The sequence below is a fragment of the Rhizobium glycinendophyticum genome, from assembly GCF_006443685.1.
GTDB lineage: Bacteria > Pseudomonadota > Alphaproteobacteria > Rhizobiales > Rhizobiaceae > Allorhizobium > Allorhizobium glycinendophyticum.
In genome coordinates, this window is sequence record NZ_VFYP01000001.1 from 506437 (window position 1) to 618773 (window position 112337).

The 112337-nt window shown below is 59.9% G+C and carries 115 protein-coding genes, 2 tRNA genes and 1 pseudogene (2 of these 118 only partly in view); 90 read left to right on the forward strand and 28 right to left on the reverse strand.

The features are described 5' to 3' along the window. On the forward strand, nt 1-44 hold the 3' end of the coding sequence (locus tag FJQ55_RS02465; RefSeq protein ID WP_140826139.1) for an FAD-dependent oxidoreductase. 2170 nt of this gene lie to the left of the window's left edge; only the last 44 of its 2214 coding nucleotides appear in the window; the start codon falls outside the window, past its left edge; the stop codon is at nt 42-44. Nucleotides 45-112: 68 nt separating this feature from the next. Here FJQ55_RS02465 and FJQ55_RS02470 read toward each other — a convergent pair whose 3' ends face one another. Beyond that, complete coding sequence (locus FJQ55_RS02470; RefSeq protein WP_140826140.1) at nt 113-1144, reverse strand: glycerophosphodiester phosphodiesterase family protein; 1032 nt, start codon at nt 1142-1144, stop codon at nt 113-115. A 169-nt stretch (nt 1145-1313) separates the two neighbouring features. Here FJQ55_RS02470 and FJQ55_RS02475 point away from each other — a divergent pair, with 169 nt between their 5' ends. After that, complete coding sequence (locus tag FJQ55_RS02475; RefSeq protein WP_140826141.1) at nt 1314-3029, forward strand: GH32 C-terminal domain-containing protein; 1716 nt, start codon at nt 1314-1316, stop codon at nt 3027-3029. Between the two features lie 26 nt (nt 3030-3055). Here FJQ55_RS02475 and FJQ55_RS02480 read toward each other — a convergent pair whose 3' ends face one another. The 3 genes from FJQ55_RS02480 to FJQ55_RS02490 form a co-directional block, all read right to left on the reverse strand. Next, nucleotides 3056-4516 carry a serine/threonine protein kinase gene (locus tag FJQ55_RS02480; protein ID WP_140826142.1) on the reverse strand — a complete coding sequence of 487 codons (1461 nt, stop codon included), beginning with the start codon at nt 4514-4516 and terminating at the stop codon, nt 3056-3058. 42 nt (nt 4517-4558) lie between these two features. Then, nucleotides 4559-5299, reverse strand: a complete 741-nt coding sequence (locus tag FJQ55_RS02485; protein WP_140826143.1) for a metallophosphoesterase family protein — start codon at nt 5297-5299, stop codon at nt 4559-4561. Between the two features lie 149 nt (nt 5300-5448). After that, entirely contained in the window at nt 5449-8955 is a 3507-nt protein-coding gene (locus FJQ55_RS02490) for a PAS domain-containing hybrid sensor histidine kinase/response regulator (protein WP_140826144.1), read from the reverse strand. A gap of 199 nt (nt 8956-9154) precedes the next feature. Between FJQ55_RS02490 and mscL the strand changes: the two genes are divergently transcribed. The 6 genes from mscL (at nt 9155) to FJQ55_RS02520 (ending at nt 17249) form a co-directional block, all read left to right on the forward strand. Further along, nucleotides 9155-9580, forward strand: a complete 426-nt coding sequence (gene mscL / locus FJQ55_RS02495; RefSeq protein ID WP_140826145.1) for a large conductance mechanosensitive channel protein MscL — start codon at nt 9155-9157, stop codon at nt 9578-9580. Nucleotides 9581-9718: 138 nt separating this feature from the next. After that, nucleotides 9719-10888 carry a pyridoxal phosphate-dependent aminotransferase gene (locus FJQ55_RS02500; protein ID WP_140826146.1) on the forward strand — a complete coding sequence of 390 codons (1170 nt, stop codon included), beginning with the start codon at nt 9719-9721 and terminating at the stop codon, nt 10886-10888. Nucleotides 10889-11063: 175 nt separating this feature from the next. Beyond that, complete coding sequence (gene galE / locus FJQ55_RS02505; protein WP_140826147.1) at nt 11064-12092, forward strand: UDP-glucose 4-epimerase GalE; 1029 nt, start codon at nt 11064-11066, stop codon at nt 12090-12092. Between the two features lie 185 nt (nt 12093-12277). Beyond that, a complete protein-coding gene (locus FJQ55_RS02510) occupies nt 12278-13348 on the forward strand; it encodes an HlyD family secretion protein (protein ID WP_140826148.1) in 1071 nt (356 codons plus the stop codon). 1 nt (nt 13349) lies between these two features. Then, entirely contained in the window at nt 13350-16133 is a 2784-nt protein-coding gene (gene rbbA, locus FJQ55_RS02515) for a ribosome-associated ATPase/putative transporter RbbA (RefSeq protein ID WP_140826149.1), read from the forward strand. Between the two features lie 3 nt (nt 16134-16136). Further along, nucleotides 16137-17249 (forward strand): ABC transporter permease, encoded by a 1113-nt coding sequence (locus FJQ55_RS02520; protein ID WP_140826150.1) that lies wholly within the window; start codon nt 16137-16139, stop codon nt 17247-17249. Nucleotides 17250-17354: 105 nt separating this feature from the next. On the opposite strand, the gene katG is transcribed toward FJQ55_RS02520, so the two are convergent. Continuing rightward, nucleotides 17355-19532, reverse strand: coding sequence for a catalase/peroxidase HPI (gene katG / locus FJQ55_RS02525; RefSeq protein ID WP_140826151.1), 2178 nt, complete (start codon nt 19530-19532; stop codon nt 17355-17357). A gap of 239 nt (nt 19533-19771) precedes the next feature. Here katG and FJQ55_RS02530 point away from each other — a divergent pair, with 239 nt between their 5' ends. Next, nucleotides 19772-20683: a hydrogen peroxide-inducible genes activator gene (locus FJQ55_RS02530; protein ID WP_140826152.1), complete on the forward strand. Its 912-nt coding sequence runs from the start codon at nt 19772-19774 to the stop codon at nt 20681-20683. Here FJQ55_RS02530 and FJQ55_RS02535 read toward each other — a convergent pair. Beyond that, the gene (locus FJQ55_RS02535; RefSeq protein WP_140826153.1) at nt 20680-21378 is read right to left on the reverse strand and encodes a FadR/GntR family transcriptional regulator; all 699 of its coding nucleotides are present in this window, start codon (nt 21376-21378) and stop codon (nt 20680-20682) included. The genes FJQ55_RS02530 and FJQ55_RS02535 overlap by 4 nt on opposite strands. A 159-nt stretch (nt 21379-21537) precedes the next feature. Here FJQ55_RS02535 and FJQ55_RS02540 point away from each other — a divergent pair, with 159 nt between their 5' ends. From FJQ55_RS02540 to FJQ55_RS02575, 8 genes are all read left to right on the forward strand, one after another. Continuing rightward, a complete protein-coding gene (locus FJQ55_RS02540; RefSeq protein WP_140826154.1) occupies nt 21538-22335 on the forward strand; it encodes an ABC transporter substrate-binding protein in 798 nt (265 codons plus the stop codon). Nucleotides 22336-22397: 62 nt separating this feature from the next. After that, entirely contained in the window at nt 22398-23069 is a 672-nt protein-coding gene (locus FJQ55_RS02545) for an amino acid ABC transporter permease (protein ID WP_140826155.1), read from the forward strand. Then, a complete protein-coding gene (locus FJQ55_RS02550; RefSeq protein ID WP_140826156.1) occupies nt 23069-23812 on the forward strand; it encodes an amino acid ABC transporter ATP-binding protein in 744 nt (247 codons plus the stop codon). Before FJQ55_RS02545 ends, FJQ55_RS02550 begins: the two co-directional genes overlap by 1 nt. Before the next feature lie 29 nt (nt 23813-23841). Then, a complete protein-coding gene (locus FJQ55_RS02555) occupies nt 23842-25107 on the forward strand; it encodes a cysteine desulfurase-like protein (RefSeq protein WP_140826157.1) in 1266 nt (421 codons plus the stop codon). Between the two features lie 25 nt (nt 25108-25132). Continuing rightward, on the forward strand, nt 25133-26551 hold the full coding sequence (gene hydA / locus FJQ55_RS02560; protein ID WP_140826158.1) for a dihydropyrimidinase: 1419 nt from the start codon (nt 25133-25135) through the stop codon (nt 26549-26551). Nucleotides 26552-26669: 118 nt separating this feature from the next. Further along, the gene (locus tag FJQ55_RS02565) at nt 26670-27842 is read left to right on the forward strand and encodes a trans-sulfuration enzyme family protein (protein WP_140826159.1); all 1173 of its coding nucleotides are present in this window, start codon (nt 26670-26672) and stop codon (nt 27840-27842) included. 248 nt (nt 27843-28090) lie between these two features. After that, complete coding sequence (locus FJQ55_RS02570; RefSeq protein WP_140826160.1) at nt 28091-28840, forward strand: HNH endonuclease; 750 nt, start codon at nt 28091-28093, stop codon at nt 28838-28840. A gap of 98 nt (nt 28841-28938) precedes the next feature. Next, nucleotides 28939-29700, forward strand: coding sequence for a hypothetical protein (locus tag FJQ55_RS02575; protein ID WP_140826161.1), 762 nt, complete (start codon nt 28939-28941; stop codon nt 29698-29700). A 274-nt stretch (nt 29701-29974) separates the two neighbouring features. Here FJQ55_RS02575 and FJQ55_RS02580 read toward each other — a convergent pair whose 3' ends face one another. Further along, nucleotides 29975-30544 (reverse strand): recombinase family protein, encoded by a 570-nt coding sequence (locus FJQ55_RS02580; RefSeq protein ID WP_140826162.1) that lies wholly within the window; start codon nt 30542-30544, stop codon nt 29975-29977. 586 nt (nt 30545-31130) lie between these two features. Next, entirely contained in the window at nt 31131-31355 is a 225-nt protein-coding gene (locus tag FJQ55_RS02585; protein WP_161596935.1) for an SHOCT domain-containing protein, read from the reverse strand. Nucleotides 31356-31811: 456 nt separating this feature from the next. On the opposite strand from FJQ55_RS02585, the gene FJQ55_RS02590 reads away from it, so the two are divergent. The 4 genes and pseudogenes from FJQ55_RS02590 to FJQ55_RS02600 all read left to right on the forward strand — a co-directional run bounded on the left by FJQ55_RS02590 (nt 31812) and on the right by FJQ55_RS02600 (nt 33140). Continuing rightward, nucleotides 31812-32120, forward strand: a complete 309-nt coding sequence (locus FJQ55_RS02590) for a hypothetical protein (protein ID WP_140826164.1) — start codon at nt 31812-31814, stop codon at nt 32118-32120. Further along, the gene (locus FJQ55_RS02595; RefSeq protein WP_140826165.1) at nt 32107-32370 is read left to right on the forward strand and encodes a hypothetical protein; all 264 of its coding nucleotides are present in this window, start codon (nt 32107-32109) and stop codon (nt 32368-32370) included. Before FJQ55_RS02590 ends, FJQ55_RS02595 begins: the two co-directional genes overlap by 14 nt. A gap of 194 nt (nt 32371-32564) precedes the next feature. Next, nucleotides 32565-32687, forward strand: a pseudogene (locus FJQ55_RS23930) (helix-turn-helix domain-containing protein); the annotation flags it as partial. A gap of 102 nt (nt 32688-32789) precedes the next feature. Continuing rightward, the gene (locus tag FJQ55_RS02600) at nt 32790-33140 is read left to right on the forward strand and encodes a hypothetical protein (protein WP_140826166.1); all 351 of its coding nucleotides are present in this window, start codon (nt 32790-32792) and stop codon (nt 33138-33140) included. 525 nt (nt 33141-33665) lie between these two features. On the opposite strand, the gene FJQ55_RS02605 is transcribed toward FJQ55_RS02600, so the two are convergent. The 4 genes from FJQ55_RS02605 to FJQ55_RS02620 all read right to left on the reverse strand — a co-directional run bounded on the left by FJQ55_RS02605 (nt 33666) and on the right by FJQ55_RS02620 (nt 38364). Then, entirely contained in the window at nt 33666-34313 is a 648-nt protein-coding gene (locus tag FJQ55_RS02605) for a hypothetical protein (RefSeq protein WP_140826167.1), read from the reverse strand. Continuing rightward, nucleotides 34310-34759, reverse strand: coding sequence for a hypothetical protein (locus FJQ55_RS02610; RefSeq protein WP_246085004.1), 450 nt, complete (start codon nt 34757-34759; stop codon nt 34310-34312). Before FJQ55_RS02610 ends, FJQ55_RS02605 begins: the two co-directional genes overlap by 4 nt. A gap of 1863 nt (nt 34760-36622) precedes the next feature. Continuing rightward, nucleotides 36623-38203, reverse strand: a complete 1581-nt coding sequence (locus FJQ55_RS02615; protein WP_140826168.1) for a DUF6538 domain-containing protein — start codon at nt 38201-38203, stop codon at nt 36623-36625. 86 nt (nt 38204-38289) lie between these two features. Continuing rightward, nucleotides 38290-38364, reverse strand: a tRNA-Thr gene (locus tag FJQ55_RS02620). 153 nt (nt 38365-38517) lie between these two features. Here FJQ55_RS02620 and FJQ55_RS02625 point away from each other — a divergent pair. The 11 genes from FJQ55_RS02625 to FJQ55_RS02675 all read left to right on the forward strand — a co-directional run bounded on the left by FJQ55_RS02625 (nt 38518) and on the right by FJQ55_RS02675 (nt 46729). After that, the gene (locus FJQ55_RS02625) at nt 38518-38814 is read left to right on the forward strand and encodes a hypothetical protein (RefSeq protein ID WP_140826169.1); all 297 of its coding nucleotides are present in this window, start codon (nt 38518-38520) and stop codon (nt 38812-38814) included. Between the two features lie 126 nt (nt 38815-38940). Further along, entirely contained in the window at nt 38941-40233 is a 1293-nt protein-coding gene (gene murA, locus FJQ55_RS02630; RefSeq protein ID WP_140826170.1) for a UDP-N-acetylglucosamine 1-carboxyvinyltransferase, read from the forward strand. 161 nt (nt 40234-40394) lie between these two features. Beyond that, nucleotides 40395-40832: a DUF2948 family protein gene (locus FJQ55_RS02635; RefSeq protein WP_140826171.1), complete on the forward strand. Its 438-nt coding sequence runs from the start codon at nt 40395-40397 to the stop codon at nt 40830-40832. A 60-nt stretch (nt 40833-40892) separates the two neighbouring features. Further along, nucleotides 40893-42191 (forward strand): histidinol dehydrogenase, encoded by a 1299-nt coding sequence (gene hisD, locus FJQ55_RS02640; RefSeq protein WP_140826172.1) that lies wholly within the window; start codon nt 40893-40895, stop codon nt 42189-42191. 2 nt (nt 42192-42193) lie between these two features. Beyond that, the gene (locus FJQ55_RS02645) at nt 42194-42667 is read left to right on the forward strand and encodes a UPF0262 family protein (RefSeq protein ID WP_113377141.1); all 474 of its coding nucleotides are present in this window, start codon (nt 42194-42196) and stop codon (nt 42665-42667) included. A gap of 5 nt (nt 42668-42672) precedes the next feature. Further along, nucleotides 42673-43134, forward strand: a complete 462-nt coding sequence (locus FJQ55_RS02650) for an arsenate-mycothiol transferase ArsC (RefSeq protein ID WP_140826173.1) — start codon at nt 42673-42675, stop codon at nt 43132-43134. Between the two features lie 143 nt (nt 43135-43277). Then, on the forward strand, nt 43278-43496 hold the full coding sequence (gene infA, locus FJQ55_RS02655; protein WP_004435948.1) for a translation initiation factor IF-1: 219 nt from the start codon (nt 43278-43280) through the stop codon (nt 43494-43496). Between the two features lie 28 nt (nt 43497-43524). Beyond that, complete coding sequence (locus tag FJQ55_RS02660) at nt 43525-44145, forward strand: Maf-like protein (RefSeq protein WP_140826174.1); 621 nt, start codon at nt 43525-43527, stop codon at nt 44143-44145. A 3-nt stretch (nt 44146-44148) separates the two neighbouring features. Next, nucleotides 44149-44361 (forward strand): DNA gyrase inhibitor YacG, encoded by a 213-nt coding sequence (gene yacG / locus FJQ55_RS02665; RefSeq protein WP_140826175.1) that lies wholly within the window; start codon nt 44149-44151, stop codon nt 44359-44361. Nucleotides 44362-44557: 196 nt separating this feature from the next. Further along, nucleotides 44558-44633, forward strand: a tRNA-Phe gene (locus FJQ55_RS02670). Nucleotides 44634-44944: 311 nt separating this feature from the next. Then, entirely contained in the window at nt 44945-46729 is a 1785-nt protein-coding gene (locus FJQ55_RS02675; RefSeq protein ID WP_161596936.1) for an MFS transporter, read from the forward strand. Between the two features lie 275 nt (nt 46730-47004). On the opposite strand, the gene FJQ55_RS02680 is transcribed toward FJQ55_RS02675, so the two are convergent. Both FJQ55_RS02680 and FJQ55_RS02685 read right to left on the reverse strand, forming a co-directional pair. Continuing rightward, nucleotides 47005-47280, reverse strand: coding sequence for a hypothetical protein (locus FJQ55_RS02680; RefSeq protein WP_140826177.1), 276 nt, complete (start codon nt 47278-47280; stop codon nt 47005-47007). A gap of 194 nt (nt 47281-47474) precedes the next feature. Then, complete coding sequence (locus FJQ55_RS02685) at nt 47475-47786, reverse strand: hypothetical protein (protein ID WP_140826178.1); 312 nt, start codon at nt 47784-47786, stop codon at nt 47475-47477. 203 nt (nt 47787-47989) lie between these two features. Between FJQ55_RS02685 and FJQ55_RS02690 the strand changes: the two genes are divergently transcribed. Continuing rightward, nucleotides 47990-49084, forward strand: coding sequence for a glycoside hydrolase family 25 protein (locus FJQ55_RS02690; protein ID WP_140826179.1), 1095 nt, complete (start codon nt 47990-47992; stop codon nt 49082-49084). 30 nt (nt 49085-49114) lie between these two features. On the opposite strand, the gene FJQ55_RS02695 is transcribed toward FJQ55_RS02690, so the two are convergent. Then, nucleotides 49115-49300: a hypothetical protein gene (locus FJQ55_RS02695; protein WP_140826180.1), complete on the reverse strand. Its 186-nt coding sequence runs from the start codon at nt 49298-49300 to the stop codon at nt 49115-49117. A gap of 59 nt (nt 49301-49359) precedes the next feature. On the opposite strand from FJQ55_RS02695, the gene treZ reads away from it, so the two are divergent. Next, the gene (treZ, locus tag FJQ55_RS02700; protein WP_246085005.1) at nt 49360-51330 is read left to right on the forward strand and encodes a malto-oligosyltrehalose trehalohydrolase; all 1971 of its coding nucleotides are present in this window, start codon (nt 49360-49362) and stop codon (nt 51328-51330) included. 78 nt (nt 51331-51408) lie between these two features. Beyond that, nucleotides 51409-51678 (forward strand): hypothetical protein, encoded by a 270-nt coding sequence (locus FJQ55_RS02705; RefSeq protein WP_208758176.1) that lies wholly within the window; start codon nt 51409-51411, stop codon nt 51676-51678. Between the two features lie 109 nt (nt 51679-51787). Here FJQ55_RS02705 and FJQ55_RS02710 read toward each other — a convergent pair whose 3' ends face one another. Next, nucleotides 51788-52063, reverse strand: coding sequence for a BON domain-containing protein (locus FJQ55_RS02710; protein WP_140826181.1), 276 nt, complete (start codon nt 52061-52063; stop codon nt 51788-51790). A gap of 134 nt (nt 52064-52197) precedes the next feature. Between FJQ55_RS02710 and FJQ55_RS02715 the strand changes: the two genes are divergently transcribed. Continuing rightward, nucleotides 52198-53883, forward strand: coding sequence for a sensor histidine kinase (locus tag FJQ55_RS02715; RefSeq protein WP_140826182.1), 1686 nt, complete (start codon nt 52198-52200; stop codon nt 53881-53883). Between the two features lie 58 nt (nt 53884-53941). Then, a complete protein-coding gene (locus FJQ55_RS02720) occupies nt 53942-54193 on the forward strand; it encodes a hypothetical protein (RefSeq protein WP_246085006.1) in 252 nt (83 codons plus the stop codon). A 43-nt stretch (nt 54194-54236) separates the two neighbouring features. Here the strand turns inward: FJQ55_RS02720 and FJQ55_RS02725 are convergent, their stop codons facing one another. Continuing rightward, on the reverse strand, nt 54237-54533 hold the full coding sequence (locus tag FJQ55_RS02725; protein WP_140826183.1) for a hypothetical protein: 297 nt from the start codon (nt 54531-54533) through the stop codon (nt 54237-54239). Between the two features lie 100 nt (nt 54534-54633). Between FJQ55_RS02725 and FJQ55_RS02730 the strand changes: the two genes are divergently transcribed. Further along, nucleotides 54634-54909, forward strand: a complete 276-nt coding sequence (locus FJQ55_RS02730) for a hypothetical protein (protein ID WP_140826184.1) — start codon at nt 54634-54636, stop codon at nt 54907-54909. After that, a complete protein-coding gene (locus FJQ55_RS02735; RefSeq protein ID WP_140826185.1) occupies nt 54906-55121 on the forward strand; it encodes a hypothetical protein in 216 nt (71 codons plus the stop codon). The genes FJQ55_RS02730 and FJQ55_RS02735 overlap by 4 nt, the downstream gene beginning before the upstream one ends. Nucleotides 55122-55195: 74 nt before the next feature. On the opposite strand, the gene glgA is transcribed toward FJQ55_RS02735, so the two are convergent. Beyond that, nucleotides 55196-56647, reverse strand: coding sequence for a glycogen synthase GlgA (gene glgA, locus FJQ55_RS02740; protein WP_167507717.1), 1452 nt, complete (start codon nt 56645-56647; stop codon nt 55196-55198). Between the two features lie 128 nt (nt 56648-56775). Continuing rightward, nucleotides 56776-57039, reverse strand: coding sequence for a DUF2934 domain-containing protein (locus FJQ55_RS02745; RefSeq protein WP_140826187.1), 264 nt, complete (start codon nt 57037-57039; stop codon nt 56776-56778). Nucleotides 57040-57324: 285 nt separating this feature from the next. Between FJQ55_RS02745 and ku (FJQ55_RS02750) the strand changes: the two genes are divergently transcribed. Then, nucleotides 57325-58134, forward strand: a complete 810-nt coding sequence (ku, locus tag FJQ55_RS02750; RefSeq protein WP_140826188.1) for a non-homologous end joining protein Ku — start codon at nt 57325-57327, stop codon at nt 58132-58134. 11 nt (nt 58135-58145) lie between these two features. On the opposite strand, the gene ligD is transcribed toward ku (FJQ55_RS02750), so the two are convergent. After that, a complete protein-coding gene (gene ligD, locus FJQ55_RS02755) occupies nt 58146-60719 on the reverse strand; it encodes a DNA ligase D (RefSeq protein ID WP_140826189.1) in 2574 nt (857 codons plus the stop codon). A gap of 2 nt (nt 60720-60721) precedes the next feature. After that, nucleotides 60722-61576: a non-homologous end joining protein Ku gene (gene ku, locus FJQ55_RS02760; protein WP_140826190.1), complete on the reverse strand. Its 855-nt coding sequence runs from the start codon at nt 61574-61576 to the stop codon at nt 60722-60724. Between the two features lie 432 nt (nt 61577-62008). Here ku (FJQ55_RS02760) and FJQ55_RS02765 point away from each other — a divergent pair, with 432 nt between their 5' ends. The 13 genes from FJQ55_RS02765 to visR all read left to right on the forward strand — a co-directional run bounded on the left by FJQ55_RS02765 (nt 62009) and on the right by visR (nt 74092). Further along, nucleotides 62009-63631 (forward strand): globin-coupled sensor protein, encoded by a 1623-nt coding sequence (locus FJQ55_RS02765; protein WP_140829048.1) that lies wholly within the window; start codon nt 62009-62011, stop codon nt 63629-63631. A 133-nt stretch (nt 63632-63764) separates the two neighbouring features. Continuing rightward, a complete protein-coding gene (locus FJQ55_RS02770; protein ID WP_062276445.1) occupies nt 63765-64064 on the forward strand; it encodes an STAS domain-containing protein in 300 nt (99 codons plus the stop codon). Continuing rightward, entirely contained in the window at nt 64061-64426 is a 366-nt protein-coding gene (gene cheY1 / locus FJQ55_RS02775; protein WP_006726298.1) for a chemotaxis response regulator CheY1, read from the forward strand. The genes FJQ55_RS02770 and cheY1 overlap by 4 nt, the downstream gene beginning before the upstream one ends. A gap of 16 nt (nt 64427-64442) precedes the next feature. Then, nucleotides 64443-66704, forward strand: coding sequence for a chemotaxis protein CheA (locus FJQ55_RS02780; protein ID WP_140826191.1), 2262 nt, complete (start codon nt 64443-64445; stop codon nt 66702-66704). A 4-nt stretch (nt 66705-66708) separates the two neighbouring features. Beyond that, on the forward strand, nt 66709-67176 hold the full coding sequence (locus FJQ55_RS02785; protein WP_140826192.1) for a chemotaxis protein CheW: 468 nt from the start codon (nt 66709-66711) through the stop codon (nt 67174-67176). Next, the gene (gene cheR / locus FJQ55_RS02790; protein WP_140826193.1) at nt 67173-68075 is read left to right on the forward strand and encodes a protein-glutamate O-methyltransferase CheR; all 903 of its coding nucleotides are present in this window, start codon (nt 67173-67175) and stop codon (nt 68073-68075) included. The genes FJQ55_RS02785 and cheR overlap by 4 nt, the downstream gene beginning before the upstream one ends. Then, nucleotides 68075-69124, forward strand: coding sequence for a protein-glutamate O-methylesterase CheB (gene cheB, locus FJQ55_RS02795; RefSeq protein ID WP_140826194.1), 1050 nt, complete (start codon nt 68075-68077; stop codon nt 69122-69124). The genes cheR and cheB overlap by 1 nt, the downstream gene beginning before the upstream one ends. After that, on the forward strand, nt 69124-69513 hold the full coding sequence (locus FJQ55_RS02800; RefSeq protein WP_006726293.1) for a response regulator: 390 nt from the start codon (nt 69124-69126) through the stop codon (nt 69511-69513). Before cheB ends, FJQ55_RS02800 begins: the two co-directional genes overlap by 1 nt. After that, nucleotides 69510-70064: a chemoreceptor glutamine deamidase CheD gene (gene cheD / locus FJQ55_RS02805; protein ID WP_062276436.1), complete on the forward strand. Its 555-nt coding sequence runs from the start codon at nt 69510-69512 to the stop codon at nt 70062-70064. The genes FJQ55_RS02800 and cheD overlap by 4 nt, the downstream gene beginning before the upstream one ends. A gap of 13 nt (nt 70065-70077) precedes the next feature. Further along, nucleotides 70078-70467, forward strand: coding sequence for a chemotaxis protein CheT (gene cheT, locus FJQ55_RS02810; RefSeq protein WP_062276433.1), 390 nt, complete (start codon nt 70078-70080; stop codon nt 70465-70467). 154 nt (nt 70468-70621) lie between these two features. Continuing rightward, a complete protein-coding gene (fliF, locus tag FJQ55_RS02815) occupies nt 70622-72316 on the forward strand; it encodes a flagellar basal-body MS-ring/collar protein FliF (protein ID WP_167507683.1) in 1695 nt (564 codons plus the stop codon). A 269-nt stretch (nt 72317-72585) separates the two neighbouring features. Then, a complete protein-coding gene (gene visN / locus FJQ55_RS02820; RefSeq protein WP_140829051.1) occupies nt 72586-73332 on the forward strand; it encodes a transcriptional regulator VisN in 747 nt (248 codons plus the stop codon). A gap of 10 nt (nt 73333-73342) precedes the next feature. Beyond that, nucleotides 73343-74092 carry a transcriptional regulator VisR gene (visR, locus tag FJQ55_RS02825; RefSeq protein ID WP_140826195.1) on the forward strand — a complete coding sequence of 250 codons (750 nt, stop codon included), beginning with the start codon at nt 73343-73345 and terminating at the stop codon, nt 74090-74092. A gap of 7 nt (nt 74093-74099) precedes the next feature. Here the strand turns inward: visR and FJQ55_RS02830 are convergent, their stop codons facing one another. The 6 genes from FJQ55_RS02830 to motA all read right to left on the reverse strand — a co-directional run bounded on the left by FJQ55_RS02830 (nt 74100) and on the right by motA (nt 79410). Then, complete coding sequence (locus tag FJQ55_RS02830) at nt 74100-74540, reverse strand: hypothetical protein (protein WP_140826196.1); 441 nt, start codon at nt 74538-74540, stop codon at nt 74100-74102. A 5-nt stretch (nt 74541-74545) separates the two neighbouring features. Next, complete coding sequence (gene flhB / locus FJQ55_RS02835; RefSeq protein ID WP_140826197.1) at nt 74546-75625, reverse strand: flagellar biosynthesis protein FlhB; 1080 nt, start codon at nt 75623-75625, stop codon at nt 74546-74548. A 181-nt stretch (nt 75626-75806) separates the two neighbouring features. Continuing rightward, entirely contained in the window at nt 75807-76844 is a 1038-nt protein-coding gene (fliG, locus tag FJQ55_RS02840; protein WP_062276426.1) for a flagellar motor switch protein FliG, read from the reverse strand. 28 nt (nt 76845-76872) lie between these two features. Further along, on the reverse strand, nt 76873-77520 hold the full coding sequence (fliN, locus tag FJQ55_RS02845; RefSeq protein ID WP_140826198.1) for a flagellar motor switch protein FliN: 648 nt from the start codon (nt 77518-77520) through the stop codon (nt 76873-76875). 61 nt (nt 77521-77581) lie between these two features. Beyond that, nucleotides 77582-78535: a FliM/FliN family flagellar motor switch protein gene (locus FJQ55_RS02850; protein ID WP_140826199.1), complete on the reverse strand. Its 954-nt coding sequence runs from the start codon at nt 78533-78535 to the stop codon at nt 77582-77584. Further along, nucleotides 78532-79410: a flagellar motor stator protein MotA gene (gene motA / locus FJQ55_RS02855; protein WP_140826200.1), complete on the reverse strand. Its 879-nt coding sequence runs from the start codon at nt 79408-79410 to the stop codon at nt 78532-78534. Before motA ends, FJQ55_RS02850 begins: the two co-directional genes overlap by 4 nt. Before the next feature lie 222 nt (nt 79411-79632). Between motA and flgF the strand changes: the two genes are divergently transcribed. From flgF to folD, 37 genes are all read left to right on the forward strand, one after another. Further along, entirely contained in the window at nt 79633-80367 is a 735-nt protein-coding gene (gene flgF, locus FJQ55_RS02860) for a flagellar basal-body rod protein FlgF (protein WP_140826201.1), read from the forward strand. Between the two features lie 12 nt (nt 80368-80379). Next, nucleotides 80380-81777: a flagellar protein export ATPase FliI gene (gene fliI / locus FJQ55_RS02865; RefSeq protein ID WP_140826202.1), complete on the forward strand. Its 1398-nt coding sequence runs from the start codon at nt 80380-80382 to the stop codon at nt 81775-81777. A 2-nt stretch (nt 81778-81779) separates the two neighbouring features. Further along, on the forward strand, nt 81780-82346 hold the full coding sequence (locus FJQ55_RS02870; protein ID WP_140826203.1) for a flagellar protein: 567 nt from the start codon (nt 81780-81782) through the stop codon (nt 82344-82346). Nucleotides 82347-82421: 75 nt separating this feature from the next. Further along, on the forward strand, nt 82422-82817 hold the full coding sequence (gene flgB / locus FJQ55_RS02875) for a flagellar basal body rod protein FlgB (RefSeq protein ID WP_140826204.1): 396 nt from the start codon (nt 82422-82424) through the stop codon (nt 82815-82817). Continuing rightward, nucleotides 82817-83239 carry a flagellar basal body rod protein FlgC gene (gene flgC / locus FJQ55_RS02880; protein WP_062276411.1) on the forward strand — a complete coding sequence of 141 codons (423 nt, stop codon included), beginning with the start codon at nt 82817-82819 and terminating at the stop codon, nt 83237-83239. The genes flgB and flgC overlap by 1 nt, the downstream gene beginning before the upstream one ends. Then, nucleotides 83236-83574, forward strand: a complete 339-nt coding sequence (gene fliE, locus FJQ55_RS02885; RefSeq protein WP_140826205.1) for a flagellar hook-basal body complex protein FliE — start codon at nt 83236-83238, stop codon at nt 83572-83574. The genes flgC and fliE overlap by 4 nt, the downstream gene beginning before the upstream one ends. A 15-nt stretch (nt 83575-83589) precedes the next feature. Continuing rightward, nucleotides 83590-84378: a flagellar basal-body rod protein FlgG gene (gene flgG, locus FJQ55_RS02890; RefSeq protein ID WP_140826206.1), complete on the forward strand. Its 789-nt coding sequence runs from the start codon at nt 83590-83592 to the stop codon at nt 84376-84378. 17 nt (nt 84379-84395) lie between these two features. After that, nucleotides 84396-84872 carry a flagellar basal body P-ring formation chaperone FlgA gene (flgA, locus tag FJQ55_RS02895; RefSeq protein WP_140826207.1) on the forward strand — a complete coding sequence of 159 codons (477 nt, stop codon included), beginning with the start codon at nt 84396-84398 and terminating at the stop codon, nt 84870-84872. Then, nucleotides 84869-85990: a flagellar basal body P-ring protein FlgI gene (locus tag FJQ55_RS02900; RefSeq protein ID WP_140826208.1), complete on the forward strand. Its 1122-nt coding sequence runs from the start codon at nt 84869-84871 to the stop codon at nt 85988-85990. Before flgA ends, FJQ55_RS02900 begins: the two co-directional genes overlap by 4 nt. Then, nucleotides 85987-86529, forward strand: coding sequence for a MotE family protein (locus FJQ55_RS02905; RefSeq protein WP_140826209.1), 543 nt, complete (start codon nt 85987-85989; stop codon nt 86527-86529). The genes FJQ55_RS02900 and FJQ55_RS02905 overlap by 4 nt, the downstream gene beginning before the upstream one ends. Beyond that, nucleotides 86526-87245, forward strand: coding sequence for a flagellar basal body L-ring protein FlgH (gene flgH / locus FJQ55_RS02910; protein WP_140826210.1), 720 nt, complete (start codon nt 86526-86528; stop codon nt 87243-87245). The genes FJQ55_RS02905 and flgH overlap by 4 nt, the downstream gene beginning before the upstream one ends. A gap of 27 nt (nt 87246-87272) precedes the next feature. Beyond that, nucleotides 87273-87782 (forward strand): flagellar basal body-associated FliL family protein, encoded by a 510-nt coding sequence (locus tag FJQ55_RS02915; protein WP_140826211.1) that lies wholly within the window; start codon nt 87273-87275, stop codon nt 87780-87782. Beyond that, entirely contained in the window at nt 87779-88516 is a 738-nt protein-coding gene (fliP, locus tag FJQ55_RS02920; protein WP_140826212.1) for a flagellar type III secretion system pore protein FliP, read from the forward strand. Before FJQ55_RS02915 ends, fliP begins: the two co-directional genes overlap by 4 nt. Nucleotides 88517-88752: 236 nt before the next feature. After that, nucleotides 88753-89937, forward strand: coding sequence for a flagellin (locus tag FJQ55_RS02925; protein WP_140826213.1), 1185 nt, complete (start codon nt 88753-88755; stop codon nt 89935-89937). Between the two features lie 249 nt (nt 89938-90186). Next, nucleotides 90187-91380, forward strand: coding sequence for a flagellin N-terminal helical domain-containing protein (locus FJQ55_RS02930; RefSeq protein WP_140826214.1), 1194 nt, complete (start codon nt 90187-90189; stop codon nt 91378-91380). A gap of 430 nt (nt 91381-91810) precedes the next feature. After that, entirely contained in the window at nt 91811-92995 is a 1185-nt protein-coding gene (locus tag FJQ55_RS02935; RefSeq protein WP_140826215.1) for a flagellin N-terminal helical domain-containing protein, read from the forward strand. Nucleotides 92996-93274: 279 nt separating this feature from the next. Continuing rightward, nucleotides 93275-94243, forward strand: a complete 969-nt coding sequence (locus tag FJQ55_RS02940; RefSeq protein ID WP_140826216.1) for a flagellin N-terminal helical domain-containing protein — start codon at nt 93275-93277, stop codon at nt 94241-94243. Nucleotides 94244-94501: 258 nt separating this feature from the next. Further along, nucleotides 94502-95155: a GTPase gene (locus FJQ55_RS02945; RefSeq protein WP_140826217.1), complete on the forward strand. Its 654-nt coding sequence runs from the start codon at nt 94502-94504 to the stop codon at nt 95153-95155. Next, complete coding sequence (locus FJQ55_RS02950) at nt 95152-96462, forward strand: MotB family protein (protein ID WP_140826218.1); 1311 nt, start codon at nt 95152-95154, stop codon at nt 96460-96462. The genes FJQ55_RS02945 and FJQ55_RS02950 overlap by 4 nt, the downstream gene beginning before the upstream one ends. Nucleotides 96463-96465: 3 nt before the next feature. Next, nucleotides 96466-97806 (forward strand): chemotaxis protein MotC, encoded by a 1341-nt coding sequence (gene motC / locus FJQ55_RS02955; RefSeq protein WP_140826219.1) that lies wholly within the window; start codon nt 96466-96468, stop codon nt 97804-97806. A gap of 49 nt (nt 97807-97855) precedes the next feature. Next, nucleotides 97856-99226, forward strand: a complete 1371-nt coding sequence (fliK, locus tag FJQ55_RS02960) for a flagellar hook-length control protein FliK (protein ID WP_161596937.1) — start codon at nt 97856-97858, stop codon at nt 99224-99226. Continuing rightward, on the forward strand, nt 99150-99731 hold the full coding sequence (locus tag FJQ55_RS02965; protein ID WP_140826221.1) for a transglycosylase SLT domain-containing protein: 582 nt from the start codon (nt 99150-99152) through the stop codon (nt 99729-99731). Before fliK ends, FJQ55_RS02965 begins: the two co-directional genes overlap by 77 nt. Before the next feature lie 280 nt (nt 99732-100011). Beyond that, nucleotides 100012-100683 carry a transcriptional activator Rem gene (gene rem / locus FJQ55_RS02970; protein WP_062276380.1) on the forward strand — a complete coding sequence of 224 codons (672 nt, stop codon included), beginning with the start codon at nt 100012-100014 and terminating at the stop codon, nt 100681-100683. Nucleotides 100684-100812: 129 nt separating this feature from the next. Then, nucleotides 100813-102018, forward strand: coding sequence for a flagellar hook protein FlgE (locus tag FJQ55_RS02975; RefSeq protein WP_140826222.1), 1206 nt, complete (start codon nt 100813-100815; stop codon nt 102016-102018). A 21-nt stretch (nt 102019-102039) separates the two neighbouring features. Further along, nucleotides 102040-103494, forward strand: a complete 1455-nt coding sequence (flgK, locus tag FJQ55_RS02980) for a flagellar hook-associated protein FlgK (protein ID WP_140826223.1) — start codon at nt 102040-102042, stop codon at nt 103492-103494. A gap of 6 nt (nt 103495-103500) precedes the next feature. After that, nucleotides 103501-104565 (forward strand): flagellar hook-associated family protein, encoded by a 1065-nt coding sequence (locus FJQ55_RS02985; protein ID WP_140826224.1) that lies wholly within the window; start codon nt 103501-103503, stop codon nt 104563-104565. Between the two features lie 36 nt (nt 104566-104601). After that, complete coding sequence (flaF, locus tag FJQ55_RS02990) at nt 104602-104949, forward strand: flagellar biosynthesis regulator FlaF (RefSeq protein WP_140826225.1); 348 nt, start codon at nt 104602-104604, stop codon at nt 104947-104949. Then, the gene (flbT, locus tag FJQ55_RS02995; protein WP_140826226.1) at nt 104946-105395 is read left to right on the forward strand and encodes a flagellar biosynthesis repressor FlbT; all 450 of its coding nucleotides are present in this window, start codon (nt 104946-104948) and stop codon (nt 105393-105395) included. Before flaF ends, flbT begins: the two co-directional genes overlap by 4 nt. Beyond that, nucleotides 105386-105841, forward strand: coding sequence for a flagellar hook assembly protein FlgD (gene flgD / locus FJQ55_RS03000; protein ID WP_140826227.1), 456 nt, complete (start codon nt 105386-105388; stop codon nt 105839-105841). Before flbT ends, flgD begins: the two co-directional genes overlap by 10 nt. 60 nt (nt 105842-105901) lie before the next feature. Next, nucleotides 105902-106168, forward strand: a complete 267-nt coding sequence (gene fliQ, locus FJQ55_RS03005) for a flagellar biosynthesis protein FliQ (RefSeq protein WP_140826228.1) — start codon at nt 105902-105904, stop codon at nt 106166-106168. A 107-nt stretch (nt 106169-106275) separates the two neighbouring features. Continuing rightward, nucleotides 106276-108363, forward strand: a complete 2088-nt coding sequence (flhA, locus tag FJQ55_RS03010) for a flagellar biosynthesis protein FlhA (RefSeq protein ID WP_140826229.1) — start codon at nt 106276-106278, stop codon at nt 108361-108363. Then, nucleotides 108360-109109 (forward strand): flagellar biosynthetic protein FliR, encoded by a 750-nt coding sequence (gene fliR / locus FJQ55_RS03015; protein ID WP_140826230.1) that lies wholly within the window; start codon nt 108360-108362, stop codon nt 109107-109109. The genes flhA and fliR overlap by 4 nt, the downstream gene beginning before the upstream one ends. Before the next feature lie 14 nt (nt 109110-109123). Further along, the gene (locus tag FJQ55_RS03020) at nt 109124-109534 is read left to right on the forward strand and encodes a hypothetical protein (RefSeq protein WP_140826231.1); all 411 of its coding nucleotides are present in this window, start codon (nt 109124-109126) and stop codon (nt 109532-109534) included. A 33-nt stretch (nt 109535-109567) separates the two neighbouring features. Further along, on the forward strand, nt 109568-110125 hold the full coding sequence (locus FJQ55_RS03025; protein ID WP_140826232.1) for a rod-binding protein: 558 nt from the start codon (nt 109568-109570) through the stop codon (nt 110123-110125). A gap of 24 nt (nt 110126-110149) precedes the next feature. Next, nucleotides 110150-110515, forward strand: a complete 366-nt coding sequence (locus tag FJQ55_RS03030) for a hypothetical protein (RefSeq protein WP_062276361.1) — start codon at nt 110150-110152, stop codon at nt 110513-110515. Further along, nucleotides 110515-111048, forward strand: a complete 534-nt coding sequence (locus FJQ55_RS03035; protein ID WP_140826233.1) for a flagellar basal body-associated FliL family protein — start codon at nt 110515-110517, stop codon at nt 111046-111048. Before FJQ55_RS03030 ends, FJQ55_RS03035 begins: the two co-directional genes overlap by 1 nt. A gap of 197 nt (nt 111049-111245) precedes the next feature. Then, nucleotides 111246-112145: a bifunctional methylenetetrahydrofolate dehydrogenase/methenyltetrahydrofolate cyclohydrolase FolD gene (gene folD, locus FJQ55_RS03040; protein ID WP_140826234.1), complete on the forward strand. Its 900-nt coding sequence runs from the start codon at nt 111246-111248 to the stop codon at nt 112143-112145. Nucleotides 112146-112168: 23 nt separating this feature from the next. Here folD and FJQ55_RS03045 read toward each other — a convergent pair whose 3' ends face one another. Continuing rightward, nucleotides 112169-112337, reverse strand: partial view of a LacI family DNA-binding transcriptional regulator gene (locus tag FJQ55_RS03045; RefSeq protein WP_140829052.1) — the 3' end only. Its footprint extends 863 nt past the window's final position; only the last 169 of its 1032 coding nucleotides appear in the window; its start codon lies off the right edge, out of view — the gene reads right to left on this strand; the stop codon is at nt 112169-112171.

Consider the following 112337-nt stretch of genomic DNA (forward strand, 5'->3'; position numbering starts at 1 on the left):
ACGGACGGTTTGACCCCTATGGCGATGCGGCCAAGGCTGCCTGAAGCAAGTGTCTATCGATATTGAGAAAAGGCGGCTTTCGGCCGCCTTTTCCGTTTCTGCAGCAAAGAGTTCAGTTCGTCAGCTCATAAGGCCGCCGCAGGCCCTGTGCGTCGAGCCATGCGATGACCGCCTCCGGCTCGTCTGTCTGAATGATCGTCACACCACGCTCGACGAAGAAGCCCCAGACATCCTGCGGGCGTCCCGTGGACAGTGCGAGATAGTCACCGCGTCCGCCGGCCACCATGCCTTCCGGCCGGTCGGTGATCGCATAAGTGTTGATCCACAAATGGGTGTTGTTGCGGATCGCTGCAGCCCGCGACAGCGGTGAAAGCAGGGGGCCGCCATCCGGCGTGACCGGCAAGCTTGCATCGCGGTGCCAATGGATCAGTTCGGCCGCTGGCGCAGAGAGTGCCGATTGTGTCCGGTCGACAAAGGCCGTCTCGGTCACGGCGTCGTCGGCCAGGATCGGCATGAACGCGATCTCGGGGCCGATCGCGCGGCGGATGTCGCGGGCAAGCTGCAGCCGCTCCGGGTTCCAGATCGCCATCTTGAGGAGCACACCACCCGTCATGTCGAGCCGTCGCGCAAGGTCGGCGACCTCGACCAGAGCCTCGGGCTCCAGCTTGTTGTCGACGTTGATCATGATCCGGCCGCGCGCATGCAGCATGGCCTCTTCCAGTGTGAAGACATGTTCGTCGGTGACTTCGCGCGCACCTTCGACAATCAGGCGACAGGTCCTCAAGTCCGCCAGATCGCGCTCGGCAACCTTGCCCTTGCAGGTCGTCGTCCGGTCCAGCGTTTCGTCATGCATGATCACGAGTGCGCCGTCGCGGCTGCGGCGAACGTCGAGTTCAACCATTTCGACGCCGATCGCGGAGGCATGGTCGATGGCGGCGAAGGAGTTTTCCGCCCGCATCGGTTTGCCTTTCTCCTTCCAGCCGGCCCGATGCGCCACCACCATCACATGATCCCGAAACAGGTTGGCATGGGTCAGCCGCTCGTGGATCAGGGCTGCATGCATCGGAGCCGGGATCCGCGCAAGGCTCGCGGCACCCGCGACAAGCGCAAAGAACAGGCTGACAAAAAGCATGGCAAGGCGCATGGCGGGTCTCCCTCGTCCGTGGATCGCGTTCTGCGGCGATAGGTGCTTCGCGTGAAACGGCCATGACGTTTTTCTGAAACCTCTGTGACGGGGCCTAAGGGAACAGGAAACCATGATGGCCCGTTGAATGCTCAAATGGGCAGCCGGGCATGAGGGGCAGGAGACAAGCATGACGATATCGCACGCCATTCCGGAAGGTTATCGAACCATCGATGTGGATCTCCCGGTCAATGCAATGCTGCACCTGTGGCTGAAGGCGGTCACACCGGCCGAGCCCGGATCCGTGTCCCTCTACAGCGTCAATGGCAAGTTCGGCGAGGTTCAGGCGGTCAATGCCGAGGAAAACTCCTTCCGCATCTATCATGTCTTCGGCGGCGGCACCGTGACGCTCGCTTACGATACGGCGGTCACCTCTGTCTCAGTCGCCTATTGGTTCACCCCGTCCGACGTCCTAGAAACGGGCATCACCGTCATCCACACCAACCCAGCGAATGAACCACCCGACTTGCCGAATGGCTATCACTTCCGTCCGCCCTTCGGCTGGATGAACGATCCCAATGGTTTTGGCCGCTTTGGTGGAAGGCCGCATCTGTTTTACCAGCATTACTCGCATGGCCGCATCTGGAACAATATGCACTGGGGCCATGCCGTCTCGCCCGACTACTTGCGCTGGCGCCACCTCCCGGTCTTCCTGTTTCCCTCAGAGGAATTGACCGTCCGGCCGGATAAGCGCGGCGGCGCCTTTTCGGGTTCGGCCATCGCTCGACCCGACGGGCCAGGCATCCGCGTCTTCTTCACCGAAAAGATCGCTGACCGGATTCCGGAACAGGAAATCCAACTGACGGCAACCTCGACCGATCTTTTTAGCGCCGGCGCTGCCGAAGTTCTCTTGCCGCACAGGCCGGATGGAGAGGGGCTGACCTTCGATTTTCGCGATCCCTATGTCTTTCGTGGTCCGGATGGGCTCTGGAAGATGCTACTCGGCAGCCAGAGCGCCGAGGGTGGCGTGGTGCTGCTGTACGAGACCACTGACAACACCGCCGCAGACGGATGGACCTATCTCGGTAAGCTTTACACTGAGACGCGTTATCAGACCTCGGCACTCGAATGCCCATGCCTTCTGCCGGTCGATGGCGACGCACGGGACCCCGCAACGCGCTGGGCGCTCATCTATGGCCTGATGAATGGCGAGGACAAGGAAACCGGGCGCCGCAACCTGACCATGATCGATATAGGCTGGTTTGACGGGCGGAGTTTCGCCAAGGAATTCGGGCGTGAACTGGATTTCGGCACCGATAACTATGCCTTTCAGGCCTTCGTCGATGGCGGCACACCGGTCGGCATTGGCTGGCTCGGCAATTGGGCCGACACAGGCCCGACGGTCGATTTTCCCTCGGCCATGAGCCTGCCCCGGACGCTGGTTCTGGACGGTGGCGAACTGCTGACCCCGCCCATTGGGGCAGCGGAAAGCCTGAGAGCCCGGATGATCGACCGCACGCGGCTGGTGGCAGGGCAATCGGTACAACTGCCGCACGGCGCTGCTGAAGTGGTCTTCGAGCTGGACCAGCCCGGCGCGGAATTCCGGCTGGAATTTGATCACCCCGAGATGCGCCTGGCGCTCGCCCAGCATGCGGAAGGTCTGGAAATCCTGCACGGCTTTCTCGACCGGCCGGAAGAGCCGCCAGGGCCGCGCTATATTGCAAAGGCCGCTGGGGTGAAACGTATCAGGGTCTTCCTCGACTACGGCTCGCTTGAGGTCTTCGCCGATGGTGGGCGTTTGGCCGGCACAAAACGCATCGCAGGTTTTGAGCCAGTGCGGGGATTACGGCTCGTCGCGACCCAGGGGACCGTCACGCAGGCGACGGTGTGGTCGCTGCGGTTATAGGAGCATTCTCGGCCGGGGCGAAGCGTCTACGCATGCCCGGCGAGATCGGTTTCACCCTCAATGATCGAACTTTGTTTGGCGACCGGAGCACTTGCGCCGCGCACCCGGACGACCGTGACGGAGCATGGGGCAGATGCCGCCACCTCACCGGAGACGCTGCCCATCAATGAGCGCAGCGTCGAGTTGGCCCTTGCGCCCATCACCACATGATCGACATTGTTGTCGCGTGCGAATGTGAGGATCGCCTGGGCCGGCGAGACGGCCTCCAGCACGTGGTAGGTTATGTCCGCCTCGTCCGCGCCAAGCGGCGCTGCCCAATGCTTTAGCGCAGCAAGCCGCATCACATGTTTGCTGTTGCCCTCGGCGTCTAGGTCGTCATCGAGCGCAAGACGGGCGATCTTCAGCACGTTGACGCAGGCGATGCGGGCATGCGGCGAATTGCGGATGATCCTCTTTGCCGTCTCCCGCAATGCCTCGGCCAATTCCTGGCTCGCCGCATTCAGATCGATGGCCACCATCACGATGGGCGCAGAAGCGAGAAGGGCGGTCGCCCCTTTCGGCTTGATCAACTCGATCGGATCGGGGTTCAGCATGCGCTTCACCACCTGACGCCAGCCGTCCCGGCTGGTCTTTTCCGCGCGGGCCGTGAGGCGGACACCGTAGAGATTGCCGAGATCGAGGGCGAGTTGGGCCGCCGTCTGGTAACGACGCGCAGGGTTGACCTCCAGGCAGCGCAGGATGATCTCCTGGCACGCCTTGGAGACCATCGGATTGAGCTCGCGGGGCGGGGGCGGATCCCACCAGAGCCGCTTCTTCAGGCCGTTCATCCTCTGCGGGTCGCCGAAGGGCCGACGCCCAGTCGAGAAGAAATACATCAATACGCCGAGCGCGAAGAGATCGGAGCGAAAATCGGACCGCACGCCGAGGATCTGTTCGGGCGCCATATAGGGCGCCGTGCCATAGGGCAGGCGAAACTCCTCGTCCATCAGATCCGGAAGCTCGAGATGGCGGGCGAGGCCATAATCGACAAGCACGGCCTCACCGGTATCGCGAAAGAGGATGTTGGACGGCTTGATGTCGAGATGGACGACTTTCTGGCGATGAAGGTCGGTAAGTGCGGTCGCGATCTTCGCGGCGGTCTCGACGACCTCCGGCTGGGAACACGGCAGTCGCTCCAGCATGGGATAGAGCGACTTGCCGGGCAGTCGTTCAACAACAATGTAAGGTTGGCGCGAAAAGTCGCCGCGCGCCACAAAGCGCGGCACGTGCGGGCCGCTGATCCGCGGAAGGATCATCAACTCCATCTCGAAGCCGACGATGGTGGCGGGGTCGGTCCCGGAGCCGATCCGCGGAACCTTCATCAGGAGGGGGCCGGTATGGTCCGGATGGGTCACCTCATAGAGCTTGGCCATGCCGCCGGTATGGGCGAGCTTGCCGAGCGTGAAGCCGTCGATAACGTCGCCCTCGTCGATCCGTGTGCGTGCCATGCGATTCCCCGTCCCCCGGCCCCGAGCCTTGCCCGTCCTGCGTCAGCGTCCCCTGTAAAGTCTGAGCGCCAGCCCTTCCGGCAATGAGGCGGCACGGATCGCGTTTGCCGCGCCGTCTATGTCATAGGCGGTCCAGCGGAAGGAGAGCTCACAGTCCTGCGTGTCGTAAAGGGCCCAGGCCGCCGCCGGATTGCCATCGCGGGGCTGACCGACCGAACCCATCACGGCAAGCCAGCGTCGCGGCGGACCGACAGGAATACCGATGTCGGACGATGGAACGAAGGTCGTGACCTTGCCGCCCAGACCCTGCCCGTAAAGTGCCGGCGCATGCACATGTCCGCAGAAGCTGAGCCGCGCACTGCAACCTTTGAAGTGGGCATCAGCGTCGCTGCGGTCATGCACATAGGTAAACCGGCCAGGCGCGGAACCTTCGGCGTGCACATAGAGCCGATCCTCATCGGTGGCGGAAACCGGCAGACGCGCTAGAAATTCGCGATGCGACGGCTCGAGCGTAACGCGCGTCCAGTCGATTGCGATCCCGGCAGACGCGTTCATGGCATAGGAGGGATCGCTGATCGCCTGGTCATGATTGCCGCGCACGGCAATCGCGCCTTCAGCAACCATGGCCATGCAGGTTTCGACGCACCACTTCGGATCACCGCCATAGCCGACGATGTCGCCAAGTATGACGAAGCGTTCCGCACCCCGCGCCCTTGCATGTGCAAGCACGGTCTCGAAGGCCTGTCGGTTGCCATGGATGTCGGACAAAATAGCGATTTTCATGCCTTCGTCAGCCCTCCCTGCTGCGTCGGATCAACCCAACATAGTGAGCTTTACGGCCCTCCGCTATTCTCCGGAAGACGAAGGTCAGATGGACGTCAGGAGTGACGGCGAACGGGACTATGCTCGCCTTTAGCGGCAAAAGCGGTAGCCTATTCCGCCGCCGCTCGGCGTTGCGAGGAGACTTGCGTCATGAAGGCCCGGAGAGCAGCGGGGCGTACCGGCTTGTGCTGCAGCGTGATCGAATGACGTTCGGCTTCCGCCCGGACTTCCGCTGAACGATCGGCAGTGATCAGCAGTGCCGGCATGTCCGCCTTGGTTAGCGCGCGCAATCGCAGGATTGCCCCTATGCCGCTGCCATCGCCAAGATGATAGTCGGCGATGACCAGATCGGGTGCGGGACTGTTTTCCAGCAGTGTGTCCATCTCGGCGATCGAGCCGGCGCAGGTGACCTCGCAGCCCCAGCCGGAGATCAGCAATTGCATGCCCTCAAGGATCTTCGGCTCGTTGTCGATACAAAGCACGCGGAAGCCCTGCAGCGACGGTGTGTTGCGGCTTTCGGGCGCCAGTTTAACCACGCCGTCGGATGCCGGTTTCGCCACGTCCAGCGGCATGACCACCTTGAAGGTTGTACCCTTGCCGGGCTTGGACGCCAGTTCCACCGGATGGTGCAGCACCCGCGCAATGCGGTCGACAATCGACAGTCCAAGGCCAAGCCCGGACGCCGTCCGCATGCCTTCTTCCAGCCGGGCAAATTCCTTGAACACCGTGCGGAACTTGGAGGAGGGGATGCCGATGCCGGAATCCGTCACCTGGATCACCACCTTGTCGCCCTGACGCCGCGCCCCGACCACAATACGTCCGGCCGGCGTGTATTTGATGGCATTGGACACCAGATTCTGGATCAACCGGCGCAAGAGGGTCGGGTCTGACCGCACCGAGAATTTCGTCGGCATCACCACGAGCTTCAGGTTCTTCTCGCGCGCCATGGGCGCAAAGTCCGTTTCAATTTTCTGCAAAAGACTATTGAGCGGCACGGTGGAAAAACGCGGCTTCATTGCGCCGGTATCGAGCCTGGAGATGTCGAGAACCGCACCGAGAATGCTTTCAACCGATTCCAGCGCTGAATCGATGTTCTCAACCAACGCGCTGTCTTCGGAGTCTCCAAGGCGTTCGACCAGAGACGACGAATAGAGTCGAGCCGCATTCAGCGGCTGCAGAATGTCGTGTCCGGCTGCGGCGAAGAAACGGGTCTTGCCGATATTCGCTTCATCGGCCGCTGCCCGCGCCTCGGCCAGAGCATGATTGACCCGGGTAAGCTCTGCGGTGCGCTCGCTGACCCGTTGCTCCAGCGTCTCGTTTGCCTGTTTCAGCGCCTGATCGGCTTCGACCCGGGCGGTAATGTCACTGAACGTCGCGACCAATCCCTGGTCTGGCATGAGGTTGCAGCGCACTTCGATGATCCTCTTGCCCCCGGACAGCACCATCTGGAACGGATGGTCGAACTGATGAAATCCATGGATGACGGCCGCCACATTGGTGGCAGCCACGTCGCCGCGCTGGGCGAGGATGGCAATCATGTCGGCAAGGGGAAAGCCGACTTGGCCAACATGCTCCGGCAGATCGAGAAGGATACGGAAACGACGGTTCCAGATGGTCAGTCGATCGGATGCGTCGAAGACCGCGATGCCCTGCTCCATCTGCGCAAGCGCCGTCTGCAGCATGTCCTGATTGTATTGGAGGGCTTCCGATGCCTGATCGAGTAGCCACACGGTGTCGGCCGACGGGTCCTCGGCCTTCTGCAGGATGAGCGACAACACCAGACGGGCCGAGGACGAGCCGATCGCGCTGCCGAGAAGCTGTTCGGAGAAATGGATGAAGGCCATGTCGGCGGGGCTGTCATCCGCCAGCTTCCGGCCTGCCGCCTGTTCGTAAGACCGGAAGGAGCGCTCCATTCTCTCATTGCCGAGATAGCGGGCGATCGCGGCCTTCAGATCGCCGACCGCGACGCTGGTCTTCCAGCCGCGTGTGGCAAAGTTGGAGCGAGGCTGCCGCTTGATGAAGATCGCCGACTGGATACGCTCGACCGGGCGCGGATTGCGGCTCAGCGATCCGACGACGAAGGCGAGCGTGTTGATCAACAGGCTGAAGATCGTCGCATTGACCAGCGGGTCGGCATATTGTGTCTCGAACATCGAGAGGCCCGGCAGCAGAAAACCCAGCATGCTGGACGCGATCCAGGAATGATCGGTGGCACCGAGGCTGGGCAGGAAGAGCAAATAGGCCCAGACGAGAAAGCCGGTTGTCAGGCCGGCAATCGCGCCGCGTGCATTGGCTCGTCTCCAGATCAACCCGCCGAACATCGCCGGCGCGATCTGGGCGATGGCGGCGAAGGAGAGAAGCCCGATCTTGGCAAGTCCTGTCGTATTGTCGGCCGAGCGGAAATAGACATAGCCGAGCAGCAGCACGCCGAAGATGGCGGTCCGGCGGATATGGAGGAGCGTCTTTGCAAAATCCTCGCGCTGGCTCGGTCGGCCGAGCAGACGCTGGCGCAGGAAGATCGGCAGCACCATGTCATTGGAAATCATGATGGCAAGCGCGACGGAGGCGACGATGACCATCGCGGTCGCCGCCGAGAAGCCACCGATAAAAGTGATCAGAGTCACCAGCCCGTTGCCCGCTTCAAGCGGCAGCGACAGCACGTAAAGATCGGCATCACCTCCGCCCCCGAACGTCAGCACACCGCCGATCGCGGCCGGCAGGACGAAGATGTTGATGGCAATCAGGTAAATCGGCATCAGGATGCCCGCGAGTTTCAGCTCGCGCGGCGTGCGGTTCTCGACCACGGTCACATGGAACTGCCGTGGCAGCATGATGATGGCAAACGCCGAGAGCAGGATCAGCAGGATCCAGCGGCTGGCCGGCGTCTGGTGCGACAGGGCTGCCATGACGGCAGGGCTCTCGGTCGCTTTCTGCCAGAGATCCGCCGGTCCGTCGTAGAGCGTGAACACCACGAAAATGCCGAGCGTCCAGAATGCGACCAGCTTGACCACCGACTCCATTGCAATCGCCAGGATCAGGCCGTCCTGGTGTTCGGTTGCATCCGTGTGCCGCGTGCCGAAGACCACGGCGAAGCAGGCAAGGAGAAAGGCGACGATCAGCGGCAGATCGATGAAGTAGAGATTGCCCGTGCCGATCCCATAGGCCGAGGGGTCCATGACGGCGGCGACCGAACTGGACACGGCCTTAAGCTGGAGCGCGATATAGGGGATGATCCCGACAAGGTAGATGATCGTGACCAATAGCCCGACAATGGGGTTCTTGCCGTAACGGGCAGCAACGAAGTCTGCGCCCGAGGTGATCTTTTCGGTCTTGGCAAGATTGATGATGCGCCGAAGGATCGGCATTCCGAGCGTATACATCAGGATAGGCCCGATATAGATCGCCATGAATTCCAGCCCATGCTCGGCTGCAAGCCCCACGCCGCCGAAATAGGTCCAGGAGGTGCAGTAAACGGCAAGGCTCAGCGCGTAGACCATCGGTCGACCGCCGGCCGGAACGCCGGTGATCTTCGATTTGCGGTCGCCATAGCTCGCCACCGCAAACAAGAACAGCAGATAGCCAAGCGCCGCGACAACGATGATCCAGCCAGGAAGCACGCTTTCCTCCTCATCGCACCCCTAGGGAACTCTAGGGGATGTCTGCGTATTTTAAAATCGCTCGGCGTCTTGATCTTAAGTCGAAGAGAATCCGGCGCGAAGCGAAAATCACCATTTCCGAATGAATTGATTTTCGTTAACGATAACAGGCAGGCACTGCCCGGGACGGCGGTGGACAGCATGACAAAGGAGCAGGGGTATGCTGAACGAATTCAAGTCATTCATTGCACGTGGCAACGTCATGGACCTCGCGGTCGGCGTCATCATCGGGGGGGCCTTCGGCCTGATCGTCAATTCGCTGGTTCAGGACATTGTCATGCCTTTGGTCGGCGTGGTGTTCGGTGGCTTCGATTTTTCCAACTACTTCCTGCCCCTGAGCAGCAAGGTCACGGCGACATCGCTTGCCGCCGCCCGCGAACAGGGTGCCGTCTTCGCCTATGGCAACTTCATCACTGTGGTCATCAATTTCCTGATCCTTGCCTGGATTATCTTCCTGATGGTCAAGGGCGTGAACACGCTGCGTAAGTCGCTGGAAAGGGAAGAGCAGAAGGCAACGGAGGCAGCGCCGCCCCCGGCCGACATCCAGCTGCTGACCGAGATCCGAGACCTGTTGAAAACCCGTTGACGGCTTTGGCTGCGGTCATCCTGGCATGCCGCCGCAGCCATCCATCAGCCGTATCGATCCCTTCCTAACGGAAAATCATGGGATTTTCCGTGGCGCATCAGCTAGACAGGGCACTCACAACGAAGGAGAGCCCACCGCATGTCTTTGCTGGAAAGCCTGAGCCCGCGCGCCCTCGCAGCCCCTGAAAGCGGGATTGTCGAGATCCTGAATTACGCGCGCGGTCGCGATGGCCTGTTGCCGCTCTGGGTTGGCGAGGGCGATTTGCCGACCCCGGATTTCATTAATCGGGCGGCAAGCGATGCTCTTCTCGCCGGCGAGACCTTCTACACCTGGCAGCGCGGTATTCCAGAACTCCGTGAGGCCCTGTCGCGCTATTACCAGCGCCACTTTTCCGTTGATCTTTCAGCCGAGCATTTTTATGCGACCGGCTCAGGCATGCAGGCGATTGCGCTGGCCGTTCAGGCGCTGACCTCGCCCGGCGACGAGATGATCTATCTATCGCCCTGCTGGCCGAACATAGTGGCTGCCATCGATCTGGCCGGCGGCAAGTCGGTCGGCCTGCCGCTGACATTTGCCGATGGCCGCTGGATGCTGGATCTTGACCGGCTTGAAAAGACGATCACGCCGAAGACTCGCGCGCTCTTCATCAACACCCCGTCGAACCCGACCGGCTGGACCGCGACACGGGATGAGCTGAAGGCGATTCTGGAGATCGCCCGGCGCCATGGCATCTGGATACTCGCCGACGAAATCTATGCGCTTTACTACTACGGAACCGCGACGCGCGCGCCCTCCTTTCTCGATGTGATGGAAGAGGGCGACCGGGTGATCTTCGCCAATTCTTTCTCCAAGAATTGGTCGATGACCGGTTGGCGCGTCGGCTGGATCGTGGCACCGCCGGAACTCGGACAGGTGTTGGAGAATCTCATTCAGTATTCGACCTCCGGGGTCGCCCAATTCATGCAGCGCGGCGCTGTGGTGGCGCTCGACGACGGTGACGATTTCGTCCGCGAGAACATCGCCCGCGCGACAAAGTCCCGCGATATCTTCTGCGACACGCTCACTGCGACCAACCGTGTCGAGACCTTGAAGCCGGAAGGTGCGCTATACGCTTTCCTCAAGATCGACGGCATCACCGACAGCCGTCAGGCGGCCCTCGACATCGTTGACAAGACCGGGGTCGGTCTCGCGCCGGGAACCGCTTTCGGTGAGGGCGGCCTGCCATTTCTGCGTGCCTGCTTCCTGCGCAATCCCGCGCAGATCGAGGACGCAGCCCAGCGGCTCGCCGGTTTCATTCGGGCGCTTTGATCTCCGGCAGAGGATGCTGTCGGGATTGGATAAAATGCGAGCGAATCTGTTGATCCAATCTTTAGCAAAACTCCTAAAATGCAATCGCTTTCAATCGCTTAGGGGCGGTTGATAAGCAGTCGGAAAGGTCGTTCGTGTTCCTGTCTTCCCAATAAGAAACTGCGGGAAGAAAATCATGGCGATCTTGGTCACGGGCGGAGCCGGTTACATTGGCAGCCACATGGTCTGGGCTTTGCTCGAAGCGGGCGAAGACGTCGTGGTCGTTGATCGACTCTCGACCGGTTTCCGCTGGGCCGTTGCGCCGCAGGCGCGTTTCTATCTGGGTGACATCGGCAAGCCTTCAGTCCTGAAGCACGTCTTCGCGGAGAACGACATCGAGGCGATTATCCATTTTGCCGGATCGATCGTCGTGCCGGACTCGATTGCGGATCCTCTCGGCTATTACGAAAACAACACCGGCAATACCCATCGCCTGTTGACCGCTGCTGTAAAGGCGGGGATCGACAAGGTCATCTTTTCCTCGACAGCAGCCGTCTATGGCACCCCTGAGAACGCACGGCCCATCCGCGAAGATGCGCCGCTGCGCCCGGAAACACCCTATGGCCAGTCGAAGCTGATGAGCGAATTGATGCTCCGGGACACCGCGCGGGCCCATGGCCTGAACTACGTCGCGCTGCGCTATTTCAACGTAGCCGGTGCCGATGTGAAAGGCCGCGCCGGCAATTCGGCAGTCGGCGCCACCCATCTTCTCAAGGTCGCCTGCGAGGCAGCTCTTGGCCGCCGCAAGTCCATGTCGGTCTTCGGCACGGATTACGAGACGCCCGACGGTACCGGTGTGCGCGACTACATCCACGTCAACGATCTCGTTGACGCGCATCTGCGGGCGCTTTGCTACCTACGCAAGGGTGGCGGCCCTTTGGTCGCCAATTGCGGTTATGGCCGTGGCTATTCCGTGCTCGATATCATCGAAGCGGTGCGCCGAGCGACCAATCAGACTTTCACCGTCGACTATGTCGACCGCCGTCCGGGCGACGCTGGTCTGGTGGTCGCCGATTCAACGCTCGCACGCACCGTCCTCGACTGGCAGCCTCGGCACGACGACCTGGACGTGATCGTCGCAACGGCGCTCGCTTGGGAGCGGCATCTCGAGTCGATGGCAGCTCCCGACATCAAGGATCTGCGCCGGCTCGCCATTGGCTTCTGATCCCAGCTCCGCACGGCTGGTGCACCGAGCAGTCGCTTTCTGAAGCCGGCCACCTGAAACCGCGGCGAGTGCCGCCCCCTTTTTTGATTTGAATCAAGATCATTGCTGCGCTGCAGTCGTAACACTTCATGCAGGAACATGGCCGTTGCCGCGGCCATGTCTGCTGTATGGCGCGGAGAGATGAGATGGCAAAGCGACAGGGCGGCCTGCTGGCCGCAGTGCTGCTCCTCCTGGTGGCGGGCGGTGCCTATTACGGTTGGAAAACCTATGCGGGCGACGGCCTCCCGGAACATATCGCCAGCGGCAATGGCCGCATCGAGGCTGTCGAAGTTGACATCTCGGCAAAAAGCGGCGGCCGGGTGAAGGAAATTCTTGTCGGCGAAGGCGACTTCGTCACGGCAGGCCAGGTTCTGGCAGAGATGGACACGGACCAATTGCAGGCGGGCCTTCGTCAAGCGGAGGCCGAGCGACGTCGGGCAGAGATCGGCGTCGAAACTGCAAAGAGCCTGGTGGCGCAGCGCGAAGCCGAACGCGCGGCGGCGCTCGCAACCGTCGACCAGCGCAACGCGCAACTCGACGCGGCCACGATCAAGCTCGCGCGGGCCGAACGGATGATCGAGAGCAACACCACGAGCCAGCAAACCGTCGACGACGACCGGGCCAATGCCGCAAGCGCGAAGGCGGCACTGGCTGCAGCCAGAGCACAGGTTGCTGCTTCCGATGCCGCGATCGGCGCGGCCAAGGCCCAGATCGTTGATGCCGAAGCGGCAATCGACGTGGCGACGGCCGCGATCGAAAAGGTCAATGCCGATATTGCCGATAGTACACTGCGCGCGCCCCGCGACGGCCGTGTCCAATACCGCGTGGCGCAGCCGGGGGAGGTTCTGGCCGCCGGTGGCCGCGTCTTGAACATGGTAGACCTCGCCGATGTCTACATGTCCTTCTTCCTTCCCACCCTGCAGGTTGGGCAGATCGCGCTTGGCAGCGAAGCCCGGATCGTTCTCGACGCCGTTCCAAATTACACAATCCCCGCTGAGGTCAGCTTCGTGGCCGATGTTGCACAGTTCACGCCGAAGACGGTGGAAACCGAGGAGGAGCGTCAGAAGCTGATGTTCAGGGTCAAGGCGGCGATCCCGAAGGAACTGCTGAAAAAATACATTCATCAGGTGAAGACCGGGCTCCCCGGTGTGGCCTATGTCAATCTTGATCCCAAGGCTCCCTGGCCTGACAGCCTGACCCGCACCCTGGTGAAGTGACATGAACACTTCCGCCCGCGACAATCCATCGCCGGCTCCGGTGGTGCGCATGGAAGGGGTTAGCCTCAGCTATGGCAAGACGCGAGCACTGAGATCGATCTCGCTGGATCTCCCGGCGGGCGTCATGGTCGGCCTCATTGGCCCAGATGGTGTCGGCAAGTCCAGCTTGCTCTCGCTCGTTGCAGGAGCGCGTGCCATCCAGGAGGGACGGGTCGAGGTGCTGGGAGGCAACATGGCCAATTCCCGTCATCGCCGTCTGAGTTGCCCGCGCATCGCCTACATGCCGCAGGGTCTGGGCAAGAACCTCTACCCGACCCTGTCCGTCTACGAGAACATCGAGTTCTTCGGACGCATCTTCGGTCAGGACCGGGTCGAGCGGGAGAGACGCATCCGCACCCTCCTGCAGGCGACCGGACTTTCGCCTTTCGCGGACCGGCCGGCCGGTAAGCTTTCCGGCGGCATGAAGCAGAAGCTGGGGCTCTGCTGCGCGCTTATTCATGATCCAGACCTGCTGATCCTCGACGAGCCCACGACGGGTGTGGATCCTCTGTCACGGCGTCAGTTCTGGCAGCTCATCGGCGAGATCCGCACAAGGCGACCCGGCATGAGCGTGATCGTCGCCACGGCCTACATGGAAGAGGCGGCGAGCTTCGACTGGCTGGTTGCAATGGATGAAGGCTCGGTACTTGCCGCCGGATCGCCGACGGACCTGCTCGAGACGACGGGGACCGACAACCTCGACTCGGCCTTCATCGCGCTCCTGCCGGAGGAAAAGCGCCGGCAGCACAGGACGCTGGCGATCCCGGCAAGGACCGATGGCGCGGCAGCGGAAACCGCGATACGGGCCGAAGGGCTTACCATGCGCTTTGGCGATTTCACCGCTGTCGACCGGGTGAGTTTCGACATCCCGCGCGGCGAAATCTTCGGTTTTCTCGGATCGAACGGCTGCGGCAAGACGACGACGATGAAAATGCTGACGGGCCTGCTTGCGGCAAGCGAAGGCAAGGCGGAGGTTTTCGGCCGCGCGATCGACCCGAAGGACATCGATCTGCGACGCCGCGTCGGCTATATGAGCCAGGCCTTCTCGCTTTATGGCGAGCTGACGGTGCGGCAGAACCTCGAACTGCATGGCCGTCTCTTCAGCATGGCGGAAGCCGAAATTGCTCCGCGTATCGAGGAACTTACCACGCGCTTCGGCTTGTCGACAGCACTTGACGACCTGCCCGACAGCCTGCCGCTTGGCATGCGCCAGAGATTGTCTCTCGCCGTCGCCCTGATCCACAAGCCGGACATCCTGATCCTCGATGAGCCCACCTCAGGCGTCGATCCGGTTGCCCGCGATGACTTCTGGCAACTGCTGGCCGACCTGTCGCGGCGCGACAATGTCACGATCTTCGTCTCGACCCATTTCATGAACGAGGCGGAGCTCTGCGACCGGATTTCGCTGATGCATGCGGGCCGCGTGCTGGTGACGGATACGCCCCAAGCGATCGTGGCGAGCCGGGCGGCATCGAGCCTGGACGAAGCCTTCATCAGTTATCTTGAAGAGGCGATCGGCGTAACCGCACCGTCGGCTCCTATTGCAGATGAGCACGAGCCCGAGCTTCCCAACCCGGCACCCTCTCCGGTTCAGATCCGACCGCGACAGCGCGCATTCATCGACCGTCGCCGTCTCTTGGCTTTCAGCCGCCGCGAAGCGCTGGAACTGCGCCGTGACCCGATCCGTGCGACGCTTGCCATGGTGGGAAGCCTCATTCTGATGTTCGTCATCGGTTATGGCATCAATCTCGACGTCGAGAATCTGACTTTTGCCGCCCTCGACCGCGACGACACGGTCTTGAGCCGCGAATACATCGCCGAAATCTCCGGCTCTCGCTATTTTATCGAGCGACCGCCGATCACCGACTATGTCGATCTCGATCGCCGAATGCGCTCCGGCGAGATCAGTCTCGCGATCGAAATCCCCTCGGGCTTCGGAGCGAATTTGCAGCGGGGAGGGGAGCCGGTCGAGATTGGCGCCTGGATCGACGGCGCGATGCCGATGCGCGCGGAAACCGTATCGGGTTACGTGCAGGGCATGCATGCAGGCTGGCTAACGCGCAAGGCGCGGGAGCTTTATGGCGATGCGGCAGCATCGGGCCGCTTCGGTCTGGAGCTGCGCTATCGGTACAATCCGGGGGTGGAAAGTCTGGTTTCCATGGTACCTGCTGTCATCCCGCTGCTCCTGATGCTGATCCCGGCGATGCTTTCGGTACTCAGTGTGGTGCGCGAAAAGGAACTCGGCTCGATCACCAATTTCTACGTAACACCCGTGACCCGGCTCGAATTTCTGCTCGGCAAGCAGATCCCCTATCTTGCGATCGCCTGCCTCAATTTCCTGATGCTCACGGCCTTCGCCGTTTTTGCCTTCCGGGTGCCCCTGACCGGCAACTTCTGGGCGTTGGCTCTCGGTGCATTCCTGTATGTCTTTGCCTCCACGGCGCTCGGCCTGCTCTTGTCGAGCTTCATGAAGAGCCAGATCGCCGCAATCTTCGGCACCACGTTGATCACCATCATCCCGGCCGTACAGTTCTCCGGAATGATGTCGCCGGTTTCGGCGCTCCAGGGGGCCGGTGCCTTGATTGGCCAGATCTATCCCGCAAGCCACTTCGTCACGATCTCCCGTGGTGTCTTCTCGAAAGCGCTGGGCTTTGCAGATCTCGCGACGCCGCTTGTCGCGCTCGCGATCGTCGGTCCCGTACTCTTGACGACCGGCACCCTTCTTCTCAAGAAGCAGGCGGAGTGAGCGATGCGACTGGCGACAATCTTCCAGCTTGGCATCAAGGAACTGCGGGGCCTCGTCCGCGACCCTGCACTCCTGATGCTGATCGTCTATGCCTTCACCCTGAATATCTATACCGCCGCAACGGCCGAACCGGAAACGCTGAACAAGGCCGCCATTGCAATTGTCGACGAGGATCGTTCGCCAGCCTCGGAGCGCATCATCGCGGCCTTTTATCCACCCTATTTCCTGCCGCCGAAGCTGATCACCCCGGCTGAGATAGATCCGCGCATGAATTCAGGTCTGGACACCTTCGTGCTGGATATTCCCCCGAGTTTCCAGCGAGACCTCCTGGCCGGAAAGGCCCCACAGATCCAGCTGAACATCGACGCGACGCAGATGACTCAGGCTTTTACCGGCGGCGGTTACATCCAGCAGATCGTCACCACCGAACTGAACGGGTTTCTCGATCGTGGCCGCGACGCCACCACGGTGCCGGCGAATCTGGTGCTGCGTTCGCGATTCAATCCCGAACTCGACAAGAGCTGGTTCGGCTCGATCAACGAGGTCATCTCGGCAGTGACCATGCTGTCGATCATCCTGACCGGTGCCGCCCTGATCCGCGAGCGTGAACACGGCACGATCGAGCACCTGCTTGTCATGCCGGTCAGCGCCGCTGAGATCATGCTGAGCAAGATCTGGTCCATGGCTCTCGTCGTGCTTCTGGCAACGATCTTCTCGCTTTTCGTCGTTGTCGAAGGGGCACTGCAGGTGCCGCTGCACGGTTCGATCCTGCTGTTCATTTTGGGAGCGGGCCTGCAGCTCGTCGCCGCCACCTGCATGGGCATCTTCCTCGCCACCGTCGCCGGCTCCATGCCGCAGTTCGGTTTGCTGCTGATGCTGGTCCTCCTGCCGCTGCAGATCCTGTCCGGCGGTATGACGCCGAGGGAAAGCATGCCGGAGGTGATCCAGTGGATCATGACGCTGGCGCCTAACACCCATTTTGTCATCCTGGCGCAGGCAGTTCTGTTCCGGGATGCCGGGATAGCGGTTGTCTGGCCACAGCTCCTGGCGCTTGTGGCAATCTCAAGCGTGTTCTTCGCCCTCTCCCTGCAGCGGTTTCGCGCCTTCTTGCGTTAAACGTCTAGCCGGTCATCCGGAACGCAAAAAGCCGGAGACGCGGCGGCATCTCCGGCTTTCGCGGATGCCGGCACCCCGTGAGGCGTGCCGGCCCGTAAGATCGCATTAGGCCTGAAGGTCGAAGCGATCGGCGTTCATGACCTTGGTCCAGGCAGCCACGAAGTCGTGCACGAACTTCTCCTGGTTGTCGTCCTGGGCATAGACTTCCGCATAGGCGCGCAGGATCGAGTTCGAGCCGAACACCAGGTCGACGCGGGTCGCGGTGTACTTCACGGCGCCGGTCTTGCGGTCGCAGATGTCGTAGGAGTTCTTGCCCGTCGGCTTCCAGGTGAAGCCCATGTCGGTCAGGTTGACGAAGAAGTCCGTCGTCAGCTGGCCTTCACGGTCAGTGAACACACCATGCTTGGAGCCGCCGAAATTGGCGCCGAGCACGCGCAGGCCGCCGAGCAGCACGGTCATTTCCGCACCCGTCAGGCCCATCAACTGGGCACGGTCGAGAAGCATCTCTTCCGGGCTGACGACATAGTCCTTCTTGGCGAAGTTGCGGAAGCCGTCTGCGAGCGGCTCGAGCGCTGCAAAGCTCGCGGCATCGGTCTGTTCGGCAGTGGCATCGCCACGACCGGCGGCGAACGGCACATCGACCGTGTAGCCGGCAGCCTTCGCAGCCTTTTCAATGCCGACATTGCCGGCGAGCACGATGACGTCGGCGACGCTGGCGCCGAATTCTTCGGCGATCAGTTCGAGAACCGAGAGCACCTTGCCGAGGCGGGCCGGCTCATTGCCTTCCCATTCGCGCTGCGGCGCGAGACGGATGCGCGCACCATTCGCACCGCCGCGCATGTCGGATTGGCGGTAGGTGCGGGCGCTGTCCCAGGCCGTTGCGACCAGTTCGGCGACCGAGAGGCCGGAGGCGGCGATCTTCGCCTTGACGGCACCAACGTCGTAGTTCTTGGGGCCCGCCGGGATCGGATCCTGCCAGATCAGGTCTTCGGTCGGCGCTTCCGGGCCGATGTAGCGAACCTTCGGGCCGAGGTCGCGATGGGTCAGCTTGAACCAGGCTCGGGCGAAGGTTTCCTTGAAGTACTCGGGATCGGCCATGAACTTTTCGCAGATGGCGCGATACGCGGGGTCGACCTTCATCGCCATGTCGGCATCGGTCATCATCGGCATGCGGCGGATCGACGGGTCCGTCGCATCGACCGGCATATGCTCTTCCTTGATGCCGACAGGCTGGTACTGCTGCGCGCCGGCCGGGCTGTGCGTCAGTTCCCAGTCATAGCCGAACAGCAGTTCGAAATAGCCCATGTCGAACACGGTCGGGTTGGTCGTCCAGGCGCCTTCGATGCCCGAAGTCACGGCGAGGCTTGCCTTGCCGTTCTGATTCGGGTTGAGCCAGCCAAGGCCCTGGTTTTCGACTTCACCGGCTTCCGGCTCGACGCCGAGGGCCTGGGCATTGCCATTACCATGCGCCTTGCCGACGGTGTGGCCGCCGGCGGCAAGTGCAGCGGTTTCTTCGTCGTTCATCGCCATGCGGGCAAAGGTTTCGCGGACCTGGGCAGCGGTTGCGAGCGGATCCGGCTTGCCGTTGACGCCTTCCGGGTTGACGTAGATGAGGCCCATCTGCACGGCGGCAAGCGGGTTTTCCATCGTGTTCGGCTTGGTCACGTCGTCATAACGGTTGTCCGACGGTGCGAGCCACTGCTTTTCGGCACCCCAATAGACGTCCTTCTCCGGACCCCAGATGTCGGGACGACCAAAGGCGAAGCCAAAGGTCTTCAGACCCATGTCTTCATAGGCGACGGTGCCGGCATAGAGGATGAGGTCGGCCCAGGAGATCTTGTTGCCGTACTTCTTCTTCAGCGGCCACAACAGGCGCCGCGCCTTGTCGAGGCTGGCATTGTCGGGCCAGGAATTGAGCGGAGCAAAACGGATATTGCCGGAACCGCCGCCACCACGGCCGTCTGCCAGGCGGTAGGAGCCGGCGGAGTGCCAGGCGAGACGGATCATCAACCCGCCGTAATGACCCCAGTCGGCCGGCCACCATTCCTGGCTGTCACGAAAGAGGGCCTTCATGTCCGCCTTCAGCGCGGACACGTCGAGCGACTTGACGGCTTCGCGATAGTCGAAGTCCTTGCCGAGCGGATTGGTCTTCGTGTCGTGCTGGTGCAGGATGTCGAGGTTCAGCGCATTGGGCCACCAGGCCACGGGCGTTGCGCCGGTTTCTGTGTTCGAACCGTGCATGACCGGACATTTGCCGGCACCTTTGTTGCTCAGGGTATCCATTGTAACCTCCTAGAGAACCCGCTTGTGGCTGACTGCGGCCGCCGTTGCTCAATCGAACACGCCAGCGTCACAGCCTGATGAAGTCGCCGGCGAGAGGCGGGGGAGCCATCGCCGACTGCCGGATCGTATCGCCTTCACCCCTTGTGACGGCGCCTCTCCGGCAGCTTCTGGAATTGTTCTAGCAAAGCGTTTTCATTAATGTAAGTTAGAAATAATGATGAGTTCCATAGGCTAAGGTTATGATCAATTTCACCCTCCGGCAGCTGCGCTATTTCGATGCACTCGCCCGCCATGGCCATTTTGGCCGCGCTGCTGAAGCGTGCTCGATCTCGCAGCCGGCGCTGTCCGTTCAGATCAAGGAACTGGAAGACACGCTGGGTGCCGAACTCTTCGAGCGCGCCGCTCGGCAGCTAAGGCTTTCGGCTTTCGGCGAGGAATTCCTGCTCCGCGTTCGCGATATCCTCCGCTCGGTGGACGAACTAGGTGATCTGGCGCGTGCCCATCGCAGTCAACTGGTCGGCCGTCTGCGCATCGGGGTCATCCCGACGGTTGCCCCCTATCTTCTGCCCGCGATGATCTCCAGCCTCACCCGTGCCAATGCTGACCTCGACATCCATGTCCGCGAGACCGTCACGCCGAAGCTGATACAGGAGTTGGCTGACGGGCGGCTCGATACGGCCATCGTCGCGCTTCCGGTGTCCGAACCGTCGATGGAGGAAATCCCGCTCTTCGAGGAGAGCTTTGTGCTGGTCCGGCCACTGGAGGATCAAGCAAAGCCGGTGCCGAGCAAGGATACTTTGCGCGAAATGCGCCTGCTTCTGCTCGAAGAGGGACATTGTTTTCGCGAGCAGGCGCTCTCCTTCTGCGACATGGGCTCGGTGCGCCCGCGCGAAATCCTCGACGGCAGTTCGCTCACGACCCTTGTTCAGATGGTAGGGGCCGGCATCGGCGTCACGCTCATCCCGGAGATCGCCATGTCCGTCGAGACCCGCTCGGCCGCTGTCTCCATCGCTCGCTTCCAGGAGCCGCAGCCGTCGCGCACGATCGGCATGATCTGGCGCAAGACGAGCCCTATCGCCCGGCAATTGACCGAGGTCGCGGACGTCGTGCGCGAGGCGGCCGGCCAGTTGCGCGCGACAGCGGCGGCTTAAGGCTCAAGCCCGGCGCAGCGCGCCGTGTTGCGGATATGCATTTCCATTTCCAGCTTCGCCCTTTGGCCGTCATTGTCCCGCAGGGCGGCAATAATCTTGCGGTGTTCGCGGATCGATTCGCGCATGCGCTCCGGATCGGTGATTGGAATCGGCTGGCGCTGCGTTTCCGTCACCTGGTCTCGTACAGTCTGGTAAAGCGCCTTGAGCATGGCGTTGGAGCAGGCCGAGACGATCGTCCCGTGAAAGTCGAGGTCGGCCTCGACATTGGCGAGCAGGTCCTGGCTTGCCCAGCACTCTTCCATGGTGCGCGTCGCCTGCTCCATCCGGTCGAGTTGCAATTGCGTCAGCCGCCCGGCGGCCAGCCGTGCGATCTCGCCCTCCAGCAGGATGCGGGTCTGAAACACGTCGAAGACGGAATAGCTGTCGGAATAACGCCAAGGTGCCATGTGACCCGGCGTGCCGCTGGCAGTTTGGGTGGGCTTGACGACGAAGGTGCCGCGTCCGGCTTCCGTTTTCAGCAGCCCCAAGGTTTCCAGCGTCAGCAGGGCCTCGCGCAAAGAGGCGCGGCTGATGCCGAACTTCTGTGAGAACTCCCGCTGTGACGGAATTTTCTCGCCGGCCTTCAACTGGCCGGACTGGATCATGGTCTGGATCTCGCGTGCCACCGACTGTGGAACAAGCGTCTTGTTGAACATGCGATTCCTTTTCCGACCCCGTGCCCGTTGGCGCGGACATTCTATTTTTTCACAAGCCACCTTGCCAAGCGGAAAGGAGCATGCTTGTTTGGCCTGACTGGTCTGACCAGTTAGACCAAATGTAGATTGAGTCATGTTCAAAAAACAAGGGGAACTCTCATGACACGCGAATCCACCATTAAGACCACGCTGCTCGCCGGCCTCTTCGGCGTCTTCGCCACCGCCGCTGCTCATTCCGCAGATCTCACCGTCGGCGCCAATATCGGCAACGTGCCCTGGGAATTCGAAGATGCCAGCGGCAAAGTTTCAGGCTTCGAAGTCGACCTCGTCAACGAGATCGCCAAGCGCCTCGGCAAGACGGTCGAGTTCGTCAATACGCCGTTCAACGGCCTGTTCCCGGCCGTTCAATCCGGCCGCATCAACATGGCGATCTCCTCGATCACCATCACTGAGAAGCGCCTGGAATCTGTCACCTTCGCCCAGCCCTATTATGACAGTGACCAGTCCCTGACGGTGACTGCGGCATCCGGCATCACAGGTCTCAAAGACATGGCCGGCAAGGTCGTCGGCGTCGACACCGGCTCGACCGGCGACATGTGGGCCGATGCGCACAAGGGCGAATACAAGCTCGGCGAAATCCGCCGCTTTGAAGGCCTGCAGCCCGCTATGCTCGACCTCGTGGCGGGCCGCGTAGACGGCTACATTTCCGACATCCCGGCGCTCCTGTATTACGTCAAGGACAAGCCGGAGCTGAAGGTCGTCGAGCGCATCCCGACCGGTGAGAAATACTCGATCATGTTCAACAAGAACGATCCGCTCGCAACGGAGGTCAATGCCGTCATCACCACGCTGAAGGGTGAGGGCTTCATCGCCAAGCTGCATGAGACCTGGTTCGGCGCCAAGGCTGAAGACACGACCTCGACGGTTGCCGTCCTCGATATGCCCAAGGGCAAGTAACGCTCGAAACGCGACCGGCGGGGCGCTTGTGTCCCGCCGGCTTGCCACGGGGACAAGGCGGCATGACACTTCTCAATACCTTCTTCAATTTGCAGGTGATGATCGACAGCCTGCCGCAGCTCTTGTGGGGGCTGGTCGTCACGCTGGAAATCGGCATTACAAGTATTCTGGTCGGCCTGGTCGGTGGTCTCTTCCTCGCTGTCACGCGGCTCTACGCCCCAGGCTTCATCAAGGTCGTCATCCGCATCTACATCGACATTTTTCGCTCAATCCCGCTCTTGGTGCTGCTGATCGTCGTCTATTATGCGCTGCCCTTTGTCGGCATCCGTCTCTCGCCTTTCCTCTCCGCCGTCACAGCACTTTCGCTGGTCTCGGCTGCCTATACCGCCGAAATCTTCCGCGCCGGCATCGAGGCGATCCCGCACGGCCAGTTCGAAGCCTCGGCCGCGCTCGGCCTGTCCAACAAGGATACGATGGTCGACGTGATCCTGCCCCAGGCGATCCGCATCGTCATTCCGCCGCTCACCAACAACTGCATCAATGTCATGAAAGACACGGCGCTCGCCTCGGTTGTTGCCATGCCGGATCTGCTGAAGCAGGCGACACAGGCCCAGGCACTCGCGGCCAATCCGACGCCGCTGATCGGGGCGGCACTCATCTACATCGCGCTCCTCTGGCCTATGGTCGCCATCGTCGCCCGCCTGGAGAAGCATTTCAGCCGGGGGAAACGCTGATGGAAAAGACCCCGCTCATCTCTATCCGCGGCCTGAAAAAGGCCTACGGCACCTTCACTGTGCTGCACGGCATCGATCTCGATATCGCCGAAGGCGAAGTGGTCTGCGTTATCGGCCCCTCGGGCTCCGGCAAGTCGACACTGATCCGCTGCATCAATCACCTCGAAGCCTTTGATCCCGACAGCCGCATCACCGTCGACGGCATTCGCGTCGAGCCCGGTCCGGCGCTGGCCAAGGTCAGGGCCGAGGTTGGCATGGTCTTCCAGTCCTTCAATCTCTTCCCGCACATGACGGTGTTGAAGAACGTCATGCTGGCACCGATGCGGGTTCGGGGTACGTCCCCCGCCGAAGCCGAACGCAAGGCCCGTGAACTGCTTGCCCGTGTCGGCATTGGCGAACAGGCTGAGAAGTTTCCCGGCCAACTTTCCGGCGGCCAGCAGCAGCGCGTGGCCATCGCCCGGGCGCTTGCCATGGAGCCGCGCGTTCTGCTGTTCGACGAACCCACCTCTGCGCTCGATCCTGAAATGGTCGGCGAAGTGCTCGACGTCATGCGTAAGCTCGCAGGCACGGGCGTCACCATGGTCGTCGTCACCCACGAAATGGGTTTCGCCCGTCAGGTCGCCGACCGGGTGATCTTCATGGATGGCGGCCGGTTGATGGAGGCCGGCACGCCGGCAGAAATCTTCGATGCCCCGAGGCATGAACGGACGCGCGGCTTCCTGCGCGCTGTCCTCGAACACTGAACAAGAACAAAATCCGGAGGACGCCAAGAATGGCCACCGCTTCAACGCTCAATCTCGACTATGTCCGCAGCCAGTTTCCCGGCCTCGACCGCGGCTGGACCTTTTTCGACAATGCCGGCGGGTCGCAGATCGTGAAGGGCGCCGTCGAGCGGATCAACACGTTCCTCTACGAGAAGAATGTCCAGATCGGCGGCTCTTACGAGGTGTCCCAGGCCGCAGCAGCTGCTCTTTACGAGGCTCGCACTGCAGCCATGCACCTCGTCAATGCCAGCCGTCCGGAAGAAATCGTCTTCGGCAACTCGACGACCGCGCTCATCCAGAACCTTGCCCGGGCCATGCACGGCCAGCTTTCCGCTGGCGATGAAATCATCATCACCGTGGCGGATCATGAATCGAACATCGGCCCATGGGACCGCCTGCAGGAACGCGGCGTGATTTTGAAGATCTGGCCGCTCGACAAGAAAACTCTGACCCTGGAACTCGTCGATCTCGAGCCTCTGATGAGCGCGCGCACAAAACTCGTCTGCGTCACCCATTGCTCGAACATCCTCGGCTCGATCAACCCGATCCGTGAGATCGCCGACTTCGTCCATGCTCGGGGCGCCAAGATCTGCGTCGATGCCGTGGCCTATGCGCCGCACCGCGCCGTCGACGTGCAGGCCTTCGACGTCGATTATTACGTCTTCAGCCTCTACAAGACCTACGGCCCGCACTACGCCCTGATGTATGGTCGGTATGATCTGCTGCTCGAACTCGATACGCTCTACCACTACTTTTACGGCAAGGACAAAGTCCCGGGCAAACTTGAGCCTGGCAATCCCAATTATGAACTGGCCTACTCGACCTGCGGGATTGTCGATTACCTCACGACACTTGGCGAGCAGGTCGGCGAAACCGGCGGCACGCGCGCCAAGATCGAGGCCGCTTATGGTGCGATCACCGTGCAGGAAAACGCCTTGACTGAGCGTCTTCTCACCTATCTCCGCTCGCGCAACGACTGCCGCATCATCGGACAGGCCGTGAACCGGGACAGCCAGCGTGTGCCGACGATCGCCTTCCGTTTCGACGGCCGCGAGGCGGCCGACCTCTGCAAGGCGATGGATGCGGAGAAGATCGCCATGCGCTTTGGCGATTTCCATTCGCGCCGGCTTGCCGAATATCTCGGCCTGACCGACCATGGCGGCATGCTGCGCGTCTCGATGGTGCATTACAACACGATCGAGGAATTGGATCGCTTTACATCGGCCCTCGACCGGATCCTCGCCGGCGAGGCCGGGCTGGCCAAGGCGAGCTGAAAACGTCAACGAGAAGGATAAAGGCATGCGCTTCGATACGGTGATCCGCAACGGGACGGTGGTGACGGCCAGTGACACCTTTGTCAGCGACGTCGGCATCAAGGACGGTCGTATAGCAGCGCTGGCGCTTGGCCTCACCGATACCGACGAGGTCATCGACGCAAGCGGTCTTTTCGTTCTTCCCGGCGGTATCGACAGCCATGTGCATCTCGATCAGCCCTCCGGTGACGGTATCGTCATGGCGGATGATTTCGAGAGCGGCACGCGCTCCGCCGCGATCGGTGGCAACAGCACTGTGCTGGCTTTCTGCATGCAGGAGAAGGGTCAGTCGCTGCGCGAAGCCTTGAAGGTCTATCACGAGAAGGCCGAAGGAAAATGCCATGTCGATGTTTCCTTCCACCTCGTCATTACCGATCCGACGGCGGAAGTGCTTGGCCAGGAACTGCCAGCGCTGGTGGAGGATGGTTATACGTCGTTGAAGATCTTCATGACTTATGAGGGGCTTCGTCTGCACGACGACGAGATCCTGGCAACGCTCGATACCGCAAGGCGCACCGGCGCTCTGGTCATGGTCCATTGCGAAAATGAGGATGCGATCCGTTACCTGATCGGCCGGCACGAGGAGGAGGGCAAGTTCGCGCCGAAATTCCACGCCACGACCAGGCCGGTGGCCGCCGAGCGCGAGGCGACACATCGGGCGCTGTCGCTCGCCGAAATCGTCGATGTGCCGATTGTGATCGTCCATGTATCGAACCGTGAGGCGATGGAAGAAATCCGCCGCGCCCGCCAGCGCGGCCAGAAGATCGCCGGTGAAACCTGCCCGCAATATCTGATGCTGACGGCCGACGACCTCGATCTGGAAGGCTTGGAGGGGGCGAAATTCGTCTGCTCGCCGCCACCGCGCGATAAGGCAAGCCAGGATGCTTGTTGGGAAGGAATCGAACAGGGCGTCTTCGACCTCTTCTCCTCTGACCACTGCCCGTTCCGATTTGATGATCCGCAAGGCAAGCTGCACGAAAAGGGCAAGCGCCACTTCCGCTGGATCCCGAACGGTATCCCGGGGGTAGCCACGCGCCTGCCGATCCTGTTTTCCGAAGGCGTGATGAAGGGCCGGATCGACATCAACCGCTTCGTGGCGATTACTTCCACCAACCACGCCAAGCTCTATGGCATGTATCCGCAAAAGGGCACGATTGCGATCGGAGCCGATGCCGACATCGCACTCTGGGACCCGGACAAGCGGATGACGCTGACCAATGATCTGCTGCAACACGGGGCAGATTATACGCCTTATGAAGGGCTGGAGGTGCGCGGCTGGCCGGTGCGCCTGCTGGTGCGGGGCAAAGCGGTTACTGAAGACCAAGATCTCCTCTCCTCTGTGCCATCTGGTCGCTACCAGGCTCGGCAGCGAAGCAATCTTGTCGAGGCGCATCTGCGGAGCTGAGGGCAACGGCTATGTCTGAGGATGTGGCCACAAGCCGTCAAGGTGCGATCTGGCCTCTGGATTAAGCCGCGCAAATAGGCTTCTGTTCGGGCCGCCACCCTCCCGAAAGGCTCATCTTATGCGCGATAGCACCCAATGCGTTCTGACACCCTCGGTATCCCAAGAAGGGTTTGATCCCTTGGGTGTCGCCGTCCACCGTGGCTCAACCATCGTCTTCAAGGATGCGGCATCCTATGCGGCCCGCGGTGAGCGCGGCCATGAGGGTTACAGCTACGGGCTCTACGGAACGCCGACGACCCGGACGCTCGAAGCCAAGCTGACCGCACTCGAGCAGGGTGCCTGGACTTTCCTCGCACCGTCCGGTCAGGCCGCCAACATCCTCGCGATCCTGCCCTTCCTCTCTGCAGGAGACCATGTCCTGATGGTCGACAGCGTCTATCCGCCGATGCGGGATTTTGCCGAAACGGATCTGCGGCGACTGGGCGTGGAGGTGGATTACGTGAATCCGCTCGACCCGCAAGACGTAGCCGCCAAGATCAGGCCCACCACCCGCATGATCTGGTGCGAGAGTCCGGGATCGACGACGATGGAGGTGATCGATCTGCCGCAGATCGCGCAGATTGCCCATGCCCATGGCGCACTGGTCGGGCTCGACAACACCTGGGCGACCCCGCTCAACTACAAGCCGCTTTGCCACGGTGCCGATATCGTCACCGAAGCTCTGACCAAATTTGTCTCCGGCCATTCGGATGTGCTCATGGGGTCGATCACTGTGGTCGATGAACGGCTGATTGCGCCGATCCGATCGCAGATGGGCCGCTTCGGTATCGGCGTATCGCCGGACGACGCTTCCTTGGTCCTGCGCGGCTTCGAAACGCTCGGCCTGCGTCTTCGCCATTCGGAGCGGGTGGCTCTGGAGTTTGCCCATCGACTCGGCGACCATCCGCTGGTCGATCGCGTGCTGCATCCAGCACTTGAGACCTCACCGGGGCATGGGATCTGGCAGCGAGATTTCCTCGGGTCGAGCGGCGTCTTCGGCGTTGTCTTCAATCAGGCCGCATCCGCCGGGGTCGCCACCGCGCTCGATGCCTTCAGCCTCTTTGCCATCGGAGCATCCTGGGGTGGCACCCGCAGCCTGGTTGCCCCCATGCCGGTCGCAAGGCATCGAAGCGTCACCCCCTGGACCGGTCCGGATGTCGTCCTGCGGCTCAGCATCGGCCTGGAAGATGAGGCCGAACTCTGGACCGACATCGAGCGGTTCCTGCAGGCGCTGGAACAGCAGCAGAGATAAGGCGATGATCCCGCGCGGCTTTTACTGCGCTGTCATGACAACCGCGACAGATTTTTTATGACGTGGTCATTGGGGAAAATGGTGCTGCTAGAGAGATTTGAAGGTGACGGCAGATTTCGAGAAAGCCCATAAATGCTGGGGTTCACAGCCTATCGACACTCTTGCGATGTAACATGTCACTGTAACAGTTTCAACTGTCTTGGATTGAGCTTACACTTGTTGGTACTCAACCGAACGTGGAACTTTGAATGAGAAATCCTGACTGGTACCGCGATGAACTCATACTCGCGCTTGAACTCTATCTTCAAAGCCCTGCAAACCCACCAGGCAAAACTAGCAAGAAGGTAGTCGAGCTTTCCCAACTGCTTAACCGCCTCGGGCATGCGCTGGGTATTCGAGCGAGTGAGGACTTCAGAAATCCGAACGGCGTTTACATGAAGATGATGAACTTCCGCCGCTTCGATCCCGAGTATGTCCGTTCGGGGAAGGTTGGTCTGAGGCGGGGCAACCGGCTTGATGAGATTGTCTGGAATGAATTCTCAGGAAGGCCCGACCACCTCATGGCGACCGCGCTAGCGATACGGAAAGCTGTCGAAGGGGCGCCAGACACGGTTTTGCCAGAGCCATCTGAAGAAGAGGAGGGGTTTTTTGAAGCGTCGGAAGGGAAGATCTTGACGCGCATACATAGGACGCGGGAACGAAACAGGACGATAGTGGATAAGGTGAAGGCGAGAGCGCTGAAAGCGGAAGGAACGCTGAGGTGCCAAGCTTGCAACTTCGATTTCGCCGAGAGGTACGGTGCACACGGTGAAGGCTTTATCGAGGCCCACCACATTCGTCCAATCCACACCCTGCCCGACGATGCTAAGACCAACCTGAGTGACTTTGCGCTGCTATGTTCCAACTGCCATAGGATCATTCATCGATCACGCCCCTGGCTAACCTTAGAGCAATTGCAGGCCATCCTTGCACTGAGAAAAGCTGTCGCTGCGGGATAGGATAGTGATCAGGCGGTTAGTGCCGAAAATGCTCTGCGGCATAGACGACTATGAGTCCGGGGGTGGCTGATTAGGTTAGATGCCACTACGATTATCTGATGCTGCTTCACACCGAATGGTGGAGTGTGATAGCCGTGCTTTGCAAGTTGAGCGGAGGTTGGGTCGTGACGTCAAGCAAAACTAAGGTCACAACTTTAACGGTGGGGGCTTTGTTGGCGATCGGCTTCGGTCTTGATGCTGCCGCTCAGTCAGCCTCGGCTGGGCCCTATGACTCCGAGCGAGCATATCTCGACGCTCGATATGCAAATACCATTTTCGTCGGACCGAACGCTGCCGTCGGCTTGATCAGAGGAGTCGAGCTTAACGTAAGTGATCAAGTCAATGATGGTTGTTGGACCAACGTTGACTCGATTAAGGCCCGAATTCGCGCAGAATTAGAGCGTTCTAACGTCGCGGTGTACGTCGAACCCATTGCCTTCGCTCACGCCTTCTATCCCAGAGTGGATTTTACAGCCGTAGGCTTTAAGCTGCCTAACGACGTCTGTGTGGTGTCGGTCTCAATGTCCTTGAATTATCCATCAAGCGTGGAACTTGGCAGCCTCGCGAACACGGACAAGATCGTGAGTGTGAGGGCATTACATGAGATTTGGGATCGAGCATCTGTTTTGACCAAAGTTAGCAGTGCCAACGAGTCCCTGATGCAGTGGACACAGGCGGCCATTGATACGCTTGTTGCCGACATCTCCCAGGCAAAGCGCGATCCCGATGTGGTGAGTGCTCGGGCAGTCTGGCCAGACAGGCCAATGCAAACGCAAAAGGAGTATGAGCAAGAACTCGAGAGCGTTCTCCAAAAACAATAAGCTGCATTTGATCCCTCTTGCAGTCTTGCGCTTGAAAGACCTGGACACTCAGGTGAGGCTAAGATTGATCGTCTCCCTTTCTGTTACCTCGGCGGTGGGCCAAAGATGTGTCATAGCCGCGATGCAAGCGATGGTGACTATAAAGGTTCCTGTGGTGGTCATGGCGGGTTCGTTGCGGGTGATCTGCGGGGTTCGCAGCGGGATAGGAGAGGGTTTAGGCGGGAGGTGGAAAAATGTGGAAGGACAGACGAGAGCAACATTGCCCACGGGTCCCTCAGGGTGTCTTTGTGGCCTTCGCTTCGTCCAACACCTTCTGAACTGCTGACTTGCTGAACCCTACCTCCGCCGCGATCTTGCGGACACTGACGCCTTCGGCGCTCAACTGAATGATTTCCGCTTTGATGCCTGGGGTGATCTGGGCAGGTCTCCCTCCGGTTCTGCCTTCGGCCTTGGCTTTGGCTATGCCTTCAAGCTGCCGCTCCTTCCGAAGCGCTGTCTCAAACTCTGCGATGCTTGCGAGGATGCCGAAGACCAGTTTCCCGGTTCGGGTGGTGGTGTCCAGCGTAGCGTCGTCCAGTACACGGAAGCCTACTCCCTTCTGGTTCAAGCCCTCTACGATCTGGTGAAGGTGCGAGGCAGAACGGGCAAGGCGATCCAGCTTGGTTACAAGCAGCACGTCGCCTTCGCGGACAAACCGAAGGCACTCCTCCAGGGCAGGGCGGTCCTTGTCCAGGCCCGACTGCTTCTCACTGAACAGCTTCTCCGCACCCGCTGCCGTGAGGCGGTCAATTTGGGTTGCGTGATCCTGCCCGGTTGAACTCACTCTCGCGTATCCTACGATCATCTGCCGTCCACTTTCCTTTTAAGCTGTTGTGGACATAGGCTTAGTGGACGCTAAATGGACAGTCAAGTGGGCGGTGTCCCGATTGTAAACATTGTGGACAGTGCGGCTCTGTGGCGATCCCCGGTATCTCTCTGTAAACCAGTCTGTGGCCCCCAACTTGCCGGGTGCGCTGCCCGTGGCTAGGGTCGTGTCTTGGAGGTGTCGGAATGACAACAGGCTGGACTAAGGAAGAGGTGGAGGCGGAACTCCGCCGACGGTCCGACGCAAAGCGGGAATTTGACCGCAACTGGCAGGACGCCGCGAGGAAAGCGGAGTTGGCCAACGCGGACGCTAACTGCATTCACTGCGGAAGACCATTTAGAATGGCCTTGGCAGCTGGAGGTGAATGGGGTTTCTGCGACGAATGCGCCGGTGACTGAGAGGAAGTCGCCCGGCTACCGCTCAATCGCGCCGGGATAGGGCACAGGCCGGACCCCACCCCACCACCGGGGGGTTTTGAGCGAGGTGGAGTATACGTAATATGCTCACACAATTTTTGTAAAAAAGGTCGCGGGGCCCCTCAGGGACTTCTGCCGGACCTGCGTGGTTACCCGAGTATCCGCCGCTTCTCTACGTCATATTCCGCTGCGGTGATTTCACCGTCAGCCTTCAACTTGGCGAGCTTCTCCAGCTTCTCGACATTCGACAATCCTCCGATCTGCGCTGCGCCGTCTTGGCTGGCTTTGCGCCGGGGCTTGCGGAAGAGGAGGTATAGCGGGAGGAAAAGGATCAGGAAGACAACTATCCAGTGCCAAATCGAAAAGCTTCCCACGGTCTTCCTCCTCCAGTCTCGTCCTGATTGAGTTACTGCAACCATCGGTCAATGACAATGGCGAGCGAGTCTATGAGGGCTTGTGTTGTGAGGCGGCTCTTCCTGATGCCGTCGAGGCCTTCCATGCGCCTCCAGCAACTCGGATGACCTGGGGCACCCGCCGCAACAGAACGCTCCCCACGAGGCTCTACGGAGTCAGGAGAGTCGGGGCTGTAGAAGCGTTAACAAGCCAGCCCAAGAATGAGCTTCGCTGCGTTACCCAAGACACCGCCTAAATCGCTGAGAGTTCCTCAAGGGAATTCCGAGCGCTGGCACAGGCGGCAATCCCTGCGTTACCGAAGCGACTGATTTCTCTGCGGTATCGTAGGTTTAATGTGTTCGACAATGGCCGTTTCGTGTGAATTGTAGGAGGTCCCTGCCGCGATCCTGCGGCGTTCCAAGAGGAGAACAAGGGACATGCACACGCTCACCAATGCTGCCACTGTGACCACGCTGGAGAACCTCTGGGGTGTCATCTACTTCGAAGAGGATGGCACGGTCCTCTGTACGGACTTCCTTGACGCAACCGACTACTCCGACGCTGCGGAGCAAGCCTTAGAAGAGGCTGACGGCGGCGAATTCCAGTTGGTCGAAGGTCTCGATATCGTAGGACTCTTGGTACCCGCTGGGAACCGTGAGCTATTCGGTCCTTCGATCTACTCGCTCCTGATCGACCTGCTCGGCAAGGACAAGGCGGAGGAGGGCGCTTGCGATGCCACGGCGTAAGCATGACCCAAGGACAGTTTACACGGTTGTCTTTTACGACGAGGCCGGGGAGGTGGTGCTTTCTGAAACCCGGAAGGCCTACGGGCCAGAAGACGTCAGCTTCTACGCCTATCACAACATGCCTCTTGGGGCTGTGAGGTACGAGGCGTTTGACGAGGTGCTGGAGGTTCTGCAGATGACCCACGACATGACGGTGTCGCTGCGGACCCTCTTGAAGCAACACGGGGTTCCCTCGGTGTTCTCGCCGTGACCCGCTGACATCCCCCCCTGAAGTGGAGGTGTCTTGCGGGACCTGCCGGGGGCCGATGATCCCCCGGCTGCGAATGCGTCAGCACCCGCCTATTCCGCCATCCTACGGTGAACCGCGAGGGAGTGTTGCAGTCGCACATTGAGTATGTTAATATACTCATACGATGCAGTTCATTGAGGGATATAAGCTTCAATATGAGTATCACAAGTGCAGGACTCCGGTCTGCAATTTCTGAGTTAGGGCTTACCCAAGCAGAATTTGCGCGTCTCTTGGACGTTTCGATTGGAGCCGTAGCCCAATGGCTTTCTGGAGCCCGGAGTATTCCGGGGCCAGTTGAGGCCTACCTGAACCTACTCCTGAGGCTACCCAAGAGTCTTCAGGAGGACGAAACCCGACGTGTCCGAAAGGAGAGCTTCCAAATGGACGGAATGTATCTGATTTTCTTCGAGGGCTCGGCTGGCAATGGTGCCGCCACGCTCACGTTTAGCAACGGTCTTGTCTTCGGCTTCGATGAAGCTGGCGGCATATACGACGGAACTTATCGGCCGAGCGCGACGCCTGGTGCGATGGACGTTGTCGTGAATGTGCAGATGAAGGCGAACCAGTTCACTGTAGCTGGCGGTGTCTCGCACCCGTTCGACTGGTCAATGCAGGTTGTCGCAGTGGTCCCGATCGGTGTTGAAGAGACGACGATCATCGCAAATACGAACCTCGGGCAGCCGGTAAGAGCCAAGGTCAAGTACATGCGCCGTCTGCCCCATGCGGCTTGAGCTTGCGAGCACTGAGGATGATGCGGCGCGATCCACCATGCCGTCTCAAGCAAAGTAAAGACCTGTCGGGGGGCCGATGATCCCCCGGCAATCCTCTCGGGGAACGCTGGGTTCAGCGCCCCACCTGTCTCCACACCCTGCCTTGCTCCCGACTGTCGGTCTCTGATAAGGCCGCTGCTGGGGACCACTTTGGAGGGTATAGGTTCATGTTCTTCACTCGCATCGGCAAGGTGATTGCTCACCTCGTCTTCTGGCTCAGTGCTTTCCGGGTCGCCACCTGCCTCTTCGTCATATTTGGCCCTCTTAGTCTGGACGAGCGGCAGGCTTTCGTTAGGGCTTACATCGGCAGCGGCGGTCTTGAAGGGCTAGGTGATAAGCTCGATACTGCTGCAATAGCGCTAGCCGTAGGTGTGGCCCTCGGGGTCCTCTGCGAGATCAGCGCAAGGACCAGCAGGGGCGACAGGGCCTAAGCTGTCTCCCGCTCCGGCGGTCATTTTTCCGGGTGTTGCCTTCTTGTGTATAGGCCTACTGTGCAACACACCGCGAGGTGTCCCTCGTGGGTTCCCGGTGGCGTTCTCGAAGTGCCTTGGCATTGGCAATCTGCTCACTCCTGATCCTCATGAACCTTGTGACCAACTGGCGTGACAGGCTGAGGGCTTGCGCCATCTGGTCGTGAGTGAGGTGTGGGAAGTGATCGGCAACCCAGTGGATTTCCTGCTTTCCACACATGGGACCGCTGCGGCACTTCTGGAATTCCCGCAAGGCTTCTCGGGCTTCCTTGGCTGGACCTGAGGTCTTCTCCTCCACCGCCTTCTTTGCAGCCTCCCAGCGTTCCGCAATCCATCGGACACCTTCGGCTGAGACAACATCGAACGGCATATCGTCAGACTTGCGCTTGTTGCGCTTGCCGTACCCCTTGGCGATCACCCAATCTCGGATGCGGTTACGGGCATTCCTGCCGCTGCCTTCGATCTGGAGAAAGTTCATCTGGTGGAGGACAGTAGCGAGTTGCCTCCTGCCGATCTTAAAGACTTCGCTCAGTTCCTCCATGGTGATCCAGTGGCCTTGGTCGATGGAAACCATCTCCCCTGTCTTCCTGTCGAGGATTTCGGAGGTGTACTGCATGCCCATTCCGGGGCGGATGGTTGGGGCGATGGCTGCGGTAGTGATCATGCTGCTGCCCTCACTGCCATTTCCCTTGCTGCCGTCGATGCAATTTTCTGCGGCTGGCTCTCCGGTGTGTCGCTGGTTACCTCCGCAACCTCCTGCTCTCCCTTGCCCTTGACGGGGCCAAGGTATGGCCGGTGCCTCTCGACATGGACAGAACGGGTCTCGCTCTCCACTGCGTCCAGCCCTGCCCAGACGCCTAGGGTGCGGTCGCGCTTGAAGACAGGAATGAAGCCGTCACGGTCCAAGGCCTTGCGGATGACATGGGCGCGGGTCTCAGGGTCCAAGCCGTGGGCGAGGAGTTCCCGGCAGAGAACCGGCAGGGGACTTTTGGTGGTGCTGCGGTTGCGCCGTCCAGTCAGGTCAACGGTCTTGCCGCTCTCGACATGGCGAGCCGTGAAGGAGCCGACGAGTTCGATGGTTGCGACGGGGTGGAGGGTGGTGATGGTCATGCTGCTGGTTACCTTTTCCAGTTCGGGGGAGGGGCGGGGTGTGGCCGGGCCGCTGGGGATCGATCGGACACGCTACGGCCTCCGCCGGTCACCTCGGGGTGTCGTCGGGAGGTCTTGGCGGGGCTGTGGTGATCGTCGTGGCTGGTTTGCGGGTGAAGTAGGGTGCTACGATGCCTCTCCTTGACTCACAGAAGCCCGTGGAGAGTGTTCAGGGGTCCCGGAGGCGCGACGGTAGCGGAAGTGACCGGAAGGCTCTCAGCGAGTCGCTGTGGGACTCGATGGTATAGGTCGGGGTGGAGACAAGGGAGGGGGAGGTCTCGGAAGGACATCCCAGAGGAGCCATGGGATACCCTGAGGGAACCTTGAGGTTATCTCTAGGTACTACTCCTACTTTGTCTTTTAATAAACATTGCAGAGGTACCCTAAGGGTATCTTATATATAACTTAGATTTATATCTCTAAGACGCGCACACGTGAATACTGTCTCCTGCTGTCACTGTCAATACCATTGGTTGTGTTTTTTGTTATCACTCTTTTTCGCTTCTGCTCCTTCCGTTCCGGCTGTCCAATTCGGTCTGTCGTTGAGCTTCGTCTTCTCTGAATGAAGGGGTAATTCCTGAGCCGTGGAAGTCCTTTGTCTCCTCTGAATGGAGTGGTAATAATTTATCGTTTTATTTCAGTGTGTTGAAGTGATTGCGAATATGCGTTGTCAGGGCCGCTGCCGGTGTCCCGTGCGGTGCCCAGTCCGATCCCCCGGAGGGTCCCGCGATGACCGCTCGGATCGCTTCGATTTTCTTGGTCTCTCTGTATGCAGGTCTAATTGCCGCCCTCGGTTGTCCGCGAGGGTCGCCGGGATGTCAGCCGGGTTCCGGCCAGGGCCGCTGTCGAGACTGCTGCGGGTCCTGCCGAGTTAGGGGGAGATGCCCCCAAATTCCCGAAGGCTTGGTAGTCCTCTGTATGAGGGGTCAATCATTGCGCATCGGCCTCACCTTCCGATTAATTTCCACGCTGGAAACAATTCCAAGGCCGCTGCCGGTGACCTACTCCCCGCTTTGAAACCTGCATTCTTTCTGTTGCCGTCGAGGCCGTTCATGCGGGTTCCCACTGCGGCATGGCCGGTGATCCCGGAGGGCGCTTCGTAGTACTATATGGGCGGGTAATTGTGCGGCCCGTCACATGAGCTTTGTTGCATTCTTGGGCTGGTGAATGAAGCGGAGCTAATGGAATGCGAACGGCTGGTGAACCGGAGGGGAACGCATGGTTCATGCTAAGGCGTCTGAGAGGCTCGCTGACGCGCATAAGTTGCTTTCTGGTATCTTCTGCCAAGAAGCGCGAGATGGCTCTCAGTGAGTCCCTGAGGGCACCTGAGGCCGCTTCGGTTCTTCGTGAACGGATAAGGAACAATCTTTAGACTGCTTCTAATATTTGCTTTTCGTGCTATGATGGTTTTGTGGAGGTGAGTCGCAACCAAATGAGGTGAATGATGAATACGTTCTTCGGCGGACTGCTCGACATTGGAAAAGACGAGCTTGTTTGGGCTAAGGCACGGCCAGCCGGATTGCTCGGCGTAACTGGAGAGTGGGCGTATGATGCCTACGGAAACCTGATCAAAAAGTCGGAGCGCGGGAACCGAAACTCTCCCTATGGCTGGGAGTGCGATCACTACCCGGTGCCGAAGTCCCAAGGTGGTTCGGACCACGTGGATAACCTCCGTCCGCTCCACTGGAGGGCCAACGCGAGACATGGTGGCCTCCTCGGTGCAATCTACGGTCTTGGGAGATAGGCATTAGGACGGTAGCCGAGCGGTTCACCCTTGTGAAGCAACTGGAAAGCGTCGGCACTGGACCACCGTTGAGGCAACCTTTAACCCTCTTCGGTCACTTCGTATCGCGGCAGTTTACAGATTTCGCGGTACAGGGCCTTCATCGTCGCCTCGCCGTAGCCCGTGCTTGCGGTTCCGTCTTTATGGCCTTGAATGCGGTCGATGTATTCCCGTGGAATGTCTACATCACGTGAGATGGTTTTAACCCGGTGTCTCCAGCCATGATTTGGCTGGGTACGCGGATCAATATTCGCGTTCTCCTTGACCCATTTGCCAACCGTGCCGCGCATGCTTGCCGCAGTCGTGTGACCGTTACTCTTCTTGCGGGAATTTTCGGAGTAGAACAGGGGCCCGGGCGGCTGCGCCTCGACCATCTCCAGAAAACCTTGTTCAATTAAGTGGGGGTGTAACGGAACGATGCGGTATTCGCCGTTCTTCACAGATCCGTCTTCGGGGGTGATCCTGATGCACGGTATACCATACTCAGTGGTCACGTCTCTTTTTCTGAGCTGCGTGATTTCGCCACCTCTGGCTCCAGTGTAAGCGCAAATCCACGGCACCCAACGGAAAGCCCGTCGGGTGTGCGGTTGTGTTCTGCCGGGAGCCGACGGCGCTGCGAGGGCGCAGGAGAGTATTCGTGCGGCTTCCGCGTCTGTGAAGCCCTGTTCGCGCTCGATAATCTTCTTCGGCACCTTGACCTTCGTCACCGCTGTGGGGTCAGCCGTGACAAGTGCTTTGGAAATGCCTCGGCGATAGAGTGTCCTGATGCATGCTAGATACTTCCCAGCCACAGTTTTCGCAGTCAGTTGTCGTTCGTGCCTCAAATGGTCGCAGAACGAAGCAACGTCGAAAGCCGTCACGCGCTCAGCTTCATCATGGCCCAGATATTCAACAAACGTCTGGATCTGCTGCCTGTTCATCGCTACGGTCTTAGCCGCGCCGCCGTCGGCTTCATGATCTCGCCTCCACGCTTCGAAGAGGCCCGTAATCGTCTGCTGAGTCCTGATGCTGCCCTTGAGGGATCGGACGTCAACGGTGGGTGTTTCTACTACCTCTCCCTGCTGCCGCTGCTTCTTCGCCTCCGAAGCTTTGATGGCCGCCGCCAGTAGCGCTTGGCTGAGGACAGCCCAGCTAGGGGACCCCTCGCGAAGCCTCCAGTTAACCTTGAGGGTCTTCGTGATCTCCGCGAAAATGGCTGGGACAAAGCCGGGGATGGTTCCACGGGAGTACGCCTCTCTTGCCGCTCCTTCGACTGCTGTTATGTCGGATGAGTATAGGTGGAAGTCCTCCTCCAGAAAGCCTTTCAGTCGCTCGCTCTCGTCCTCCGCTAGAATCTTGGCGTGGTAGACATTAGCGACCATTTTGACCTGCTCCTCGGTCAAGTCCTCCAGCAAGGGGCCGTTTAGTCTAGTGATCTCTTCGCGATGCGCCTGAAACAGCGCGTCTACTCGCACAGCTTCGATCCGAACCAATCGCAGCGCCTCTCGCGGGTCCCTCGTCTTGAGTGAGAAGGTTTCCTCGGTCTTGCTGTATGTCGCCCGGATATCTTCGGGGACGGAAGCGCGGTGATAAAAGACGTTTCCACGCTTCATCAGTCGGGGGTGTTTTGGCATATCGTTCATGCCCCCCACTGTAACAGTTTGCTGTAACAGGTGAAGCCGCAACGCCTTGATATGCAGGTATGTATCTGAGTTTTCACGGGAAGTAATGGTGCTGCTAGAGAGATTTGAACTCTCGGCCTCTCCCTTACCAAGGGAGTGCTCTACCCCTGAGCTATAGCAGCATCTGGCGGGCGAAGCGTAGTGTCGCCCGGAACGAGGGGCCTATTGCCATAGACTTTCCGGCAGTGCAAGCCGGAAAGCGAATTGTGCTGAAGTTTTCGGAGGATGTTCCTGGGGTCTTTTGCGCGAAGGCGCTTTGCGTTATCACGCGGTCCATGACAGACCCATTGGAAAACAAGGCGACGGCGGCGAAAGCCGGTCTCTCGGAGGCCGAGGCTCTTGGGGCATCGGGAAGTGGAAAACCTAAGCTGAGTGCGGCCGAAGAGCAGCGCCGGCTGCGGGTGGCCGTGAAGCTCCGTGAGAATCTTGCGCGCCGCAAGCAGCAGGCACGCGCTCGCAGGGCCGGGGAAGCCGAGGATGGCGAAGGCTTGCCTGCCGCAAATTTGTCCAATCCGGATGCGACTGCGATTGAGGATGGAACCACCGATCGTCGAGCCCCCTCGGGCGAATGAACCATGTTCCGCAGGCTCGATTGAACCTGAAATGCTTTTCGTCTAAACAGCCAGCCTCGCCAGACTGGCTGACCCCTTACATCTCATCAGGAAAGGCGGGCCCTTTCGCCCGTATCGCAGGCTCATATGGATCGCATCAGGATAGTCGGTGGCAATGCGTTGAACGGGATCATCCCGATCTCGGGTGCGAAAAACGCAGCGCTCCCCCTGATGATCGCCTCGCTCCTGACGTCGGACACGCTGACGCTCGAAAACGTGCCGCATCTCGCCGACGTTGAAGGCCTTATCCGCATTCTCGGCAATCATGGCGTCGATATTGCCGTGAATGGCCGCCGCGAGCACCAGGACGGCTCCTATTCTCGTACCGTGCACTTCACCTGCCGCACCGTGGCCGATACGACTGCACCCTATGAACTGGTTTCGAAGATGCGCGCCAGCTTCTGGGTCATCGGCCCGCTGCTCGCCCGCGAAGGCCAGGCTCGCGTGTCTCTGCCAGGCGGCTGCGCCATCGGCACGCGTCCCGTCGATCTCTTCATAGAAGGTCTGACGGCACTCGGCGCCGAGATGGAGATCGACGGCGGTTATATCAATGCCAAGGCGCCGAAGGGCGGCCTGATCGGTGCGCGTTATACCTTCCCGAAGGTCTCAGTTGGCGCGACCCATGTCATGCTCATGGCGGCTTCGCTGGCGAACGGCACCACCGTCATCGGCAATGCCGCCCGCGAGCCTGAGGTCGTGGATCTGGCCAACTGCCTGATTGCCATGGGTGCCAAGATTTCAGGCGCCGGCACGTCCACCATCACCATTGAGGGTGTGCCGAGCCTCTCCGGTGCCCGCCACCGCGTGCTGCCCGATCGCATCGAGACTGGCACCTATGCCATGGCGGTCGCCATGACCGGCGGCGATGTGACGCTCTCGGGCACCGACATCACCCTTCTCGACACCGCGGTCGAGGCGATCCGTCGCGCTGGTGCCGAAGTCTCGGCCGTCGAAGGCGGCATCCGTGTCATCGGCCATGGCGATCAAATCCGCCCGGTCGATATCGTCACCGAACCCTTTCCCGGTTTTCCGACCGACCTGCAGGCGCAGTTTATGGGTCTGATGACCCGCGCCAACGGCATTTCGCATGTCACCGAGACGATCTTCGAGAACCGTTTCATGCATGTGCAGGAACTGGCCCGTCTCGGCGCCAAGATCACGCTGTCTGGCCAGACGGCCCGTATCGAAGGCGTCACCCGTCTGCGCGGCGCCCCGGTCATGGCGACTGACCTGCGCGCCTCCGTCTCCCTCGTCATCGCCGGTCTCGCGGCCGAAGGCGAAACCATGGTGTCCCGCGTCTATCACCTCGATCGTGGCTTCGAGTGGCTGGAAGAAAAGCTTACCCGCTGCGGCGCCATCGTCGAGCGCATCAGCGACTGATCTCGCGCCGTCTGAGACAGCGTGAACGGCGGTAGCGGGACTAAAAGTCTTTTTGTCCCGTTGCCACTGGACAAGCGGCAACCTATGTCCAAAACATGAAATCCGTCAGGCATGGGATGGATGCGAGATGACAGGGCCGCAAGGCAGGACGGACAGGTGACATGGCAGACGTGAAGCTTCTGGCACTCGACGCGGATGATCTGGCGATCGTGTCCGCCCATATGCAGGATGCGGTTTTCAAGGTTGCCGACCTCTCCTTTTCGCCGCGCTCCGGTCTGTTTTCGCTGGTGGCCAACCGCTTCGTTTGGGAAAAGGTGCAACGCAGCGCAAAAAGCTTTGAACGTTGCCGCGCAGCGCTCAGCTTCAAGCGCGTCGGCGCCGTGCGCTCGATCGGCTTCGATCGGAGAAAGACCGAGGAGGTCCTGAGCCTTCTCGCCATCCGCTTCACGGCGAAGGGTGAGGGGCCCGACGGCGTGGTGGAACTGGTGCTGGCCGGCGGCGGCATGATCGCACTCGACGTCGAATGCATCGAAGCGCAGCTCGCCGATACGGGCGGCGCCTGGGAAACGACGTCACGACCGGCCCACGAGGCCGATTGAGACAGCTGGCCCGGCGTATCGACAGGGCAAACAGTAGGGAATGCGAGAAGGACTGGGGACGTGGCAATCTGGCTCAATCAGACATCGGGAGACTTCGAGGCGCGTTTTGCTGCCTTCCTGACGACCAAGCGTGAAGTCTCCGACGACGTCAACGACGCCGTCCGCAAGATCATCGATGATGTGCGCGACCGTGGCGATGTCGCACTCGCCGACTATTCGAAACGCTTCGACGGCATTGATTTCGCACAGGTCTCCATGCGCGTCACCGAGGCCGAGATCGATGCGGCGGTGGCTGCCACCTCGCCGGAGCTGATGGACGCGTTGAAGCTTGCGGCCGACCGCATCGAGCGCCATCATGCCCGCCAGATGCCAAAAGACGATATCTACGAGGATGCGATCGGCGTTGGCCTCGGCTCGCGCTGGACGGCAATCGATGCGGTCGGGCTCTATGTGCCCGGTGGTACGGCCAGCTATCCGAGCTCGGTGCTGATGAATGCCCTTCCGGCCAAGGTGGCAGGTGTTCCGCGCGTGGTCATGGTCGTTCCAGCAACCGGCGGTGCCATTAACCCGACGGTGCTGGCGGCGGCGAGGATCGCGGGTGTCACCGAGATCTACCGCCTGGGGGGCGCTCAGGCCGTGGCCGCACTCGCCTATGGCACGGAGACCATCGCGCCTGTTGCGAAGATCGTCGGCCCGGGAAATGCGTATGTCGCGGCTGCCAAGCGCCAGGTCTTCGGCACCGTCGGCATCGACATGATCGCCGGGCCATCGGAAGTGCTTGTGATTGCCGACAAGGACAATGATCCGGACTGGCTCGCCGCGGACCTGCTGGCCCAGGCCGAACATGATCCCGGTGCCCAGTCAATCGTGATCACTGACGACGAGGCGCTCGGCAAGGCCGTGGAAGCTGCCGTCGAGCGTCAATTGAAGACGCTGCCACGTGCTGAAACGGCCTCAGCCAGCTGGCGCGATTATGGCGCCATCATTCTGGTCGACCGGCTGGAAGAGTCTATCCCGCTTGCCAACCGCATTGCTGCCGAACATCTCGAACTCGCTGTCGATGATCCCGAGCCGCTGATCTCTGGCATCCGCAATGCTGGGGCCATCTTCGTCGGGCGCCATACGCCGGAGGTGATCGGCGATTATGTCGGTGGCTCCAATCACGTCCTTCCGACAGCACGCTCGGCGAGATTTTCCTCGGGGCTGGGTGTTCTGGATTACGTGAAGCGCACCTCTATCCTCAGGCTCGGCCCGGACCAGTTGCGCGAGCTCGGCCCCGCAGCCATCGCGCTCGCGAAGTCAGAGGGGCTTGAAGCCCATGCCCGCTCCGTCGCGATCCGCCTCAATCTCGGGGACTAGAGATGGCGGCGGGCGATTTCCGGCTCTCAGATGTCGTGCTGGACGAGACCATCGGGCGGTCGACACCCGATGTCGAGCATGAGCGGGCAGTCGCCATCTTCGACCTGATCGAGGAAAATTCTTTCGAACCGGTTGGCCATGCCGGCGGACCCTACAAGCTTTTCCTCTCGCTGATGGACCGGAAGCTGGTCTTCTCCATCAAGACGGAGGCGGGCGAGGATGTCGCCGTGCACATCCTGTCGCTGACCCCGTTGCAGCGGATCATCAAGGACTACTTCATGATCTGCGAAAGCTATTACGAGGCGATCCGCTCTTCGACGCCGTCACAGATCGAAGCGATCGACATGGGCCGCCGCGGCATCCACAATGACGGCTCCCAGACGCTGATGGACAGGTTGTCGGGCAAGATCAAGCTTGATTTCGATACCGCCCGCCGTCTCTTCACCTTGGTCTGCGTGCTCTATTGGCGGGGCTAGGTCCGATGCAGGATGGCGGGACTGGAAGCCGCCGGACATCGCGCCCGGGGGCGATCCTCTTCATGTGCGGGCAAAATGTCATCCGCAGCCCCATGGCCGAAGCGATTGCCAGACAGGCCCTGCCATCCGGTACCTGGATCGCGTCCGCCGGCGTCAAAAAGGGTGAGCGCGATCCCTTCGTCGATGCGGTACTGGATGAAATCGGACTTTCACTTGGCCGCCGTCAGCCGCAGACGCTCGAAGACATGGCCGACGACTTCTTTGATCTCGTCGTGACCCTGACGCCGGAAGCCCATCATGCCGCACTCGAATTGACCCGGCATTCCGCCATCGACGTGGAATACTGGCCGATGCCGGATCCCACCGTAGAAACCGGCAGCCGCGATCAGCGGCTATCCGCCTACCGCGACGTTCGCGACCGCCTGACGAAATTGATCCAGGAAAGGCTCGTGCTGGCGCCGGAATAGCGGCGTTTTCGCACTGCGTGAAACAATTTCCGAAAGCCGAATCTACAAGGTTCACAAATGCCGGGCGATTGTGTAGTTTCCGCCCACATTTTAAGGGGCCCTCCGCGCGCCCCGCTTTAAACCCCAGGAAAGACAATCGTTCTATGGCCAAAGAAGAAGTCCTCGAATTCCCCGGTGTCGTCACCGAACTGCTGCCCAACGCGACGTTCCGCGTGAAGCTCGAAAACGAGCACGAGATCATCGCCCACACCGCAGGCCGCATGCGCAAGAACCGCATCCGCGTTCTCGCCGGAGACAAGGTCTTGGTCGAGATGACCCCTTACGACCTGACCAAGGGCCGCATCACCTACCGCTTCAAGTGAGCGCCGCCGAGAACGGCCGCGAGGGGTCATGGAACTCAGACAGAAGCTGATCTTGGCCTCCGGGTCGCCGCGCCGTGTCGATCTGCTCAAGCAGGCTGGCATCGAGCCCGCGCGCCTGATGCCGATGGACCTCGACGAAACGCCGAAGAAATCTGAGCACCCGCGTTCGCTTGCGCGCCGTCTTTCCGCCGACAAGGCGAAGGCGGCCTATCAGCAGATCCGGAAGGATCTCGCCTGGAACAACAGCTATGTGCTGGCGGCGGATACGGTCGTCGCCGTTGGCCGGCGAATTCTGCCCAAGGCGGATCTCGTTCAGGAGGCGTCCTCAGCCCTGCATTTGCTGTCCGGTCGCAGCCACTGGGTGTTCACCGGTGTCTGCCTGATTGCACCTGATGGCACGGTGCGCCAGAAAATCGTCGAGACGAAGGTCCGCTTCAAGCGGCTTTCGGGCTATGACATCGAATGCTACCTCGCTTCAGGCGAATGGCGCGGCAAGGCCGGCGCCTATGGCATCCAGGGTATAGCGGGTAGCTTCGTACAGAAACTCGTCGGCTCCTATACCAATGTCGTCGGCCTGCCGCTCTTCGAGACGCTGCAGATGCTCCAGGGCGAAGGCTACGACGTCCATACCGGCTGGACGGAGGGCTGACGGATGCATGACGACCAGAACCCGCGGGTGGCCAAGGTGGAGCCGCTGCGCAAGGCCCTGCCTTGCCCCGAGTGCAAACGCCCCTCGACGCGCGAGAATTATCCCTTCTGCTCGGACCGCTGCCGTAACCTCGATCTCTCCCGCTGGCTGAATGGCGCTTATGCCATCCCGGTTGCCGACGACGAATCCAAGGCCGACGACGAGAGCTACAACTGAAGGCTCTTGCCGGCTCAATGCCTGCCATGCGATCCTGTTGTTCGGATTGGCTTTTCCGCGATTTTCACATCTTCTTCAAAAAAGTGCGGCAAGCGGCTGGACATGGCCGAACAAGATGTTATAACCCCGCTCGCTCCCGGGGACATACCCCGGCGGTTTCGAGAGAAACCGGCAGGTTTTGCTTAAAAGCCGAGATGCCCGGATAGCTCAGTTGGTAGAGCAGCGGATTGAAAATCCGCGTGTCGGTGGTTCAAATCCGCCTCCGGGCACCATTTTCTTAAGAACGATTTTCGTTCCCGTCGGTTTTTTCCGCCGAATTTCCCTGTCCGTCTCCACCGCGCCCTTGGCTGCGTTAATACCTGTCGTTGAGTGGTTCTCCTTCCGCCTGCGACTAACGGAGAATGTACGACCCTCCGCAGATTGGTTACTTCTAGACAATTGTCTATTCCGCCTTGGGACAAGGATGGGCGGGATCGACCTGGAGGAAGCGTCGTTCGTTCGGGCGACGTCACCGTTGCGCGAGATCTGTTTTTTGAAAACGGAACGGGCCGAGCGTGGGGCAGAATTCACGGAGGAGGAAATAATGGCAACTACGGAAATGAACGTTGGGGATCGTTCGCGCCCCATGACTGCGGAGGAACGAAAGGTCATCATGGCCTCGTCCGCCGGCACAGTCTTCGAATGGTACGACTTTTATCTCTACGGCTCGCTCGCCGCGATCATCGGCGCGCAGTTCTTTACGGCGTTTCCGGAAGCCACCCGCAACGTCTTTGCGCTTCTGGCCTTCGCCGCCGGCTTCATCGTACGCCCCTTCGGCGCGCTGGTCTTTGGTGCGCTGGGCGATCTGATCGGCCGCAAATACACCTTCCTCATGACGATCTTGATCATGGGCGGTTCGACATTCCTCGTCGGCATGCTCCCGGGCTACAGCTCATGGGGAGCCGCGGCCCCGATCATCCTGATCATCCTGCGCATGCTGCAGGGCCTGGCGCTCGGTGGTGAATATGGCGGTGCCGCAGTGTATGTGGCGGAACACGCGCCGGCCAACCAGCGCGGCTATTTCACGGCCTTCATCCAGACGACGGCAACCCTGGGCCTGCTGCTCTCGCTGGTCGTCATCCTGTCGGTCCAGAGCTATGTCAACAGCCACTGGGACCCGACGCCGGTTCTCGACGCAGCCGGCGCTGCGGTGATGAACCCGGATGGAACGGCCAAGATGATCAAGGCCTTCGATCTCTGGGGCTGGCGCATTCCGTTCCTGGGTTCAGTCGTCCTGCTGCTGATCTCGCTCTATATCCGCCTGCAGATGAATGAATCGCCCGCCTTCAAGAAGATGAAGGAAGAGGGTGCTGCCTCGAAGGCGCCGCTGCGCGAAGCTTTCGGCACCTGGAAGAACGGCAAGATCGCCCTGATCGCGCTGTTCGGCCTCGTCGCCGGCCAGGCCGTCGTCTGGTATTCGGGTCAGTTCTACGCCCTGTTCTTCCTCCAGAACGTCATCAAGGTCGACAGCTTCACTGCCAACGTTCTTGTAGCGTGGTCGCTGATTCTCGGCACCGGTGGTTTCTTGTTCTTCGGCTCGCTCTCCGACCGCATCGGCCGCAAGCCGATCATCCTGGCGGGTTGCCTGATTGCGGCGCTGACCTACAACTTCGTCTTCCCGCTGCTGACCAAGACCGCCAACCCGGCACTCTATGCCGCGCACCAGACCCCGGTCACGGTGACGGCTGCTCCCGGCGACTGCTCGTTCCAGTTCAACCCGACGGGCACGGCCAAGTTCACCTCGTCCTGCGACATCGCCAAGTCGACGCTCGCCAAGACCTCGGTGAACTACGAGACGATCGAAGATCCGGCAGCGACCGCCGCGCAGATCAAGATCGGCGACACGGTCATCGCATCCTATGACGCTTCGGCGCTGACCGGCGACGACGTCAAGGCCGTCCCGGCGGCCTTCACCAAGTCGGTCAACGATGCCCTGACGGCTGCCGGCTATCCGCTGGTCGCCGACAACAACCCGACCGTTGCCAAGGCGTCGAACTTCTTCGACATCTTCACTGGCCAGAAGATCGGCGTCATCCTGATCCTAACCTATCTCATCATCCTGGTGACGATGGTTTACGGTCCGATTGCCGCCATGCTGGTCGAACTCTACCCGACCCGCATCCGCTATTCCGGCCTGTCCCTGCCTTATCATATTGGCAACGGCTGGTTCGGCGGCTTGCTTCCGGCGACCGCATTCGCGATCTCGGCCCAGACCGGCAACGTCTATGGCGGTCTCTGGTACGCGATCATCATTGCCGGGGCGACCGTCGTCATCGGTGCCCTGCTGGTCCCCGGCAACACGCATAAGAAGGATATCTTCAAGGACTGATCACCTTGAAGAAAATGAGTGAGTGTGGACAGGTCGGCTTTGCCGGCCTGTTCTATGTCGGGGAGTGTGCTCTGCGATTTGTGGAAATGCTGCAGACGCCATGCTGGCTGCTGAACCTTCGCTGATACCCGCACGAACCGCCGGCGCATGTGGTCTCGGAAGAGAAAGGGATTCCGATCCCTTTTCACGTCGTGGGCTTGGATCGAGGTAGTCTCGTTCCGACGACGAGGTGAGAGACTTGCCTCACCGAATGCGCCCTTGTGACGTCTTTCCTGTCAACGACGTATTTTGCGAGCGATGCTCCAACCCGCCAGCATCACGCCAAGGATCAATCCATTGCTGACGATCCCGAGGCCGATGGCTTCGAAACGGTTGACGGTCGCTGCCGCAGCGGTTGTCAGCGGAATGAGGATGGCGATGAAGACCACGCCCATGGCGAGCGGCATCCAGAGGCCCATATTCGCCCTAGTCCGCAATGCGGTCAGCAACAGGAAGAAAATCAACCCGATCCGAAACGGATCCGTCAGTTGAGAAAGGACGGTGTCCCCCATGGCTGGCCCCTCAGCTATTGTATTCGTCGATCAAGACAGACCATTGCCTCCGTCCTGACGCGTGGCAGACTATGGGGTTGGCTGGGATGCGTCTAGACTGGAACGCGGAATAACCTGCCACCGCTCTCAAAGACGTAGACGCGACCGCTGCTGTCCTGAAAGCCCGGTTCCCCATGCGGTTCAGGGCCGGCCCATCACTCGCACTGCCCGGCCGGTATGTCGAGCGTGTAGGATGTCTTGCCCGGTCCATTGGGTAGAACGGGAACGAGGTAGACCTTGAGGTCGCAGTCCTGTGTCCGGATCGTCCATTCTGCGGCACCGTCCTTACGCGTGCCGGTATTGCTGATTGCGCCGATCGGCTGCTGCCGCAGCATGTCCGCCAGTTTCGGGTCGCCGAGAATCGCGCCGATCCGCTCGATGCTGTCATAGTAGCCGGATAATGCGGCCTCGGACGGACCGCCAAAACCTGTTGCGAAGAGTGCGGCGATCAAGAACAGGCGTTTCATGGGCGTCTCCCGAAATGCGGCCGCAAGGTTCCATGGGCAAGTCCCTTTGGCAAGCGGTCTCCTGTATGCGAAAGGCGACCCGGCTCGCATTAACCCAGTCCGTAAAGATTGGATTCAGCATTTGCACGTAAAGCTTTGTTAGCCATTCCCGGAGTTCCTGGGCGTATGCTCCTGCGCCCGGCCAACCTGCGAGTCACTGTGTCATGCGTTTCAAGGCTCTTCCGTCGCTCCTCGCCCTTTCGCTGGTTCTGTCCGGCTGCACGGCGCGGACCAGCCCCGTCGATGCCTTGCGGTTGAAACCCCAGCCGGCTGCGCAAGTCGCTCAGGCCCCGGCGCCCGTCCCGGCAGTCGCTGTCGACGAGCAGACCGGCGCAATCGCTCCGGCCCATCCCGAAGCATTGGCTTGGGCCGGTGACACGCCAAGCCAGGCGCATTTCGAGGCGCCGTCCGTGACGGCCGGGATGACGGTTCCGGACCAGCGCCCTGTGGCCATGCTCATGCCGCCGGTTCCGCCGGCCTCCTCCCTGCCGCCCACCATGGCGCCCGATGAAGAGCAGCCCCCGAGTGCAGGTGGCCGCCATCGGGTTTATAGCCAGCGTTTCCGCGACGCCAAGCCGATGAACTTCGGCAAGTTCAAGCCGAAACACCACGCCGTACACGGCGTCGACGTTTCCCGTTGGCAGGGCGATATCGATTGGGTAAAGCTGAGGAGCCAGGGAGCCAACTTCGCCTACATCAAGGCGACGGATGGGGGAGATCACACCGATCCCATGTTCCGCACCAATTGGCGCAAAGCAAAAGAAGCGGGCCTGAAGCGCGGTGCCTATCACTTCTTTTACTGGTGTCGCGTGGCGAGCGAACAGGCTGACTGGTTCATCCGTAACGTCCCGCACGATCCAGACGCACTCCCGCCGGTGATTGACGTCGAATACAACGGCGAGTCGAGCTGCCGCTTCCGCCTGTCGCCCGAAAAGGCGCGGGAGAAGATGCAGGTCTTCATGGACCGCTTGGAGCGCTATTACGGCAAGCGCCCCGTCATCTATACAGCTCCGGATTTCTACAAGGACAATCTGGATGGCTATTTCCTCGACTATCCCTTCTGGCTGCGCTCGGTCGCCGCCCATCCGTCCAAGACCTATCCGGGCCGCAAGTGGGTGTTTTGGCAGTATTCCGGTTCAGGTCTGTCCCAGGGGGTGAATGGCAAGATAGACCTCAACGTCTTCCGCGGATCGGTTGCGGACTGGCAGAATTGGGTGTCTGGCTCGAAGAGCTGGAACAGAGTGGCTGGGCTACGTTAAGCCTCCTCTGGGGCGTGGCGTTTCAAGTCGCTAGAAGCCTACCCCCGGCTCACCCACCGGAGGTTCCGGATTTTCGTCCGGATTGGGGGTCGGCCACTCGTCGGGCAGCAGATCCGGAGCCGGCTCCTCGATCTCCGGCACCCAGGTCGGTGCAGGCATGGGCGGCTGTTCGGTCGGGGGCGTTTGGCCTGGCGTGGTGCCATCGATGATCGACATGACTGTTCTCCTTGCATGATCTCCCGCGATGCCTGCCATCGCGATGACTAGGACAATCCATGCCGGCGACTGAAGGTTCCTTTCCTCTCGTGACCATAGGCTTTGGTTTCATCAGGAACCTTTCCTGGAACCTGCCGTTCGGTGCATTCAACACTGCACGGAAGGTGGATGCGATGGACGCGATGGAGCAAAAGGCCTCTCGGCAGATGGGCAAGGGTTCGGACCTCGAATACCGAGTATTCCCGAAGTCCTGGGGGGCCGAATACACCGCCGCTGGTGAAGTCCGTTTTCGCCTGTGGGCGCCGTCGCTGGATAAGCTGACGCTGCGTCTGGACGGGGACGAGGTCGCCATGTCGCCCGCTGCCGACGGCTGGTTTGAACTGCTTGCAACCAATGTAGCGCCCGGGACACCCTATGCCTATGTTCTGCCCGATGGGCTTGCGGTACCGGATCCGGCAGGCCGGGCCCTGGAATCGGATGTTCACGGCTCCTCCCTGATCGTCGACCCCACCGCATATCGTTGGCGCAACACCGAATGGAAGGGGCGCCCCTGGAGCGAGGCAGTCATTTACGAACTGCATATCGGCACGTTTACCGAAGAAGGAACCTTCGCGGCTGCCGCGGAAAAGCTGGAGGAATTGGCGGCCACGGGCATTACCGTGGTCGAGATGATGCCCGTTGCGGCATTCGGCGGCACACGTGGCTGGGGCTATGATGGCGTCCTCTTCTACACCCCGCACCCGGCCTATGGCACGCCTGATGACATGAAGGCTTTCATCGACCGAGCCCATGAGTTGGGGCTGATGGTGATGCTTGACGTCGTTTACAATCACTTCGGCATCGACGGGAATTACCTCACGGTTTACGCGCCGGAAGTCATGCATACCGAGGGGACGCCCTGGGGGCCGACGATTGATTTCGCTCGCAAGCCATGCCGCGACTTCGTTATCGAGAACGCTCTCTACTGGCTTGAGGAGTTCAATCTCGACGGTCTGCGTCTCGATGCCGCCGATCAGATCAAGGACGAGACGTCTGAGGTCCACATTCTGGAAGAGCTTGCCCTAGTCGCGCGCGAGGCCTTGATGGGCCGACACGTTCATCTTGTCCTGGAAGATGGCCGCAGTATCACCCGCTTTCATGAACGAAATGAAGACAATGCCGTGCGCCTTTATGACGGCGTCTGGAACGATGGCTTTCACCATCTGGTTCACGCCTGGGCGACCGGCGAGCATGGAGGGCACTACAAACCCTTCGCAAACGATTTCTGGCGGCGGATCGGCAGGAGCCTTGCAACCGGTTTTGCCCTGCAGGGCGAGACCATAGAAGGGGAGGGAGACAAGATCTTTGGCGAGCCGAGCGGTCACCTGCCACCGGTAACCTTCGTCAACTTCGTCCAGAACCACGATCAGGTCGGCAATCGCGCGCGCGGTGACCGGCTCTGGATACAGGTTGATGATGATTTGCGAAATCGTCTCATGGCCATGCTTCTGTTGTCCCCGCAGATCCCGCTGGTGTTCATGGGCGACGAATTTGCCAGCCACTCCCGCTTCTACTTCTTCAGCGACTATCCGAAGGAACTGCAGCAGAACACGCCGGAGGATCGGCTGAAACAGGCGCGTGACTTCGGCTCTGGTGACGACGTAACCCTGGATGAAGTGGCGGACCCCAACGATCCAGAGACCTTCAGGATTTCGAAGATGGACTGGGAAGAGGCGCAGTCGCCGCGGTCACGAAAGGCGCGCGATTTTTTTGCCGAGCTGTTGGGAAAACGCCGCGAACATCTGATGCCGCTGCTGATCGATATCGGCGGCGGTATTGGTCATGTGCTGCAGGCGGAGCAGGGCATCCTTGCGATCGACTGGCAGTTGGGAGAGGTTCGCTGGCAGTTCCGTGCCAACTTCACCGATGCCCCCGTCATGGTGCCTCCGGTCAGAGGGACAACAGTTCATGTGTCTTCCGCCGCCGCCGAAAGCGATATGCGCGACCTGGGCGAACTGGCGGCGCAAAGCCTGATTTTCGTCCAGAGCTGAGATTCGATCTTTTTTGGGCCTGATGGGGAACCAAACGTCCCAATCGTCGTTTGGGATGAGATCAGGAGGAGTGCGGCCATGAGTGAGACCTATTGCGACATCATCCCCCACGCTGACGGCTGGGTTTATGTTTTCGAGGGACGGCATTCCGCCGTCTATCCGAGCTATAGGCTGGCGGCGGAAGCCGCGCGGACCTGCTCAGAGCAGGTAGCCGGCAACCGGCGCAAGTTTGTTCTGCGCCAGCAAGATCTGCGCGGACGCATGCATGAGGTCCAAGGACGCTCGGACGTCTGGTCACCAGCCGGACGCGCGTCATCAATGCAGGTCAGTGGAGCCGGGCAGGCTTAGCCCTGCCGCTTCAGAAACTGCCAAGCGCGTGGGATCAGACAGTCAAAGTCATCCAGGGATATATCGGCGGCGGCGCGCGGCGTCGTCGCCTTTGCTTATATGCGCCTGGTCATGGCTCGCCCGGCGACTGCATCTGCACCGTCACCTTGTCCACGCCCGAAACGGCCAGCGCCACTTCGACCGCCCGGTCGATTTCTCTGCGCGAACCGATGCGGCCACCGAGAACGATCTCGCCTCCTTTGGCCACGACCGTCAATTCGGTGGCGTCGAGCCCGTGCGAGATTGCGATCGCTTCCGCCACTCGTTGCTCAAGCGCGGCGGCTGCGGGAAATTCTTCCGTGATGACCGGATCCGCCTCGTGGAACTGCTGTGGTTTGAAAACCATGTCTTGTCTCCTGTTGTTGCTGGAAGAGAAAACGCCGCAGCCAGCCTTTGGTTCGCCTTCTGCAAGGCAGGCCCATATCTTCGCGCAAGGGTAGCCGGAATATCTGGAACCTACGGTGCAGCAGGGAGCAGGCCATGAAGCGACTGAGACGCTTCCTGCGCAACCTCTTCCCCACCGCATCGATCGGGACTTACCTGACGATCATGGTGGCGCTGTCGACCCTGCCTCTGCTGGGCTTCGCCGCCTTCCTCCTGCTCGAGCTCGAGCGGTCGCAATTCCAGGCTCTTAAAGTCAATGCAGGGCGCGACGCCCAAACCATCGGTCGCAGCATTGAACGCAAGATCTCTGACATGGAAACCACCCTCACGCTCGTTGCCAATTCCCCTGAATTGCGCGAGGGCGATCTCGAAGCTTTCTACAAACGTGTCGGAGCGAGCCTCAAGGGAAGTTCGATGTATGTCTTGCTGGTCCGCCGCGACGGCGAGCAGCTTGTCAACACGCGTATGCCGTGGGGTGCCCCTCTGCGTCCCATGTCCAACATAGCTTCGCTGCAGGACGCGCTGCGGTCTGGAAAGTCCACCCTCTCGGGTGTGTTCTTTGGCGCCACCAGCCAACGCTGGGTCGTCAACTTGACTATGCCGGTGAGTGCTGCGAATCCGGCAGGCGTCGCCGCGGTGGTTCTCACCCAGGATGCAGCAAGTCTGGCAAGTCACACCTCGCGGGAGAATCTACCTCCGCGCTGGTCTGCTGCGCTTCTCGACGACAAGGGCAAGGTGATCGTCGCAAGTGGTGTCGAAGACAGGCCGCCGGGACAAGCCTTTCCTGCCTCATGGCTGGAACTAATGTTCGGCGGAAACAACAACACGGTCTTCTATCAGGATGGAGAGCAATATCTTCTGGGTTATGCCCAGGTGACGGACTGGCCTTGGCGAATTGCAGTATGGGGACCGGTTTCCAGTGCGCAGCAAACCTTTGTGACCGCCTGGAAAAGCCTGCTCCTCGGCAGTCTCGTCATCCTCGCGCTCAGCCTCGCCGTTGCGCTCATCGCTGCACATCAGCTTCGTGCCTCGATCCGCACCATTGCCTGCATGGCCGATCGGATCGGACAAGGCGATATTGTTTCACCGGAACGCACCCGGATTCTGGAGGCAAATAATGTGGCGGTCGCGCTGTCGAACGCCTCGTTTGATCGAGCGGAGGCGGAAGAGCGCATTCATTTCATCCTCCAGGAACTGGTCCACCGGACGAAGAACATCCTCTCGCTGGTTCAGGCGATGATGCGGCAACTTGCGCGCGGCGCAGACAGTGTCGAAGACTTTCAGCGAGCAGTGAGCGGCAGACTGGCTGGACTTGCCCAGTCGATCGAAGCGCTTGCCCGACGGGAGTGGGGCGGCATCCCGCTGGCAACGCTCGTCGACCTGCAAATGGCAACGGTTGTTGGTTCGGACGATCGTGTCGATCGGGGCGGACCTGATCTTCTTGTCAATGCCAGCGCAGTCCAGAACCTAGGGCTCGTCTTTCATGAACTGGCGACCAATTCCGTGAAATACGGCGCATTGTCTGTGCTGGAGGGACGCATTCGGGTGGAATGGGTGATCGAAGGCGAAGGCAGCGAGGAGCCGAAGCTCCGGCTCACATGGACGGAACTGCATGGGCCTCCGGTCGTGGCTCCAGCCCGGCGCGGTTTCGGCTCAACCGTTATCGAGCGTCACGCCGCCAGTTCCTTCTCCGGTGAGGTGACAATGGATTTCGCGTCCACCGGCCTGCGCTGGGTTCTGCTCGCGCCCCTCCACGCCTTCGTCGGTGTCAACAAGCCCTGAGGCGGAACCTTGCAGTCGTTTCGCCTGTTGTCTTTCCAACAGAAGAGGAGAAACGGACATGGCAACCGAACGAGACACTGCCTCTAAGCAGGGATCTGAAGGTAAGAAGGCCCAGCAGATTGAAAAGGACGCCGCAGGCCAGTTTGTCGGCACCCAGCATGGCGGCAAGAGCGACGGTGTCGCAAGCGCAAAGCCGACCGTCGTTACAGGCTCAGAGGACGCCACCGCACACAAGTGGAGCCCAGACAAGAAAGACCCGCCGGACGATTGGGACGCTAATTTCGATCTTCGGGATCCGGACAAGTCCTGATAGTCTGAGCCGCCCGGGCGCCTGTGACGGCCGGGCGAGCATCTTACGATGCCGTACCGTCGGCATTCCCGCTGGTGATCCGGCGAAGCGCCTCCGCCCTCTCCTTGGCAGTGTCGAGAATTTCGCGGATCTCCTCGCTCTTTTCATTGCCGCGCCCAAGGCCGGCAGACGGTGTCGCACCCGGATCTTCCGACCCGTCGCGCAGCAGGACCTCCTGTTCAAGATTCCGCAGCAGATGATTTGAGCCGTCCGGTGCCAGCAGCGCTTCAGTCACCAGCGATATCAGGATCTCACGATGGGCGTTCAACCGTCCCTCGATCATCTGGCTCTCAATCTGCATGATTTCCTCCATTACGTGCTGTTGCGGCTAGGCAAGGGGAACAATGGAGGGCGGCAAATGTTTCCCCATTAACCAAACTATCTCCTGAAAGGACAACACAATGGTCCAGACAGTCCGCCCTCCTCAATGGCGCCGCTACCCCGATCCGCGCGACCGGTTGATCATCGCGCTCTTCGCGCAGCTGGAGGCCGAGCGCCAGACGCGTGAAACGCTTCGGATGGCCCTGCGCTCGGGTGCGCTGGACCCAGCCGTGCTGGAGGCGATCTCGGAAGACCCGGTCCCCGCAACCAGTGACGATATCGCGTCACTGGAACGGAGCATTGCGCTGCGCGGCGGGCCGGTCAGGACTGAACATAGAGGAGAAGACTGGCGATGAAGATCAAAACATTGATGGTGACTGTGGGTCTGCTGAGCATGCTGGCCGCTTGCGGTGACGGAGACGGCACCAGTGGTAGCGCGGGTTCCGGCGCACAGGATACGACGACTTCGGGCACGGTCCCGGCTGGTGAGGTGGACAAGGACCCTACGCCTCAGACGGGGACCGGCGGCCCGAGCCAGAGCACCACAGACGGCCAGACCAGCCAGTAATCAATGAGCCCAAACATGAAGGACCCGGCATCAAGCAATGCCGGGTCCTTTTGTTTTGTCATAACGTCAAAGGCTTAGTGCGTTGCCTGGAACCGCTGTTCAGTCAGCCTGCCGTAGACTTCTGCATAGCTCTCGGCGCTGCGGTCCCACGAATAGTCCGCCCGCATGGCCTGCAGCTGAAGTCGCGCCCATTTGCGTTTGTCCTCATAGGCATCTGCTGCGCGTCTGAGTGCCTGACGCAGACCCTCCGGCCGCACCGGGTGGAACTGGAACCCTGTCGCCGCCCGGGCTGAAAGGGCGGCGTCGTTGGCGTCGATAATGGTTTCGGACAATCCGCCGGTGCGAGACACCACTGGCACACAGCCATACCGCATCGCGTAAAGCTGGGTCAGGCCGCAGGGCTCGAAGCGCGAGGGCTGAATGATCGAGTCCGATCCGCCATGGATGAGGTGCGCAGTGGGCTCATTGTAGCCGACGCTGACCGCCATCTTGCCAGGGAAGCGAGCGGCCGTTTCCTTTAGAGCGTTCTCGATTGCATGGTCCCCCTGGCCAAGAACGATCAGCCTGCCGCCGCGATAAAATATCTCGTCAGCGACTTCGGCCAGCATGTCCATGCCCTTCTGCCAGGTCACGCGCGTCACGGCGGAAAACAATGGGCCGTCACCGGGCTGCAGGTTGAAACGCTCCAGCAGTAGGGCCTTGTTGTTCTTCTTGTTGCGAAGCGTTTTCATGTCGAAACGGAAGGGGAGGTAGGGATCTGTCGATGGATTCCAGACCTCGTTGTCGATGCCGTTGACGATGCCTTGGAGGCGGTCGATCCGGGTGTTCAACACGCCATCAAGGCCCATTCCGAAAGTCGGCGACAAGATCTCACGGGCATAGGTGGGGCTTACCACCGTGATGTGATCGGCAGTCATAAGCCCACCCTTGAGGTAGCTGATGTCGCCGAAATATTCCATCGAGTCGACGGAAAAGACCTCCGGCGGAAGGCCGATAAGGGGCAGCAGGTCGGAAGAATACTGGCCCTGGAAGGCAAGATTGTGGATCGTCAGCACCACCGGGACCGGCGATCCCATCTGACGCAGATAGACGGAGGTCAGAGCAGACTGCCAGTCATGCGTATGCACAAGATCCGGTCGCCAGCCGGGCAGGGCACCCGCAGCGATCTCCGCGCCGGCGAGTGAGAGCACAGCGAACCGCTTCCAGTTGTCGTGGTGATCGTAGCCGTTTTCGTCAACATAGGGACCTCCTGGCCGGTCGTAGAGATCGGGCGCGTCCAAAACGAAGAGGCTGATACCGTCGATTTCGAGATGACGCAGGGTCGCCTTTTCTCCCAGCAGATCATCGAACTCCATGAGCGGCGGATGGAGCCGCGCGAGGGCGAGGATGGAGGGATAGCCGGGGATGAGCGTATGGGTTTCAATGCCGAAAGTCGCCAATGCCTTTGGCAAGGCACCGGTTACATCGGCGAGACCGCCGGTCTTCACGAGCGGATAGATCTCAGAGGTTACCGCCAGCACGTGCAAAGGGACACGGGTCACGGCACGCCGCCGGTTTGCCACCTCATCCTCTTCACGATAATAGGCTTCCCTGACCCTTTGAATGAACTGGGCCCTGCTGAGGGCGAGTGTGAGATCGACTCCTGCCACTGTCGTTACCCCTTCCGGCTTTTCGCAGACTTGCGTCGCGGTTGAACGGCTTCTTCGGTAATGATCAGCCCTTCCTCCTCGGCCGACACCTGTGCCTGAGCGATACGCCGCTCCGCCTTTTCGGTCGTCTGTGTGGCGGCATCTTGCAGCCTTTCCCAGTCATTCAGGGCGGTCAGCCAGTGTGCCTCGTGCTCGCCGTCCGGGCGGCCGTTCTCTTCCCAAAGCGCGTAGGCGCGCCTGGCAATCCAGTCGTAGTCTCGTTCAGGCATGGCAATTCTCCGTCGTCGCCGCTGGCCCGGCTCCACGGGAATGACCTTCTCGATAGGGCGCGGTCTCGTCGCGCCCACCGCACCGGAATGATCGACCTCGGTACCCCCATACCTCTGGCCGATCCCCGGGTTGTCACTCAAGGGGAACAGGCATCAGGAGAACGCAACCGCGAAGAAACGGTTCCCGGCGCAACCACCAATTTGATCGAGAACGGAACTCTTCCGGCAACGCCGCGTTTCCCGGGGCAGGCCCGAGCACAGGTGGCGCGCAGGGGAGAGAGCTACGTGGCACAAAGAGCGTTCTGGAAAGGCTATTTGAAGCTATCGCTGGTCACCTGCCGAGTGGCCATGACACCGGCCGTCACCGAAAGCAACAAGCTTCGCTTTCACAACATGAATCGCAAGACGGGTAACCGTGTCGTCAATCAATATGTCGATGCCGAGACGGGGAAGCCGGTTGACGACGAAGATCAGGTCAAGGGTTACGCCCGGGGCGAGGATGATTACGTCCTTTTCGAGGACGAGGAACTTGAAGACGTCGGCCTCGAAAGCACCCGCACCATCGACATCGAAAGCTTCGTACCGCAGAGCTCGATCGGCTGGATCTGGTATGACAGCCCACATTTCCTCGCTCCCGCAGACAAAGTGAGCGAAGAAGCGTTTGCGGTCATTCGCGAAGCCATGCGCAAGACTCAAACCGGTGGCATCGCCCGCCTGGTCCTTTATCGGCGCGAGCATTCCGTACTGCTCGTTCCCCGCGACAACGGAATGGTGGTCTGGACGCTTCGCTATGGCGATGAGGTTCGAGATGCTGATCCCTTCTTCGCAAAATCCGGCGAGGAAGCTCCGGCGGCTCGCGCCAAGACCATGATGAAAAAGCTGGTCGAAGCGCGTTTGCGCGACTGGACGCCGAAGCTGGTTCAAGACCCTGTAGAAGAGCGGCTGCACGAGATCATTGCGATGCGCAGCAAGAAATCGAAGCGCAGCAAACCGAAGGAAACGCCCGAGCCGGAGCGCAAGAATAATGTCATCGATATTATGGAAGCGCTTCGCCGCAGCCTTGCCTCCGAAAAGAAGACTGCGCCCCGCAAATAAGTCGGGTTGCTCTAGCGCTTGCGGCGACCCTTGGGGGCAACGGTTGCGATGGGCGCCTCTGCCTTGCGGAAGTCGGCCCACGGATCGTTATCCAGATGCTCAAGCCGGCTCGGCGTATTCTCTACCGTGAAATAATTCGGCCCGATCCCTGGCCCCAGCTCCTCGAACGACAGCGGCATCGACACAGGCGCGCCGTCGCGGGCGCGCGTCGAATACGGTGCGACGGCTGTATTGCCCCGACCGTTGCGCAGATAGTCGATGAGGATCTTGCCAGGGCGTTTCGCCTTGCTAATCGTCGCGACATAATCTTCAGGGCTGTCGGCGGCCATGCCATCGGCAAGCGCCTTCATCGCCGCTTTCACCGCCGGCCACTCCGCCTTCGGTTTCACGGGTGCCACCACATGCAGGCCCTTGCCGCCGGATGTCTTGACGAAGCCGGTGAGGCCCATGTCCTCGAACCGCTGCCGCACTTCGAAGGCAGCCTTGATCACGCGCTCCCAACTGACGTCCGGACCGGGGTCGAGGTCGATATTGACCATGTCAGGCCGCTCCAGATCGCCCCCACGCGACCCCCAGGGATGGATCTCCAAGGCAGCCCCCTGCACGAGAGCCAACAGGCCGTCGAGATCGTGAATGCCGACGAGTGCCTCCTCGTCCTTCGGATCACGAATGGTGATGATTTCCTTGCGCATGCCCCGCCAGCCGTGTTTCTGGAAGAAGCAGGTGCCTGAATGACCCTCCGGGCATCGCAACAAGGCGAGCGGCCGGTCGACAATGAAGGGCGCGATCCGCGGCCAGACCTGGACATAATAGTCGGCAAGGCCTTCTTTTGTGACGCCGGCTTCCGGCCAGTAGAGCCTGTCTGGATGGGTCAGAGGAACGCTGCGTTTCGCCGCGGCCCCGGCCGCAGCGCGTGCCTTGCTTGAGGGTTTCTCCCCTGTCTTCGGTTCGCTTTCCTGGATGACCTCACTCGCTTTCTTGTCTTCGCGCAGTCCCCGGAATGACGCGTGCCGAAGATGCGCGTCCCCGGTCCAGCCGCGGAATTCGACTTCCGCCACGAGGTTGGGAGCGACGAAAACGGCATCCTTCCGCTCCGGTCCGGTCAGCTTTTGGGCAAAGGAGCTCTTAGCCTGTACCAGGGGCTGAAGCCGCTGGAACAACTGTCTTGCGAGGCTCTGGCTGTAACCTGTCCCAACGCGGCCGACATGGCGCAACCCGCCCTTATCGTTTACGCCCATGATCAGGGAACCGATGGCCTTTTCCGAGACGGACGAAGGGACATAACCCCCGATCACCAGTTCCTGACGCGCCGTACATTTTGACTTGACCCAGTCACGTCCGCGGCCGGAGCGATAGGGTGCGTCGGCAACCTTGGAGATCACGCCCTCAAGGCTGAGGCGACAGGCATGTTTTAAGACGAGATCACCACTCTCATCGAAATGAGAGGAATACTTGAGCGGCCCGTCGACTTCTGAGAGCAGAGGCTCCAGGAGAGACTTGCGATCCATCAGCGAAACGCCGGTGAGATCCTGTCCGTCAAGATGCATCAGATCGAAGATGTAGTAGACAAAGCGGTCGCTGCGCCCGTCGCTGAGATCGGCCTGTAAAAGAGAGAAATCGCTGCTGCCATTGCCGGTCTCGACCACGATCTCGCCATCGAGCAGTGCCGTCTGAACAGGTAGGCCCTTCAATGCTGTGTGGATCGCCTCGCCAAAACGTTCGGTCCAGTCGAGCCCTGTGCGGGTGAGAAGCTTGATCTCGCCATGATCGATCCGGGCTTCCATCCGATAGCCGTCGAGCTTGATCTCATGCAGCCAACGGCCTCCCTTAGGCACGGACTTGACCAGTGTTGCGAGCGCCGGTGGAACGAAGTCCGGTAATTGTCCTGGCTTCGCGCCTTTAATCTTATCAGCCGCTTCGGGCGCTGAGGCAGCCTTCACTGCCGCGACTTTCGACTTGCTGTTGGTCCTGGCCGCCCCCTTCGTCTCGGTGCCGCGAGAGTTCCAAACCTTTGCCTTCCCGTCGCCTTTCAGGCTCTCGATCGGGCGCCCGCTTTTCACCGACAGCGGCATTTCCTCGATGATGTCAGGGTCATCCGCAGCGCGAGCAAACTCGTCATCTCCCTTGATCAGCAGCCAGTTTTCCCGCGTTTCGCCCTCTCGGCCCGCCATCCGCACCAGATGCCAGTGGCCGTGCAGCTTTTCTCCCTCGAGGGAGAATTCCAGATGCCCCTTCTTGTAACCCTTCGCCGGATCATGAAGTGGTTCCCAGCAGCCACGGTCCCAGACGATCACCTCGCCCGATCCGTATTGTCCGGGTGGTATGACGCCTTCGAAATCGCCGTAAGCCAGCGGATGATCCTCGACATGCACCGCGAGCCGCTTCTCGCCGGGAACCAGACTCGGACCGCGCGTCACTGCCCAGCTTTTCAGCACCCCGTTCATTTCCAGGCGGAAATCATAGTGCAGCCGGCGAGCGGCGTGCTTCTGGATGACGAAGCTGTTGCCTTTCGTTTTCACCGCGGCCGCCTTCGGCTCCGGCGTTGCCTTGAAATCGCGCTTGCGCCGATACTCCGACAGCGACATGGTCAGCTAGCCTTCTTCTGCCGCGCTGCGGGCGCGGGTGTCTTGCGGTCTTTTGCGGGCCTGCCCGTGGCTTTGGTGTCGCTGGCGGCACCTGCGCTTTTACGCAGCGCGTCCAGAAGACTCGTCACATTCGCCGCCTTGCGTTTCGGCAATTTCTTCGGCTTGCGCCCCGCAATCTTGGCACGCACCAGCTCAGCCAGCGCTTCTTCATAGCGGTCTTCGAAGCCCGCTGGGTCGAAGGTACCCATCTTTGTATCGATGATGTGGCGCGCCAGAGCGAGCATTTCGGGATCGATCTTCAATTTCCGAATTTCGCCGAAACTTTCCGCCGGATCGCGCACTTCGTAATCGTAATTCAAGGTTGTCGCGATGAGGCCCCGACCCTGCGGGCGGATCAACACACTGCGAACCCGGCGGAAAAGCACGGTCTGTGCCACCGCAGCCACCTTGGCCGCCTCCATGCTGTCCCGGATCAGGTCATAGGCCTCGATAGACTGGGCATCGGCCGGCGCCAGGAAATAGGGGCGCTCGAGATAAAGCGTATCAATCTCCGAACAGGGCAGAAACGCCGACATTTCAAGCCGCTTGTCACTATCGGGCACGGCCTGCCGGATCTCGTCGGCTTCCAGTATCACCGTCTTGCCGTCAGCTTGATCATATCCTTTGACGAGGTCATCCTTGTCGACTGGCTTGCCGGTGTCCTCGTCGACATATTGCCGCCGTACACGGTTGCCGGTGTCCCGGTTGATGATGTGAAACGATGTGCGTTCCTGCGCATCGATCGCGGAATGGAGCGCGACTGCGCATCCCACGTCTCCGATCGCCAGATATCCTTTCCAGATCGCCCGTGCACTCACGTCCAACTCCCGATGTTTCGCATCGAACGAGTGCCGAGACAGCTTTGTTCCACTGTGCTGCTTTGTGCGGAAAGCATGGCCTCAGACGGCCCAAACAAAAATGATCGCTAATATTAGCTGCATCAGGACAACGTTGGAGCGTTATTAACCTTCAGGCAAGGAATTAACCATAAACATGAGTGGACACGTCGGAGTGGGACTCACCTCGAGTTTCCTTCGGGCATGACGCCGTCCCGTCGTACCGGTTTTGGTCCGGTTTGAAATGTTCATGGAATTTGTTCGACGAAACACCTGTCCCTGACGCGGATGGCAACGGAGACGTCATGTCTTCGCTCCTCCCGGTCATGTCGAACAGGGAACGCGCCGAACCGACGGGGAAGCACCGGTCTCTAAAGAGCCGGCGGCGATGCGGTAGGAATGACAAGTCAGGGCATGTCGACGGAGCGGGCGGCGGGATCACAGGCGGGAAGCCTGCGCGACCGGCTGCGCTTTGCCGGCCTCGACGAAGCCCAGTGCGACCTGCTTCGCCAGAATCGTCACCTGCTCTCACCGCAATTGAAGACCGCTCTTCGTGATCTCTTTCAGCGCCTGCAAACGTCACCCGATGCGGCCCGCGTCTTTACCAGTGAGCGGCAATACGACCGTCTTCACGATCTTCTGTCCTCCCACTGGGACGTGCTGACCGATGCCCGCTTCGATGCTCTCTATGCAGAGCGGGTTAAGGTTCTCTCCGACAGCGAAAGCCGCATGGGTCTCGATCCGCGCTGGCACATCGCGGGCCATGCTGTGGTGCTGGAACATCTCGTCATGGCCGTCGTCTCCGAGGCCAGCGGCTCCGGCCTGCTGCCCTCCAGTCGACGCAAGCAGCGCGAGATAACAGATCTCGTCGGCTCTCTCATTCGGCTGGTCATGGTCGATGTCGAAATCGCCGTCTCGCTGCGCTTCAACGAACTACGCCTCAAGCATCACCGCGACCTCGCCGCGCAGCGGGCCGAAGACCGCGCCGAGTTCGAGGCGATCTTCCGACCTGTCATCGATGGACTTGCAGAAGGTGACCTGACCGTCCGCATCGCCGCAGACGTGCCCGACGCCTTTTCCGACCTGTCCACGCGCATGAACGATGCCCTCGAACACTTGCAGTCTGCCTTCCTGGCGTCCGAGGAGAAGCTGGTGCGCGCCCGGGGCACAACCGAGCAACTGGCACAGGCTGCCCAGGATTACGCAGGGCGCGTGGATGTCCAGTCAGAGGCGCTCAACGAAACAGGTCGCGCCCTCGAAACATTGACGGCCGGCGTCCGCGATAGCGTTGCCCGCACGAGAAAGGCCGAAGGGAGCGTCGCCGCCACCCGCCAGTCGGTCGAAGCGAGCGGCCGGGTGGTCGGCGAAGCGATCGCCGCCATGGCCGACATCGAAACCTCGGCGGAACAGATCGGCCACATCATCGGCGCGATCGACGAGATCGCCTTCCAGACCAATCTTCTCGCCTTGAATGCGGGGATCGAGGCCGCCCGTGCCGGAGATAGCGGCCGTGGCTTCGCAGTTGTTGCTCAGGAAGTCCGGGCGCTGGCACAGCGCTCTGCAGATGCCGCTCGGGAGATCAAGTCCCTTGTCACGACGACGAAGAACCAGGTTTCGGCCGGCGTTGACATGGTTGCAAGAACCCAAGGCGCCATTGCCGATATCGTGGTGCAGGTCGGAGACATCAGCGGCACCGTGTCCGATCTCGCCCGTGAAACCGATCTGCATGCTGGTGAACTCGGTAGCCTGACCTCAACGGTGGCCGGGATCGGCGTTGACCTTTCCGGCACGGCCGATCTTGCCCGTGGCGCCAGCCAGGGCTCGCAGGATCTGCATGCCGTCATTCTCGAACTCGGTGCGACGATCCGCGAATTCCACATCGAGCGCCAGTCGCGTGCTCCCCGGAGTTCACCGCAGATTCAGATCTCTGGCGGGCGCAACGGCGCAGGCACGGGAATGCAGCCAACTGCGACACACGCGGAGACGCTGGAAGAAGACTTTGGAATGTCCTTCCCACTCGCAGGGCTGGGAGGTTGAGAAGATTGTTTACCACCATACGCTACAACAGGATTCGACGGGCGTGCAATCCGATCAGAGCGGCGGTGAAAAGTTCAACCGCTGAAGGCTGTTCGCATGGTTGCGGGGGCACCGTGAGACAAGGAAAGAAATGATGGCAAGTAAGAAAGGCGAACAGAAAGGTCTGAAACTGGCTGCGGTATTGGATCTGAACGAGGCATCCAATCTCAAGGCCAATCTTCTGGCCATGCGCGGTGCACCTCTCACCATCGATGCCTCGGGCGTCGAGCGGCTTGGCGCCCAATGTGCACAGGTTCTGCTGGCAGCAGCCAAGGCCTGGGAAGTCGACAAGCATCCCTTCTCGTTTGGAAAGGCCTCGGAGGCTTTTCTCAAAACCCTTCAATTGATTGGCGTGAATATCGATCATCTGCTCGCTAAGGAGATCCGGCAGTGAAGAAAAAAGTACTTACAGTGGATGACTCCAGAACCATTCGGAACATGCTTCTGGTCACCTTGAACAACGCAGGCTTCGAAACCATCCAGGCCGAAGACGGCGTTGAGGGTCTGGAAGTTCTCGAAGAATGCAATCCCGACGTTATCGTGACCGATATCAACATGCCGCGTCTCGACGGCTTCGGCTTCATCGAAGGCGTGCGCCGCAACGAGAAGTATCGCGCAGTTCCGATCCTGGTCCTCACCACGGAAAGCGATGCCGAAAAGAAGAACCGGGCTCGCCAGGCTGGCGCTACCGGCTGGATCGTCAAGCCGTTCGATCCGACCAAGCTGATCGATGCCATTGAGCGTGTAACCGCCTAAGCCAGGAATTTTTCCTATGGATATGAACGAAATCAAAGAGATCTTCTTCCAGGAATGCGAGGAGCAGCTTGCGGAACTGGAATCCGGTCTTCTGAAAATGAATGACGGAGATCGCGATCCGGAAACGGTCAATGCCGTGTTCCGGGCCGTTCACTCCATCAAGGGCGGCGCTGGCGCTTTCGGTCTCGACGACCTGGTAGCCTTCGCGCACGTCTTTGAAACGACTCTTGATTGCGTTCGATCCAACAAGCTGGACCCTGGCCCCGAAGTCATGAAGGTCATGCTGAAGTCGGCCGACGTTCTCGCCGACCTGGTGACCGCATCCCGCGATGGTATCGGTGTCGATCCGGGCCGTTCGAGCGGCCTCGTCAAGGAACTCGAAGCGCTGGCCAATGGCGAGGTGCCAGCTCCTTCCGCAGCTCCTGTCGCAGCTCCAGCTCCGAAACCGGTCGCAGCCGCCCCCGCGCCGTCTGACGACAGCGGCTTCCAGCCCATTCCCTTCACCTTCGATGGCTTCGGTGGCGAAGAAGAGCAGACCGTCGTTGCTTCGACTTTCGATGTCACCTTCAAGCCGCGTCGTGAGCTCTATTCCAAGGGCAACGAGGCAGCTCTCCTGCTCAGAGATCTGTCGCGCCTTGGCGAGATGAGCATCCACTGCGACACCGATGGGCTGCCGCCGCTCGACGAGATGGATCCGGAAGCTGCCTATTTCAGCTGGAAGATCCAGATTACTGCCGAAAAGGGTGAAGAGGGCATTCGCCAGGTCTTTGAATTTGCCGAGTGGGATTGCGACCTCGAAATCAAGGTTGTCGAGGCGGAAACGAAGGCGCCCGGCGAAGAACTACCGATGGTTCCGGTTCCGTTTGATCTCTCGGCTCTCGACGAAGGTCCGGAGCCTGATGGTGACAACGGTACGCAGGAGGCTGTCACGGCCGCCGTTGCAGCCGCAGAAACCGCATCCAACGTCATGAAGATGGCGGCCGGTGCCGCAAAGCCTGAAAAGAAGGAATCGCCGGCAGCTGCCGCCGCCGCTGCTGCCGCTGCCGCAGCCGCCCAGGCCAACAGCGCCGCTGGTCAGACCATCCGTGTCGATCTCGACCGCGTCGACCGCCTGATCAACCTGGTGGGCGAGCTCGTCATCAACCAGGCGATGCTCTCGCAGAGCGTCATCGAGAACGATGCGACCGGCACCTCGGCCGTCAACATGGGCCTCGACGAGCTGCAGCAGCTCACCCGCGAGATCCAGGATTCGGTCATGGCAATCCGCGCGCAGCCGGTGAAGCCCGTCTTCCAGCGCATGTCGCGCATTGTCCGCGAAGTGGCCGACATGGTCGGCAAGTCGATCCGCCTGGTCACGGAAGGTGAAAACACCGAAGTCGACAAGACGGTCATCGACAAGCTCGCCGAGCCTTTGACCCACATGATCCGCAATGCCGTCGACCACGGCATCGAAACCCCGGAAAAGCGTGCTGCCGCCGGCAAGAACCCGGAAGGCACGGTCAAGCTGACGGCGAAGCATCGCTCGGGCCGTATCGTCATCGAACTCGTCGACGACGGCGCCGGCATCAACCGCGAACGTGTCCGCCAGAAGGCCATCGACAACGATCTGATTGCCGCCGATTCAAACCTGACGGACGAAGAGATCGACAACCTGATCTTTGCGCCTGGCTTCTCCACGGCAGACAAGATCTCGGACATCTCCGGCCGCGGCGTCGGCATGGACGTCGTCAAGCGCTCGATCCAGGCTCTGGGTGGTCGTATCTCGATCACCTCGCGTCCGGGCCAGGGCTCGACCTTCACCATGAGCCTTCCGCTGACCCTCGCCGTCCTCGACGGCATGGTGGTCACAGTGGCAGGTCAGACCCTCGTCGTTCCCTTGACGGCGATCGTCGAAACCCTGCAGCCGGAAGCGCAGAATATCCACTCCTTCGGTGCCAATCAGCGCCTGATCTCGATCCGCAACTCCTTCTGCCCGCTGGTAGACGTCGGCCGGATCCTGAACTTCCGCGGCACCCAGGCAAATCCGATGGAAGGCGTTGCCCTCCTGGTCGAATCCGAAGGTGGTGGTCAGCGCGCCCTCATGGTCGATGCGATCCAGGGACAGCGTCAGGTCGTCATCAAGTCGCTTGAAGCGAACTACACCCACGTGCCGGGTATCGCTGCTGCAACCATCCTCGGTGATGGCCGCGTCGCGCTGATCCTTGATGTGGATGCCGTCGTCGCCGCTTCCCGCGGTCAGTCACTCAGACAGGAAATGTCACTCGCCGTCGCAGGGTAATCGTATGTCGTATGCGGTCAAAAACTTGATTGAAGGGGCCCGGGAGCTCATCGCCTTCCGGGTCGGCGATCAGGAATTTTGCGTGAACATCATGGCTGTAAGGGAGATCAGAGGCTGGACGCCCGTCACCCCGATGCCTCATGCGCCGCAATACGTCATGGGTGTGATCAATCTACGCGGCGCGGTCCTGCCGATTGTCGATCTCTCTTTGAGATTGGGCATGAAGTCCGCCGCTCCGACCGCGCGCCACGTCATCATCGTGGCGCAGGTAAAATCTAAGATCATCGGCCTTTTGGTCGATGCAGTGTCGGATATCCTCACGGTGACCGACGACAACATACAACCGACGCCGGAGATCTCCTCCGACCTCGAAAGACTATACGCTCGCGGCATTCTTGCGATCGACAAGCGGATGATCTGCTTGATCGAGCTTGGTGCTCTGTTCAACGACGCCGAAAGCGAGGCTGCATGACGATCACAATGAGCACATCCCGTTTATCCGACGACGAAGTACTGGCCAGCGGCGAATACCCGCTGACCCGTCGGGATCTGAACGAGATTGCATCGATGATCTACTCGGATGCCGGGATTGCGCTCAACGACTCCAAGGCGTCGCTGGTCTATTCGCGTCTGTCGAAGCACATCCGCAATCTGGGCCTGTCGGGTTTTCGCGCCTATTGCCAGCTCGTTTCTTCGCCCGAAGGTGCCGCCGAACGGCGCGAGATGCTGTCGCACCTGACCACGAACTTCACCCGCTTTTTCCGCGAGAACCACCATTTCGAGCACCTCCGTGACGAAGTATTGCCTGGTTTGATTCAGCGCGCCAAGTCGGGTGGTCGTGTTCGCATCTGGTCGGCCGCAAGCTCCGATGGTCAGGAGCCCTATTCGATCGCTCTCACGGTCTTCCAGGCATTCCCGAATGTCCTGGACTACGACTTCAAAATCCTCGCCACCGATATCGATCCGAAGATCCTCGCGATCGCCCGCCAAGGTGCCTATGACGAGCAGGCGCTGGAAACGGTATCGCCCGCCATGCGCAAGCAATGGTTCAAGGAAGTCGAGATCGCCGGTCGCCGCAAGTGGCAGGTCGATGATCGCCTGAAGCGGCTGATCACCTATAACGAGCTGAACCTGATGGCGCAGTGGCCGTTCAAGGGCAAGTTCGACGTCATCTTCTGCCGCAACGTTGTGATCTACTTCGACGAGCCCACCCAGGTGCGCATCTGGAACCGTTTCTGCGAGCTGCTGCCGGTTGGCGGCCACCTCTATATCGGTCACTCGGAGCGCGTCTCCGGCGAATCCAAGAACGATTTCGACAATATCGGGATCACCACCTATCGCTATCTCGGCAAGCAGGGAGGACGCAAGTAATGGCTTCTCCTGCCCGTGTTCTCGTTGTCGATGACAGCCCGACCATGCGTGGACTGATCACGGCTGTTCTGAATCAGGACCCGGACGTCAGTGTCATCGGCCAGGCCGGCGACGCCATGGAGGCGCGTGCCGCCATCAAGCAGCTCAATCCCGACGTCGTCACGCTCGACATCGAGATGCCGAACATGAACGGCCTGGAGTTCCTCGAGAAGATCATGAAGCTTCGGCCGATGCCGGTGATCATGGTCTCCACGATGACCCATCGAGGCGCTGAGGCTACACTCGCTGCTCTCGAAATTGGTGCCTTCGACTGTGTGGCGAAACCGCAGCCCGGCGAGCCACGCCCCTTTGGCGAACTCGCGGACAAGGTAAAGGCAGCGGCCCGTTCTCAACACCGCTACAATCATGCGCCTGTGCAGGCGCAGCCCGTGCAGCAGGCCGCTGTTGCCGACTTCCGCGTGGGTCGCAAGATCGTGGCCATCGGCTCGTCGACCGGCGGTGTCGAAGCCCTGATCGCCGTCCTGCAAAAATTTCCGCGCAATTGCCCACCAACGGTCATTACGCAGCACATGCCGCCGACATTCACCAAGAGCTTCGCCGAGCGCCTGAACCGCCTCTGCGCCCCTGTGGTCGAAGAGGCGACGGATGGCGCTCGCCTGGAAATCGGCAAGATTTATCTGGCACCCGGCGGCGAGCGCCATCTTCAGGTGTCCAACGTCAACGCGCCGTGCTGCCGCCTGATCGAGCGTGCACCGGTTAACGGCCATCGCCCGTCAGTCGACGTGCTGTTCGATTCTGTCGCTGAACTCGCTGGCCGCAATGCTGTTGGCGTCATCCTGACGGGGATGGGACGCGACGGAGCATCTGGTCTCTTGAAGATGCGCCATGCCGGCGCACGCACGATTGGCCAGAATGAAAAGACCTGTGTGGTCTACGGAATGCCGCGCGTCGCCCATGAACTAGGCGCCGTAGAGCACCAGCTACCCCTGACTTCCATTGGGGAGGAAATCCTCAAACTCACTGCCGCCCGAAAAGAAGGTATCGAATAATGTCCCTAGCCGAAAAAATCAAAGTTCTGATCGTCGACGATCAGGTCACAAGTCGCCTCCTCCTCAGTGACGCGCTGACCCAGCTCGGCTTCAAGCAGATCACTGCCGCCGGTGACGGCGAGCAGGGCATGAAGATCATGGAGCAGCAGCCCCATCATCTGGTCATCTCGGACTTCAACATGCCGAAGATGGATGGACTGGGTCTTCTGCAAGCCGTGCGTACCAATCCCAACACCAAGAAGGCCGCCTTCATCATCCTGACCGCCCAAGGCGATCGGGCACTGGTGCAGAAGGCCGCACAGTTGGGCGCCAACAACGTTCTCGCCAAGCCCTTCACGATCGAGAAGATGAAGGCGGCGATCGAAGCTGTATTCGGAGCACTGAAATGATCGACGACGGGGCAGCGAAACGCGTCCATATCATTCAAGGGGAATGGAAGGTGGCCAAGGACCCGAATGTGGTTCTATCGACCATCCTGGGGTCGTGTGTAGCTGCCTGTATTCGTGACCCGATTGCAGGTGTGGGCGGCATGAACCACTTCCTCCTGCCGGGATCCGCAGTGCCGGGTGCCGGAGGCGGGGACGCCACCCGATACGGCGTTCACCTGATGGAACTTCTGATCAACGGTCTCTTGAAGCAGGGAGCCCGAAGGGACCGCCTTGAGGCGAAGATCTTCGGTGGTGCCAAGACGATTGCGACATTCTCGAATGTCGGCGAACAGAATGCGGCCTTCGCCCAGCAGTTCCTGCGCGACGAAGGCATCAAGGTTGTGGGTTCGTCAACGGGCGGCGATCACGGCCGGAAACTGGAGTTCTGGCCGGTCAGCGGTCGGGCAAGGCAGTATCCGCTCACAGGCGCGGAAACGCAGAAGACGGTCGCTCTGGAACAGCGCCCCGTACCTGTCGCCAAGCCGGTGGAAAGTTCAATCGAGTTCTTCTAGTACTGGAAATCGGATGCAAAACGAAAACAAAGCGGACAATCAGGGTTTCCAGGAGGAGCTGCCGGAAATTCTCATGCGCATCGTCAGCGAGCTGCACGACGTGGCTTATCTGATCGAGCGTGTGGAGCCGCAATTGCTGGAACTTGGCGGTCCGAACGTCCTTGCGTCAGCGGACAGCATCAAGGTTCTCCAGGGGATCGACCTTGCGGTCCAAAAGGCGCGGGGACTGGCCGAGTTCATCGACACCATCACCGGCGCGATCCCGAATGACTGGATGATCGACATGACGACGGCCCTCAGCCTTGTCAAACTTGCCGATATGCAGAAGGCGCTCGGCGCCGGCCTGCGTCACGGTCACTCCCAGCCCCTGGTCAAGGCGGCCGGAGATTTCGACTTCTTCTGATTATTCCAAAGCGGACGGCACGACCCTACGTCCCTGAACAGCCGAAATGAGTTCGGCTCTTCCGCCCCGCGAAACGTTCGCACAAGTTTCGCTTCCTATTGTCTCGCCAAGGGCTAAGGCGCCCAGACCTTTCATGTTGATGGTGCGAGACAGAATGAATCTGTTAAATCAAGTACTTCAGATCTCAAAAAACTTTGCGGCGATGGGGCAGGCGAAGCTTTTGGCCATGGCCGGGGTCACACTCGTTTCCTTCGCAATCATCATTGCCGGCGCCCTTTACGTGAACAAGCCCTCTTTCGAGACGCTTTACGTCGGCCTCGAACCCGTCGATTTGAATCAGATCAGCATTGCGCTTGCCGAGTCCGGGATCGATTTCGAAACCGGTAGCGACGGCGCGAGCGTGTTGGTGCGCGCCGGCATGACAGGCAAGGCGCGTCTTCTCCTCGCCGAGCGCGGCCTGCCCAACAGCGCCAATGCCGGCTACGAACTCTTCGACAATGTCGGCTCGCTCGGCCTGACCTCCTTCATGCAGGAAGTGACCCGTGTCCGCGCGCTGGAGGGTGAAGTCGCACGCACCATCCAGCAGATCGCTGGCATTGCGGCTGCCCGCGTGCACATCGTCATGCCGGATGTCGGCAACTTCCGCCGTGGCGAACAGAAGCCGACAGCGTCGGTCATGATCCGGGCGTCATCGGATGCCGGTCGCAAGGCGGCTGGCTCGATCCGTCAATTGGTCGCCTCTTCGGTCCCCGGCCTCAATGTCGAGGACGTGACGATTCTGGATTCCACCGGCCAGCTTCTCGCTGCCGGCGACGAGACCGGCGGAGAAGCCGCAAAGTCGCTCGGCGTCGTCCAGTCGGTCCAGCGCGAGATCGAGACCAACATCGACAAGGCGCTTGCCCCCTTCCTCGGCATGGACAACTTCCGCTCCAGCGTCACCGCCCAGATCAACACCGACAGCCAGCAGATCCAGGAGACGATCTACGATCCTGAATCGCGCGTCGAGCGTTCGGTCCGTGTGACCAAGGAGGCGCAGAAGTCCCTGCAGCGTCAGTCGGATACGGCAGCGACAGTGGAACAGAACATTCCGCAGGCCGCACCTGAAGCCGGCGGCGGTGGCCCTGAATCTTCCGACGAGCAGGACAAGAAGGAAGAGCAGACCAACTACGAGATCAACAGCAAGACGGTTGCGACGGTTAAGAACAGCTACGTCGTCGAAAAGCTCTCTGTTGCCGTCGTCGTCAATCGTGGTCGCATCGCCAAGATGGTTGGCGAACCGGTCGACCAGGCGAAGATCGATGCCTATCTGGCCGAGATGCAGAAGATCGTGACGTCCGCTTCGGGTCTAGACCCGGCCCGCGGCGACGTCGTCACCCTGACCGCGATGGACTTCCTCGAAAACCAGCTGTTGGAAGAATCGGCCACCGGTCCTGGCTTGATGGAAATCCTGAGCCGCAACATCGGCGGCATTATCAACTCGCTGGCTTTCGTCGCTGTCGCATTCCTGATTGTCTGGATGGGTATCCGTCCGATGATCCGCACGGCTGGTGGTGGTGGCGCAGATGTGGCCCTGGCGGGCGGTGTCGGCGAACAGGCAGCCGGTCTCGAGCTTCCGGACTTCTCTCCCGCCATCGGTGGCGGCAGCGCCGGCGGCCTCATGGACGGCTTCGGTTCCGACTTCGGCTTCGATTCCACCGACGATCTCCTGTCCATGGACGACGATCCGAACGGCGGCTTCAACCGCCGGGTCAAGGAAGGCCCCGAACGGCGCCTGTCGCGCATGGTGGAGATCTCGGAAGAACGGGCCGCGAAAATCCTCCGCAAATGGGCTGTGGAAAACGCCGCCTGACATTCAAGAAGACAATCAGTACGGACCGCGCCCTTCAGGCGCGGTTTTCCGTTGTGCTGCGGGGATGAGCCGTATTGAATTGGGCACCGGGCTGGCGCATTCTTTAACCAGGCCCGCAATACCGGACCTGCTTGTGACCTTTGCCACTTTATATTTTAGAATGAACATGATTCGTTACGATGAGAGCGGGGCTGCTGTTGAGTCGGGACGAAATGATTCGCTTAGCTGGCGGCTATTCGAGCGGCAGTGACATCGAGGGGACAGGGCGGATGGATGCCGAGCTAACGACGGGGCAAACGGAAGGGCTGGCGCGTACGGTCGATTCCGGCACGTCTGTGCAGGGCTCGACCTCGAAGGACCTCCTGATCCGCAAGCTTGCATCACCCGCACTCGCCGGTGATATCGCCCACTGCCTGCGGCTGCTTTGCCAGTATGTTGGCTCGTCGAATTACCTGCTTGCGCGCTACGATCTGGTCCAGGAAGAAGGACTGGACTTCGTTGTCGCCGCCGATTGGCCCTTCGACATGGTGCGCAGGCTCGAAAGCGAGCTCGCAGCGAGTTATTCACAGTCGACGGAACTCGAAAAGTGCCTGTCGGTTCTTCAGCCGAAATACAATATCCTGCCGGACGACATCTATGTGCCGATCGGTCTCAGCCGTCAGTATTGTTCGATTACGCTGAACGTCGGGCGCACACGCCTGGCCCTTATGCTGCTCTTCCCCCAGGATTTTGTGCTGTCGCCGGAGCGGTTGCGGGAAGTGGGACTATTGGCAGGTTATGCCGTCAGTCTCTCCACGACGAAGGGCCAGAAAAGCGAGCGCGACTTCGAGTTGACCGACCGCGAACTGGAATGCCTGTTCTGGATCGCAGAAGGCAAAACCAGCGACGAGATCGCCACGATCCTGGGGATCTCGCGCAATACGATCAACAACTACATCACTAGCGTAATGCGCAAGACAGCGACGAAGACACGATCGGAGGCGATTGCCTATGCGGTCCGAAACAATCTCGTCTAGAGGGGGCGGAATGGCCAACAACAGCAGGCCGGGTGGATCCATCCTGGAAGATGCCACTTGGTCTGGCCAGCGGCCGGTGACCTCCCGCTCAGACATTTTTCCGAAGCTCGTGTCGCTGCAGCGTTCGCTGAATGCCCGCGGATTTGCCGCCTTCCGCATTGCCGGCGCAAATCTGCCGCACAAGCGTCGCCTCGATCCTGAATTCGAGAACTGGAGCCCGGGCCTGGCCAGCGGTCGCGAGGCTTTTGTCGAGGCGTATGGCGATACGCTGCTTACCCACATCGAGACGTCCACGCAGCCGATCCTATGGAGTGCCGAGGAAAAGACGAGCTTTCTCGACGCGTCCGATTTCACCCCTTTCGTGCATCAACTGGAAGCAAGATTGCTGCCCTATTCCGGTATCGCCTTCCCGGTGCGCCTGGGGGCTGTCGGCAATGGCTACGTCGTCTTTCCAACCATCGGTGGCGCGGATTTGCCCGGGGAACTGATCCTCGCGGTACACAGCCGCTGCTACAAGGTCATGACGGATATTCTCTCGCTCGACGAGCGCCGCGCGGCCCCGTCGGAGACCTTGAGCGAACGAGAAATTGCCTGCCTACAATTGGCTGGCGACGGACGCATCAGCGAAGAGATCGCTGAACGTCTGAACCTCTCGGTTCACACGGTCAACGCCTATCTCGGTTCGGCCACGATCAAGCTCGATTCGGTGAACCGCATCCAGGCGATCGCCAAGGCTATCCGCCTTGGCTACATCACCTGATCCATCTTCATCCGTAGAGCGGGGACGCCTGTCCCTTGACGAAACGTGCCTCCCTGAGGCGATCTTCCAACATGCGCGTGTTCGTATCCGGATCGCCGGACGTATCGTGAAAAGCGATGTGCTTGATATCCAGACCCGCTGTCTCTTCCGTCAGCGTAAGCTGCGAATAGATTGTGATACCGCGCGGCTTGATTTCCAGGTCGAGCACGACCTCAGGCGGCCCGCCCCATTCCAGACGGTAATCCCCGCCCGCACCGAAGACGACGGTGCCAGGATGGAAGTATAGTTCCGCTGCCGACGAAACGAGATCGGCGAGATTTCCATAAAGTTCAAAACGCAGAAGAGAAATAAGGTCGGCAGCATCGAGAAGGCGTAATTCGCTCGCCACGGGGCTGATCGCCTCTGCCACGATGCGTTCACGCTGGTTGGTAAAGGAGCACTTCTTCATCGTGGCTAGCGTATCCGTCTTTTGGGGGCTTTGGACGCGTAAACCCGATGAACGAGTTCTGCGACTGCCTTATAAAATATCGACGGTATGACGCTATCGACCGAGACTTGCGCAAACATGGAGCGCGCAAGCGGGGGATCTTCAAAAATCGGAATGTCGTTTTCGCGAGCGAGCTCACGGATCTTCAGCGCGACCAGGTCCTGGCCCTTGGCCACCACGACCGGAGCCTCGTTTTCCTCGCGGACGTAACGCAATGCGACCGCATAGTGGGTCGGATTGGTGATCACCAGGGTCGCGCGGGGGACGTTGGAAATCATGCGCTTCCGCGCCCGGTCACGCGCGATCGACCTCTGGCGCGCTTTGACGACGGGATCACCCTGCGCCTGCTTGTACTCGTCCTTGATCTCCTGCTTGGTCATGCGCAGCTGCTCGTACCAATGATGGCGCGTCCAGAAGACATCAATGGCCGACAGCAGGGCAGTTGCGAGCAGGATGACGACCATCATCTTCTGAAGGATGGTGGCAAACTTGACGAAGATGACCTGAGGGTCAGAGAACATCGTATCGATCACGCCGAAATATTCACCCTTCAGGGCGAAGACCATTACGGCCGAAACGACGACGATCTTGAAGACGGATTTCGCGAACTCGACCATGCCCTGCGAACTGAACAGGCGGCTCCAGCCCTTGGCGAGCGAAATGCGGCTCGCCTGCGGGGTGATTCGTTCCAGCACGAATTCAGGAAGGTGCTGCGCGACGTTCGACCCGATGCCAAGGACGACGAGCATGATCAGCATCGGTGCAAGCAGGGCGCCGATCTCCCATCCAAGATGGGTGAAGAGTGACACCACGTCCACTGCCGTCCCGATATGCCACTGATCCGGCTGCGCAAAAATGTCCTTGAGCGTCTCACTGATTCGGATCATGCCGCCCGGCAGGAAGAAGACGGCATAGAAGTAGAAGGCGAGGGCGGTGGCAAAGATCGGCAGCTCTCGTGAGGAGGGCACGTTGCCCTTTTCACGCGCGTCGCGCATCTTTTTCTCGGTCGGGTCTTCTGTTTTGCTGTCGTCGTCTTCATCGGACATGACCGACGCCATCCTTGGAGGCTTGCACAGGCGAAGAATTCGCCCTGAAGGATCGAGTCGGCCGCGTCTGCGGCGCGCCGGCTGGCGATCATCTCAACCGTTTCACCAAACGTAACCGCCCGCCGATCGGGGTTCAATCGGCGGGCGGATGATCGCTGGGGTTTTCAACAGAGCCGGGCGGTCAGGCAGCCTGATTGTCGCCCTCGGTTTCCTTGAGCTGGATCTGACCGGCATTGGCGAGACGAATCGCTTCCTGGGCCACGGCACGGCGCGCGATCGCAATCTCGCGCGGATTAATGCCTGTAGTTCCCGACTGCAGATCCGATTCGATCATCCGGCGTGAACGCGGGCTGATCGAGGCCAGTACGCATTCCTTGATTTCCGCACTGGCGCCGCGAAGCGCCATGGTGAGGATATCGCCTGAGATGTCGTTGAGCAGAAGCACGCGGCTGCGCTGCGGCATGGCAAGCAGGTCTTCGAAGAGGAAGATCTTGGGCCGCACCTTGTTGACCGACTCCTTGCTGATCGACTCGAGCGACTGCAGCAGCGTGTCTACTTCGGGCTTGTCCAGCTCGTTCATCAGTTCTGCGACCTTGGCCGAACCCGTCGAATTCTTTTCGGCTTCGATCTCGGCAATCAGGTCGTGCACCCGGTTCTCGATGATTTGCGCCGCCTTCGGGCTGACATTCTTCAGATTGACCGTGCGATTCATGATGTCCGCGCGCCGGCTTTCCGGCAGCTTCAGCAGCACTTTCGCACCGAAGGACGAGGGCAGCATGGAGAGGATGTAGGCCACGGTCTGTGGGTGTTCGCGCATCAGGAACTTAGCGATGAAGTCGGGATCGGCGTCCTGCAGGCGGTCCCAGATGGACGCTTCATACGCCTGGAAAGCGGTGCGGCGACCGAGAAGGCCGTCGACTTCCTCCGGCGTCAGGCCTTCCTCGAGAATGCTCTCGATGGCCTTCGCATTGTCCATCAGGCCGGCACCCTCGGTGAAGAGGTCCTCGAATTCGTTGACGAGTTCGGTCAATTCATCCGGCGGGATGGTCCGCAGCGTCTGCGCAGACGCAATGATCGTCTGCAGTTCTGCCTGGGTAAAATACTTGAGCAGCTTGCCGGCGACACCCTTTCCCATGGCCAGCAGCACGGCGGCTGCCTTATCGGCCTGGGAGAGGGGTTTTCCGGTTAAGGGGCCGCCAAAATCGTCAAAGTCCATCATGGTCTTGTCCTCTCTGGCCCGTCATGGGTCAGGATGTCTTGGTCGCCATCACTTCAATCAGCTTGACACCAAATCGCGTATCGTCGTTTTCGAGAACCGTGATCTCGCCGCGCGCGATGCGCCGGCCGTTCACCATGATCTCGACAGGCTCGCCGATCTTCTTGTCCAGCGCGATGATGGCGCCTTCCTCGAGATTCATGAGACCTGAAACCTGCATCCGGCTTGACCCTAGGACAATCTGGACATCGATCGGAATGTCCATGATCAGGTCGAGGTTTGCCGTAAGGCCGCTGCCCGGTTCCTGGTGCGCGCTGCCCGCGTTGCCGAAGGACGTGTCGCCGCCGAAGCTGGAGCCACCGAGGTCCCCGCCACCAAAATCGCCGCCACCAAAATCACTGCCGCCGATGTCGCTGCCAAGATCGCCCATGCCGAAACCGGCATCCGGGGTAGCCGACGCACCGCCGAAGTCCGATTCGAAAGCCGCGAGCGGATCCGACTTGTCGTCGCTCAGCCCGCCAAAGTCGCCGAAATCCGAACCGATATCCGGAAGCCCGCCGTCTGCATCTGCTTTGAGTACGCCACGCAGATCATCGACCGCCTGGTCGAAGTCGCTGTCGCTGGCGCCCGGCATCGCGAGCGCGTCTGCATCCGTCTGTGGAGTCTTTTTCGTTGCCATGGACTCATTATTCCTCTTGAAACTTGCCTCAAGCTGCCGTTCGGCGCGGCCTGATAAATGTCTAGCTCATCAAATGTCGTAGGATCTCGTCTTCGCTGCTCACATTGTCCTTTACCCGGACTGTGTAGCGGTCACCCGCCCGGCCGAATTCGCAGCGATAGAGATCCTTGCCGTTGGCGCTCACGTCGACCATCACATCTCCCTTGTCGCGGAAGGCGATGACATCGCCAGCAACAAGGCGCGACACGGTCGACAAGGTCAGCGATTCCAACCGAACCCTCGCTTCGAGCGTGACCTGGGAGCGCCGCACCTGTTCAGCGATCTGCTCCTGCCATTCCTTGCGCGACCGCCCTCCCTGGTTCTTCGACTTCGGCATGGTGACCACGGTCTTGAGCAGGGCTTTCTGCGGGATGACCAGAAAGAATTCCGAGGTGACGGGACCGAGGGTAATGCCCAGTTTAATGGTCACGGCATATTCGTCGACGTGATCATCTTCCGGCTTCGCCCGGTCCTCGGCATTGTGCGCCTTTTCGAGCAGGGGCTCGAATCCGCCTGCGGCATTGACGCCGGAGCGCAGCACATTGGCGATCTTGTCGAACACCATGGTCGAAAGATCGAGCTCGATCTGCGACAGGGGCCGCTCGATCGGCTCCTGGATCGTCTCGGGCAGGGCGCCGAGCAGATTTTCCATGAGCGTGATGATGAAGCTGTTGCCGCAGGCGAGCACGAAGTTTGGCGACCAGTTGCGCAACTGTCCATCCGAGAAGGCGACATTGTCACCCAGATCGGCCAGCAGGTCGGTCATCAGGCCGCTTTCGTGGCCATTGTAATGGACCTGCATCGAAAGACCGGTCTCGCTGTGGAAGACGTCCGGGAGAAACTCGGAGTAGAGCTGGCCGAACTCGGCGCAGAGCTTCTGCAGTGTCTTTGCGTCGCCAAGCCCGCCGGTCAGCATGGCAAGGAGCGCCCGGTCCATTTTGGGAGGTGTCTGAGTGCCTGCGTCGCTCATCATCATGCCGCCTTGCTTTCACCGCCGCCGCCGGGGTTCATCATTTCCTGTTCAACGGCGTCGATCGACGGACGCTCGTAGGAAGAGATGGTCTTGCGGCCGTATTCGAGAGCCACCTGCGGAACCGAGCCGTTCATGTAAGCGAGCAGCGTCTGCTTCACGATGATGTAGAGACGGTGCTGCTTGGTGCGGACGGTTTTGATCTGGGCGATCAATGGGTTGCAGAGGCAGTAGGACAGGAAGATGCCGAGCATGGTGCCGACGAGAGCGGCACCGATCAGACCACCGAGAACTTCCGGCGACTCGTTGATCTTGCTCATCGCCTTGATAACCCCGAGAACGGCAGCGACAATACCGATTGCCGGGAAGCTGTCCCCCATCGCCGTCATCGCATGGTAAGGCTTCATCTTGTCGTAGAGGATGGTGTCGATTTCCTCGTCCATCAACGCTTCGATCTCGTGGCTGCGGGCATTGCCGATGATGATCAGGCGGACATAGTCACAGATGAACGAGGTCAGTTCCTTGTTCTTCAGGAGGTTCGGTGCGGCGGTGAAGATCGAGGATTCTTCCGGATTGTCGATATGCGCTTCGATCTCGTTACGCGACTTGGTGCGCAGGTCACGCATGAGCGAGTAGAGGACGCCCAGCACATCGAGATAAGCGCGCTCTGTTGGCACCGAGTGCTTAAAGGCCTCACCGATCGCCTTCCCGGTGTCCTTGATGACCTTCATCGGGTTGGCCATGATAAAGCCACCCACGCCAGCACCGCCGATGATCATCAGCTCGAACGGCTGAATGAGCACGTTGAGGTGTCCACCCATCGCCATGAAGCCGCCGAGGACGCAGCCTACCGTTATTACAAATCCGATGATGAGATTCATTTTGCCCGCACCTGAACGTTACATTTCACGGTAAGCGATACGTCTCGTGCCTTGCGTGAGGCTGAATCACGGCCCCATTTTTGGGCCGCAGTACCAGCCTCTGATGGCAGCTTCCGCTCAACAGTTTCGCGCAAGGCTTTTGGCTCAGAAGAGCGTGAGCTAGCGTAGCCAGTCTGCGTTAAATAATGATTTACTTATATTCATCGCAACGGAGGCAATGAAGTGCAATCCGGAATCTATGTGTCCCTGTCGTCCCAGATGGCCCTTGAGCGCCGCCTGACGACCATCGCCGACAACATGGCCAACGTGAACACCGTCGGCTTCCGTGCAACAGAGGTTAAGTTCGACGAGATGTTGAGCAAGACGGGCAATGACCAGAATGCCCAGATTGCCTTCGTCAGCCAGGGTAACGACTATCTCTCCACCAAGAACGGCGAACTCGCCCAGACGAACAACGCGCTCGATTTCGCCATCAAGGGCGACGCGTGGTTCGCGATCGACACGCCCGTTGGTCAAGTCCTTACCCGCGACGGTCGCTTCACGATGACCGATACCGGCGAGCTGGTTTCGGTCAAGGGCTTCCCCGTTCTGGATGCCGGCGGCGCGCCGATCCAGCTGAACCGCACCGGCGGACCGCCGGAAGTCGGCGCCGATGGCAAAATCATGCAGGACGGCCGCCAGGTCGCCACCCTTGGGCTGTTCACCGCCGATGTTCGCAACGGCTTCCTGCGTTATGAAAACAGCGGCGTGACAACCGTCGACACTCCGCAGCCGGTGGTCGACGACCCCGAGATCTCCGTGATGCAGGGATATGTAGAGAATTCCAACGTTAACGGCATCAGCCAGATGACCCAGCTGATCCAAGTCAACCGCGCATTTGAAAGCGTGAGCGCCCTGATCCGTGACAGCGAAAGCTCCATGGGCGACGCGATTAAGATTCTCGGCGGCAGCTCCTGAGGCTGAAGTGGGATGGTGACGGCTTTGCAGGTGACAGACGATCTCCCCCTTTCTCCGAAGCTCGGCCAGTTGGCCTCGCTCGCGGAGCGCTACGCCAAGCCGGAACACGCTGTGACCCAGGGCGGCCATGTCCGCACGATTGCGGCTGGCCATTATACCGTCACCGGTCTGTCGCGGCATGTGCGCCTCGGCGAATTCGTCGCCCATCGCTCCGCGAGTGGCGTGCATCTCGGCGAGGTCATCCGCGTCGAACCCGATGTCTGCTACGTCTGCCCCATCGAACCCGGTGAGCCGATCGGTATCCATGATGTGGTGATCCGCAAGGGCGCCTTCCGCATAGCGCCAGATGATAGCTGGTGCGGCCGCACCATTAACGCGCTGGGCGATCCGATCGACAACGGCCTGCCGCTGGCACCCGGATCGGAGCGTCGCCCGATCTCCACCACCGCGCCGCCGTCCATGACCCGCCGTCGTGTCGAGACCGGATTTAAGACGGGTGTGCGCGCGATCGATATCTTCTCGCCGCTCTGCCTTGGCCAGCGCCTCGGCATCTTTGCTGGCTCCGGCGTCGGTAAATCCACGCTTCTTTCGATGCTTGCGCGCGCCGATGCCTTCGACAAGGTGGTAATCGCGCTAGTCGGCGAACGTGGTCGTGAAGTGCGCGAATTCATCGAAGATACGCTGGGCGACAACATGGCAAAATCGATCGCCGTGGTTGCGACCAGTGATGAAAGCCCGATGCTGCGCAAGATGGCGCCCTTGACGGCAATCACAATCGCCGAGCATTTCCGCGACAAGGGCGAGAACGTTCTTTTCATCGTCGACAGCGTGACCCGTTTCGCCCATGCGATCCGAGAAGTCGCTACCGCAGCTGGCGAGCCGCCGATTGCGCGTGGCTATCCGGCGTCTGTCTTCACTGAACTGCCGCGTCTGCTCGAACGTGCTGGCCCGGGCGCCGAAGGCGCGGGCACAATCACCGCGATCATCTCGATCCTCGTCGACGGCGACAACCACAACGACCCGATTGCCGACTCCACGCGCGGCATCCTCGACGGCCACATCGTGCTCGATCGCGCGCTCGCCGACGAGGGACGCTACCCGCCGATCAACCCGCTCACATCCATCTCTCGATTGGCGCGCAAGGCCTGGACTTCCGAGCAGGAAAAGCTGGTCTCGCGCCTCAAGGCGCTGATCCACCGCTTCGAGGAGACGCGTGACCTGCGTCTCATCGGGGGCTATCGAAACGGTTCGGATCCCGACCTGGACATGGCGATCAAGCAGGTGCCGGTCATCTACGAAATTTTGAAACAGACGCCCGGCGACAAGCCGGCGAGTGACGCCTATGCCGATTTGGCCAACGCTCTTAAAGCGGCGGCCGGCGGTCAGGCAGGCATGAGGCAAAGGGGCTGACCATGACCGACTTCGATGCAGACGAGCCCGTGGCGCCGTTGAAGCACGGTGCGCCCAAGCGGCGTGTTCCGACAATCGATCGCCTCTTGGCCGTCACCGGCATCGCGCTCGCCTGCGGGGCCGCCTTCTTCCCCTGGTACGTCTTTTTCAATGAAGAGAAATTCGGAATACGGGTTGCTGATTGGACCCGCACGCGCGACCTGCCGGAAGGTCCAGGGCGAAACGTCTTTAGCGTGTCGCCTTTGGCTCTGGTCGACAAGGACGACGAGGGGGGAGATCGCCCGGCCGCGCCGCAGGTCGACGAAATCGTGACGGCGACAGTTCCGAACCTCGGCAAGGAGCGTCCGGAAGGACTCGAACCCGTGACGGCACAGCCATTCCCGGGGAAAAGCGGCTTTCGCCTTCTTCATGTTGCCAATGGCCGAGCCCTGATCGAGGACAAGGCGGGCATGTATCTCGTGCGGGTTGGTTCCATTCTGCCGGATAACAGCCGCGTTGCGACGCTTGAACAGCGCGATGGCAAGTGGGTGATCATCACCTCGACCGGCGATATCTACCAAAACAACTAATGCAGCATGGGATGAGCAAGTCCCACGCAAGATTACCGGCCTAGGCTCCGAACAGTACAAGACGGAGTAACGCCCATGAATCCCATCCAGTTGTTCGAGCTGGCCTCGCGACAGGCCGAATGGCTCTCGGTGCGCCAACAGGTTGTGGCGACGAACATCGCCAATGCCAATACGCCCAAATATCTGGCCAAGGACATTACCCCCTTCGAGGCGGTCATGGATCAAACTTCCATGGTTCAGAAGATGGCGGTCACGCAGCCGGGACACATGGCGTCAAACGACCTGAGCGACGAGAACATCGCCGTCGAGGAAGCTCCGCTGAACGACGAAATCGGCATTCAGGAATCCGGCAACTCCGTCGCCATTGCAGAAGAACTGACGAAAACCGGCGAAATCAAGCGCCAGCACGAGTTGAACACGTCCCTGATGTCTTCCTTCCATCGCATGATGTTGATGACGGTGAAACGCTAATGACCGACCCTTTGGGCGCAGCCCTCAAGATTGCAGGCAGTGGCCTGGAAGCCCAGTCCACCCGCATGCGCATAGTCTCCGAAAACATCGCCAACGCGCGGACCACCGGGGATACGCCTGGTGCCGACCCCTATCGCCGCAAAACCATTACCTTCGGCAGTGAGCTCGACCGGGTCTCCGGTGCCGAGACCGTCGAGGTGAAGAAGCTCGGCGTCGATGAATCCGATTTCATCGAGGAATACGACCCAGGCAATCCGGCCGCGAACGAGAAGGGCATCGTCAAGATGCCGAACGTGAACGTCCTGATCGAAATGGGCGACATGCGCGAAACGAACCGAACCTATGAAGCGAACCTGCAAACCATCAAGCAGACCCGCGACATGATTTCCCAGACAATTGCTCTGCTGAAGGCCTCGCAATGATCGAATCAATCACCAAGGCTGGAATGGTATCCGGCACCAGCGGCATCGACTCGCTGTCGAGCATCTTCTCCGCCAAGAGCCAGGCGGCCGATGCTCCCACCCCCGGCATGTCGACTGGCGAGACGTTCCTGTCGGCGCTCACCGACATGGCGACCCAGGCATCAAACAACTTGAAACAAGCCGAAAAGACCTCCTTCGACGGTCTGACCGGCAAGGCCAATCCCCGCGAAGTCGTCGACGCGGTCATGCAGGCCGAGCAGTCGCTCCAGACGGCGATCGCCTTCCGCGACAAGATCGTCAATGCCTATCTCGAAATCACGAAAATGCAGATTTAGTAGGGGTACCGACATATGAGAGCGCTCGCCATCGCAGCCACGGGTATGGATGCCCAGCAGACCAATCTTGAGGTCATCGCGAACAATATCGCCAACATCAACACCACGGGCTTCAAGCGCGCGCGTGCCGAATTTTCCGACCTGCTCTACCAGACGGAGCGGGCCCAGGGCGTGCCCAACCGGGCCAACCAGGCAATCGTGCCGGAAGGCGCGAATATCGGTCTCGGTGTGCAGACCGCTGCTGTTCGCAACATTCATACTCAGGGCGAACTGACCCAGACCGGCAATGAGCTTGATGTCGCCATGATCGGTCGCGGCTGGTTTCAGATCGAAAGCCCCGATGGCCAGACCTTCTACAGCCGCTCCGGCGCCTTCAACATGAATGCCCAGGGTCAGCTTGTGACGATCGACGGCTATCTCGTCACCCCGCAGATCACCATCCCTCAGGATGCAAGTGAAGTCGTCATCAGTCGTAGCGGCCAGGTTTCCGCTCGCCTCGGCAGCGATTCCGATTACACCGATATCGGCCAGTTGACGGTTGCAAACTTCGTCAACGAAGCCGGTCTGAAGCCGCTCGGGGACAATCTCTTCGCCGAAACCGCAGCTTCTGGCGAAGCCATTGTCGGCGTGCCTGACGATCCGGGCTTCGGCTACATGAAACAGTCCTACTTGGAAGCGTCGAACGTCGATTCCGTGAAGGAGATCACCGACATGATCTCAGCACAGCGCGCCTACGAGATGAATTCCAAGGTGATCAGCACCGCCGACGAAATGGCTCAGATCGTCAGCAAGAACCTCAAGTAACACAACTGGAGGCAAACATGAAGTTTCGCCAATTACTCGGGAACATGGCACGTCGGGTGGTGCTCGCCGCCGGCGTGCTGTGCTTTGGACAGGGAATGGCATTCGCCCAGGGCACGGCCGTGGTCCCGACGCGCGTGATCTATCCTGGCGAAACCGTGTCTGCCGATCAGCTCAATGTGGTGGCGGTCACCAATCCGAACCTCTCCGGCGGTTATGCCCGCACCAAGGATGAAGTCGTGGGGATGGTGACGAAGCGGACGCTTCTGCCCGGGCGCACGATCCCCACCAGCAGCCTGCGGGAAGCCTTCGCGGTTAAGCGCGGCGGCAGTGTTCGTCTGACCTTCTCGATTGGCAATATGCTGATTAGCGCGAGCGGGACGCCCCTGGCTGACGCTTCGGTGGGCGAGCTGATCAAGGTCCGCAATCTCGATTCAGGTACGATCGTTTCAGGAACGGTCATGGCCGACGGTACGGTACAGGTGATGGCAAAATGAGATGGCTTGCTTCAACGCGGATCGCGCTGTGCGTCCTGGCGCTCGTGCTGGCACCTTTCGAGCCGGCACTGGCGACGAATTCGCGTATCAAGGATATCGCTTCCCTCCAGTCGGGCCGTGACAACCAGCTCATCGGTTACGGCCTCGTTGTGGGTCTCCAGGGAACCGGCGACAGCCTGCGGTCCTCTCCCTTCACCGACCAGTCGATGCGGGCGATGCTGCAGAACCTCGGTATTTCCACTCAAGGTGGCCAGTCCAATGCCAAGAACGTGGCAGCTGTCATGGTCACGGCCAATCTGCCACCTTTCGCCAGCCCCGGCAGCCGCATTGACGTAACCGCAAGTTCGCTTGGCGATTCGAGCTCCTTGCGTGGCGGCACGCTGGTCATGACGTCGCTTACCGGCGCCGATGGACAGATCTATGCGGTCGCCCAGGGCTCGGTCATCGTTTCCGGTTTCACCGCACAGGGCAATGCTGCCAGCGTCCAGGAAGGCATCACCACCTCCGGTCGGGTACCGGGTGGCGCCATCATCGAGCGCGAGCTTCCGTCCAAGTTCAAGGATTCTGTGAACCTTGTCCTGCAGTTGCGCAACGCCGACTTCACCACAGCCTTGCGGATCGCCGATACAATCAATGCCTATGCCGCGGCCAATTACGGCGCCCCGATTGCAGAGGCTCGCGACAGCCAGGAAGTGGTGATCCAGAAACCGCGAACGGCGGACCTCGCTCGCCTGATGGCGGACATCGAAAATCTGGTCGTCGCGACCGACTCGCCGGCCAAGGTGGTCATAAACGAGCGCACCGGGACGATTGTGATTGGCGCGGATGTGCGTGTTTCCCGTGTCGCTGTCGCCTACGGCACGCTGACCGTCACGGTCTCCGAAACTCCGCAGATCGTCCAGCCCGAACCCTTCTCCAAGGGCGTGACGGCCGTGCAGGACCAGACGGACATCATCGCCCAGAAAACCGGCGACAAGATTGCGGTGGTCGATGGGCCCGACCTGCGCACCCTCGTCAGCGGGTTGAACAGTATTGGTGTCAAGCCAGACGGAATCATCGCAATCCTTCAGGGCATTAAGTCAGCTGGTGCGCTGCAAGCGGAGCTCGTGCTGCAATGATCGGGTTCAAAGGCTTCAACCCCTCGCGGGCCGTTTTGCGAAGCGGAGCGGCAGTCCTCTTGATCGCAACGCTGCCGGCTTTCGCCGGCGTCGCGATCGGGCAGCAGCAGCCACAGTCGATGGAAAAGGCCTCCGAGGAGGAGATCCAGCAGTTCTGCACCAGCATTGCTGACGCCGCCCGCGACCAGCGCTACCTCCTGCAGAAGCAGGAACTCGACAAGTTGCAGGCGGATGTCGACAGTCGCATCGCGGTGCTCGAAACCCGTCGTGCGGAATATGAAGACTGGCTCACCCGACGCAACGACTTCATGAAGAAGGCGGATGCGCAACTGGTGGAGATTTACCGGAAGATGGCGCCAGATGCCGCGGCTCCGCAACTCGCGGAGACCGACGTGGTGCTGGCGGCCGCCATCATCATGAAGCTCCCGCCGCGTCAGTCGAGCCTGATACTCACCGAGATGAAACCGGACAAGGCGGCGGCAGTCGCGCAGATCATGTCGAGCGCCGGTGACGCCAATACTTCGAAGGATCCATCATGACCAAGCGTTTCCCGGCCTTGCTGGCTATTCTCCTTCTGGCTGGCTGCCAGAGTCAGACCATCAAGGAAATCGGCAATGCTCCGGCAATGAGCCCGATCGGATCCGGTCTCCGTTACAGCCAGACCCCGCAGATGGCCCTCTATCCGAAGCAGCCGACGCAAAGCGCGAGCGGCTACTCGCTGTGGAGCGACAATCAGTCGGCCCTTTTCAAGGATGCCCGCGCTCTCAACGTGGGTGACATTCTGACTGTCAACATCGAGATCGACGACAAGGCGACGTTTAAGAATGCCACGGATCGTAGCCGGACCAACGGCACGTCGCTGACTTGGGGTGCTGAAGTCAAACAATTCCTCGGCTTTGACACGGATACGGGCACCACTGGCGACCTCTCGACGGATTCGAGCACGAGCAGCAAGGGCGACGGCAAGACCGAACGGTCGGAAAAACTGAACCTGATGATCGCAGCCGTGGTCACAGGTATTCTCGAAAACGGCAACCTCTTGATCAGCGGTTCGCAGGAAGTGCGGGTCAATCATGAGATCCGTATCCTCAATGTCGCCGGTATCGCGCGTCCCCAGGATGTCGACGCCGAAAACACGATCTCCTACGAGAAGATCGCCGAAGCCCGCATTTCTTACGGTGGCCGTGGCCGCCTGACCGAAATGCAGCAGCCGCCGATCGGCCAGCAGGTCGTCGATATCTATTCGCCCTTCTGATCGCGGCGGGAGCGCTAGGGACTGGTTATGGAAGAAAATCCGGAAGGCGAAGGCAAGAAGAAGTCGGGCTTGATGGCACTCGCCATCCCGCTCGTCGTACTGACCGTCGTTGGTGGCGGAGGCGGCTGGGCGATCGGCACAATGTTGTCACCGAAGGTCAAACAGGCGCAGGAAGCGGCAGCCGCAGCAGAAGCGCCCGCCGGTCACGGCGAGGCCAAGAAGGAAGAGGGGCTCCCTCACGTCTCGACGGAAGCCAATGGCGTGGTTGCTCTTGAGCCCATCACGACGAACCTTGCCTATCCCTCGGAAAACTGGATCCGCGTCGAGGTGGCGCTGATGTTCAATGGCCCGCCGGACGTCAAGGTGGCCGAAGATGTTCACCAAGACATCCTCGCCTATCTGCGCACCGTATCTCTCCAGCAGGTGGAGGGTCCGCGGGGGTTCCAATATCTCAAGGATGACCTTCAGGAGCGTGTTGACCTGCGCTCGGAAGGGCGCGTATCGAAGGTGATGTTCAGAACCCTTGTGATCGAATGATTCGGCTTCTCACCCTCGTCGCCGTCATGATGATGGCGCCGGAACTGGCTGTTGCCCAGCAGTTCCCGACTGAGATATTCAACACCCCGATCGACGGATCGGTGGCTGCTTGGATTATCAGGACATTCGGCTTGCTCACGGTGCTGTCGATTGCACCGGGCATCCTGATCATGGTCACCAGTTTCCCGCGCTTCCTGATCGCTTTCTCGATCCTCCGTTCGGGCATGGGCCTCGCAACGACCCCCTCCAACATGATCCTGACCAGCATGGCCCTCTTCATGACGTTCTATGTCATGGCGCCGACCATGGATCAGGCCTGGACCAATGGTGCGCAACCCTTGCTCGCCAATCAGATTACGGAAGCGGAGGCCGTGGCGCGTATCGCCGAACCCTTCCGCACCTTCATGACCGCAAACACGCGCGACAAGGACCTGAAACTCTTCGTCGATATCGCCAACGAGCGTGGCCAGGCGACCATCGTTGACGGCAAGGTCGACTACCGCGTGCTTATCCCGGCCTTCATGCTTTCGGAAATCCGCCGCGGCTTCGAAATCGGCTTCCTGATCATCCTGCCCTTCCTCGTCATCGATATGGTGGTTGCCACGATCACCATGGCCATGGGTATGATGATGCTGCCTCCGACCTCGATATCCCTGCCGTTCAAGATCCTGTTCTTCGTCCTGATCGACGGTTGGAACCTGCTCGTCGGCAGCCTCGTCCGGTCTTTTGTCTGAACATCAGACGCTGTCGGAACAATCATTATTTTGCTGTTTACCATAGGCCGCGTGAAGCACGAATGCGCACGGTCGAATTAAGGTGTTGGCAACAAATGGCTGCGAGTTTGGAACTCGCACGACGGGTCTGGTAAAAAGAAAAAATACCAAATGGCATGATGCCGAACCGCGCGTGACCGGTAAGTTTTTAGTCCGGTATGTCCCCTCCAGTATCTTGTTTTCAAGGGACAAATCCTATGACCAGCATTCTGACAAACACCAGCGCCATGGGCGCGCTTTCTACCCTCCGCTCGATCTCCGCCAGCATGGAAGACACCCAGTCCCGCATCTCGTCGGGCCTGAAGGTCGGTTCCGCGTCTGACAACGCAGCTTACTGGTCGATTGCCACGACCATGAAGTCTGACAATGCCGCTCTTGGTGCCGTTTCCGACGCCCTCGGCCTCGGCGCTGCCAAGGTTGACACCGCTTATTCCGGTATGGAATCCGCCATCGACGTTGTCCAGCAGATCAAGACCAAGCTCGTTGCCGCCACTGAAGACGGCGTCGACAAGGACAAGATCCAGGAAGAAATCACCCAGCTGCAGGACCAGCTGACGTCGATTGCTGAAGCCGCCTCCTTCTCGGGCGAAAACTGGCTCCAGGCTAACCTCACTGCGGGTACCGACCTCGCCAAGAGCGTCGTTGCTTCCTTCGTTCGTGACGACTCCGGCAACGTATCCGTCAAGAAGGTCGACTACACCCTTTCGACCTCGAACGTCCTGTTCGACACCGGGGGCAACACCGGCATCCTCGACGGCACGACTTCGATCGATGGCAACGGCATTTCCGTCGACGTCAACGTCAACGGTACGGTTTCTGCCTACGACGTTGTCCGTTACACGACGGCTGAAGTCGTTGCAGACGGCGCTACGTTCGACACGGACGGTATCGCTGCATCGGGTGGTACGGTTTCGGATGGTTACGTCAAGGTGGACGACGACACCTGGGTTGCCGCAATTGACCAGACGACGGACACCACGGTCGAAATCTTCACCGAAGATTCCGGTGGTGCACTGTGGGCAATCGACACGACCAACACGTCTACCGCCACGCTGAGCACTTCGGTTTCGGCCTTCACGATCACGAACACCACGACCTCTGCGCAGCTCGATGATCTGATCCAGATGGTTGATGACGCGCTGACCTCCATGACCAGCGCGGCTTCTTCGCTCGGTTCGATCTCGTCGCGCATCGAGACTCAGGAAAGCTTCGTCAGCGACCTGAGCGACTCGATCGAAGCCGGTGTTGGCCGCCTGGTTGATGCCGACATGAACGAAGAGTCGACGCGCCTCAAGGCCCTGCAGACCCAGCAGCAGCTGGCTATTCAGGCCCTGTCGATCGCCAACTCGGACTCGCAGAACGTTCTGTCGCTGTTCCGTTAATCGGACCAGCCAGCATCCTTGGGCTGGCGGGCTGAGCCAGTCTAGGAAGAGCAGGTCGCAGTTAACCCTGCGGCCTGTTTTTTTAATAATTGCATTTAAGAATTGTTAACCATGTTTAAGTTAGATGAACCCATCGCAACGACGGGTTAACACTCATTAAGAACAGGTTAGCAGGCATGATGCTGACCGTCGTTACCGGCCCATCCGGAATGTCCCTGTCTATATCAGCCAATCAAGGGGCAGACTTCAATGACCAGCATATTGACCAATGTCGCGGCGATGTCCGCACTTCAGACCCTTCGCAGCATCGATTCCAGCATGGAAGATACGCAGGCACGTGTCTCGTCCGGCCTCCGTGTCGAAACAGCGTCTGACAATGCGGCCTATTGGTCCATTGCAACCACGATGCGCTCCGACAACATGTCGCTCGCAGCTGTTGAAGATGCGCTCGGTCTTGGCGCTGCAAAGGTGGACACCGCTTATTCCGGCATGGAATCGGCCATTGAAGTTGTGAAGGAAATCAAGGCCAAGATCACCGCTGCGACCGAAGACGGCGTTGATAAGGATAAAATCCAGGAAGAAATCACGCAGTTGCAGGACCAGCTCGTCTCGATTTCGGAAGCTGCCTCATTCTCCGGAGAGAACTGGCTCCAGGCCGACATCACTGCTGCAGGCGGCAGCGAAGTAAAGTCGGTTGTCGCATCATTTGTTCGAGATGCAAACGGCGACGTTTCGGTCAAGAAGGTGAACTATACGCTCGACAGCACAAGCGTATTGTTTGACTCCGGAGGCGACACCGGCATTCTCGATACGATCCAGACAGTTGAAGGAAATGGTGTCACCGTCAACGTCAACATTGCCGGTACAACGACCCCATACAATGTTCTCAGCTACACGACGGCTGAGGTTATCGCGGATGGCGCAACGTTCGACTCCGGAGGTGTGGTCGCAGTCGGTGGCACGGTTTCGGCAGGTTATGTCAAAGTCGACGATGACGTCTGGGTCGCCGCCATTGACCAATCGGGCGCAACGGATCACGAGATCTTTGCAACGGATGTCGATACGAGCGGCGTATGGGCCATCGATGAGACCAACCTGGCAAGCGCTACGGCCTTGACCACCTCTGTCGCGACCCTCTCGATCGACAACTCCACGAGCTCTACCCAATTGGACGGTCTCCTGCAGATGGTTGATGATGCCTTGGAAGCGATGACAAGTGCGGCATCGGCTTTGGGTTCGATCTCGTCGCGTATCGAAATGCAGCAAGAATTCGTGGCAAGTCTCACCGACTCCATCGATACGGGTATCGGCCGTCTTGTAGATGCCGACATGAACGAAGAGTCGACCCGCTTGAAGGCACTGCAGACCCAGCAGCAGCTGGCTATTCAGTCGCTGTCGATCGCGAATTCCGCATCGGAAAGCGTTCTGTCGCTCTTCAAGTAAGGTCCGCTGGACCATCAATAATAGGGCTTCTTCGGAAGCGCCTTATCCAAGAAATGCCGCGCCCGAAGGGTGCGGCATTTCTCGTTTTGTCAGCGCTCTTCTTTGTGTGTCGTCGCCGCTGAGAGGTCAGGTGCTCGCACCTAGGCAGCACATGATGGTTGAGCCCCGGCGCCATTCGTTAACACCCGCCCTGCTCCCAACACTCCAATTAAAGCTTTGGTCAGACACCTTAATGAAAGGTTACAAAAAACATCATTTTATTATTGAAAAACATCGGGTTAGTTCATTCTTAGTTAACCACGCGTCGGTAGATTGGCCCCATAGAACGAGACATTAACCCTAACGGGAATTGATGGGCATGAAGCTGACACTCGTTCCCGGTGACTCCGGAATGTCCCTTTCTTAATCAGCCATTCAAGGGGCACTAAATATGACTAGCATTCTGACAAACGTCGCAGCTATGGCTGCGCTCTCCACATTGCGCTCGATCGATTCGAGCATGGAAGAAACGCAGGGTCGCGTTTCCTCTGGCCTTAAGGTCGGTGCAGCATCTGATAATGCCGCTTACTGGTCGATTGCCACCACCATGCGCTCCGATAACATGGCACTGTCTGCCGTGTCCGACGCGCTCGGCCTCGGCGCTGCCAAGGTTGACACCGCTTATTCCGGTATGGACTCCGCCATCGAGGTGGTAAAGGAAATCAAGGCAAAGCTCGTTGCCGCCACTGAAGACGGCGTCGACAAGGACAAGATCCAGGAAGAAATCACCCAGCTGCAGGACCAGCTGACGTCGATTGCTGAAGCCGCCTCCTTCTCGGGCGAAAACTGGCTCCAGGCTAACCTCACTGCGGGTACCGACCTCGCCAAGAGCGTCGTTGCTTCCTTCGTTCGTGACGACTCTGGCAACGTATCCGTCAAGAAGGTCGACTACACCCTCTCGACTACGAACGTCCTGTTCGACACCGGGGGCAACACCGGCATCCTCGACGGCACGACTTCGATCGATGGCAATGGCATTTCCGTCGACGTCAACGTCAACGGCACTATTGCTGCCTACGACGTCGTCCGTTACACGACGGCTGAAGTCGTTGCAGACGGCGCTACGTTCGACACGGACGGTATCGCTGCATCGGGTGGTACGGTTTCGGATGGTTACGTCAAGGTGGGCGACGACACCTGGGTTGCCGCAATCGACCAGTCGACGGACACCACGGTGGAAATCTTCACCGAAGATTCCGGTGGCGCAGTCTGGGCAATCGACACGACCAACACGTCTACCGCCACACTGAGCACTTCGGTTTCGGCCTTCACGATCACCAACACCACGACAACTTCGCAGCTCGACGATCTGATCCAGATGGTCGACGACGCGCTGACCTCGATGACCAGTGCCGCAGCGGCAATCGGCTCGATCTCTTCGCGCATCGAAACCCAGACCGAGTTCGTTGCTTCGCTGAGCGACTCGATCGATTCCGGTGTTGGCCGCTTGGTTGATGCCGACATGAACGAAGAATCGACGCGCCTCAAGGCCCTGCAGACCCAGCAGCAGCTGGCAATCTCGTCGCTGTCGATCGCCAACTCTTCGTCGGAAAGCGTCCTCTCGCTCTTCCGTTAAGAGGTTCGCTGATCCAACAGCTCGCAAGATTGATCTCCGCGCTCCGAAAGGAGCGCGGATTTTTCGTTTGTGCCTTGCGCGAAACTTTTGGCCTTTCTTATTCTTCTCGGTTTCTTGTTTATCAGCCTTGCTTAACCAAGGTCTCGCTTGTTAGATGGCACCGTTAACGATTTGTTAACGGTGACGGGGACTGTGCCTTGGCGCGGTCTGCATGATGCCCACCCGTCTTTGCCGGCTCTTTCGCCGGATGCGCACTTGTGTACGCTTGAGGGCACCAGCATGACCAGCATTATGACCAACGCAGCCGCAATGGCCGCGCTCCAGACGCTTCGCTCGATCGATACCAATCTGGAAACCACCCAGAGACGGGTGTCTTCCGGCTATCGCGTCGAAACCGCGTCGGACAATGCTGGTTACTGGTCGATCGCGACGACCATGCGCTCCGACAATGCTGCGCTCTCCACCGTCGCGGATGCACTCGGCCTCGGCGCGGCGACCGTTGATACCGCTTACACGGCACTCGACAACGTCATCGAAGTCATGTCGAGCATCAAGGCTAAGTTGGTGGCCGCCAGTGAGCCGGGCGTCGACAAGAACAAGATCAATGAGGAAATGAAGCAGCTGAAGGACCAGCTGATTTCTTCCGCCCAGTCCGCTTCCTTCTCCGGTGAAAACTGGCTTTATAATACCAACACAAATGCCCTTGGGACCAAGGAGGTAGTGTCTTCCTTCATCCGCGGTGCCGATGGCACTGTGCAAGTGACGACCCTTGACTTCGATACCGAAGACTCCGTCCTGATCGACACGCAGGATGCCAGCCGCGGTTTCCTCACCAAGGCCATCGATGCTGATGCGCTGAGCAGCGCCCCGACGGGGACCGCCCGCGACTATTACCTGCTGGACGTAGGCTCTGCCACTCCGGTCACAGGGACCGAGATCGCTATCGATGCCAACACGGACACCGCAACGCTCGACGACATGATCAGCGTCATCGATGACCTCCTGGGTCAGTTGACCGATTCTGCCGCGACCCTCGGGGCAATCACCAGCCGTATCCAGATGCAGGACAATTTCGTGTCCAATCTGATGGACGTTATCGACAAGGGCGTCGGTCGTCTCGTTGACGCCGACATGAACGAGGAATCGACTCGTCTGAAGGCGCTGCAAACGCAGCAGCAGCTCGGCATCCAGGCACTATCGATTGCCAACACCAGCGCTGAAAAGCTCCTGACCCTCTTCCAGAACTAAGCGTAAACGCACGGGTGACTCCTCGGCGGGGTCAAGCCGAGGTCGAGGCTACTAGGCGGGGCAGCATTCATCTTCGCGCAAGATTGACCGCCTAGTTTCTAACATTGTTGATGGCAGGAACCTGCCGAAACTATGGCCCTGAAGTGAAAGTCGATTTTCGAAGATGAAAGCACGTTCTGGCCACGTCGACACTGATTTGAGACCCCAGCCGGCCCGCGCTTACGGCCCGCATCCAGTCGCCGATGGAGGCGATCGCCTATGAGCATGCCTTTGGCACGATACTTAAAAGATTTCTCGGCGCCCCCCGCGCCCCCGCAGCCCATTGAGTCCCCCTTCGGCATGGCCGGGGAGGATGATTTCGACATGGAATTTCCAGCGCTTCCCGAGCCTGAACCCGAACCCATCGATCTCGAAGCCGAGCGCCGCGAAGCCTTTGCCGAGGGACATGCTGCCGGCGAGCGTGAAGCGGTCGAGCGTCTCGAAGCGGAGCGGCAGGTGCTGGAGACGGCCCATGCCGAAGCCATGGCAGAGCTAGAGCAGCGCCTCCGGGATGAATTTGCTTCAGCCCTGACCACGAAATTGCCGGAGGTCGCGAAGCGCCTGTCGCTGGCGGTTAGCGAGCAGGTGGCACATGCCTTGGCGCCGCTGATCGAAGAGCACATCGTCGAGAAGGCGGTCGCTGAACTGGCAGATCAGTTGGAAGCGGCCGTTCTTGCCGGCGAGGGCGGAACAATCCAGATACGTGGACCGCGAGACCTGTTCGAGAAACTTCAGTCCCATATGCCTGATCACGGCGAAATGCTCAGGCATGTCGAGGGCGTGGATCTGGATCTCACGGCCGAGTTCGGTGAAACCGCGCTTGTAACCCGTATTTCCGCCTTCAGCGCCAGCCTGAAGAAAGTGCTGTCATGAGCGACGAAAATCATCACCACGGCAAGAACGAGATCATCATCGTCAAGCGTCACAAGGGTGACCATGACGGCGCCCATGGCGGTGCCTGGAAGATCGCTTATGCCGACTTCATGACCGCTATGATGGCCTTCTTCCTTGTGATGTGGCTAGTGAATGCTGCCAATGAGGAAACCAAGGCTTCCGTTGCCAGCTATTTCAATCCGATCCAGCTGTCGGACGAGAAGCCAACGGAAAAGGGCCTGAAGAAGCCCGTCGATCAGGCGGAAGGCGAAGAGAAGAAGGAACGCTCGAAGATTGAGGATGACGAGACGCGTGTCGGCTCGGCTGCCGCAACCGGTGAAGATATGACCGCTTCGTCGGGCGAGAATTCCAACTATTCGGAGGCCGACTTCTTCGAGAATCCCTATTCGGTTCTGGCCGAAATCGCCCAGGAAGTTGGCCAGCAGGCAAATGTCAGCGCGAAGGGGGAGGGCGGTGCAGCCGACTCCGGGCCTTCGACCGGTGCCCAGGGTGGCGAAGCCTATCGCGACCCCTTCGATCCGGATTTCTGGACGCAGCAGGTTCAGACCGCAAACGGACCGGCCGGCAAGCCGACCGACGCTCAGACACCATCAGATCAACAACAGCAGACGGCGCTGGAGAAGCCTCAGGACCAGACCCAGCCTTCAACCGAACCCGAACAGCAGATCGCGCTGGTCGTGCCCGGTCAGAAGCCCACTCCGGCTGAAATGCAGGCGGCTGACAAGCCGGATGACGGCAAGACCGAGAAGGCCGAAGACGGCAAGACGGATCAGGCCAAGCTTGGCAAGTCATCCGAAGATTCGCCTGAAGTGAAGGCGCAGATGGTTGCTGCCGAACAATTGAAGCAGGACATCGAGAAGGCTATCGGCGGAACGGCGGGCAAATTGGCAGAAGGGCTCATTGTCACGCCGGCCGAAGGCGGCCTGCTGGTCACGATCAGCGACCAGAGCGACGCTGCCATGTTCAATGTCGGGTCTGCCGTGCCGCAGAAGGAAATGGTCCTTGCGATGGAGCGGATCGGCAAGCTGCTGCAGGACAGACCTGGCCAGATCGTCATTCGGGGTCATACCGACGGTCGGCAGTTCAAGGGAACCGAAAACGACAATTGGCGTCTTTCCATGGCCCGTGCCCACAGCGCCTACTACATGCTGGTCCGTGGTGGACTGAAGGAGGATCGCGTCGAGCAGGTTTCCGGCTTCGCCGACCGTCGTCTCCAGGTGCCCTCGGATCCGCTGGCCGATGCCAACAGGCGCATCGAGATCCTGATCCAGGCGGAGCAGGGGTAATTCATGGCAATCCGGCGGTTCTCCCTCTCTCTGCTCGCTTGTGCTGCGGCCGTCCTTAGCGGCGGCCTGTCGGCTCGTGCGCAGAGTGTGGATGACACCATCGAGCCCTATCGAATGCTGCGCTCGCTGCAATTCGTTCAGGACACCGTCGTGCGCGGCGACCATTCTGCCGCCGAAATGCAGCGTTTCATGTTGGGCGCCATCGACCAGCGGCTGAGGACCGCTGATCCTTCCGTGTTCGAAGATCCGCGCAACGTCGATGCAGCCTTGATCTATGCGATGAGCGGCGGCAATCCCGCTACGCTGGAATTCCTGGTTGCCCGCGATGTCGACGGCAACTTCGACAACCGAATAGCCGATGCCCTGCGCAAATATCTGAGCGGCAAGGGCACGCTGATCGCAAAAACACTCGGTGAAATGGTCACCGAATACAAGAATGAGGATATTGCACCGTATCTGGCTCTGGTTGCCGGCAATGTGACCATCGCCAAGGATCCGGTCGGTTCGCTCAAATTCTATGACTGGGCTCGACTGACGGCGCCCGGAACGATCGTAGAGGAGGCGGCGCTGCGCCGCTCGCTCGCCGTTGCCGTCGATGCGAAAATCGTCGACAAGGCATCCGGCTACGCCAATCGTTATGCTCGCCGCTTTCTCTATTCTCCCTATGCCAGTCAGTTTGCTGATCTGTTCGTGCGTTTCGTCGTCGAGCATTATGACGTCCTGAAGCCGGAAGAGATCGAGGCGACTCTGGGCTATATGGATGCTGATCGCCGCCGCGAAGTCTATCTTCGCATTGCGCGCCAGGCAGCAATCGCCGGCCGCCGCGACCTGGCGGTGATGGCGGCAGATCAGGCGAAGGCGCTGTCGGGTACCGGCGCAGAAAACGATGCACTCGCCAAACTTTATGGCAGCCTAGCCGGGGTTCCGACCGAGAATGTAGACGACGCCATGGCAGTGCTGATGCAGATCCCTGAGGCCGCATTGTCGCCGAAAGATCGTGCGCTGCGTCAAGCGGCCGAAGCTGTCGCCAAGGAAGTGCTGCGCAAACCGCAAGCTGCGGTTCCGCCACCTGAAGGCACGCTTGCCGACCCTGGTGCCAGTTCTGGTCCTGATGCTGGTCTCGCTGCGGCCGAAACCGATCCGGAACTCCAGGATCCCCTGGCTGCACCGCCCCCGACCGCGGCAGATGTTGCGGGCACGGTGGATACACCGGCTGCGACGGTGCAACCCGCCGCTGCTGGCGCAGAGCCCCCCGATATCGACCCCGAACTGCGAACCTTTGTCGATGCCGGTCGCTCCAAATTGGATGCGATCGATGATCTTCTCAAGAAAGAGGGCCCCTGACATGATGGATGCACTATCGGCACCCCCGGCACCCACACCCGGTCCGGTGTTGCAGCAAGGCGGCTCCGCTGCCAGCGCAGATCAGACCCAGGACGGCAGCTTTTCGAAGGTCCTGTCCGACTCGGGCAATCATCGGGAGAAGGATGCGAGCCTGCGCGAGGATGGTAGCGAAGCCGAATCGGCGGAGGAACAGGGCAACACACCGGTGACGCATGCAAAGCGCCCGGTGATCGATATTTCCTCGACACAGATTCCGAGCCAGGATGAACTCCCGGTCGAGCTCGCGAATATGTCGACCGACGATCTTGCTCAGCTTTTGGCCGCCGCGCGTTCAAAGGCGAACAGCGCGAAGCCCGGGGCCGAAACGACGACCAACACGACCGCCACCGCCGAGACCACGACGAAGTCGGAGCTGGCAAAGGCTCTGGGCGGATTTCGGGAAAAGAAGATGGTCACTGACGAACAGCCGGCGACGGCTGCGGTTTCAGGTGATGAAACAGCGGCAGACGAAAACAAGGGTGCTGACCTAACAGATGTCTTGCGGCTGCTCGCGGGGACGACTCCTGGAGAAGTGAAGCTTGAGGATGAGGCGGGAGACAGCAAGGAGACGCTGAAGCCCGTGGCCGATCACAAGACCCACGCGGCATTGTCTGACGCTCTGGCAGCGACCACCGGTACCGCGTCGGACCTATCTCAAGGAGCGGATGAACAGTCAGAGACTTCTGACCGCACGTTTCGTGTCGTGAGGGCAGACGGCAAGGGCGAGCCGATGATCTTGCAGAGCGATGCTACGGCTGGCGTGGAAGACTCGGGCGAGACCGCTACAGTCGACACAGTCACCGTCCTTGATGCGCGCAGGTTTATCGCACCGGCCTCGACCACGAATGGTGCTTCGATCACCGCCGCTATGCTCGGTGATAGCGAATGGGTGAGCGCTATGACGCCCGGATCGGAGCTCGCCAACGCAGCGACCCAGTCCAGCCAGGGCAAGGTCGTCAATACGCTGAAGCTCCAGATGAGCCCGATCGAACTCGGCAGCGTGACCGCGACACTGCGGCTGTCCGGTGAGGAGTTGAGTGTGCAACTGACCGTAGACAATCCTGCGGCACTACGCCAGCTCTCGAACGACTCCAGCGACATTCTGAAGTCGTTGCGTGCTCAGGGACTTACCGTTGATCATGTGCAGGTCAACATGCAGGTGGCGTCGACAGATCGCAGCGCCGATGCCGGACAGAATAATCTGGCGAGCCAGCAACAAGGGCAGCAGACGTTCCAATCCGGCGGGCAGGCGAGTGATGGTCGTGGCAGGGGCGAGAGTGCCAGCAACAATGCGAGGACAAGCGATGAGCGCGTGGTGCAGCCGACTGAACTTCTGTCTGGCGACACTCGCAGCGCTCGCCCTGATCAGCTTTACATCTGAGGCGGTGGCAAGCGTCGGCACCTGTGAACGGCAGATCAGTGCTGCGGCGGCAAAATACGGGATCCCTGAAGGTATCCTCTATTCCGTTGGTCTGACGGAAACGGGGCGCAAAGGGAGCCTGCAGCCATACGCGCTCAACGTGGAGGGAAAGGCCTATTACTACGAGGGCCTTGACGAGGCGCTCGATGCCTTCCAAAAGGCGCGAGACGGCGGTGCCAAGCTCATCGACGTCGGTTGCATGCAGATCAACCAATACTTCCACGGAGAGCATTTCACCTCCGTCCAGGCTATGTTTGACCCGCAGCGGAACGTGGAGTATGCAGCCAGCTTCCTGAGCAATCTGCATCAGCGCCATGAAACCTGGACAATGGCCGTGGCCCGGTATCACGCCGGACCAAATAACGACCCCGCCCAGAAGCGCTACGTCTGCCGTGTGATCGCCAATTTGGTGGCCACAGGCTATGGAAATTGGACTCCTCCCGCGCGACAATTTTGCGGTGAATAGCAACCAAAAATTGATTGACAGGCGCACCAGTGGCGATTTGCAGATTGTGGCAAGACTGCGTCGAAATTGGCTGTTGCAAGAGCTTGCGCGAAGCTTGCGTTAACTTTTCCACTAAAAAATAGTGTGGGTATCTGTCTTGGCCTACTAGATATAGGTCAAATCGGCACCAAATCCTTAATCAATTATTAATATCTGTCATTAAGTTTACCTAGTTGTCCCTGAATCGCACGATTCGTACCCATTGCGTATCGAAACACCACACTGATTCGGAGGCGGCTGAATGATCGTCGTGGTTGATGAGCGCGAGCTCGTGAAAGACGGATACACATCTCTATTTGGGCGCGAGGGGATTCCTTCGACGGGATTCGACCCAAGAGAGTTCGGGGAATGGGTCAATACGGCGGCCGATTCCGACATTGCAGCAGTCGAGGCGTTCCTCATCGGGCAGGGCGAAGCGATGCTGGAACTGCCGCGGGCAATCCGCGACAGGACCCAGGCGCCGGTGATCGCGGTCAGCGATCAACCCTCGCTCGAGGCGACCCTCGCGCTCTTCGACTGCGGCGTCGATGACGTTGTGCGCAAGCCGGTTCATCCCCGGGAAATCCTGGCACGGGCTGCGGCCATCCGCCGTCGCTTGCGGGCGATTACGAACTTTACGGAGATCGGCCCGATCAAGGTTTTCTCTGACGGACGTGATCCCGAAATCGCCGGCGACGTCTTCCCGCTGCCGCGCCGCGAGCGCCGCATCCTGGAATACCTAGTCGCAAACCGTGGGCGTCGTGTTTCCAAGACCCAGATTTTCAACGCGATCTACGGCATCTTCGACGAAGAGGTCGAAGAGAACGTCGTCGAAAGCCATATCTCGAAGCTTCGCAAGAAGCTTCGCAAGAAGCTCGGTTTCGATCCGGTCGATTCCAAGCGCTTCCTCGGCTACTGCATCGATTGGAGCTGATCCGGCGCCCAAGCCGGGTCCCACTGCGGCGGCTCTTGAACGATTTCCATCGAGAGCCGCAAAGCCAGACAGCTTCACGCAAGGCCCACCTCATACGCTTCCAATTGACTACAGAATGGGGATTTTAATATGAGCCTTTACGGAACCATGCGGACGGGCGTTTCCGGCATGAGTGCACAGGCAAATCGCTTGAGCACTGTCGCCGACAACATCGCCAATTCCAGCACTGTCGGCTACAAAAAGTCGTCGACGCAGTTTTCATCAATGATTTTGCCGAGCACCAATGGCGCTTACAACTCGGGCGGCGTCGAAACGGATGTTCGTTACTCGATCTCGACCCAGGGTACCTTCAGCTACACCACGTCAGAGACCGATCTCGCGATTAATGGCGATGGTTTCTTCATCGTCACCGGCGACGATGGCGTGAACTATCTGACCCGCGCAGGCTCCTTCGTACTGCAGGACGACGGGACACTGAAGAATGCTGCCGGCTACACGCTGCAGGGTTACGAATACGATTCCACGGCCGATCCGACCATCGTCGTCAACGGCTTTGATGGTCTTCAGGATGTCGATCTCTCTGGCTCGGGTATCTCGGCTGTCGCATCGACGACTGGCACGCTGAACGTGAACCTGCCGAATGGCGAGGATGTCGGGTTCGAACAGACCACATCGTTGAAGGTCTTCGATAGCCAAGGTTCGAGCCGCCTGATCGAGTTCACCTACACGAAAGTCGCCGACAACGAGTGGTCGGTCACAGCCACGGGTCCTGGCACGCCGACAACAGTGCTTGCGACGACGACGCTTGAATTCGACGCCGACGGCCAGCTCATTACCCCGGCGAGCGGTGAAGTCACTCTGGATGGCTTTACCATAGACGGCGCCGAAGTGCCGGACATCGCGCTCACGATCGGCGACACCACCCAACTCGCTTCGGACTTCTCGGTCGAGGAAGGCGAGGTCAACGGCAACGCTGCGTCTAAGGTCAAGGGCTACGAAATCGACGAAACGGGCGTTGTTTCGATCGCTTACGAAAACGGCGATCTGGTTCCGAAGTTCCGCGTTGCGCTGGCCAGCGTACAGAGCCCAGACAACCTGAACCCGGTTGCCGGGAACCTTTACACCCAGTCGAACGACTCCGGTGTCATCGTCATGGGGTACGCCGGTTCCAGTGGTTTCGGTTCGATCCTTTCCGGCGCCCTTGAAGACTCCAACGTGGATGTCGCAGAGGAACTGACTGCCATGATCGAATCTCAGCGGAATTACACCGCAAACTCCAAGGTCTTCCAGACGGGTTCCGAATTGATGGAAACCCTGGTCAACCTGAAGAGATAATCGAAAGAGTAGGTTAGTCGTATGTCGCTTGCATCGTCGCTCAACACGGCCAATTCGATCTTCCGGAACACGTCTCAGCAGACATCGGTGTTGTCCACCAACATCGCCAATGATGGGAATGAGAACTATGTTCGTCGGCAGTCGGTGGTCGTGCAGACGGTGTATGGTGCATCGACAACCCAAAACGAGCGGTCGCAGCACATGGCGCTGCTGCGGCAACTCTCGTCCTCGACATCGCAGGAGAGCGCCCAGTCCACTCTGCTTGAGGGGCTGACATCGCTCTCGGATGCGCTCGGCGGCAATGACTACGAACTGTCGACGTCAAGCTACCTCGCCAATCTCCAGAGCAGCCTGCAGTCTTTCGCAGCGGCGCCTGGCGAATATGCCCTTGCATCGACCGTTGTCACCGACGCCATCGACGTCGCCAATTCGTTGAACAACGCAACTGCGGCCGTCCAGAACGTTCGTCAGGATGCCGATGCGCAGATCTTCCAGCAGGTAGACTCGCTCAATAAGCTTCTGGAAGAGTTCAAGACGGTCAACGACACGGTCGTGCGCATGACCGCGACGGGCGATGACGCCAGCAACTACCTCGATCGTCGTGATACACTTCTCAAGGACATCTCCAGCATCGTCGGCGTCAGCGTCAACATGCGCGATAACAGCGACATGGTGCTCTACACGTCCGATGGGACGACCCTGTTCGAAACGGATCCGCGTGAGGTCACGTTCGACCGGACTTACACTTACGATGCCACGGTCACCGGCAATCCGATCTACATCGACGGAACCCCCGTTCGTGCAGGCGTCGGCGGAAACACGGATGGTGAAGGATCGCTGGCAGCACTGGTCCAGCTGCGCGACGAGGTCGCTCCCACCTTCCAGACACAGCTGGATGAAGTGGCGCGCGGTCTGATTGAAGCGTTCGCCGAAACCGACGCTGGCGGGACGAACGAACTGCCCGGCCTGTTTACCTGGCCGACGGGCACGGTGCCGACGACGGGCACCGTCCAGCCAGGACTTGCAGCCCTCATCAAGGTCAATGATGCCGTACGCTCCGATGCTGGCGGTGACCCGATGCTGGTACGCGACGGTGGCATCAATGGCGCCGGCTATGTCAAGAACACTGACAACGCCTCAGGTTATACTGACCTCATCAACGCTTATGTCGACGCGCTCTCCGCCGAACGGTCCTTCTCCGCCGATGCGGATCTGAAGACCACGGCCAGTGTCTTGTCCTTCGCCAGCAACTCGATCGGCTGGCTTGAAGAACTGCGCTCCAATGCCACCACGGCAGATGAAAACAAGACGGCGCTCTATGAGCGAACCTTCCAGACATACTCCTCGAAGACGGCTGTCAGCCTGGACGAGGAACTATCGCTGCTGCTCGATGTAGAGCAGTCTTACAAGGCCGCAGCCAAGCTCGTGAGCACAGTTGACGAGATGCTGAAGGCTGTTCTCGAAATGGCGGGGTAACCCCAAATGTCGACGTCCAGCGTATCCAATCTCTCTACCCAGACTTCAATGCGTCTGACCATTCGGCAGGCCCAGAATGAATTGCTCAAGGCGCAGCAGGAAGTCAGTACGGGCTCTTATGCCGATGTCGGGGCCGAACTCGGCAGCAAGACATCGACCGTCGTTGATCTCAACCGCGAAAGTCTGCGGCTGAACTCGATGATCAGCAACAATTCGATCGCCACCCAGCGGTTGTCGGCTTCGCAGGAGGCTCTCAATCAGATTGCGACTGCGGCCGAGGACATGAATACCGCGCTGATCACCATTTCGGGGGCGTCCAACAGCGACACGATCAATACCACCGTGATGACGGTCAAAAATTCGCTGTCGACGATGGTCAGCATGGCGAACCAGTCGGCAAACGGCGAATTCCTCTTCGCCGGGATCAACACCGACGTCCAGCCGCTGGCGGAGTATACAGACACCTCGGATGCCAAAGCCGCATTCGATGCAGCTTTCACCGGATATTTCGGTTTCGCGCCGACGGATACTGCAAGCACCGCGACGATCGTTGCCAAGGGCACGGCGCCAAGCATGGAAGATTTCATCACCTCGACGCTTGAGCCCATGTATTCCGGCACCGACTGGAACACCGATTGGTCAGGTGCCACCGATGCCGTGATGACGAGCCGGATCACGCAGTCCGAAACGGTCAACACCTCTGCCTCGGCGAATGAAGACGGCTTCCGCTACTTCGCACTGGCGTCGGTGATCACGCAGGAACTGCTGCAGATTGGCGCACCGGCGGATGCCGTGTCCACTGCCGTCGATGCGGCGATCGGCTATACCGGCAAAGCCATCACCGGCATCAACTCCACCCGATCGGAACTCGGCCTGTCCCAGAACCGCATCGAGAAGGCGGACACCTCGCTGCAGATCCAGGTCGACATTATCGAGACCAGTCTCGCGAGCAAAACGGAAGTCGATGCATACGAAGCTTCGACGCGCGTTAACTCTTTGCTGTCCATGGTGGAGACATCTTACACACTGACCTCGAAGATCCAGGCGCTGAGCCTTGTCAACTACCTTTGATGAGCAAAGGGTGAAATGAAACTGAAGGGCAACTGAATGTACCAGTTCTCATACGCCGAAATCATGGAAGATGGCGTTGCCGACGCGAAAGAGCGCGAACGCCAAGCCCTTGATCGTTGTATCCAGCTTCTGAGCGCCGCCCGCGATAAGAGCGGTTACGGCCGCGAGGCGATCGAAGCACTCTACTACACCCGCCGCGTTTGGGTCCGCTTGGTTGAGGATCTGCAGAACCCAGAGAATCAACTGGCCGATGACCTTCGCGCCAATCTGATTTCCATAGCCATTTGGATCTTGAAAGAGTGCGACCGGATTCGGAAGCGCCAGTCCATGAATTTCCAGGGCATCATCGACGTGACAACCATCATCAGGGATGGACTTAAATGAAGAGCACTTTGCGCATCTCGCTCAAGTCGGGCGAACGTATTTTTATCAACGGAGCGGTTTTGCGCGTCGACCGGAAGGTTGCTCTCGAGTTCCTCAACGATGTGACCTTCCTTTTGGAAAATCACGTCCTTCAGCCTGAGCAGGCCACGACGCCGCTGCGCCAATTGTATTTCATTGCGCAGATGATGCTGATCAATCCCGAGGGTAAGGACCAGTCGCTGGCCATGTTCCGCAAGTCGGTGATCATGCTGCTGACCTGCTTCGAAAACGAAGAAATCCTCGCCGAGCTGAAGCGTATCGATGGCATGGTCTCGTCGGGCCGCGCCTTTGACGCCCTGAAGGCAATCCGTTCGCTCTACCCGATCGAGGACACGATCCTCAACAATCAGGAAATGGCGCCGGCCACGATCGAACAGATTCGTAAGGAGATCGCACCATGGCGGTAGATGCAGTCAGCAGCACGACGTCCACGACGTCGACGTCGACCTCGTCGAGCAGCACGGCCGCGGCGGCTTCGGCCAGCGCCACATTGGACTATGACAATTTCCTGCAGTTGCTCATCACCCAGATGAAGAACCAGGATCCGACCGATCCGATGGACGCCAGCGAGCAGATCGCGCAGTTGGCCACGTTCTCGCAGGTCGAGCAGACAATTAAGACGAACTCGAATTTGGAAACGCTGATCACCGGCAATGCTTTGACCAACGCGTCGAACTACATTGGCCAGACCATCACGAGCGCCGATGAGAGCATGACGGGTGTCATCGAGTCTGTCCGCGTTTATTCCGATACGATGGTTGCCACCACGACTGACGGTGATGAAATCCCGATCGTCGTCGGTGTTCGCGTCGGCACCCCCACGACCACGACGACTACCGAGACGACCGAATAGGAACATGCTAGGCCTTTCGGAGTGGAAGGGCATGATTCGCCACTCCGGAAGGAAACACCGATGAACGAAGCTGATGCGCTCGACATCATGCAAGCGGCGATCTGGACCATTCTGGTCGCCTCAGGGCCGGCCGTTGCAGCCGGTATGATCGTGGGTATTCTCATCGCCCTCATTCAGGCGCTGACGCAGGTGCAGGAAATGACCCTCACCTTCGTGCCGAAAATTCTTGCCATCATGATCACCATCGGCATCTCCGCCCCCTTTGTCGGCGGGCAGATCTCGCTCTTTGCCAATCTCGTCTTTTCGAGAGTGCAATCGGGATTCTGACCAAGACGACCTGCCACCTTCGCGCAAGCTTCAGCCTCTATGCCTGATCTGCAGACTGCCAGAGGCATGACACTCTGGTCGACTTCTCATGAAGAGATGGAACAGACATGGCGCAACCACCTGCACTTGTGATCCCGAAAGTCAGCCCCAGCGGGCGTGATATCGGCTTTGCCTTCGGCATCGTCCTCATCCTGTGCATTCTTTTCCTGCCCATCCCGCCGTTCCTGATCGACCTCGGTCTGGCCTTCTCGATTGCCTTTTCGGTTTTGATCCTGATGGTCTCGCTGTGGATCCAGCGGCCTCTCGATTTCTCGTCATTCCCCACGATCTTGCTGATCGCGACCATGGTCCGCTTGTCGTTGAACATCGCGACGACGCGTGTGATCCTGTCCCACGGGCATGAGGGACATGGCGCGGCCGGCGGCGTCATCGCCGGCTTCTCCAGCCTCGTCATGGGCGGTGATTTCGTCATCGGTCTGATCGTCTTCATGATCCTGATCACGGTCAATTTCATCGTCATCACCAAGGGTGCGACGCGTATCGCGGAAGTCGGCGCGCGCTTCACCCTTGATGCCATCCCCGGCAAGCAGATGTCGATCGACGCCGACCTGTCGGCCGGCATCATTGATGAGCGCGAAGCCCAGCATCGTCGCCGCGAACTTGAGCAGGAAAGCTCCTTCTTCGGGGCCATGGACGGTGCGTCCAAATTCGTCCGTGGCGACGCGATCGCCGGCCTGATCATCACGGCGATCAACGTCTTCGGCGGCATCATCATCGGCTATTTCCGTCACGGCATGGAAATCGGCCAGGCAGCGGACGTTTTCGTCAAGCTTTCGGTTGGTGACGGTATCGTCTCCCAGGTTCCGGCCCTGATCGTCTCGCTGGCTGCCGGCCTTCTAGTGTCGCGCGGCGGCACCCCCGGCTCGACCGACCAGGCTGTCGTCAACCAGCTGAGCGGCTATCCGCGTGCGCTGTCAGTTGCTGCCGTGCTGATGTGCGCGCTCGCCCTTGTCCCGGGACTTCCGCTGATCCCCTTCATGACGCTTGGCGGCCTGATGGCCTTCGGCGCATGGTTCATCCCGCGCCAGGTCGAAGCCGAAAACAAGCTGAAGCGCGATCAGGAAGAAAAGAAGGTTATGCAGAGCAAGGAGGCCGAGAAGGACTCCGTCAAGTCCGTGCTGAAGACAGCTGAGATCGAGCTTGCGCTTGGCAAGCTCGTTTCGACGCGCCTTCTGGGAGCGCATCAGGAGCTGGCCTTCCGTGTCGGCAAGATGCGCAAGAAGTTCGCCAGCCAGTACGGCTTCGTCGTGCCGGAAATCAAGGTCACGGATGACATCGGGATTCCGGAAAAATCCTATCAGATACGTATCCATGGCACGACGATCGCATCCAACAATCTGCGCGTGGGCGAGGTTCTCGTCGTCACCGGATCCGGCCGTAAACCGAAGGTGCCCGGCGACGAGATCCGCGAACCCGCTTTCGGCATGCCGGCTGTCTCGGTACTGGAAACCTTCACCGAAGAGCTGAAACGCGAAGGCTTCCACCCGATCGACAACGTCTCGGTCGTCCTCACCCATGTGAGCGAGGTCATCCGCAACAACTTGCCGCAGCTTCTATCCTACAAGGATGTGAAGATTCTCATCGATCGACTAGATCCTGAATACAAGAAACTGGCCGACGAGATCTGCTCGTCGCATATGTCCTACTCAGGTCTGCAGGCGGTGTTGAAGCTGCTGCTTGCGGAGCGCGTCTCGATCCGCAACCTGCATCTGATCCTCGAAGCGGTGGCCGAACTCGCACCGCATGTGCGCAAGACCGAGCAGATCGTCGAACACGTACGCGTCCGCATGGCGCAGCAGCTTTGCGGTGACCTGACCGACAATGGCGTGCTGCGCGTCCTGCGCCTGGGGTCGAAGTGGGACCTGGTCTTCCACCAGGCACTGAAGCGCGATGCCAAGGGTGAAATTGTCGAATTCGACATCGACCCCCGCAATCTCGAAGAATTCTCCGAGCAGGCGAGCCGCGTTATCCGTGAATTCATGGACCGGGGCCTGCCCTTCGTTCTTGTAACCTCGCCGGAAACGCGCTCCTATGTGCGCATGATTATCGAGCGACTCTTTGCGACTTTGCCGGTCCTCTCCCATGTCGAATTGGCCAAGGGCATCGAGATCAAGATCCTGGGTTCCATTTCATGATATCCGACCCGCAGGGGACTGTTCTGGTGCTGTTTGCGGTCTTCTGCCGCATCGGCGCCTGCTTCATGACCCTGCCGGGATTTTCCTCAGCCCGCATTTCCGCCACGACCCGGCTGTTCCTTGCGATGGCAGTCTCTATGGCAATGGCGCCGCTCCTGTTCGACAGCATCTATCCCCGCGTGGCCGGCGGCGGTGCCCCCCTCATTCCGGTCCTGATGGCTGAGCTCATGATCGGCCTGATGTATGGTCTGGTGCCGCGTTTCTATGTGCTCGGACTGCAGTTCGCCGGAACGTCCATCTCGATGGCGATTGGCCTCAGTTCTCCCGGCTCCGGTGACGTTCTCGAAGACACGAGCGAAACCCAGCTGACCAATCTTCTCAGCTTTTCCGGCCTGCTCGTCCTGTTCTTGCTGGACTTCCACCATATCGTCTTCAAGGCGCTGATGGAGTCCTACACGGTCATGCCGCTGGGCGGCATGCCGGACAGCCAGAAGATGCTGATCACGCTCACCGATACCCTGTCCCAGACCTTCATGCTGATGCTGCGTCTGGCCAGTCCCTTCCTGATCTTCGGCTTGATGTTCAACGTCGCCGTTGGCCTCGTAAACAAACTCGCGCCACAGGTGCCGATCTTCTACATCTCGACGCCCTATCTTCTGATCGGTGGCCTGATCCTGGTCTATTTCACCATTGCCGCATTGGTCATGCAGTTCGGACGTTATTTCCCGATGATCTTCAACTTTTAAGGACGCGCAGTTCTATGGCGCCCCAGAAGAAATCAGACAAATTGAAGCGCCTCGTCGCCGTCCAGAGGCACATGGAACGTATGGCCGAAAGCGATCTCGGGATCACGGCCCAGCGCATAGAAGAGAACGCTCGGTCTATGGACATGGTGATGGAGGCCATCGGCTCTCTCGATCCCGTTCACCGCCTCTTTGCGCAGAACTATGCCGACCGGTTTGATCGGCTGTCCAACACCGACAAACAGCTTCACGGCCTGCAGCAGGTGCAGGAAATGAAGCTGCTGCGCGAGCGCGCCAAGGGCGACCGGCTTGAAGAGAACCGCAAGGATGCTCGCGCCCTTGAAGAACGGGCCGCTGATGATGACGCGATTTATGATCTGATCGATATCCGCTTTGCCACACCAGCCTCCGACAAGCTTGGGGAGTGATAGTCGCCACGAACAAACATCGAGGATGTCATCGTGGCCATATCAACCCCGAGCGATCTCGTGCTGGACGTCGTCCGCGCTGCAGATCCGTCGCAAGTTGCCGCTGCCCAGGAGCAGATGAAGACCAACCGCGCCAACTTCCTCGCCACCAGCCTGGCGGAAAAGGGTGAAGGCTTCGGCGCGACGGTCGATATCCTCAATCGCACGACCAATGCTGCCCGTGTGGAAGCGACAGCCCAGCACAAGGACGAGGACGGTAAGGTCCCCAAGGTCTATCGCAACTTCGAAGCCGTCTATCTCACCAACTTCGTACAGACCATGCTGCCGAGCGAAAGCGAGGAAGTCTATGGCAAGGGCAATGCCGGTGAGATGTGGAAGAGCATGATGGCCGAACAGATCGGCTCGGTTCTGTCGGAATCCGGTGGCGTCGGCATTGCCGATCAGATGTATCACGAAGCCTTGCAGCGCGCTCGTGGTGACGAGACGGTGAATGCCAAGACGGACGAAACCAATCGCGGCGCGGCCTTGAGTTGGGTGACCGATCTCGAGCGGCGGACCCTGGGCCCCAGTGCCGAAAGCCAGAATCCATAAAGATCGAAAACAAGGTATAATTTCATGGAAGTTGTTTCGAGCGAATATCGGGTCAAGACGGTGCTTAGCCGCCTGGAGCGCATCATCGACAACGAAAACGAGCGGATCGGCAAGGATCCGGAGTTCGATTTCAAGGTATCGAATGCCCACAAGAGCCGTTGCCTCTATGAGCTGACCATGCTGTTCCGCGACACCGATCCGCGCGAATTCGCCGTCAACTATGTCGAGCAATTGCATGCTCTGAAGGAAAAGCTCGCGACCAATGCTCGCCGTGTCGAAGCGCATCTTGGTGCCGTCCGTGCTGTGGCCGACCTCCTGAAGAACGCCATGCGGGATGCCGATGCTGATGGCACCTATTCTCAGGAACAGTTCCAGTTCAGCGAGTTCTGATGGGCAAGATACTCGGAATCGGTCTGTGGGTTTGCATCGTGACGCTCGGCGCGGTCTACGGCTCGATCTATCTCGCCACGGCGCCGGCCGGACCGAGCGATGAGGCGAAAAAGCCAGCGCTCGAACTCGTTCGCGGCGAGCCGATCACCATTCCGGTGCTCGCCGGCGGTGATGTGCAGGGATACTTCCTGACCCGCATTTCCTTCATGATGGACAAGGAAAAGATCAAGGGCCAGAAGCTGCCCGTCACCGAGATGATGACGGACGAACTCTTCACCCTGCTCGTCGGAAACAAGATGGTCGACATTGCCAATGTCGGCGCCTTCGATGTGATGGCTTTTCGTGACAAGGTGAAGACCGAGATGAATGCCCGGCTCGGTGAGGGTATGGTCGACCAGGTGATGATCGAACAGCTCGACTACGTGTCCAAGGACGCCGCCCGCAAGGCAGCCGACGGTGCTCCTGGTGCCATGGCGAAGACCACGGTCGTCGAAGGCGAGAAGGTCGAGGAAAAGCCGGCCTCCGGTCACTGACCGTCTGCAATCCACCTATCTACGCTCTTCGCGCCGAGCCTTGCTATTGTAGCGAGGCTCGGCGTTCTCGGGTGCGGTTCGGTGTCTGCTTCGCCCTTGCAAATTGCCGCAATTTGACAGCATAGGACGGGGACAGGCAAACGCGACGTCTGTGATGGCGCTAGCTTGCCGGCAGTCTGAGACGAGGAACAAGCACAGTGACGACGGTGATTGATGGGAAAGCGGCGGCTGCCTCGGTGGTCGAAGCGGTAAGCTCTGCGGCAGGACAACTCGAAGCGAACGGACATCGTCGACCGGGACTGGCGGTCGTCATCGTCGGTGATGATCCGGCAAGCCATGCCTATGTCGGTGCGAAAAGCCGCATGGCCAAGCAGTGTGGCTTCAACTCGATCCAGCATACGTTGCCCGAGCAAACCTCGCAGGACGACCTGATGGCGCTCGTCGCCTCGCTGAACGCCGACCCTGACATCGACGGAATTCTCGTCCAGCTTCCCCTTCCGAAACACCTCCATAGCGAGCCCGTGATCCAGTCGATCCTGCCGGAAAAGGATGTCGACGGCCTGCATGTCGTCAACGCCGGTAAGCTTGCGACGGGTGACCTCGAAACCGGCCTTGTCTCCTGTACCCCGGCCGGTGCCATGATTCTGGTGCGCCAGATTCACGGCAAGGATCTCTCCGGTCTCAATGCCCTGGTGATCGGCCGTTCGAACCTCTTCGGCAAGCCGATGGCACAGCTCCTGCTCAACGCCAATGCAACGGTGACCATCGGGCATTCGCGCAGCCGCGACTTGCCGGAACTTGCTCGTCAGGCCGACATTCTCGTGGCCGCAGTCGGGCGTCCCGAAATGGTCAAGGCCGACTGGCTGAAACCGGGCGCGACCGTCATCGATGTCGGCATCAACCGTATCGATGCGCCGGAAAGGGGTGAGGGAAAGTTCAAGCTGGTCGGCGACGTAGCCTTTGACGAATGCAAGCCGGTGGCGAAGGCGATCTCGCCAGTTCCCGGCGGTGTCGGTCCCATGACGATCGCCATGCTGATGGCCAATACCGTGATCGCCGCCTATCGCCGCGCCGGACAGGCTGCTCCGAGATTCTGACCGCTGACTCTCGTCAAACCGGATCAGGCGCCTGCAGGCGCCGGTCCGGTCGAGGCTCTGACCACCAGCTCCACCTTCCATAATTCCTGCTCCGGCAGGGCAGGGGCCATCCCGCTGATCATCCCGATCAACCGTTCCCCCACGCGTCGGCCGGCTGCCTTCAACGACGAGCGCGTGGTTGTCAGTGGGATG

What these genes read in the sequence shown, in the direction of transcription:
- FJQ55_RS02470 (WP_140826140.1), bottom strand. Translation starts at nt 1,144, where the DNA reads ATGCGCCTTGCCATGCTTTTTGTCAGCCTGTTCTTTGCGCTTGTCGCG.
- FJQ55_RS02475 (WP_140826141.1), top strand. Translation starts at nt 1,314, where the DNA reads ATGACGATATCGCACGCCATTCCGGAAGGTTATCGAACCATCGATGTG.
- FJQ55_RS02480 (WP_140826142.1), bottom strand. Translation starts at nt 4,516, where the DNA reads ATGGCACGCACACGGATCGACGAGGGCGACGTTATCGACGGCTTCACG.
- FJQ55_RS02485 (WP_140826143.1), bottom strand. Translation starts at nt 5,299, where the DNA reads ATGAAAATCGCTATTTTGTCCGACATCCATGGCAACCGACAGGCCTTC.
- mscL (WP_140826145.1), top strand. Translation starts at nt 9,155, where the DNA reads ATGCTGAACGAATTCAAGTCATTCATTGCACGTGGCAACGTCATGGAC.
- FJQ55_RS02500 (WP_140826146.1), top strand. Translation starts at nt 9,719, where the DNA reads ATGTCTTTGCTGGAAAGCCTGAGCCCGCGCGCCCTCGCAGCCCCTGAA.
- galE (WP_140826147.1), top strand. Translation starts at nt 11,064, where the DNA reads ATGGCGATCTTGGTCACGGGCGGAGCCGGTTACATTGGCAGCCACATG.
- FJQ55_RS02510 (WP_140826148.1), top strand. Translation starts at nt 12,278, where the DNA reads ATGGCAAAGCGACAGGGCGGCCTGCTGGCCGCAGTGCTGCTCCTCCTG.
- rbbA (WP_140826149.1), top strand. Translation starts at nt 13,350, where the DNA reads ATGAACACTTCCGCCCGCGACAATCCATCGCCGGCTCCGGTGGTGCGC.
- FJQ55_RS02520 (WP_140826150.1), top strand. Translation starts at nt 16,137, where the DNA reads ATGCGACTGGCGACAATCTTCCAGCTTGGCATCAAGGAACTGCGGGGC.
- katG (WP_140826151.1), bottom strand. Translation starts at nt 19,532, where the DNA reads ATGGATACCCTGAGCAACAAAGGTGCCGGCAAATGTCCGGTCATGCAC.
- FJQ55_RS02530 (WP_140826152.1), top strand. Translation starts at nt 19,772, where the DNA reads ATGATCAATTTCACCCTCCGGCAGCTGCGCTATTTCGATGCACTCGCC.
- FJQ55_RS02535 (WP_140826153.1), bottom strand. Translation starts at nt 21,378, where the DNA reads ATGTTCAACAAGACGCTTGTTCCACAGTCGGTGGCACGCGAGATCCAG.
- FJQ55_RS02540 (WP_140826154.1), top strand. Translation starts at nt 21,538, where the DNA reads ATGACACGCGAATCCACCATTAAGACCACGCTGCTCGCCGGCCTCTTC.
- FJQ55_RS02545 (WP_140826155.1), top strand. Translation starts at nt 22,398, where the DNA reads ATGACACTTCTCAATACCTTCTTCAATTTGCAGGTGATGATCGACAGC.
- FJQ55_RS02550 (WP_140826156.1), top strand. Translation starts at nt 23,069, where the DNA reads ATGGAAAAGACCCCGCTCATCTCTATCCGCGGCCTGAAAAAGGCCTAC.
- FJQ55_RS02555 (WP_140826157.1), top strand. Translation starts at nt 23,842, where the DNA reads ATGGCCACCGCTTCAACGCTCAATCTCGACTATGTCCGCAGCCAGTTT.
- hydA (WP_140826158.1), top strand. Translation starts at nt 25,133, where the DNA reads ATGCGCTTCGATACGGTGATCCGCAACGGGACGGTGGTGACGGCCAGT.
- FJQ55_RS02565 (WP_140826159.1), top strand. Translation starts at nt 26,670, where the DNA reads ATGCGCGATAGCACCCAATGCGTTCTGACACCCTCGGTATCCCAAGAA.
- FJQ55_RS02570 (WP_140826160.1), top strand. Translation starts at nt 28,091, where the DNA reads ATGAGAAATCCTGACTGGTACCGCGATGAACTCATACTCGCGCTTGAA.
- FJQ55_RS02575 (WP_140826161.1), top strand. Translation starts at nt 28,939, where the DNA reads ATGCTGCTTCACACCGAATGGTGGAGTGTGATAGCCGTGCTTTGCAAG.
- FJQ55_RS02580 (WP_140826162.1), bottom strand. Translation starts at nt 30,544, where the DNA reads ATGATCGTAGGATACGCGAGAGTGAGTTCAACCGGGCAGGATCACGCA.
- FJQ55_RS02590 (WP_140826164.1), top strand. Translation starts at nt 31,812, where the DNA reads ATGCACACGCTCACCAATGCTGCCACTGTGACCACGCTGGAGAACCTC.
- FJQ55_RS02595 (WP_140826165.1), top strand. Translation starts at nt 32,107, where the DNA reads ATGCCACGGCGTAAGCATGACCCAAGGACAGTTTACACGGTTGTCTTT.
- FJQ55_RS02600 (WP_140826166.1), top strand. Translation starts at nt 32,790, where the DNA reads ATGGACGGAATGTATCTGATTTTCTTCGAGGGCTCGGCTGGCAATGGT.
- FJQ55_RS02605 (WP_140826167.1), bottom strand. Translation starts at nt 34,313, where the DNA reads ATGATCACTACCGCAGCCATCGCCCCAACCATCCGCCCCGGAATGGGC.
- FJQ55_RS02610 (WP_246085004.1), bottom strand. Translation starts at nt 34,759, where the DNA reads ATGACCATCACCACCCTCCACCCCGTCGCAACCATCGAACTCGTCGGC.
- FJQ55_RS02615 (WP_140826168.1), bottom strand. Translation starts at nt 38,203, where the DNA reads ATGAACGATATGCCAAAACACCCCCGACTGATGAAGCGTGGAAACGTC.
- FJQ55_RS02625 (WP_140826169.1), top strand. Translation starts at nt 38,518, where the DNA reads ATGACAGACCCATTGGAAAACAAGGCGACGGCGGCGAAAGCCGGTCTC.
- murA (WP_140826170.1), top strand. Translation starts at nt 38,941, where the DNA reads ATGGATCGCATCAGGATAGTCGGTGGCAATGCGTTGAACGGGATCATC.
- FJQ55_RS02635 (WP_140826171.1), top strand. Translation starts at nt 40,395, where the DNA reads ATGGCAGACGTGAAGCTTCTGGCACTCGACGCGGATGATCTGGCGATC.
- FJQ55_RS02645 (WP_113377141.1), top strand. Translation starts at nt 42,194, where the DNA reads ATGGCGGCGGGCGATTTCCGGCTCTCAGATGTCGTGCTGGACGAGACC.
- FJQ55_RS02650 (WP_140826173.1), top strand. Translation starts at nt 42,673, where the DNA reads ATGCAGGATGGCGGGACTGGAAGCCGCCGGACATCGCGCCCGGGGGCG.
- infA (WP_004435948.1), top strand. Translation starts at nt 43,278, where the DNA reads ATGGCCAAAGAAGAAGTCCTCGAATTCCCCGGTGTCGTCACCGAACTG.
- FJQ55_RS02660 (WP_140826174.1), top strand. Translation starts at nt 43,525, where the DNA reads ATGGAACTCAGACAGAAGCTGATCTTGGCCTCCGGGTCGCCGCGCCGT.
- yacG (WP_140826175.1), top strand. Translation starts at nt 44,149, where the DNA reads ATGCATGACGACCAGAACCCGCGGGTGGCCAAGGTGGAGCCGCTGCGC.
- FJQ55_RS02675 (WP_161596936.1), top strand. Translation starts at nt 44,945, where the DNA reads ATGGCAACTACGGAAATGAACGTTGGGGATCGTTCGCGCCCCATGACT.
- FJQ55_RS02680 (WP_140826177.1), bottom strand. Translation starts at nt 47,280, where the DNA reads ATGGGGGACACCGTCCTTTCTCAACTGACGGATCCGTTTCGGATCGGG.
- FJQ55_RS02685 (WP_140826178.1), bottom strand. Translation starts at nt 47,786, where the DNA reads ATGAAACGCCTGTTCTTGATCGCCGCACTCTTCGCAACAGGTTTTGGC.
- FJQ55_RS02690 (WP_140826179.1), top strand. Translation starts at nt 47,990, where the DNA reads ATGCGTTTCAAGGCTCTTCCGTCGCTCCTCGCCCTTTCGCTGGTTCTG.
- FJQ55_RS02695 (WP_140826180.1), bottom strand. Translation starts at nt 49,300, where the DNA reads ATGTCGATCATCGATGGCACCACGCCAGGCCAAACGCCCCCGACCGAA.
- treZ (WP_246085005.1), top strand. Translation starts at nt 49,360, where the DNA reads ATGCCGGCGACTGAAGGTTCCTTTCCTCTCGTGACCATAGGCTTTGGT.
- FJQ55_RS02705 (WP_208758176.1), top strand. Translation starts at nt 51,409, where the DNA reads ATGAGTGAGACCTATTGCGACATCATCCCCCACGCTGACGGCTGGGTT.
- FJQ55_RS02710 (WP_140826181.1), bottom strand. Translation starts at nt 52,063, where the DNA reads ATGGTTTTCAAACCACAGCAGTTCCACGAGGCGGATCCGGTCATCACG.
- FJQ55_RS02715 (WP_140826182.1), top strand. Translation starts at nt 52,198, where the DNA reads ATGAAGCGACTGAGACGCTTCCTGCGCAACCTCTTCCCCACCGCATCG.
- FJQ55_RS02720 (WP_246085006.1), top strand. Translation starts at nt 53,942, where the DNA reads ATGGCAACCGAACGAGACACTGCCTCTAAGCAGGGATCTGAAGGTAAG.
- FJQ55_RS02725 (WP_140826183.1), bottom strand. Translation starts at nt 54,533, where the DNA reads ATGCAGATTGAGAGCCAGATGATCGAGGGACGGTTGAACGCCCATCGT.
- FJQ55_RS02730 (WP_140826184.1), top strand. Translation starts at nt 54,634, where the DNA reads ATGGTCCAGACAGTCCGCCCTCCTCAATGGCGCCGCTACCCCGATCCG.
- FJQ55_RS02735 (WP_140826185.1), top strand. Translation starts at nt 54,906, where the DNA reads ATGAAGATCAAAACATTGATGGTGACTGTGGGTCTGCTGAGCATGCTG.
- FJQ55_RS02745 (WP_140826187.1), bottom strand. Translation starts at nt 57,039, where the DNA reads ATGCCTGAACGAGACTACGACTGGATTGCCAGGCGCGCCTACGCGCTT.
- ligD (WP_140826189.1), bottom strand. Translation starts at nt 60,719, where the DNA reads ATGTCGCTGTCGGAGTATCGGCGCAAGCGCGATTTCAAGGCAACGCCG.
- FJQ55_RS02765 (WP_140829048.1), top strand. Translation starts at nt 62,009, where the DNA reads ATGTCGACGGAGCGGGCGGCGGGATCACAGGCGGGAAGCCTGCGCGAC.
- FJQ55_RS02770 (WP_062276445.1), top strand. Translation starts at nt 63,765, where the DNA reads ATGGCAAGTAAGAAAGGCGAACAGAAAGGTCTGAAACTGGCTGCGGTA.
- FJQ55_RS02780 (WP_140826191.1), top strand. Translation starts at nt 64,443, where the DNA reads ATGGATATGAACGAAATCAAAGAGATCTTCTTCCAGGAATGCGAGGAG.
- FJQ55_RS02785 (WP_140826192.1), top strand. Translation starts at nt 66,709, where the DNA reads ATGTCGTATGCGGTCAAAAACTTGATTGAAGGGGCCCGGGAGCTCATC.
- cheR (WP_140826193.1), top strand. Translation starts at nt 67,173, where the DNA reads ATGACGATCACAATGAGCACATCCCGTTTATCCGACGACGAAGTACTG.
- cheB (WP_140826194.1), top strand. Translation starts at nt 68,075, where the DNA reads ATGGCTTCTCCTGCCCGTGTTCTCGTTGTCGATGACAGCCCGACCATG.
- FJQ55_RS02800 (WP_006726293.1), top strand. Translation starts at nt 69,124, where the DNA reads ATGTCCCTAGCCGAAAAAATCAAAGTTCTGATCGTCGACGATCAGGTC.
- cheD (WP_062276436.1), top strand. Translation starts at nt 69,510, where the DNA reads ATGATCGACGACGGGGCAGCGAAACGCGTCCATATCATTCAAGGGGAA.
- cheT (WP_062276433.1), top strand. Translation starts at nt 70,078, where the DNA reads ATGCAAAACGAAAACAAAGCGGACAATCAGGGTTTCCAGGAGGAGCTG.
- fliF (WP_167507683.1), top strand. Translation starts at nt 70,622, where the DNA reads ATGAATCTGTTAAATCAAGTACTTCAGATCTCAAAAAACTTTGCGGCG.
- visN (WP_140829051.1), top strand. Translation starts at nt 72,586, where the DNA reads ATGGATGCCGAGCTAACGACGGGGCAAACGGAAGGGCTGGCGCGTACG.
- visR (WP_140826195.1), top strand. Translation starts at nt 73,343, where the DNA reads ATGGCCAACAACAGCAGGCCGGGTGGATCCATCCTGGAAGATGCCACT.
- FJQ55_RS02830 (WP_140826196.1), bottom strand. Translation starts at nt 74,540, where the DNA reads ATGAAGAAGTGCTCCTTTACCAACCAGCGTGAACGCATCGTGGCAGAG.
- flhB (WP_140826197.1), bottom strand. Translation starts at nt 75,625, where the DNA reads ATGTCCGATGAAGACGACGACAGCAAAACAGAAGACCCGACCGAGAAA.
- fliG (WP_062276426.1), bottom strand. Translation starts at nt 76,844, where the DNA reads ATGATGGACTTTGACGATTTTGGCGGCCCCTTAACCGGAAAACCCCTC.
- fliN (WP_140826198.1), bottom strand. Translation starts at nt 77,520, where the DNA reads ATGGCAACGAAAAAGACTCCACAGACGGATGCAGACGCGCTCGCGATG.
- FJQ55_RS02850 (WP_140826199.1), bottom strand. Translation starts at nt 78,535, where the DNA reads ATGATGATGAGCGACGCAGGCACTCAGACACCTCCCAAAATGGACCGG.
- motA (WP_140826200.1), bottom strand. Translation starts at nt 79,410, where the DNA reads ATGAATCTCATCATCGGATTTGTAATAACGGTAGGCTGCGTCCTCGGC.
- fliI (WP_140826202.1), top strand. Translation starts at nt 80,380, where the DNA reads ATGGTGACGGCTTTGCAGGTGACAGACGATCTCCCCCTTTCTCCGAAG.
- FJQ55_RS02870 (WP_140826203.1), top strand. Translation starts at nt 81,780, where the DNA reads ATGACCGACTTCGATGCAGACGAGCCCGTGGCGCCGTTGAAGCACGGT.
- flgB (WP_140826204.1), top strand. Translation starts at nt 82,422, where the DNA reads ATGAATCCCATCCAGTTGTTCGAGCTGGCCTCGCGACAGGCCGAATGG.
- flgC (WP_062276411.1), top strand. Translation starts at nt 82,817, where the DNA reads ATGACCGACCCTTTGGGCGCAGCCCTCAAGATTGCAGGCAGTGGCCTG.
- fliE (WP_140826205.1), top strand. Translation starts at nt 83,236, where the DNA reads ATGATCGAATCAATCACCAAGGCTGGAATGGTATCCGGCACCAGCGGC.
- flgG (WP_140826206.1), top strand. Translation starts at nt 83,590, where the DNA reads ATGAGAGCGCTCGCCATCGCAGCCACGGGTATGGATGCCCAGCAGACC.
- flgA (WP_140826207.1), top strand. Translation starts at nt 84,396, where the DNA reads ATGAAGTTTCGCCAATTACTCGGGAACATGGCACGTCGGGTGGTGCTC.
- FJQ55_RS02900 (WP_140826208.1), top strand. Translation starts at nt 84,869, where the DNA reads ATGAGATGGCTTGCTTCAACGCGGATCGCGCTGTGCGTCCTGGCGCTC.
- FJQ55_RS02905 (WP_140826209.1), top strand. Translation starts at nt 85,987, where the DNA reads ATGATCGGGTTCAAAGGCTTCAACCCCTCGCGGGCCGTTTTGCGAAGC.
- flgH (WP_140826210.1), top strand. Translation starts at nt 86,526, where the DNA reads ATGACCAAGCGTTTCCCGGCCTTGCTGGCTATTCTCCTTCTGGCTGGC.
- FJQ55_RS02915 (WP_140826211.1), top strand. Translation starts at nt 87,273, where the DNA reads ATGGAAGAAAATCCGGAAGGCGAAGGCAAGAAGAAGTCGGGCTTGATG.
- fliP (WP_140826212.1), top strand. Translation starts at nt 87,779, where the DNA reads ATGATTCGGCTTCTCACCCTCGTCGCCGTCATGATGATGGCGCCGGAA.
- FJQ55_RS02925 (WP_140826213.1), top strand. Translation starts at nt 88,753, where the DNA reads ATGACCAGCATTCTGACAAACACCAGCGCCATGGGCGCGCTTTCTACC.
- FJQ55_RS02930 (WP_140826214.1), top strand. Translation starts at nt 90,187, where the DNA reads ATGACCAGCATATTGACCAATGTCGCGGCGATGTCCGCACTTCAGACC.
- FJQ55_RS02935 (WP_140826215.1), top strand. Translation starts at nt 91,811, where the DNA reads ATGACTAGCATTCTGACAAACGTCGCAGCTATGGCTGCGCTCTCCACA.
- FJQ55_RS02940 (WP_140826216.1), top strand. Translation starts at nt 93,275, where the DNA reads ATGACCAGCATTATGACCAACGCAGCCGCAATGGCCGCGCTCCAGACG.
- FJQ55_RS02945 (WP_140826217.1), top strand. Translation starts at nt 94,502, where the DNA reads ATGAGCATGCCTTTGGCACGATACTTAAAAGATTTCTCGGCGCCCCCC.
- FJQ55_RS02950 (WP_140826218.1), top strand. Translation starts at nt 95,152, where the DNA reads ATGAGCGACGAAAATCATCACCACGGCAAGAACGAGATCATCATCGTC.
- motC (WP_140826219.1), top strand. Translation starts at nt 96,466, where the DNA reads ATGGCAATCCGGCGGTTCTCCCTCTCTCTGCTCGCTTGTGCTGCGGCC.
- FJQ55_RS02965 (WP_140826221.1), top strand. Translation starts at nt 99,150, where the DNA reads ATGAGCGCGTGGTGCAGCCGACTGAACTTCTGTCTGGCGACACTCGCA.
- rem (WP_062276380.1), top strand. Translation starts at nt 100,012, where the DNA reads ATGATCGTCGTGGTTGATGAGCGCGAGCTCGTGAAAGACGGATACACA.
- FJQ55_RS02975 (WP_140826222.1), top strand. Translation starts at nt 100,813, where the DNA reads ATGAGCCTTTACGGAACCATGCGGACGGGCGTTTCCGGCATGAGTGCA.
- flgK (WP_140826223.1), top strand. Translation starts at nt 102,040, where the DNA reads ATGTCGCTTGCATCGTCGCTCAACACGGCCAATTCGATCTTCCGGAAC.
- FJQ55_RS02985 (WP_140826224.1), top strand. Translation starts at nt 103,501, where the DNA reads ATGTCGACGTCCAGCGTATCCAATCTCTCTACCCAGACTTCAATGCGT.
- flaF (WP_140826225.1), top strand. Translation starts at nt 104,602, where the DNA reads ATGTACCAGTTCTCATACGCCGAAATCATGGAAGATGGCGTTGCCGAC.
- flbT (WP_140826226.1), top strand. Translation starts at nt 104,946, where the DNA reads ATGAAGAGCACTTTGCGCATCTCGCTCAAGTCGGGCGAACGTATTTTT.
- flgD (WP_140826227.1), top strand. Translation starts at nt 105,386, where the DNA reads ATGGCGGTAGATGCAGTCAGCAGCACGACGTCCACGACGTCGACGTCG.
- fliQ (WP_140826228.1), top strand. Translation starts at nt 105,902, where the DNA reads ATGAACGAAGCTGATGCGCTCGACATCATGCAAGCGGCGATCTGGACC.
- flhA (WP_140826229.1), top strand. Translation starts at nt 106,276, where the DNA reads ATGGCGCAACCACCTGCACTTGTGATCCCGAAAGTCAGCCCCAGCGGG.
- fliR (WP_140826230.1), top strand. Translation starts at nt 108,360, where the DNA reads ATGATATCCGACCCGCAGGGGACTGTTCTGGTGCTGTTTGCGGTCTTC.
- FJQ55_RS03020 (WP_140826231.1), top strand. Translation starts at nt 109,124, where the DNA reads ATGGCGCCCCAGAAGAAATCAGACAAATTGAAGCGCCTCGTCGCCGTC.
- FJQ55_RS03030 (WP_062276361.1), top strand. Translation starts at nt 110,150, where the DNA reads ATGGAAGTTGTTTCGAGCGAATATCGGGTCAAGACGGTGCTTAGCCGC.
- FJQ55_RS03035 (WP_140826233.1), top strand. Translation starts at nt 110,515, where the DNA reads ATGGGCAAGATACTCGGAATCGGTCTGTGGGTTTGCATCGTGACGCTC.